Raw genomic sequence first — 111,587 nt, forward strand, 5'->3', positions numbered from 1 at the left:
CAGGCCTCCTGCTTGCCGGGGGCGAGGTGCCCGTCCTTTTCCACGTCCCTGCGCGAGGATACGCGGGCCGCACGGACCGAATCCTCGAGGATGTCGAGCGCCTCCTCGAATACCGGGTCCGGCACCGTCAGCGGCGGCAGGAAGCGGATCACGTTGGCGTGAACCCCGCAGGTCAGCAGGATGAGGCCGCGGGCCAGCGCCTCCTCGCGGACGCGGTTGGTGAACTCGGGGCTGGGCCTGTCGCTGCCCGCCACGTTGAACTCGACCGCATTCATCAGGCCGGGGCCGCGGATGTCCACGATCTCGGGCACGTCATCGCGCAGGGAGGCGAGCCGCTGCTTGAGACGCTGGCCCAGCCGCTCGGCGCGCTCGGCCAGACGCTCTTCCTCGATGACGTCCAGCACGGCGTGCGCGGCAGCCACGCCCAGCGGGTTTCCAGCATAGGTGCCGCCCAGGCCCCCGGGGTTCGGGGCATCCATGATCTCGGCCCGGCCGGTCACGGCCGAGATCGGCAGGCCGCCGCCCAAGCCCTTGGCCATGCAGGTGATGTCGGCGGCAACGCCGTGCAGTTCCATGGCAAACAGCCGCCCCGTGCGGGCGAAGCCGGTCTGCACTTCGTCGGCGATCAGCAGCATCCCGTGGTCGTCGCAAAGCTGGCGCAGCTTCTGCATGAAGCCCGACGGCACGGGGTAGAAGCCGCCCTCGCCCTGCACGGGCTCGACGATGATCGCGGCCACGCGGGCGGGATCGACATCAGCCTTGAAGAGCTTGTCCAAGGCCGCCAGCGCGTCGGCCTGGCTGACGCCGTGCAGTTCATTCGGGAAGGGAAGGTGCCAGACATCGGGCATCATCGCGCCGAAGCCTGCCTTGTAGGGCTGGACCTTGCCGGTCAGCGTCATGCCCATGAAGGTGCGGCCGTGGAAGGCCCCGGTGAAGGCCACGACCGCGCTGCGCCCAGTGGCATAACGGGCGATCTTGATGGCGTTCTCGACCGCCTCGGCGCCTGTGGTGGCGAAGATCGTCTTCTTGGGGAAGTCGCCGGGGACCAGCGCGTTCAGCCGCTCGGCCAGCGCGACGTAATTCTCATAGGGGACGACCTGGTGGCAGGTGTGGGTGAAGCGGTCGAGCTGGTCCTTGACGGCCTGCACCACCTTCGGGTGCCGGTGCCCGGTGTTCACAACGGCGATGCCGGCGGCGAAGTCGATGTAGCGGTTACCGTCCTTGTCCCAGATCTCGGCGTTCTCGGCGCGCTCGGCATAGATCTGCGTCGTCATCCCCACGCCGCGCGAGATGGCGGCGTTCTTGCGGTCGGTCATCGTGGTCATCGGCCTCTCCCTCGGCATCCGGCGCGCCCGGCGCCGACTGGCCTCATCTGTAGCCTGTGAACCGTCCTGCACAATGGGGTGTTTGGCTGTCAGGCCCGCGCAGCCGGCCCCACATCCGACCGCCGAAAGGGCAGGCCATGTTCCCGATCCGAGACCACAACCCTTCCACGGGCACGCCCCATGTCACCCGCGTCCTGATCCTGCTGAACGTGGCGCTGTTCCTGCTGACGGCGCCCTGGGCGGGCGGCATGATGGGGCTGTGGGAAAGGCTGGCGCTGTATCCCGTGGCGGTGGTGCATGGCGAGCTGCTGTGGGGCTGGTTCACCCACATGTTCCTGCACGCGGGGCTGCTGCACCTGGGCGGCAACATGCTGTTCCTGTGGATCTTCGGGGACAACCTGGAGGACCAGATGGGCCATCTCGGCTTTCTGCTGTTCTACCTGGGCAGCGGGCTGGTGGCCGCCGGGGCGCAGGTCCTGGCCGAGCCCTACCTGGGCGTGCCGATGGTCGGCGCCTCGGGGGCGATCGCGGGCGTGATGGGGGGCTATCTGCTGATGTTCCCGCGCGCCAGGGTGGACGTGGTGGCGATCATCATCATCTTCATCAAGATGTTCACCATTCCCGCCTGGGTGATGCTGGCGGTCTGGTTCGCGGTTCAGCTCTTCTCGGGCTATGCGATGATCGGCGGGGACTCGGGGGTGGCCTACTGGGCCCATGCGGGCGGCTTCGTGGCGGGGATGGTGCTGGCCCTGCCGCTGTTCCTGCGGCGCGGAGGGCCGGCCTTCTGGCGCGTCACCCACGGCCAGCCGCCCCACCCGCCCGTGGAATATGTCCCCAGCCGCATCCCGCAGGTGCGCCGCTAGGGCTTGATTCCCCGGCTCATGTGGCGCTTGCCGGCAAAGCCGGGGGTACGCTCGACGGCGAAGCCCGCCGTCGCCAGCGCCCGGCGGACATGGCCCGCGGCGGTATAGGTGGCGAAGCTGCCGCCCGGCGCGGTGTGGCGGCCGACCTCGGCCATCAGCGCGTCGGACCAAAGCTCGGGGTTCTTCGCGGGCGAGAAGCCGTCAAGGAACCAGGCGTCGGCGCGCCCCCCCCATGCTGGCAGCGTCTCGCGGGCGTCGCCTGTAACGATCTCTGCCGTGACCTGACCAACGCGGAAGGTGGCTGCGCCCCAGCCCGCGCGCAACTCGGCCGCCAGCACGGCGAGTTCGGGGAAGGCCGCGTGGGCGCGGGCGAGTTCCTTCACCGTCATCGGGAAGGCCTCGAAGCTGGTGAAGTGCACGGGCACGGTGGCAACCTGAGCCAGCGCGAGCAGGTTCAGCCCGGTGCCGAAGCCCGTCTCGGCCACGTGAAAGCCCGGGCGCAGCCGCGCAGGAAGGTCGTTGCCCGCAAGAAAGACATGGCGCGTTTCGTCCAGCCCCCCGGCGAGGCTGAAATACGGATCGTCGAAGCGCCGCGACACGGGGATCGCGCCGCGCCAGTCCAGCCCGCTCTGGTCGTCGTGGGTCATCGGCGCTAACTCCCTTCGGCGCGGCTCATGCGGAAAGGATAGGGCGATGGCAAGCAGGGTGACGGTGATCGGCGCCGGGATCTTCGGCCTGTCCTGCGCCTGGGAATGCCTGCGGCGGGGTGCCGAGGTGCGGGTGATCGAGGCCGCCCGCGTCGGCGCAGGCTCCAGCGGCGGCACGGTCGGAGCGCTGGCGCCGCACGCGCCCGAAAACTGGAACGCCAAGAAGCAGATGCAGCTTGACGCGCTGGTCGCGGCGGAGGGCTGGTGGGCCGAGGTCGCCGAAGCTGGCGGCACCGATCCCGGCTACGCGCGAACCGGCCGCATCCAGCCGGCCGATCCAGCCACGCTCGACCGCCTTCACGCCCGCATCGCGGCGGCTGCCGAGGTCTGGCCCGCGCCCTTCCGCATGGACCTGACCGGAGCACCCGAGGGCGCGCTGCTGCCTGTCAGCGAGAGCGGGCTTTACCTGACGGACAACCTGACAGCCCGCCTTTCGCCGCGCCGCGCCGGTGCCGCGCTGGCGGCAGCGATCCGCGCGCGTGGCGGCATCATCGAGGAAAACGCCGGACACCAGACGCCGGATACGCTGAAAGGCCCGGTGATCTGGGCCACCGGTGCCGCAGGTCTTGCCGCCCTGTCAGCCGACTTGGGCCGCGGCATCGGCAATGGGGTCAAGGGACAGTCCGCCCTGCTGGCCCACGCTGCGCCTGACGCGCCGCAGGTCTTTGCCGAAGGACTGCACATCGTGCCCCATGCGGATGGCACGGTGGCGATCGGCTCGACCTCGGAACGCGACTTCGACGATCCCACCCGCACCGACGCACAGCTCGACGCCCTGATCGAGCGCGCCCGCGTCCTCTGCCCGGCACTGAAGGACGCCCCCGTGATCGACCGCTGGGCCGGGGTCCGCCCCCGCGCCACCAGCCGCGCGCCCCTTCTTGGCCCTTGGCTTGGGCACCCTGGCCATTTCGTCGCCAACGGAGGCTTCAAGATCGGCTTCGGCATGGCCCCTGCCATCGCCGCCCTCATGGCTGACCTGGTCCTGCTCGGGCAGGACCACATCCCCGACGAGTTCCGCCTGAAATGAGGGATAATGGTGCGTGGAGACCACGCACCCTACGCTGCCCGAACAGTTGTAAAGGCCATGAAGTAGGGTGCGTGCTCTCCACGCACCATCCGCCAAGCCGTGCTCCATGACGGTGCCTAGAGACCACGCACCCTGCGCCACGCTCAGGACTTCTTTCTGGCCCAAATACCCATCTTCGAGCGCAACCGCGCCGCCACGCGCCTCAGCGGGCCGCGAAGCGCCGGCGCTGGTCGGCCGCCATGCCGCGCTTCAGTTCCAGCAGGGCGATCTGCTTCTGCAAGCGGGTGCGCTCGGTCTCGTCCTCGATCTGGTCCAGAACCGCACGCTTGGCCTCGATGTCCTTGGCCATCTGCAATTCCGGCGGCAGGAAGCCCGCGTCGGACATCATGCGGTACATGACGTCCTCCGAGGTTTCCCGCAGCCAGTCGCGGTCGAGCGGCTTGCCCTCGCCCCGCAGCCCGCTCAACTGCCCCCGCGCCGCGGCCTCGTCGATGCGGCGCAGGGCGATGCGTTCAAACCAATGGGTCAAAAAGTCCTCAGCTGCTCCAGCGCGGCGCGGGTGCGGGCGATGTCCTCGTCCAGGTCGGCCAGCTTGCCGCGCGTTTCCTCGATGACCTCGGGGTCGGCGTTCTGGACGAACTTGGGGTTCGACAACCGCCCCCGCAAGCCTGATGCATCCTTCTCGACCTTCGCCAAAGCCTTCTGAAGCCGTGCCGTCTCGGCGCCCGCGTCGATCACGTCCCCGATGGGCAGCGCGAAGGAGGCGCCGGGCGCCGCCACCGCGATCATCCCCCGCCCGGCCGCGCCATCGACGGGCGGGTTCACCCGCGCCAGCCGCTCGATCATGGGCGCGTTGGCAGCCAGCGCCGCGCGGGCGGCCGCGTCGGCCTCGGCCACGACCAGGTCGAGCTTGGCGCCCGCAGGCACGCCCATCTGGGCGCGGGCGGACCGGATGCCCTCGATCAGCCCGATCACCCAGTTCATCTCGCGATCCGCCTGCGCGTCGATCAGCTCGGCCCCGTAGGTGGGCCAGTCGCCATGCACCAGCATGGTCGAGCGGTTGCCGGTCAGCGCCCAGATCTCCTCGGTCACGAAGGGCATGATCGGGTGCAGCATGGTGATCGCCTGCTCGATCACCCAACGCATCGTGGCGCGGGTTTCATCCGCATGTTCGCCGTCGAACAGGGGCTTGGCGAACTCGACATACCAGTCGCAGAGCTTGCCCCAGACAAAGGCGTAAAGCCCCTGCGCCGCGTCGTTGAAGCGGTAGGCCCCCAGCGCCTCGTCCAGCGCCAGCCGCGCCCGCGCCGTCTCGCCCATGATCCAGCGGTTGACCGTGTGCTGCGGCGCGGGCTGGCCCACGGGCGCGTCGAAGACGCCGTTCATCTCGGCGAAGCGGGTGGCGTTCCAGATCTTGGTGACGAAGTTGCGGTTCGCCTCGACATGCTTCGGCCCCAGCTTGGGGTCGCGGCCCATGGCGGCCATGCTGGTCAGGGTAAAGCGCAGCGCATCCGCGCCGAACTGATCGATCAGGTCCAGGGGGTCAATGACATTGCCCTTGGACTTGGACATCTTCGCGCCCTTCTCGTCCCGGACGAGGCCGTGGACATAGACGGTGCGGAAAGGCACCTCGCCCACCACGGCCAGCTGCATCATCATCATCCGGGCGACCCAGAAGAAGATGATGTCGAAGCCGGTGATCAGCGTGTCGGTCGGGAAATAGCGGCGCAGTTCGGCGGTGTCCTCGGGCCAGCCCAGCGTCCCGATGGGCCAGAGGCCGGACGAGAACCAGGTATCCAGCACGTCCGGGTCGCGCCAGACGGGATAGACGATGCGGGTCGGGTCGCCCGTCGTTTCGTATTCCGCAAGGCCCACGGCAAAGGCGTGCAGCGCCGCGTCGCGGTCCTCGACCTCGATCACCGAACCCGCCGCGATGGGCGCGGGCTGGGCGGCAAGCTCGTCGAAGAACTTCGCGCGGACCTCGTCGAAGCTGGCGGCGCAGTGCTGGATCTCGCCTGGACGCACCAGCCGGTCGTCGTTCAGCAGGCGCAGCATCTCGACCGGGTCAAGCTCGCCGTCGCCCTGGTCGTCGCGGAAGTCGGGCGCTTCCAGGTCGAGGCCGTACCACACGGGGATCTGGTGGCCCCACCAGAGCTGGCGCGAGATCGTCCAGGGCTCGATGTTCTCGAGCCAGTGGAAATAGACCTTCTCATGCTGCTCGGGGATGATCTTCGTGCGGCCCGAGCGCACCGCGTCGATGGCGGGCTGCACGATCTTGGCCGTGTCCACGAACCACTGGTCGGTCAGCATCGGCTCGATCACCACGCCCGAGCGGTCGCCGAAGGGCTGCATGATCTTCTTGCGCTCGACGTAAGGGTTGCCCTCGGCGTCGGTGACGGCCAGCCCCTCGGCGTTGATCGCCGCGACCACCCGCTCGCGCGCCGCGTAGCGGTCGAGCCCCCGCAGCTCCTCGGGGACAAGGTTCACCTGCGACACGTCGCCTACGTCCTCGCCCCGCGCCGCGCGGGTCGCGATGGCGGCGGACTCCGCATAGGACAGCCCGTCCTCGCGCATCCGCGCCTGCCCGTCCATCAGCGCGTACAGCGGGATGCCGTTGCGCTGCGCCACGCCATAGTCGTTGAAGTCATGCGCCCCGGTGATCTTGACCGCGCCGCTTCCGAAGTCCGGGTCGGGGTAGTCGTCGGTGATGATCGGGATCAGGCGGCGGTGCTCCTTGGGCCCCACCGGGATCTCGCAGAGCTTTCCGACGATGGGGGCATAGCGCGCGTCGCCCGGATGGACCGCCACCGCGCCGTCGCCCAGCATCGTCTCGGGCCGGGTCGTGGCGATGGAAATGTAATCCCGCGTCTCGCGCAGGGTCACGTTCCCGTCGGCGTCGCGTTCCACGTATTCGTAGGTCTCGCCGCCGGCCAGCGGGTACCTGAAGTGCCACATCTGGCCGTCGACCTCGCGGTTCTCGACCTCGAGGTCCGAGATCGCGGTCTCGAAGCGCGGGTCCCAGTTCACCAGCCGCTTGCCGCGGTAGATCAGGCCCTTGTCATACATGTCCACGAAGACGCGGATCACGGCGTCGTGGAAGTTGCCGCCCTCGCCTTCCGGGGCGCCGGGCGCGCCCGACATGGTGAAGGCGTTGCGCGACCAGTCGAGGCTCGCGCCCAGCCGCCGCAACTGGCTGGTGATGGTGCCGCCGGATTCGCGCTTCCAGGCCCAGACCTTCTGCAGGAAGGCCTCGCGCCCGATCTCGCGGCGGCCGGGTTCCTGCGCGGCGGCCATCTGGCGTTCGACCACCATCTGGGTTGCGATGCCCGCGTGATCCTGCCCCGGCTGCCACAGCGTGTCGTGCCCCTGCATCCGGTGCCAGCGCACCAGGATGTCCTGCAGCGTGTTGTTCAGCGCGTGGCCGATATGCAGGCTGCCGGTGACGTTCGGCGGCGGGATCACGACCGAGAAGCTGGGCGCGCCGGGTTTTGCGTTGGCGCCCGCGGCGAAGGCGCCGGTCCTGTCCCATTCGGCCGCGATGCGGGCCTCGGCTGCGGCGGCGTCGAAGGTCTTGTCCATGCTCATCGGTCGGTCCCCTTGCTTGGGGTCGGACTTACCGAAGCAAGGGCCACGGGCCAAGGGGCAAGCGGACGCGTCAGGCCGTATGCTCGCGCGGGCCGACAAGCGCGAACCACGCGCCCTGCGGATCGGTGCAGACCGCGATGAAGGCCCCGCCTGGCACCTCGACCGGGCCATGGGAGACCGAGCCGCCCGCCGCCTTGACGCGGCTGATCGCGCCCACGATGCCGTTCGCGCCGAAATAGGGCAGCCAGACGGGCATGGGCGCGTTCCCCAGGCCCATCATCCCGCCGATGTCCGTGCCCTTGTGGCGGAACAGCTGGTAGGAGCCCATCGGGCCCATGTCCATCGCCTCTCCCTTGGTCCAGCCGAAGAGGCCGGCGTAGAAGGCAAATCCGGCCTCGGGGTCGGAGGACATGAGTTCATGCCAGTTCCCGTGGCCGTCCTTGCGCTGGTCGAAGGCGCCTTCGCCGCGTTCGGCCCTGGCGATATCCTCGGCGCTCATGCCGCTCATGTCGGGCTCGAGGATGCCGAAGACCGCGCCTTGCGGGTCGGCCGCGATGGCGAAGCGGCCGGTGCCGGGGATGTCGGCGGGGCCGCGCATCACCCGGCCGCTCGCCCGGGCGATCTCCCCGGCGGTCCGGTCGCAGTCGTCGACGGCGAAGTAGATCAGCCAGTTCGGCGGCGGGGCGAATTCCTGCTCTGCCAGCGACATCATGCCCGCGACCATCTCGCCGCCCGAGCGCGCCAGCAGATAGGGAAAGTCCTTCATGCCCGCGTCCGCGATCTCCCATCCCAGAACGGCGCCATAGAAGGCCTGCGCCGCGTCCAGGTCGCCGGTCCCCAGCTCATACCAGCAGGGATTGCCCTGATAGCTCATCCCCACTTCCCTCAGGCCCGGTCGCTGTCGAACAGCACCCCGAAGCCGCCCCAGATCATGCGCTTTCCGTCAAAGGGCATGTTGGGCATCGGCTGGGCGGCCATGGCAGCCTCCATCGCCCTCGCGGCGGCCTCGCAGGTGGCGCGGTCGGGCCAGGCGGTCCAGGAAAGGACAATGGCCTCGCCGTCCTGCGCGTCGGTGGCGCGATACATGTCGGTCTGCTGGCCGCGCGGCACGTCCTCGCCCCAGCATTCGAAGATCCCGGCGCAGCCGTTCGGCGCGAACATCGTCTCGTGCGCCTCGCGCGCAAGATCGGCATAGGCCTGGCGGTTCGCCTCGGGGACGGGGACCAGGAAGCCCTGGTACCAGCCCGCGCCGCGATCGGTGCCGGCCGTGAACAGCGGCGAGAAGCTGCCGAAGATCATGCGCCTGCCGTCGAATGGCACCTCGCCCAGCCGCTCGTGGAAGGACGGATCGCTCATCATCTTCTCGAAGCCGGCGTCGGCGGTGGCGCGATCGGGCCACTCGATCCACGAGAAGACGGGCGTCTCGCCGTCCTGCGCCGCGACGGCGCGGAAGAAGTCGGTCTGCTTGCCGTGCGCCACATCCTCGCCCCAGGTCTCGACCATCCGTGTTGCCCCATGCTCGCGCATGAGAGGCCAGGCGCGGCGGGCGTGATCGACATAGGCCTGACGGTTGGCATCGGGCACGGGGGCAACCGAGCCGCTGTAATAGGTCATGGCATTTCCTCCCCAGATGGGGGAAGGCTGCCACAACGCTTGCAATTTGCAAGCATTAAGTCCTAAATCGAAACCTCGCGAAAGGCACGTGGCGGAAAGTGGCTGAAAAGAAGACCTATGCCGAGGGTTGCCTGGCGGCCCATGCGCTGGACCTGATCGGGGATCGCTGGGCGCTTCTGGTCGTGCGGGAACTGATGCTGGGGCCCAGGCGATTCGGCCTGATCCGCGCGGGCCTGCCCGGTATCGCCACCAACATGCTGGCCCGCCGGCTTGAGGATCTCGAGGCCGCCGGCATCCTGACCCACCGCACCCTGCCCCCGCCCGCCCGCGTGCCGGTCTATGAGTTGACCGACCACGGGCGCGCCCTGCGGCCGCTGCTGCTGGAACTGTGCCGCTGGGGTGTCGGCGTGCCGGGCCACGATCCGCGCCTGCCGATCAGCCCGACATCGCTGATGCTGTCGATGGAGGCGATGATGCGGCCCGGACCCGGCAGCTTCACCGCGGGCTTCGACCTCGGGGCAGAATCCTTTGTCGTGAACGTCGAAGGCCCCAGGTTCGAGGCCCGGCCGGGCGAGGCAGTCCAGGCCGAGATGCGGTTTTCCGCCCCCCCGAACGACATGGCGGTGGCGATCTACGGGCCCGCCTTGCTGGCGCAGGCGATCGCCAGCGGCCGGGTCAGCTTTACCGGAGACCCCGGCCGCGGGCAGGCCTTCGTGGACCTGTTCCGGCTGGCCCGGCCGTAAGCATGGTCACAGGGCCCGGTCGAACTTGGTGGACAGGTGCACCAGGCTTTCGGACGACCGCACGCCCGTCAGATTGCCGATGCGGTCCAGCACCTCGTCCAGTTCGGACGTCGAAGCGCAGCCGAGTTGCAGCAGAAGATCGACCCTCCCGCTGGTCGAATGCACCTTCTCGACCGCCGGAATGGCCTTCAAGCGGCCGAGGATGGCCGCCTGGGCGCGCGGCTCGATGGTCAGCAGACAGGTCGCGCGGATGCGCGTGACGCGCGCGGCTTCGCCCAGCCGCAGCGTGTAGCCCGCGATCGCGCCCGAGGTTTCCAGCCGTTCCAGCCGGGCCTGCACGGTGGATCGGGCCAGCTTCAGCCGCCGCGCGAGGACGGCGACCGACATGCGCGCATCCTGCCCCAGATGCGCGATGATCGCCCGGTCGGTGTCGTCCATTCTGCCCTCTCGTCGATGTGACGGCGTTGCCGGTCAGATTAACCGGCCAAGGGCGACGATCCATCCTTTTCATCGCGCCGGATGCACCCCATAGGGCGCCGTTCGCGTTGAGCGGCCGAACCCCCGGCCATGGAAAGGATTGCGCATGGGACTGACCGAAGGCCACCAGGCCAAGACCGTGTGGGAGAACCCGGCCGAGATCGTCCGCAGCCTCAAGCCCGAAAACCCGGTGATGGTCTTCGCGCCGACCGTGCTGCAGGACCGCGCCCGCGCCTTCCTGGCGGGCTTTCCCGGGCTCGTCACCTATGCCGTCAAGTCGAACCCCGACGAGGCGGTGATCCAGAACCTCGTGCAGGCGGGCATCCGCGGCTTCGACGTGGCTTCGCCCTTCGAGATCGACCTGATCGGCCGCCTCGCCCCCATGGCCGCGCGCCACTATCACAACCCGGTGCGAAGCCGCGCCGAGATCGCCCATGCGGTCGGCGCGGGCATCAAGGCATGGTCGGTGGACAGCCGGACCGAGCTGGACAAGCTCTTCGAGCAGGTGCCGCCCGAAAACTGCGAGATCTCGCCCCGCTTCAAGCTGCCGGTGCTGGGCGCGGCCTATGACTTCGGCTCGAAGTTCGGCGCGACGCCCGAACTGGCGGCGGACCTGCTGCGGGCGGTGCATGATCGGGGCTACATCGCCTCGCTGACCTTCCACCCCGGCACGCAATGCACCGATCCCCATGCGTGGGAGCAGTATATCCGCACCGCCGCCGAGATCGCCGGGATGGCGGGCGTGCAGCCCAGGCGCCTGAACGTCGGCGGCGGCTTCCCCTCCTGGCGCGTCCACGGGGTCGAGCCCGACCTCGCCTCGATCTTCGAGCTGATCGGCCGCACCACGGCGGAAGCCTTCGGCGGGAACGCCCCGGAACTCGTCTGCGAGCCGGGGCGCGGGATCTGCGCCGATGCCTTCGCCATCATCACCCGCGTCAAGGCGGTCCGTGACGGGCAGAGCGTCTTCCTGAACGACGGCGTCTACGGCGGCATGAACGAGCTGCCCGTGATCGGCAACCTCGACCGGATCGAGGTGCTGACGCCCGAAGGCAAGCTGCGGGGCGAGAACGCCCACGGCCGCGTGGTCTTCGGCCCCACCTGCGATTCGGTGGACCGCCTGCCGGGCGAGATCTCGCTGCCCGACAACATCCAGGAAGGCGATTACGTCGTCTTCCACGGCGCGGGCGCCTACTCGGTCGTGACCAACACCCGCTTCAACGGCTTCGGCGAGCTGCGCCAGCTGACGGTGATGGGCTTCGACTGAGAGCTTGCCGGGCCTCACCCTTCCGGGTGGCGCCCCGCCCTCACGCGACCTTGGCCTGCCGGAGCGCGATCCCCAGCCCCTCGCAGACCGCCAGCGTCATCTGCGGCCGGTTGACCGTGTAGAAATGCAGCCGGTCCACGCCGCCCTCGATCAGCCGGCGGCACAGGGTCACCGCCATGTCCACAGCCAGCGCCCGTTCGCCCTCGGGGCCCGCCTTGGCAAAGGCCGCGTCGGCCCAGGCGGGCACGCTTGCCCCGCAGCGGGCGGCAAATTTCCTGGCGCCCGACCAGCTCTGGATCGGCAGGATGCCGGGGATGATCGGGGCGGCCACCCCTGCGCGATCGCAGGCGTCGCGGAAGCGGAAATACACATCCGCGTCGAAGAAGAACTGCGTGATCGCGCTGGAGGCGCCCGCGTCCACCTTGCGCTTGAGCCAGACCACGTCGGCGGCGGTGTCGGGGCTGTCAGGGTGCGGCTCGGGGTAGGCGCCGCAGCGGATGGTGAAGCCGCCACGCGCGGCAATGGCCTCGATCAGCTCGACCGAATCGGCGAAGCCCTCGGGATGGGGCGCGAAGCGCTCGGAACCCTGTGGCGGGTCGCCCCGCAGCGCCACGATCTCGCGCACGCCCGCCTTGGCGTAGTCGTCCACGATCCGCATCGTTTCCTCGCGCGAAGCATCGACGCAGGTCAGGTGCGCGGCGACGTTCAACCCGTAGTTCGAGGCCAGCGCCGTCACCGCCTCGTGCGTCAGCTGCCGCGTCGTGCCGCCCGCGCCATAGGTCACGGAGACGAAATCGGGCCCGAGCGGCGCCAAGGCATTCGCCGTTTCCCACAGCTTGAAGGACTGGTCGAGGTTCTTCGGCGGGAAGAACTCGAAGCTGACAGAGGGAGTGGTCATGGCGGGTATCCTTTCGCCTTCCCTTGTGCCACGCGGCAGGCCGTGAGACAAATTCATCTTCCACAAGTTTCACATGAATCCCATGCATCTTGAATTGCGCCACCTCCGGACGATCCGCGCCATCCACGACCAAGGGGGCCTTGCACGCGCAGCCGAGGTGCTGAACATCACCCAGTCGGCGCTGTCCCATCAGGTCCGCGCGCTGGAGGATCAGGCGGGCACGTCCCTGTTCCTGCGCCAGACCAAGCCCATGCGCCTGTCGCCCGCCGGGCTGCGGCTGCTGGCGCTGGCGCGGCAGGTGCTGCCGCTGGTCGAGGCGGCGGAATCCGAGATACGCGGCGTCACGCAGGGCCGGATCGGGCGGCTGCATATCGCGATGGAATGCCACGCCTGCTTCAACTGGCTGCTGCCCGCGCTCGACGCCTTTCGCCATCTCTGGCCGCAGGTGGACATCGACGTGCGCGCGGGGCTGGCCTTCACCGCCCTGCCGGCGCTCATGCGGGGCGAGGCCGATCTCGTCGTCTCCTCGGACCCCGAGGACCTGCCCGGCATCGTGTTCGAGCCGCTCTTCGACTATCACCCGCTGCTGGCCGTGCCCGCCGCGCATCCGCTGGCCGGGCGCGACTTCGTGGAACCCGCCGATCTTTCCACGGAAACGCTGATCACCTATCCGATGGACCGGGCGCGGCTGGATGTCTTCTCGCATTTCCTCGACCCCGCAGGCGTTCGTCCCGCCGGGGTGCGCGAGATCGAGCTGACCGACGTGATCCTGCTGCTGGTCGCTTCGGGACGCGGGGTGTCGGTGCTGCCCGACTGGGTGCTGCAGCGCGAGGCGGACAACCCCGACCTCGTGACCCTGCCCCTGGGCCGCAGCGGCGTGACGCGCAGGCTTTACGCGGCGTTGCGCGAGGAGGACCGCAACATGGGCTTCATGCAGGACATCCTGTGCCTGGCCCGCGAGGGGCGACGGGAAGCCGGAACCTGACCCCGGCGCGCGGACGTTCCGGTCGTGGACAATCAGGGAAAAGCCCATGCTCGCCTCGTTCCTCATGGGCCTCGTTGGGGGCCAGAGATCCATGACGCCGCTCGCCGCCGTCGCCGTCGCGGCGGCGCGCGACGACCTGCCGCGCGACTGCGCCGCGCCCGGGTTCCTGCGCAATCCCGCGGTTGCGACGGGCGCCGTCTCCCTGGCGCTGGCGGAACTGGCGGGCGACAAGATGAAAAGCGCCCCCGACCGCATCGTGCCTGCGGGCCTTGCCGCGCGGCTGATCGTGGCGGGCTTTGCCGCAGGCGCCCTGGCCCCGCGCGGGCAGTTCTGGAAGGGCGCGGCGCTGGGCGGACTGACGGCGGTCGCGGCCTCCTATCCCGGCTGGCGGACGCGCATGGCGGCGATGGAGGATCACGGCCAGACGCCCACCGGCCTTGCCGAGGACGCGCTGGTGGTGACCGGCGCTGTCGCCATCCTTGCGGCCATGCGTCCCGACCGGGACGGCTGACGCTTCCCCCGCGTCACCCGCCTTCACTTTCGCCCCTGACCGGCCTAAAGGGGCCTGCCCCTCCCCACGCCCGTCCCGAAGGATTCCCCCATGCCCAGCGCCAACCTCAACGTGATGATCAAGGCCGCGCGCAAGGCGGGCCGCAGCCTCGTCAAGGACTTCCGCGAGGTCGAGAACCTGCAGGTTTCCTCGAAAGGCCCCGGCGACTTCGTCAGCCGCGCCGACCGCGAGGCCGAGCGGATCATCAAGGAGGAACTGCGCAGCGCCCGTCCGAACTACGGCTGGCTGGGCGAGGAAACGGGGATGGAGGCCGGCGAGGACCCGACCCGCCGCTGGATCGTCGATCCGCTGGACGGCACCACGAACTTCCTGCACGGGTTGCCCCACTGGGCGGTCAGCATCGCGCTTGAGCATAAGGGCGAGATCGTGGTTTCGGTCGTCTTCGACGCCGCCAAGGACGAGATGTTCACCGCTGAAAAAGGCGACGGCGCCTTTGTCAACGACAAGCGCCTGCGCGTCTCGGGCCGTCGCGACATGAACAGCGCGATTTTCGCGACCGGCGTGCCCTTCGGCGCCAAGACGACGCTGCCCGCGACGCTGAAGGATCTCGCCCGGCTGATGCCGATCTGCGCGGGCGTGCGCCGCTGGGGCTCGGCCGCCCTCGACCTGGCCTATGTCGCGGCGGGCCGCTACGACGGCTACTGGGAACGCGGCATCCAGCCCTGGGACATCGCGGCGGGCATCCTTCTGGTGCGCGAGGCCGGCGGCTTCGTCGAGCCCCTGCGCGAACATGAGGGCGCCATCGCCGATTCCAGCACCATCGTCTGCGCGAACCCGCAGCTCTTCGAAGGCTTCGCCGAGATCGTCCGCAGCCGCGACTGACGCCTTCCTGCACCCTGTGCGGGATTTTCGGTGCAATCCGGCGGGCGGGCGCTTGACACTCGCCCCCCGGGGGTAAAGGCGCAGGGGTGATCCCTGCGCGGTGACCCCATGATTCATTCAAAGCCCGGCCTGGGCGCCTCGGCGCCGTCCCTTTCCTCGAACCCGCCGCCGCGGCAGGTAGGCGACCGGCAGGGGCTGGCGATCCTGCTGATCTGCTTTGTCAGCATGGTCTTCGCGGTTCAGGACGCGGTGTCGCGCCATCTGGGCGCGGCCTACTCGCCCATCTTCGTGACGATGGTGCGCTACTGGTTCTTCGGGATCTTCGTCATCGCGATGGCGGCGCGGGGGCCGGGCGGCCTGCGGGCCGCGAGCCGCAGCCACCACCCGCTGCTGCAGATCATCCGCGGCCTGCTGCTGGTGTTCGAGATCGTCATCATGATCGTCGCCTTCGTGAAGCTGGGGCTGATCGGCACACATGCGGTCTTCGCCGCCTACCCGCTGCTGGTCGTGGCCCTGTCCGGCCCGGTTCTGGGCGAGCGCATCGGCTGGCGGCGCTGGGCCGCGGTCGCGGCGGGCTTCGCGGGCATCCTCATCATCCTGCAGCCGGGGGTGGGGGTCTTTTCCCCCTGGGCGATCCTGCCCCTGATCTCGGCCTTGATGTTCGCGATCTACGGGCTGCTGACGCGCATGGTCTCGGCCAGGGACAGCGCCGAGGTCAGCTTCTTCTGGACCGGCATCGCCGGGGTCGTGGGCATCACCGCCGTCGGCCTGTGGCACATGGAGCCGATCACCCGCGCCGACTGGCCCTGGATGGCCGCGCTCTGCGTGACGGGCACGCTGGGGCATTACCTGCTGATCCGCGCCTATTCGCTGGCCGAGGCCTCGAGCCTGCAGCCCTTCTCCTACCTGCAACTCGTCTGGGTCAGCGTGATCGGCGTCCTGATGCTGGACGAGCGGCTGGCCCCCAACGTGGCCGTCGGCATGGCCATCGTCGTGGGCGCCGGGCTGTTCACCTGGTGGCGGACGGTGCAGAAGGCGCGGACAGCGTCACCGCCCCGCTGACCATTCCCGCAGGCCAGGCAAAGGCCGAAACAGGCTCGGGGGCGGAGGCCGGAAGGGGCTCGGCTGCCGGGCCAGAGGACGCCTCGGCCGCAGGAACAGGCCCGGGCGCAGGATCGGCAGAACCGGCCTCCGTCGCAGGCGCGGCCTCTGCCCCGGCGTTCGGCAGGGCGGTCGCCGGGCGGGGCTGCGGCGCGGGCGCAAGGCCGACCCTGGGCGGGTCGAGGCTCTGCGCCACCGCGGCGATCTGCGCCTCGGGACGGGGCGCCTCGTCCGTGGCCTCGGACAGCGCCTTGGCCATCGCTGCAATCCCCTGCGCGGCCGCCCTTGGGTCTGTGGCCATCGCTAGGCGCAGCGCATGGTTTGCAGCTTGGGCCACCCAGGCGGGCGGCGCGGGCGGGCGGGCCGACAGGGCTAGCATCAGCGGCCCCTCGGCGCGCTGGGGCTTCGAGACGCCGCCGCGCAGGTCCCAGCTTGGCACGAAGGGCACCGTGTGGCCGGCGATGCGGGCGCGGTAGATGGGCAGCGCCTCGGCCACGCGCATGACGTAGTTGCGGGTCTCGTCGAAAGGGATCATCTCGACCCAGTCCACCGGATCCACGCCCTCGTCCCGCAGGTCGCCGAAGTCCCGCAGCCAGCGTGCGGACCGCCCCGGCCCGGCGTTGTAGCCCGCCGCCACCAGCGCGACCGAATTGCCGAAGCGGTTGCGCAACCCCTCCAGATAGGCCGCGCCCAGCCGCGCGTTGTAGCCCCCGTCCCGCGTCAGGCGTGCGAGTTCAAAGGCCTCGCCGACGACGCCCGCCATCTGCCGCGCGGTGTCGGGCATCACCTGCATCAGCCCGCGCGCGCCGACCGGGGACTGGACGGTGTGGTTGAACTCGCTTTCCTGCCGGGCGATGGCCATGACCAGCTCGGGCGGCAGGCCGAAGCTGCCGCCCTCCAGCCCCGTCAGCGGATAATGCAGCGCCGGATAGACGCCGCCCTTCGCGGCCGCAGCCTTGGACAGCCGCAGCGCGTCCCAGGGGCGGCGCAGTTCCAGCATTACGCGGCCCATGCGGGCGATGTCCTCGGGGGCGGCGGTCTGCGCGAGATGCAGGAAGAACCGCTGCGCCTGCGCGGGCTCTCCGGCCACGATCAGCCACAGTCCGGCCTGGAACAGGCGGTTCCCCGACAGGGCCGAGTTGCGCCAGTCGGGCAGGGTCTCGACCGCCGGTCCGGTCACCGCCAGCGCGGGCTGCATCGGCGCGCCGATCCGCTCGGCGGCCAGTTGGCCGTAATAGGCGGTCTGGTGCGCTGCGGCCCGTTCATAAGCGGCCCGGGCCGTGGCCTGGTCGCCCAGCGCCTCGGCCGCGCGGCCCTGCCAGTAATGGGTGCGGGCGACGGTGATCCCGTTGTAATCCGCCACCGGAAGTCGGGCGAAATGCGTGGCCGCCCGGTCCGGGGCGCCTGCGCGCAGCGCGGCGTAACCCGCGATCCAGTCCAGATCGACGGCGGCGCTGTCGCCCTGGGGCAGGAAGTGGCTGGCGGCAAAGCGTTCCGCCAGCGCCCAGTCGCCCTTGCGCAGGGCCTCGCGCGCATAGTCGCGGCGCAGGCTCGCCCAGGCGGCAGGATCGCGCAGGGCCTCGGCCCCGGTCGAGCGTTCCAGCATCAGTTGGCGTGCGAGATCCCCCTGCCTCGCCGCCACCCGCCAGCGGAAGCGGTCAAGCGCGAGGCCTGCGTCGTTCCTCAGGTCTTCGGGCAGCGCCAGGATCAGGGGGTCCACGCCCGGACGGCGCGCCTGCACGGCGATGCGGGCGCGGGCAAGGTCGGCCAAGGGGCCGGTCACGCGCGGCAGCATCCGTTCGGCCGCGGCCCATTCGCCCGCATCCAGCAACGCCTGCAGCCGGGCGGGATGATGGTCCGCGACCGCCGCGCCATGGGCGGCCAGGAAGGCCGTCTCGCCCGCCGCGTCCAGCGCGGCGCTATGGGTCCAGAAGCGGGCAGCGGCCTCGGCCCGCCTGTTCTCGGGCTGAGCCGCGATCCAGGCGGTCGCGCCGTTCAGGGTTTCCGGAAGGCGCTCGCCGAACCAGGCCAGCACTTCGCCGGCGGGCAGGTCGGGGCGCAGAAGCGCTTCTCCGCGCCGGAACAGAAGCTCCATCCCCGGCCAGTCGGGGTTGCGCGCGGCGAAGTCGCGATAGTCGGGCCATGTCCCCTGCCCCGCCCGCAGGCGCTGCCACAGGACCAGGTCCGTGGCGATGGGTCCCGACTGGCGGGCGGCCGTCTCGGCCCCCGTCCAGTCCTTTGCGCCCGCCGCAGCAAGCGCCCGGCGGATCGCGCCCGCATCCTCGGCCAGCGCGGCCGGAACAAGGCAGGCCGTCGCCAGCGCCAGGGCGGCCAGTCGGGGGATCAAGCGGTTCATGCGCGCCAATCTGGGGGCGGCAGGCCGCCGGGGCAACTCACAAGCGCGGCAGGCGCGCTTGGCAACCCGCGCGCCCGGTTGTATGCCGCCCGCGAAACAATCGTCAGGATCGTGTCATGTTCCAAGGGTCCCTGCCCGCGCTCGTCACCCCGCTGACCGGGGAGGGCAAGATCGACTGGCCCGCGCTCGAGCGGCTGGTCGAGTGGCAGATCGAACAGGGCAGCAACGGCCTGGTGCCCGTCGGCACCACCGGCGAAAGCCCGACGCTGAGCCATGACGAGCACCGCCAGGTGGTCGAGGCGGTCGTCCGCCATGCCGCCGGAAGGGTGCCGGTGATCGCGGGGGCGGGGTCGAACAACACGCACGAGGCCATCGACCTGGCGAGCCACGCCTGCCAGGTCGGCGCGGACGGGCTGCTGGTGGTGACGCCCTATTACAACAAGCCCACGCAGGCGGGGCTGATCGCGCATTTCACCGCCGTCCATGACGCGACCGACAAGCCGATCATCATCTACAACATCCCCGGCCGCTCGGTCGTGGACATGACGCCCGAGACGATGGGCGAACTGGCGAAGCTGCCGCGCATCGCCGGCGTCAAGGACGCGACCGGCAAGCTGGAACGGGTGTCCTGCCAGCGCATCACCTGCGGGCCGGACTTCCTGCAGCTGTCGGGCGAGGATGCAACTGCGCATGGCTTCAACGCCCAAGGCGGCCGGGGCTGCATCTCGGTTTCGGCGAATGTCGCGCCCGCGCTCTGCGCGCAGATGCAGGCGGCCTGCCTTGCAGGCGACTATGCCGAGGCGCTGCGGCTGCAGGACCTGCTGATGCCGCTGCACATCGCGATCTTCATCGAGCCGGGCCTCGTCGGTGCCAAATACGCCCTGTCGCGGCTGGGCATGTGCGAGGAGACCGTGCGCCTGCCGCTGACGCCGCTGACCGCCGGAACCCGCGCCCGCATCGACGCCGCGATGGCCCACGCCGGGCTGATCTGAGACCTGCGCCGTGGCCTATGCCGTCCTGACCCTCGCCATCGTCTTCGAGGTGATCGGCACCTCGTTCCTGATGCTGTCGCAGCAGTTCACGCGGGCCTGGCCGACGGCGGCAATGGCGGCGTCCTACCTCGTGTCCTTCTACTTCCTGTCGCAGGCGCTGAAGTTCCTGCCGCTCGGCATCGCCTATGCGCTGTGGAGCGGGCTGGGAATCATCCTGACCCTGGGGATCGGCATCCTCGTCTTCCGGCAGGTGCCGGATCTGCCCGCCGTGATAGGCATCGCGCTGATCCTGGCGGGCGTGGTGGTCATCAACGGCTTCTCGCAGGCGGCGGGGCATTGAAAACGGCCGTGCAGGCGATGCACGGGCGATGCACGATCCATGCACAGGTGATGCAGGCTAGCCCCGGGCCACGGCCAGCGCCCCGGGCAGGACCTCGGCAAAGGCGTCCAGCTCGTCCCGGGGTCCGCAGCTGACGCGGATGCAGCGGTTCTGGGGCGCGACCCAGGGCATCCGCGCGAAGATCCCCTGCTCGCCCAATGCCGCCAGCACCGCGCGCGCGAAATCGCCATCCCGGCCGCAGTCGATGGCGACGAAGTTCGTGGCCGAGGGCAGCGCTTCAAGCCCGTTGTCGCGGGCGATAGCGGCGATGCGCTCGCGCGCCTCGGCAACGCGGGCGACGGTCCCGGCCAGATGCGCCGTATCGCCCAGCGCCGCCAGCGCGCCCGCCTGCGCGACGCTGTTCACGCCGAAATGGTTGCGGACGCGGTCGAAGGCACGGATCACCTGCGGCGCGCCCAAGGCATAGCCGATCCGGGCACCCGCCATCCCGTAGGCCTTGGAAAAGGTCCGCATCCGCAGCACCCTCGGGTCGGCGGGGTCGATGCGCGGCAGGGCGGGGGCGAATTCGGCATAGGCCTCGTCGAGGATCAGCAGGATGTCGGCGGGCAGCGCCGCCACGGCAGCCTCGATCACCTCGGGCGGATGCCAGCCGCCCATGGGGTTGTCGGGATTGCAGAGATAGACCATCCGCGCGCCGGTCTGGGCGGCCTTGGCTACCAGCGCGGCCGGATCCTGCCGGTCGTCGCGGTAGGGCACGCGGACCAGTTCGCCGCCGAAGCCCGTGACGTGGAAGTCGAAGGTCGGGTAGCCGCCCGCCGAGGTCACGACGCGGTCGCCCGGCGCAATCATCAGCCGGACGGCCAAGCCCAGCAGCCCGTCGATCCCCTCGCCCACAACGATGTTGCCCGGCGCGCAACCGCAATGGTCCGCGAGCGCGGCCTTCAGGTCGTGGTTCGTCGGGTCGCCGTATTTCCAGACCTCGGCGGCTGCCCTGCGCATCGCCTCGATGGCCAGCGGCGAGGGGCCGAAGCCGTTCTCGTTCGCGCCCAGCCGCGCGCGGAAGGGCGCGCCGCGCTGGCGTTCCAGTGTTTCCGGCCCGACGAAGGGGACGGCATCGGGCAGGCTGGCGGGAAGGGGCGCGAGGGTCGGTGTCATGCGCGGATCAGAAGCGCAAATCCGCCGCCCTCGCAAGGGCCCGGTTCAGCGACCGAAGAGGCGGCCAAGGAGGCCGCGCGGCGGCTCGGGCGCGGGGGCCGGGACCGTCGCGGGCGCGGGCTTCTCCTCGGGCGCGGCCCTGGCGCGCAGCGCGGCCTCGCCTGCCGCGCGCACCTCGGTCAGCGTCGCCCCTGCGGTCAGCGCCTCGGGGTCCAGCCGCAGCTCGATCACGGCCAGCGTGCCTGCCGCCTGCGCACGGGCGAAGGCGGGGGCGAAGTCCTCGTCGCGCTCGACCAACTCGCCATGCCCGCCGTAGGCGCGGGCCAGCGCGGCGAAGTCGGGGTTGAAGAGATCGGTGCCCGAGACGCGGCCGGGATAGTGCTTTTCCTGATGCATCCGGATCGTGCCGTAGCGGCCGTTGTTGGCCACGATCACGATCACCGCCGCGCCCTCCTGCGCCGCGGTCGAAAGCTCGTTCACCGTCATCTGGATGTCGCCGTCGCCTGCCACGCAGACGACGGTGCGTTCCGGGTGCCGGATCTTGGCCGAAACCGCCGCCGGCAGCCCGTAGCCCATCGACCCCGAAGTCGGCGCAAGCTGCGTGCCCACCCGCTTGAACTGGTGGTAGCGGTGGATGAAGGTCGCGAAGTTGCCCGCGCCATTGGCGATGATGGCGTCCTCGGGCAGGTTGTCCGAAAGCCAGGTCATCACCCGCTCCATCTTCACCGCGCCGGGGGTCTGCTTCGGCTGGCGCCAGGCCTCGTAATTCGCGCGCAGGCGGGCAGTCCAGTCGGACCACTGGCGCGGCGCGGGGGTGTCGGCGAGTGCCTTCAGCGCCGCGCGGGGGCAGGCGGCGATGCCGGGATCGGCGCGCCACAGGTGCCCGATCTCGTCGGGGTCGGGATAAACGTGGATGATGCGCCTGCCCTGCGCGGCCGGGCTCATCAGGTCATAGCCGTTCGTCAGCGTGTCCCCCAGCCGCGAGCCGAGCGACAGGAGGCAATCCGCCTCCCGCAGCGCCTCGCCCAGCTTCGGGTTCATGCCCACGCCAAGGTCGCCCACGTAATTCGGCAGGCGGTTGTCGAACAGGTGCTGGCGGCGGAAGGGCACCGCGACCGGCAGGCCCCAGCTTTCGGCAAAGCGCGCGAGCCGATCCGAATCCTCCTGCGTCCAGACCGAACCGCCCGGAATGACCAGCGGCCGCTCGGCACCGGCCAGCGCCTGGGTAATGGCGGCCAGTTGCGCGTCCGAGATGCCGGGAATCGGGCGCGGCGCGGGCGTCAGGTCGGGGACGCCGGATTCGGCCGACAGCATGTCCTCGGGCAGCGCCAGCACGACGGGACCGGGGCGGCCCGACATGGCGAGGTCGAAGGCGCGGGCGACATATTCGGGGATGCGGTCGGTCGCGTCGATCTCGGCCGCCCATTTGGCGAGGCCCCCGAACATCTGGCGGTAATCGACCTCCTGGAAGGCTTCGCGGTCGCGGTCGGTGCGCGCGATCTGGCCGACGAAGAGGATCATCGGGGTCGAATCCTGTTTCGCCACATGCACGCCCGCGCTGGCGTTGGTGGCGCCGGGTCCGCGCGTGACGAAGCAGATGCCGGGCCGCCCGGTCATCTTGCCCCAGGCCTCGGCCATCATCGCGGCCCCGCCCTCCTGCCGGCAGACGGTGTTGGGAATGCCCGCGTCGTAAAGCCCGTCCAGCGCGGCAAGGAAGCTTTCCCCGGGCACCGAGAAGACCCGCTCGACCCCCTGCGCCTTCAGCGCCTCCGCCAGTATTTGTCCGCCGTGCCGCATCTCGCCTCTCCTGCCGTTCAACCGCGCGGGCGGCACCTTGTGCCAGCGCGCGCAGGGCGGCAAGCCCTTGGCGTCACACCTCTTCGTGCCCGGCGCGATGCCCTGGCCGGGACGACCGGCTGCGCGACTGCCGGATCCGCAGGTCGCGCACGCCCTCCATCAGCACCGCCGTCATCAGGCCGAAGTTCAGCAGCCCATTCGCCGCCGCCATGCCGGCGAGGATGCGCCAGCGGGCCGGCGCCAGAACGTCGCCGAAGCCCAGCGTGGTGAAGGTCTCGAGCGCGAAATAGACCGCCAGTTCCCAAGTCGGGAAGACCGACAGCGCCATGAAGGCCGAGGCCCACAGCCAGACGCAGGCCCCCATCAACCCCAAGGCCCACACGCTTGCCGCCATGACCATGATGAACATCTTGGGCCAGTGCGGCTCGCGCAGCAGCCAGCCATGCACGCGCCACAGCACGATTTCCACCAGATACAGGCTCAGCGACCCCGCGACGATCGTCGTCAGGATGAGGACGGACCCGAGCGCGATCTGGAACAGCATCGACTTCCCCACTGTCCGGCGCCGCCTTTACTTGCCCGCCCGCGCCCCTTATCTCACGCCGATCATGGCCCAGGCAAAGACCGATCCGAACTACAAGGTGATCGCCGAGAACCGGCGCGCACGCTTCGATTACTTCATCGAAAGCGACATCGAGGTCGGCATCGTCCTGACCGGCTCCGAAGTGAAGGCGCTGCGCACCGGCCAGTCCAACATCGCCGAAAGCTACGCCAGCGTCGAAAACGGCGAGCTGTGGCTGATCAACGGCTATATCTCGGCCTATAAGCAGGCGGGCGTCTTCGGGCACGAGGAACGCCGCCACCGCAAGCTGCTGGTCAGCCGCAAGGAACTGTCGCGCCTGTGGCAGGCCGTCGGGCGCGAGGGCATGACGCTGGTCCCGCTGGTGATGTATTTCAACCACCGCGGCGTGGTGAAGCTGAAGCTGGGCGTCGCCAAGGGCAAGAAGAACCACGACAAGCGCGCCACCGAGGCCAAGCGCGACTGGGGCCGCGAAAAGCAGCGCCTTCTCAAGCAGGGCTGAGGGTCCGTTGCAGCGCCCGCGCGGGGGCGCTAAGGCTGGGCCCGCAGAAAGGCGCGAGGGGGTGGCCATGACCGACGATCCGAAGACGCTGGTGTCGACCGAGTGGCTGGCGGCGCATCTGGACGACCCCGACCTGCGCATCATCGATGCAAGCTGGCACATGCCGGCAGCAGGCCGCGACGCCCGCGCCGAATACGAGGCCGCCCATATCCCCGGCGCGCGCTTCTTCGACATCGACGCCATCGCCGACAGCCGCAGCCCCCTGCCCCACATGGCGCCCCCGCCCGAGCTGTTCATCAGCCGCCTGCGCGCCATGGGCATCGGCGACGGGCACCAGGTCGTGGTGTATGACAACTCGGACACCCATTCGGCGGCCCGCGTCTGGTGGACCTTCCGCCTGATGGGCAAGACCGACGTCGCGATGCTGGACGGCGGCTTCGCCAAGTGGCAGGCCGAGGGACGGCCCGTGGAGGACATGCCCCCCATCACCCGCGACCGCCACATGACCGTGCAGCGGCAGGCGGCGCTGGTGCGCGACGTGACGCAGGTGGCGGCGGCGGCCAAGCTGGGCGACCACCAGATCGTGGACGCCCGCAGCGCCGCCCGCTTCCGCGGCGACGAGCCCGAACCCCGTCCCGGCCTTCGGTCCGGCCATATCCCCGGCGCCCGGAACGTCCCCGTGGGCCGGCTCTACAATCCCGACGGCACCATGAAGCCCGTCGAGGAACTGCGCGCCGCCTTCGAATCCGCGGGCGTGAACCTGTCGCGTCCCGTCATCACCACCTGCGGCTCGGGCATCACGGCGGCCAGCCTCGCGCTGGCGCTGGAACGCCTGGGCAAGCGGGACTGGTCCCTTTATGACGGCAGCTGGACCGAATGGGGCAGCTACCCAGACCTCAAGATCGCAACCGGAGACGCCTGAATGTTCGGCAACCTGCAGCCCCAAGCCCCCGACAAGATCCTCGCCCTGATGGGCGAGTTCCGCGCCGACACGCGGCAGGGCAAGATCGACCTGGGGGTCGGGGTCTACAAGGACCCGACCGGGCTGACCCCGGTGATGCGCGCCGTCAAGGAAGCCGAGCGCCGCATCTGGGAAGCCGAGACGACCAAGGCCTATACCGCGCTGACGGGCGAGCCCGCCTATCTGCAGGCGCTGTCCTCGATGGTGCTGGCCGACGCGCGGGACGACGCGCGCACGGCGATGCTGTCCACCGTCGGCGGCACCGGCGCGATCCGGCAGGCCCTCGAGATGGCGCGGATGGGGAACCCCGACCTGACCGTCCATGTGTCGGACCCCACCTGGCCGAACCACCTGTCCATCCTGAAGTTCGTGGGCATTCCCTTTTTCGAATACCGCTATTTCGACGCCGAGACGCGCGGCGTCGATTTCGAGGGGATGAAGGCCGACATCGCGCGGGCGAAGAAGGGCGACCTCGTCCTGCTGCACGGCTGCTGTCACAACCCGACCGGCGCGAACCTGACGCTGGAGCAGTGGGCCGAGATCGTGGCGATCCTCGACAAGACCGGCGCGGTGCCGCTGGTGGACCTGGCCTACCAGGGCTTCGGCGACGGGCTGGAGGAGGACGCGGCGGGCACCCGGCTGGTCCTGCGCTCGCGGCCCGATGCGCTGGTCGCGGCCTCCTGTTCCAAGAACTTCGGCATCTACCGCGAGCGCACGGGCCTGCTGATGGTGCAGGTGGCGGATGCGGCGCAGAAGGACCTGGCGCAGGGGGCGCTGGCCTTCCTCGGCCGCCAGAACTACAGCTTCCCGCCCGACCACGGCGCCCGCATCGTGCAGACGATCCTCGACGACGAGGGTCTGGCGGCCGACTGGAAGGCCGAGCTTGAAGAGGTGCGGCTGGGAATGCTGAGCCTGCGCCAGCAGCTTGCCGAGGAACTGCGCAACCTGACCGGCAGCGACCGCTTCGACTTCATCGAGCGGCACCGCGGCATGTTCTCGCGCCTGGGCGCGACGCCCCAGCAGGTGCAGAAGATCAAGGAAGACAACGCCATCTACATGGTCGGCGATTCGCGGCTGAACATCGCCGGTCTGAACCGCGACAGCGTGCCGATCCTGGCCCGCGCCATTGTCGAGGCAGGGGTCTGAGGGATCATCGCCGTGGGGGCCGCCCGGCCCCCGCAGCTTTCGGACATGAAAAAGCCGGGGTCCGCGTGGCGGCCCCGGCTTTTTGCTGGCATGTGGACGGGCTCAGAAGCCGCGCGCCACGCGCTCGATGTCGCCGCGCACCAGGCCGATGTCGCTCAGTTCGCGGTCGGACAGGGCGTTCAGTTGACGGCGGGTCTCGCGGACGTCCGACCAGTAGCGGAGGGTCGCGGAAACGCGATCAAGAATGCTGGGGTGACGCGCCGCCGAAGGGGCGCGGAGGGTGTCGATGGCAGCCATGTCAGAAACCTGTTTTTCTTGCGGCCCGCCTGTTGCGGGCGATCTTCGTCGGTGACGCTGATATAGGCAGATGCCGCCATTCCGACCACGGACGAAGCCGAAATCCAGCTATGTCGCCGGCGCATAACCTGTTGTAAGTAGTAAATTCTTCACATTACTCTCTTTTGTGTGAGCCTGCGAAGAAAAGATCGCTCAAGCCAATTGCGCCGCATGAAAATTCGGCTGACTGGAACTGTTGACGAACAACCTTTCTTCTAGTGGCAAGTTTGTCGCAGGGCTGCGCCATCTGCCTGCTGAAACGGAACGCAACGTCACCGCCAGTCCCCCAGGGACGCCTGCCACAGGGCCAGCGCCGCGACGGCTGCCGTGTCCGCCCGAAGGATTCGCGGGCCGAGGCTGATGCGGTGCACGCAGGGCATCGCGGACAGCCGCCGCCGCTCGGGCTCGGACCAGCCGCCCTCGGGGCCGATCAGGATCGCCCATGGACCGCCCGGCAGCCCCGCCAGCGTCTCGGCGGGGCCAACCAGCGCCTCATCGGCCCAGAGGATGCGGCGGCCCGGGTCCCAGCCGTCGAGCAGCCGCGACAGGGGCACGAGGTCCTCGACCGCCGGCACAAAGGTGCCGCCGCATTGCTCGGCCGCCTCGACGGCATGGGCCTGCAGGCGGTCGCGGCGGATGCGTTCGGAATTGGTGTGGTCGGTCTGGACGGGCAGGATGCGCGCGGCGCCGAGTTCCGCCCCCTTTTCCACGATGAAGTCGGTCCGCGCCTTCTTGATCGGCGCAAAGACCAGCCACAGGTCCGGCGGGTCCAGTTGCGGCGCGGCGGGTGCCACCGGCTCGACCGTGCCGCCGCGCTTGCCCGCCTGCAGCAGCCGCGCCGTCCATTCGCCCTGCCGCCCGTTGAAGACGGCGATCTCGGCGCCAGGGGCCAGCCGCATCACCGTCGAAAGATAATGTGACTGGTCCGTGTCCAGGGGCACGGGTTGTCCCGGGTCGAAGCGGTGATCTATGTAAAGCCTGATCTTTCCCATGACGGCGGACCCTATGCAGTCTGATGTCTCAACGCCACAGGTCACTGCAACGGTTGCGGACGCACCGCGCGGCAACTGGGTGGACCGGCTCGCCCCGCCCGGCTGGAGGCCCTGGCTGCGCCTCAGCCGTGCCGACCGCCCGATCGGGACCTGGCTTCTGCTGCTGCCCTGCTGGTGGGGCACGGGGCTTGCCATGATGGCCGACCGCCCGGCCTGGGTGGACCTGTGGGTGGTCGTGGCCTGCGCCATCGGCTCGGTCGTGATGCGGGGCGCCGGCTGCACCTGGAACGACATCACTGACCGCGACATCGACGGCGAGGTGGCGCGCACCCGCTCGCGCCCCCTGCCCTCGGGGCAGGTCACGCTGCGGGGGGCCCTGGCCTGGCTGGGGGCGCAGCTGGCCGTGGGCGCGCTGATCCTGTTCACGATGAACTGGGCGGCAGTGCTGCTGGGGGTCGCCTCGCTGGCGCTGGTCGCCATCTATCCCTTCGCCAAGCGCTTCACCTGGTGGCCGCAGGTCTTCCTGGGGCTGGCCTTCAACTGGGGCGTGCTGGTGGCCTTTGCCGCCCATGGCGGCACCCTGCATCCCGCGCCGATGCTGGCCTATGCGGCGGGCATCCTGTGGACGCTGTTCTACGACACGATCTACGCCCACCAGGACGCCGAGGACGACGCGCTGATCGGCGTGAAGTCCACCGCGCGGCTGTTCGGCAAGGACAGCCCGCGCTGGCTTCTGGGCTTTGCCGCGGGCGCGGTCCTGCTGCTTGCGGCGGCGGTGGCGGCGACGCGGCCGGCGCCCTTGCCCGCGCTGATCGCGATGCTGGGGGTCGCGGGCTTTGCCGCGCACCTGTGGTGGCAGCTGCGCCAGTTCGACCCGGACAGCAACCCGCTGCTGCTGCGGCTGTTCCGGTCGAACCGGGATGCCGGGCTGATCGTCGCAGGCGCCCTGGCCCTGGCCGGGCTGATGTGATGGAGGCGGTTCGTCCCCATATCGGGCGCATGACCGCCCCCGAAGGAAAGGCCCGCTGATGGCCGGACCGGCGCCCTCGCGCTTTCTCGGCCTTGTCCTGCTGGGCTGGGGCGCGGTCGGAGCCTACGAGGCCGCGCAATGGGCCTCGCCCCGGGTCGAGGGATGGCTTGAGGACCGGGTCGAGACCGCGCTCGCCGCCGGGGGCTTCGGCTGGGCGCGGGTGGCCGGGGACGGGCTGACCGTCCGGCTTGAAGGTGCCGCGCCGGATGCGGTCGCCCATGTCCGCGCTGTCGCCACCGCGACAGGGGCCGCGACCTTCGGCCGGATCGAGGACGCCATCACCGTTCCCACCCCTGCTGATGCCGCGCCCCCTTCCTTCCGTATCGAGGTCCTGCGGAACGAGCAGGGCACCTCGGTCATCGGATTGGCGCCGCGCGCCACCGACCGCGAGGAGCTGGTCGCGGAACTGGGCCGCGCCGCCGGGCCGGGCCGACTGACCGACCTGGTGGAACTGGTCGAGCAGCCCGCGCCCGAGGGATGGAACGAAACCGTCGCCTTCGCGGTTCAGGCCGCCGCCCGGATGCCGCGCGCCAAGGTCTCGGTCACGCCGGGGCAGGTCCGCATCGACGCCGTGACCGACGGGCAGGCCGAGAAGGCGCAGCTGGAACAGGCTCTGGCTGACACAGTGCCCGAGGGCGTGGCGCTGGTGACGAACATCACCGCGCCGCGGCCGGTCATCGCCCCCTTCGCGCTGGAGCTGGTGCGGACGCCCCAAGGCACGCGGCTGACCCGCTGCGCCGCCGACAGCGAGGCTGCACGGGACCGCATCCTTGCAGCGGCGGCCCAGGCGGGCGCCGACACGGCGGCCTGCGACCTGGGCCTCGGCGCCCCCTCGCCCGAATGGGACCAGGCGGCGCTGGCCGGGATCGGGGCGCTGGATGCCCTGCCCGCCGGACGGCTGGAGATCAGCGGTACGCGGGTTACGCTGACCGCGCCCCATGACGTGCCGCAGGCCGATTTCGATGCCGCCCGCGACCGGCTGACGCGGGAACTGCCGCGCGCCTTCACGCTGGCGGCGATGCTGGACCCCGCGCCCGAGGAAGCAGACGACCAGCCCCTGCGCTTCGAGGCGTCGATGACGAACGGGGGCGTCCGGCTGCAGGGCGCCATTCCGGACGACAGTATGGGCGCGGCGCTGGAAAGCCTGGCCAGTGCCCGCTTCGGCACGGTGGAAAGCGCCCTGGCCCTGCGCGGCGATACGCCTCCGGGCTGGACCGCGCGGGTCATGGCGGCACTCGAGGCGATGGACGGCCTGCAGGAGGGCGCAGTCGCCGTCACGCCCGACCTGATCCGCATCGGCGGCACGACCGGCAGCCCCACGGCCGCGCAGGCCATCGCCGAGCGCTTGGGCACGCGGCTGGGCAACGGTGTGCCCTATGAGCTGGCGCTGATCTACGATCCCCGGCTGGACCCGGCGGTGGACCTGCCCTCGGGCGAGGATTGCGTGGACGCGCTGAACGCCACCATGCAGCAGTCCGCCATCGGCTTCGAACCGAACCGCGACGTGATCGCGGGCGACGCGGCGCCGGTGATCGAGGCGCTGGCGGCCACCATGCAGCGCTGCGCGGGCTTCCGCATCGAGATCGGCGGGCATACCGATTCGCAGGGCGCCGACAGCATCAACCGCGAGCTTTCCGCCGCCCGCGCCCGCGCGGTCCTTGCCGCCATGACCGAGGGCGGGATCGACACGGCGAATCTGGCCGCCGTGGGCTATGGCGAAACCCGCCCCGTGGCGCCCAACGACACGGAAGCGGGGCGCGAAGCGAACCGGCGGATCGAGTTCCGCCTGATCTCGCCCCATCCGGTGAACGAACGGCCCGCCACCCCCACGCTTACCCGCGGCGTGACCGGCGGGCCTGCCCCGGCCGGGATGGCACCGGCCCTGCCAGCGTCGGACGCGGCGCCCGAAGACGCGGCCGAGGCCCGACCCACGCCCGACGAGGTCGCGGCCTCCGAGGGGATCTCGATCCGCCCCGAGACGATCACGCGGGACGGCGCGCGCCTGACGACGCCGGTTCCGCCGCCCCTCGTCCAGGGGCCGATGCTTGCCCCCGAGCCCGAGCCGGAACCCGACGGCATCCGCCGTCCCCGCGCCCGGCCGGAGGACTAGGCGCGGGCGCGCCCCGGCTGCGCGTGTGACGCAGGGCGGGGCCGTCCGGCTCAGCCTTCGGCGGGTTTCCCGACGACCAGCGTGGTCCATTCCCCCAGGTCGTCGCGGCGCAGCACCGGGACCTCGGCCTCGGCGTAGGCCCGGGCCACGGCGTCGGCCTGTTCCACCAGGATGCCTGACAGGATGGCCTTGCCGCCCGGTGCGAGATGACGTGCCATGTCGGGCGCAAGCTCGATCAGCGGCTGCTTGAGGATATTGGCGAAAACGAGGTCATAGGGTCCGGCGTCGTGCAGCAGGGGATGGCCGAAGCCCTCGGCCATCACGCATTCCACCCGCCCCTCGAGGCCGTTGGCGATCACGTTGGCCTGCGCCGTCTCGACCGCGACGGGGTCGATGTCCGAGGCAAGAATGACCCCCGGCAGCACCTTGGCCGCCGCCATCGCCAGGACGGCCGTCCCGCAGCCGATGTCGGCGATGCGGTGCGGCATCTCACCGTCCGAGATCATGCGGTCCAGTGCCAGCAGGCAGCCCCGCGTCGTATTGTGATGCCCGGTGCCGAAGGCCATCGCCGCCTCGATGCAAAGCGCCTCGGCCCCTTCGGGCACCTTGTCGGCATCATGGGCGCCATGGACGAAGAAGCGCCCCGCCTCCACCGGGGACAGCTCGCGCCGGACATGGGCAACCCAGTCCACCTCGGGCAGTTCCGAGATGGCGAAGGGCTGGGCGCCATGGGCGGCTGCCAGCAGCGCCAGCGCGATCTCGTCGGGGGCCTCGGTGAAATAGACGCCGACCTCCCAGCGGTCCGAGCCGTCCTCGATCTCGAAGACTCCGCTGCCGACGGGCTCGGGGGTCAGGTCCTCGCAGTCCTCGGCCAGCGCCTCGGCGGCCTCGCGGCCCTGCAGGTGGGTCAGCGCGGTCCAGGTCGCCATCAGGCCGCCCCGCCGGCCACGACCGAGCTGCCGCCGGTAGAGGAGGGCGAGGGCTCGGGGTTGCCGTCGATCCCGCCGGTGGTCGCGTCGTGCAGGGCGCTGGCCTGCGAGGCCTGGACGCCCGTGCCGCGCAGGGCGCAGTAGCCGTCCGGCACCTTGTGCAGATATTGCTGGTGCAGGTCCTCGGGCGCGCGCCAGAAGTGGTCGAGCGGCGCGAACTGGGTGGTGATGCGGCCATAGCCCTCGACGGCCAGGCGGTTGCCATAGTCGATCCTAGTCGTCTCGGCGGCAGCGGCCTGGCTGTCGTTGGTGGTGAAGATCGCCGAGCGATACTGGTCGCCGACGTCGTTGCCCTGCCGGTTGCCCTGGGTCGGATCGTGGTTTTCCCAGAAGAGCTTGAGGATCTGTTCCGTGCTGATGCGGCTGGGGTCATAGACCACGCGCACGACCTCGGCATGGCCGGTGTTTCCGCCACAGACCTGCTTGTAGGTGGGGTTCGGGACAGTGCCGCCGGCGAATCCGACCTCGGTCAGGAAGACGCCGGGCTGCTGCCAGAACAGCCGCTCGACGCCCCAGTAGCAGCCCATCCCGAGGACGATCTCCTCGAAGCCCGGAGGCGTGGGGGTGTCGAGCGGGCGGTTGTAGATGGCATGGGTGGGGGTGGGCATGGCGTGCTCCTGTCGCTTTGGGGGATGATCTAGGGTGCGGGGCGGTCCTGCACAACGGCTTGCGCGGGCAGGCGGTTCGGCGCGAGGTTGCGCTGCCGGATCGGGGCGCTGCCCCATCGTCGCACAGGACGATCCCGGAATATCTGGAAAAGGAGAATGACCATGCGCCCCGGACCGCTGAACCTGATCACCGACGTCGCGGGTCTGCGGGTCGGCAATGCACAGGATGCGCGGGTGAAATCGGGCGTGACGGTGCTGACGGCGGACGCGCCCTTTGCCTGCGGCGTCCATGTGATGGGCGGCGCGCCGGGCACGCGGGAAACCGACCTGCTGGCGCCCGACCGGCTGGTGCAGGCAGTGGATGCGCTGGTGCTGTCGGGCGGCTCGGCCTTCGGCCTTGGTGCGGCCGAGGGCGTCATGGCGGGCCTGCGCGCGGCAGGGCGCGGCTTTGCCGTGGGCACGGCGCGGGTGCCTATCGTTCCGGCGGCGATCCTGTTCGACCTGCTGAACGGCGGCGACAAGGGGTGGGACGACAGCCCCTATCCGGCGCTGGGGCGGCAGGCCTTCGAGGCGGCGGGAACGCGGTTTGCCCTTGGCACGGCGGGCGCGGGTACGGGGGCGGCGACGGCGCGCTGGAAGGGGGGCCTCGGCTCGGCCTCGGCGATGATGGAGGACGGAACGACCGTCGGCGCGCTTGTCGCGGTCAATGCGCTGGGATCGGTCACTGCGCCCTCGGGGCAGTTCTGGGCCGCACCCTGGGAGATGGAGGCCGAGTTCGGGGGCCTGGGCCTGAGCGGCCCCTTCGATCCGGGGCATGAGCCCGCGCCCGAGAAGCGACAGGGCGAGGCCACGACCATCGCCATCGTTGCGACGGATGCCACGCTGGACAAGGCGGGGCTGACGCGGATGGCGGTCGCGGCGCATGACGGGCTGGCACGCGCCATCCTGCCCTCGCACACGCCCTTTGACGGGGACCTGGTCTTCGGGCTGTCCACGGGCCAGCGGGTGGCCGATCCCTTCCGGCTGGGCCATGTCGCCGCCTGCGTGCTGGCGCGGGCCGTGGCGCGGGCGGTCTTCGAGGCGACCCCGGCGCCCGGCGACCTCCAGCCCTGCTGGCGCGACCGGACATGAAAAGGGGCGAGGCCACTGGCCCCGCCCCGATTGCGCCTGCAAGAGGGAAGCTTCAGGCGATCAGCGGTAGACGTAGACGATGCGGCGATCCTGGTTCACCAGCACCGGCAGGTCGTTCACGACCACATAGCGATAATCCGGCTGGCCGGGGACTTCATACAAGGTGACCGACTCGGGGATACCCGCACCGACCACGACCTCGCCGTCCAGAACCACCGGCTGCTGCGGGTTCGCGGTGATGTAGGTGCGCACCTCGGGCGGCGGCTCGGGCGTCGCGGCATTGCCCGTGGCGCCCCCGATCGCGGCGCCGACCAGCGCCCCCACCGGGCCGCCCACGACCGCGCCCATCGCCGCGCCGCTCGCCGCGCCGACGGCGGTGTTCGGGGCCTCGGCGGGGATCGTCGCCGGCGTCTCGATCACGGTCACGCCGACAGCCTGGCGGTTCGGGTAAAGCGGCTGCGGCTCGTTGCCGACCTGCGCGGTCAGGTAGTCGCCATAGGCCCAGCCCTGCTGGTCCTTGTAGGTGACCTGGCACCAGTTGGCGGATTCAAGGCAGCCCGCGACCGAAACCTCGTCGCCATTGGCGATGACGCCCAGGATCGAGGCCGTCGATTGGGGGGCCGAGCGCAGGTTCAGGTCGGTCGCGGCCGTCGCCGTGGTCGGCGCACCCGTCGCGGTGACGGCCGGGGCGGCCGGATCGGCGGCGGGGGCCGCAGGGGCGGCGGCGGTCTGGGCCGAGGCGGCACCCGCCAGCGTCAGGGCGGCAAGGGTGGTGGTCGCAAGCAGCTTGCGCATGGGCAGTCTCCGTCATTGCTCGGGCCCGGGGCCCGTCATGGGGCACAATGTCTGCCGAGGCGCCGGGGTTCATCCGCGCCCGATGACGGACGCTCACGATCCCGTAGACTGGCGCTGGACATCCGCCCCCGCTGGTGCTGACCTCTCGGCCAACCGCAACACACGCGCGACCGACCGGAGGACGCCATGACCGCCCATTCGACCGACCTGAAGATGCTGCTCAAGGACCCCTCGCTGCTGGAAACCCGCGCCTTCGTGGCGGGCGAGTGGGTCGATGCCGACGACGGCAGGACCTTCGAGGTCAGGAACCCCGCCCGCGGCGACGTGATCGCCCGCGTGGCCGACCTGTCGCGCGCCGAGGTGAAGCGCGCCATCGAGGCCGCGCAGGCCGCCATGAAGGACTGGGCCGCCCGCACCGCCAAGGACCGCGCCAAGGTCATGCGCCGCTGGTTCGAGCTGATGATGGAGAACCAGGACGACCTGGGCACCATCCTGACCGCCGAGCAGGGCAAGCCCCTGCCCGAGGCCAAGGGCGAGATCGCCTATGGCGCCAGCTTCATCGAGTGGTTCGGCGAGGAGGCCAAGCGCGTCTATGGCGAGACGATCCCCGGCCACATGGCCGACAAGCGCATCACCGTGCTGCGCCAGCCGATCGGGGTCGTGGCCTCGATCACGCCCTGGAACTTCCCCAATGCCATGATCACCCGCAAATGCGGCCCGGCGCTGGCGGTGGGCTGCGGCTTTGTCGCCCGTCCGGCGGCGGAAACGCCCCTGTCGGCGCTGGCGCTGGCCGTGCTGGGCGAACGCGCGGGGCTGCCCAAGGGGATCCTGTCGGTCGTGACCTCGTCGCGGTCCTCGGACATCGGCAAGGAGTTCTGTGAGAACCCCCTGATCCGCAAGCTGACCTTCACCGGCTCGACCGAGGTCGGCCGCATTCTTCTGCGCCAGGCGGCCGACCAGGTGCTGAAATGCTCGATGGAGCTGGGGGGCAACGCGCCCTTCATCGTCTTCGACGACGCGGATCTGGATGCGGCGGTCGAAGGCGCGATGGCGTCCAAGTTCCGCAACAACGGCCAGACCTGCGTCTGCGCCAACCGCATCTACGTGCAGGCGGGCGTTTATGATGAGTTCGCCAAGCGTCTCGCGAAGGCCGTGGACAAGCTGACCGTGGGCGACGGGCTGAAGGACGGGACCACCACCGGCCCGCTGATCAACGCCGACGCGGTCGAGAAGGTCGAGGAGCATATCGCCGACGCGCTGGGGCGCGGCGCTCAGGTCGTCACCGGCGGCAAGCGCCACGACCTCGGCGGCTCGTTCTTCCAGCCGACGGTGGTCACGAACGTGCCCGCCGACGCCAAGGTCTCGACCGAGGAAACCTTCGGGCCGCTCGCGCCCTTGTTCCGCTTCGAGACCGAGGAGGAGGTGGTCGCCAAGGCCAACGACACGATCTTCGGCCTTGCCGCATATTTCTATGCCCGCGACATCGGCCGCATCACCCGCGTGCAGGAATCGCTGGAATACGGGATCGTCGGCGTGAACACCGGCATCATCTCGACCGAGGTCGCCCCCTTCGGCGGCGTCAAGCAGTCTGGCTTGGGCCGCGAGGGCAGCCGCCACGGGATCGAGGACTACCTGGAAATGAAATACGTCTGCCTGTCGGTCTGACAGCGGCGGCAGCGGCGGCGGGAGGGGGCCTGCCCCTTCCGCCCGTGGCCTTGAAGCCCCCGAGAATACAGAAACCGCCCGAGGGAGACCCGGGCGGTTTCGCATTTTCAGAAATGAACTTGGGACCAGGGCTGGGAACCCGCCCCGGCTACCTCAGGCGACCAGCAGGTCGTCCTGCAGCGCGTCGAGGGTGATGCCGTCGATCCGCAGCAGCCCGCCCGCGAGGCGCAGGTCCACGCCGCCATCACGCTCGGCCGCGTCCGCGATCAGCGCGGCGGCCGTCAGCCCGCCGGCCGTGCGCGCATCGATGCGGATCAGGTCGATGTCGTCCTGGAAGTCCGTGACCCGGCCGCCCTGCCCGGCCGCGAAGACAAAGACGTCGTCGCCGTCCCCGCCGGTCAGCTCGTCATTGCCGCCGCTGCCGACCAGGACATTGCGGGCGCCGTTGCCGACCAGGATGTTGTCCTGCGCATTGCCGATCACCTGCACGGCCGCGGTGCCTTCGACCAGGACCCGCTCGACATGGGCGCCCAGCACGATGTCGCGCGAGGTGACGATGGTGTCGAAGCCGCCGTTCGCGGCCTCGACGATGGTGTCGAAGGCGTCGCGCAGATAGGTGTCGTTGCCGTCGCCGCCGACCAGCCGGTCCGCGCCCGCGTTGCCCGCCAGCGTGTCGTCGCCCGCCATCCCGAACAGCGTGTCGTTGCCCGCCCCGCCGGACAGGTAGTTCACCTGGCTGTTGCCGACGACCGTATTGGCGACCGCATTGCCCGTGCCGTACTTGGCAAAGGACTGGATCAGCAGCAGCGCCTCGAAATGCTCGGCCAGGGTGAAGTTGAACGTCGCCCGCACCCGGTCGATGCCCTGCCCGGCCAGTTCGACCAGCGTGTCCAGCGCGTCGATGACGTAAAGGTCGTCGCCCAGCCCGCCCAGCAGCCGGTCTGCGCCCGCGCCGCCTTCCAGCGTGTCGTTGCCGCCATGGCCCTGGATCGTGTCCGCCCCGGCCCGGCCCGCGATCAGGTTCGCGGCCGCGTTCCCCCGGATCATGTCGTTGCCGCGCCCGGCGATGACGTTCTCGATCACCGTGCCTTCCGCGATCGACAGGTTGCCGACCAGCCCGTAGACGCTGGACACCGCCCCGCCCGCAAGATCGATGCGCTGCGCGGCCGTGTCCGAGGTCAGCTTCAGCCAGTCGGTGCCGCCCTGGTCGAAGATCGTCATGGTGACGGCCGCGCGCGACACCATCAATCCGTTGGCCATGCCGAAGGCGCCGGTGACGTTGCTGCCTTCGCCCCAGACGGAATTGCCGCCGTTCACGTTGCGCGGTGCGCCATAAAGGTCCTGGATCGCGATGATGTCCGCGATCATCGGCGTCACCGCATAGGCGTAGCTGGCATCAACGACCGTGTTGTCGATCTGGCTGAAATAGGACATCAGCGTCGCCTGCCAGCTGTCGTTGGCATAGCCGTTGTGGATGCCATATGTGGCGCTGCCGTTGTAGGGCCCCGCATGGCCGAGGCCCAGCGCATGGCCGATCTCGTGCAGATAGGTCTGGTAGAAATAGGTGTCGAAGCCGGCCGAGGGGCCCTCGGACCAGTTGGCGTCGATGTTGATGCGGACCGACTGCAGGGTCGATCCCGTCCAGGACGTGGGCACGGCATAGGCGCTGCCGAACTCGTCGTTGACGAACTGGATGTTGGCCGAGGCGCCCGCGCGCGAACTCGTGTCGAAGCGGATGCCGGTCAGTTCGCTCCAGGCGTTCAGCGCCATGCGCGCGACGCGCTGCTCGGCCGCGCCCAGGTCCGAGATGTCGCAGGTCAGCGTGGACCCCTGGGTCGCGGCGAAGCTGCGCCGGGTCTGGCCGTTGTCCTCCCAGAAACCGTCGGTCAGGTATTCGGCGATCTCGGTCATCGTCAGGATGTCCGAGCCGGGTCCGGGGTTCGGCTGGTTCTCGGAGTAGGTGACCTGGTAGGTGCCCCTCGAGGAGCCGTAGCCGGTCGCGATCAGGTAATAGGTCCCGGTCGCGCTGGCGGCAAAGGAAAACTCCGAATGGTCCAAGGTCCCGCTGTCGTCGTTGTAGCCCAGCGTATTGCCCGAGGCATCCACCAGGGTGAGGACGGTGTCTGACAGCGAGAAACCGTCCATCTCGAAGGTATAGGACTCACCAGCCGTCAGGTTGACCGCGATCCAGTCCGCATCACCCGGAACGCCGATGCTGCCCGGAACACGTCGTCCGGCGCGATGCGATAGCGGGTGCCGCTGTTCGCGGCCGCATCGGCGCCCTCGGAAATGGTGGCGTAAAGGGGATCCTGGTCTAGGAGGGCGGGCGCTCGGCCCCGGGGGAATGCTGCAGTCATGACGGAACTCCGGGTAAAATGATACTGGCAAACCGCGTCAATATCCTGCGGCCGACACTTCTCGTTTAACCCTTGCCGCAAAACCGGGCAATCAGAGCCACCAGGGGCCTGCCTGTCTTTCGGGACAGGTCACATCAGCTCGACCGCCAGCGCCGTACCCTCGCCTCCGCCGATGCAGATGGCGGCGACGCCGCGCGTCTTGCCCGCCTGGCGCAGCGCGTTGATCAGCGTGACGACGATCCGCGCCCCCGAGGCGCCAATGGGATGGCCCAGCGCGCAGGCGCCGCCATTGACGTTCACCACATCGGGGGACAGCCCCATCTTCTGCATGAAGGCCATGGGGACGACGGCAAAGGCCTCGTTCACCTCCCACAGGTCCACGTCGTCCCTGGACCAACCGAGCTTTGCCAGCAGCTTTTCCGCCGCCGGCACCGGCGCGGTCGGGAAGTCCGAGGGCGCCTGGGCGTGGCCCGCATGGCCGACGATCCGGGCAATGGCGCCCTCGGGGTTGTCCGACAGCACCAGCGCCGCCGCCCCGTCCGAGATCGACGACGAATTCGCCGCCGTCACCGTCCCGTCCTTGCGGAAGGCTGGCTTCAGCGTCGGGATCTTGTCGGGCCGCGCGTTGCCGGGCTGCTCGTCGGTGTCCACCAGCGTCTCGCCGCCGCGGGTCGCGATCTTCACGCCCACGACCTCGTCGGCAAAGCGCCCCTCGGCGATGGCCGCCTGGGCGCGGGTCAGCGAGCGCAAGGCATAATCGTCCTGCGCCTGCCGGGTGAACTGGAACTCCTCGGCGCAATCCTCGGCGAAGGTGCCCATCAGGCGGCCCTTGTCATAGGCGTCCTCGAGCCCGTCGAGGAACATGGAATCGATCACCTGCCCGTGCCCCAGCCGCGCGCCGCCGCGCATCTTGGGCAGAAGGTAGGGCGCGTTGGTCATGCTCTCCATGCCCCCCGCGACGACCGTGCGGGCGGACCCCGCGCGGATGGAATCCGACGCCTGCATCAGCGCCTGCATCCCCGAGCCGCACATCTTGTTCAGCGTGACGGCGGGCACCGACTGCGGCAGCCCTGCCCCCAGGGCAGCTTGACGCGCGGGCGCCTGGCCTTGGCCCGCGGGCAGCACGCAGCCCATCAGCACCTCGTCCACCTGCGCGCCGTCCAGGCCCGCGCGCGACAGCGCCTCGGCAATGGCGGCGGCGCCGAGTTCCGGGGCGGTCAGGGGCGACAGCGCACCCTGCAGGCCCCCCATGGGGGTGCGGACGGCGGCATGGACATAGACGGCGGTCATGGGGATCTCGCGTGCTTACGGTTTGGCAAGGAATCTTCGGTAACCATGCCGGGAAGGACGGATTCGCTGCAAGGGGCAGGCATGAACATCACGATCGAGGAGATTGAGGGCGGCATCCGCGTCCGCGTGGCCGAGCCGCGGCTGGACGCGGCGCTGGCGATCCGCTTCAAGGACCGGCTGCGCGAGGTCGTGGGCGGGCACGGGCCGCTGATCCTGCTGGACCTGTCCGAAGTGGGCTTCATGGACAGCTCGGGCCTGGGCGCGATCCTGGCCATCCGTCGCGCCCTACCCCAAGGCCAGCGGATCGAGCTGACGGGGCTCACGCCCAACGTGGACCGGGTCTTCCGGCTGACGCGCATGGACATGATCTTCACCATCCACGGCAACGGCGCCGCGCCCGCCGAAACGGAGGCCGGGGCATGAGCCGCGCCGCCCTTCCGCCGAACCGCCCCCTTTCCTCGCGCGGAGAGCCGATGTTCCACCGCATCCTGGACGCCGACACCACCGCGGTCCAGCAGGCGCTCATGGACGTCCGCGCGCGTTTCGAGGGCACGGTCCCGGACGACGCCCTGGCGCGGACGGAACTGGTCATGGCCGAGGTCCTGAACAACATCGCCCAGCACGGCACCGGCGCGGGGAAGGAGCCCCTGCCCGGCGCGGCGCCCCGCCGGGCCGTCACGATCCACCTGACCGTGACGCGCCACGCGGGGGGTCTTGCCTGCGCCGTCACCGACAACGGGCCGCCCCTGCCGCCCGGCTGTCTGGAGGAACCCGAGCACCTCCCCTCGCCCGAGCTGTCGGCGCTGCGGGCGGGGGGATTCGGCTGGGTCATCATCCGCGACCTCACCCGCTCGCTGTTCCATTACCGGGAGTTGAACCGCAACGTCCTGTGCTTCAACATTCCCCGCAGCGACGACGGCGACATGCCGGTGCCGGGCGGGGACGCCGACAGCGCAGCCGCCGACGTTGCCTGAGGCCTACCCCTCGGGGTGGAAATGGTCGTGGATCGTCTTCGCCATCGTGGCCGAGATACCCGGCGCGGCCTGAAGATCCTCGAGCCCCGCGCGCGCCACCGCCTTGGCGCTGCCGAAATGCGCCAGAAGCGCCCGCTTGCGCGCCGCCCCCACGCCCGCGATCTCGTCCAGCGGGTTCGCCATCGCCTGCTTCGTGCGCCGCGCGCGGTGGGTGCCGATGGCCCAGCGGTGCGCCTCGTCCCGCAGGCGCTGGATGAAATACAGGACGGGATCGTTCATCGGCAGGGCCTTGGGACGCTGGCCGGGGCGGTGGAACTCTTCCTTGCCGTGGTCGCGGTCCTCGCCCTTCGCCACGCCGATCATGGGGATGTCCTCGACCCCCATCTCGGCCATGATCCCGGCCACGGCAGAAACCTGCCCGGCGCCGCCGTCGATCAGCAGCAGGTCCGGCCAGGCGTCCGACTGGCGGTCGGGGTCCTCCTTCAGCAGGCGCGAGAAACGCCGCGTCAGCACCTCGCGCATCATGCCGAAGTCGTCGCCCGGCGTGATCTCGGTGCCCTTGATGTTGAACTTGCGGTACTGGCTCTTCATCCAGCCCTCGGGACCCGCGACGATCATGCCCCCCACCGGGGCCGCGCCCTGGATGTGGCTGTTGTCGTAGACCTCGATGCGGCGCGGCACCACGGGCAGATCGAAGGCCTCGGCCAGCCCCTCCAGCAGCCGCCGCTGGGTCGCGCTTTCCGCCAGCCGCCGGGCGAGGCTTTCCCGCGCGTTCCGCAGAGCGTTCGCCACCAGCGCCGCCTTTTCCCCCCGCTGCGGCACGCCGACGGCCACGCGGCGGCCCGCGCGGTCCGACAGCAGCCGCGCGACAAGGTCCTGGTCCTCGGTCCCGTGGCTCAGCAGGATCAGCCGCGGCGGCACCTTGTCGTCGTAGAACTGTGCGAGGAAGGCCTGCATGATCTCCTCGGCCGATTCCGAGCCCCCCGTGCGGGGATAGAAGTCGCGGTTCCCCCAGCTCTGGTTGCCGCGGATGAAGAAGACCTGCACGCAGGCCTGTCCCGCCTCCATGTGCAGCGCCACCACATCGGCCTCGGCCACGCCCTTGGGGTTGATCGCCTGCACTGACTGAACGGCGGTCAGCGCCTTGATCCGGTCCCGCAGGGCGGCGGCGCGTTCGTACTCCATCGCCTCGGCCGCCTCGGCCATCTCGGCCGCCAGCCGCACTTGGACCGCCGTGGACCGCCCCTGCAGAAAGCGCTCGGCATCCGCGACCAGATCCGCATAGGCGCCCTCGTCGATGCGGCCGACGCAGGGGGCGCTGCAGCGCTTGATCTGGTGCAGCAGGCAGGGCCGCGTGCGCGACGAAAAGGTCGCATCCGTGCAGGACCGCAGCAGGAACACCCGCTGCAACTGGTTCAGCGTCCGGTTCACCGCGCCCGCGCTGGCGAAGGGACCGTAATAGTCGCCCTTTTCCGACTTGGCCCCGCGGTGCTTCTTGATCTGCGGGAAGGCGTGCGACTTGGACACGAGGATGTTGGGGAAGGACTTGTCGTCCCGCAGCAGCACGTTGTAGCGCGGCTTGAGCTGCTTGATGAGGTTCTGTTCCAGAAGCAGCGCCTCGGTTTCCGTGCGCGTGGTCAGGAACATCATAGAGGCCGTTTCGCGGATCATCCGCGCGATGCGCCCCGAATGGCCCGAAGGGCGCGCATAGTTCGACACCCGCGCCTTCAGGTTCCGCGCCTTGCCGACGTAAAGCACCGCCCCCTGGGCATCGAGCATCCGGTAGACGCCGGGACTGGAATCGAGCCGGCGGCAGTAATCCGCGATCAGCCGGTGGCCGGTCAGCGGGGCGTCAATAGGGGGTGCGGTGTCGTCCATGAGGCCTAGAAAGTGATTCCTGTCTCAGCCCGCAAGTGCGGGTGGGGTGCAACCCGATTTGTGTCCACGGAATCTGTGGACAAGTTTGTGGATCGGCTGCGGACGAGGATGCGCCCAGGCAGGAATCCCAAGGAATTTCCACTTTTGCACAAAAATTAGGCAGATATTCAGGTCACTGTTTTCGTTGATTTTTTTCTTCAGCACGGCCAAGCCCATGATTCAGCGAAAGGATTCATGAAGGTAGCGTGACGCCCCTTCGGCGCGTGGACAACCTGCCGCAGCGTCACCGCCGCGGGGCTCAGGCGCCCAGGATGTCGGGGGTCTTCCAGGCCAGGTGCTGGCCGCCGTCCACGCAGATCAGTTGCCCCGTCACCGCCTTGGCGTCGAGCAGGTAAAGCAGCGCCCTGACGATATCCCCCGCATCCGCACCCCGCTGCAGGATGGTGGCGGCGCGCTGGCGGGCGAAATGCTCGTCGCTCTGCCGGATGCCCTGCATCGTCGGCCCCGGTCCGATGGCATTGACACGGATGTGCGGAGCCAGGCTTTGGGCCGAGGTGCGCGTCAGCGCCCAGAGACCCGCCTTGGCCAGCGAATAGGTCATGAAGGCAGGCGTCGGCTTCAGCACCCGCTGGTCCACCATGTTGACGACCAGCCCATGCGCCACCGGCTCGCCGTCCCGCGCGGGCGGTGGCGGCAGTTGCGCGGCGAAGGCCTGGGTCAGCACGAAGGGCGCGCGCAGGTTCGAGCCGATGTGCCGGTCCCAGTTGTCGCGCGTGGCCGTCGCCAGCGTGTCATGCTCGAAGATCGAGGCGTTGTTGACCAGCACGGTCAGCGGCCCCATCGCCTGCACCACCGCGGGGATCAGGGCTTGCGTCCGGTCCTCGTCCAGCAGGTCGGCGTGGAAGGCCTGCGCCCGGACGCCGAAGGCGCGGGCCTCGGCCGCGGTGGCCTCGGCCTCCTCGGCGGATCCGTTGTAGTGGATGGCGATGTCATGGCCCCGCTCGGCCAGCGCCAACGCCATGGCCCGGCCCAACCGCTTCGCGGCGCCCGTGACCAGCGCAACGCCCTCAGCGGCCAAGGCGCAGCCCCAGAAGCCGCGCGATCAGGCGGCGGAAGCCGGGGCCGAAGGCCAGCGCCATGGCCACCATGATCAGCAGGAACAGGATCACCGTCTTCAGCATGTCAGCCCCCCGGCGTCAGCCGCGCGAATGCGGCACGCTCGGCGGCCGCGTCGATGATGTCGTCGGCCGAGATGCCGAAGCGGCGCAGGAAGGGCACCCGCTGCCCGTAGGTCTGGAAGCGAACCTTGTCGCCGAAGAGGTCGCGCATCACCGGCTCGAGATGGCCGATGCCGTCGGCGAGGCCAAGGTCCACCGCCTCGCGGCCGACCCAGACATCGCCGGTGAAATAGTCGCGCGCGGGGTCCATCTTGTCGCCGCGGCGCATGCGGACCTGCGCCTTGAAGGCCTCGTGGATGGGTTCCAGCAGGCGGTGCAGGCGGGCCACGTCCTCGGGCTTTTCCGGGCGGAAGGGGTCCAGCCAGGACTTGGCGGTGCCGGCGGTATGGACGCGCCGCTCGATCCCGTAGCGGGCGATCAGGTCGGAAAAGCCGAAGCCCGCCGAGATCACGCCGATCGAGCCCAGGACCGAGGAGTCGTCCGCCCAGATCGTGTCGGCGGCGGTGGCGAGCCAGTAGCCGCCCGAGGCCGCGACATCCTCGACGAAGGCATGGACGGGGACGTTGTGACGGTCGGCCAGACGCCGGATGCGGGCGGCGATCAGCGAGGACTGGACGGGCGAGCCGCCGGGCGAGTTCAGGGCGATGGCGACGGCCACCGGCTTGCCCCGGGTGAAGGCGCGCGACAGCAGCGGCGCGAGGCCTGCGTCCGACAGCCCGGTCCCGCCGCCCGTCCGTGCCGCCACGCCGATGGCGCCCTGCAGTCGGATGACGGAAACGGTCGGGCGCCGGGGCGACAGGAAGGGGATGCGCATGGGTCCGAGATAAGCCCTGCCTCCCCGCCCGGCAAGCCGCGCGGCATATGCACGCGCGCTGCACAGGGGATGCACAAGTGATGCAGACGCGAAGGCGAAGGCCCGCGCTCTCCTGCGACGGACGATTTGTCACCCGGCCAGCGACACGGCGGCAAAGAAAAGGAAAACGGTCCGCCTTGGTGCCCCGAGGAAACAATTCGTTCCACGTCGCGTTGAAAGCCGGATCGACGGGCGCAAGGGGCCCGGCGCCGGGCGGAAAACGGTTCCCGTGCCCCGATTTTGTCTTTCGGGCCAATCCCTTGTTGCACGGGGCCCCGGGGGTTAGATGCCCCATGACCGGAAGGGAAAGCCGCCCATGACCATCGAGATCACGCAGATGACCAGGAGCTTCGGCAAGACCGCCGTGCTGCGCGGCATCGACCTGACGGTGGCCGACGGCGAGTTGGTGGCGCTGCTGGGTCCCTCGGGGTCGGGCAAGACGACGCTGCTGAAGATCATCGCGGGGCTCGACTGGCCCGACGCGGGTCGGCTGACGGTGGACGGGACGGACTGGCTGAAGCTCGACGCGCAGGACCGCCGCATCGGCTTCGTCTTCCAGAACTACGCGCTGTTCCCGCACATGACGGTGCGCGACAACATCGCCTTCGGCCTGACCGTGCGCCCGAAGGCCGAGCGGCCCTCTCGCGCCGAGATCCGGCGCCGCGTGGACGAGCTGCTGGGCTTCCTGCAGATCGGCGCGCTGGGCGACCGCCATCCGGCGCAGCTGTCGGGCGGCCAGCGCCAGCGGGTGGCCCTGGGCCGGGCCCTGGCGATCGAGCCCACGGTGCTGCTGCTGGACGAGCCCTTCGGGGCACTCGATGCCGCCGTCCGGCGCGACCTGCGCCAGTGGCTGCGCGGCGTCCATGACGCGACCGGCACCACCACGATCTTCGTCACCCACGACCAGGAGGAGGCCTTTGAGCTGGCCGACCGCGTGGTCGTCATGGACCACGGCCGAATCGTGCAGACGGGCGATGCCGCCACGATCCACGATTCCCCCGCCACGCCCTTTGTCGCGGATTTCATGGGTGCCTCGATCCAGTTGCCGGTGACGGTGCAGGGCGGGCGGCTGGCCGCGCCGGGGCTGGACGCGGACCACCTGCCCGCCCGCCTGCCCGACGGCCCCGCGCGCCTCTTCGTGCGCCCCGAGGACCTGACCCCGGTTCCCGACCCCGGCGGCCCCTGGACGGTGGCCTCGGTGTCGAACACCGGCGCGCATCTGCGGTTGGTCCTGTCGGATGCGGCGGGCACCGAGATCCCCGCCGACCTGCGCCGGCGCAGCCCGCGCGCGGCCCAGATCGCCCCCGGCATGCGGGTCAACCTGCGCCCGGAACATGCCTCTGTCTTTCCTGCTGAAACCGCCTGAAAGGGTTCTTCCGATGAAACTGAGCGCAATCAAGGCGGCGGTGGCCGCGCTGGTGCTGGCGGCAACGCCCGCCCTGGCGCAGGACAAGCTGCTGAACGTCAGCTACGACATCAGCCGCGAGCTGTTCGAGGCGCTGAACCCCGTCTTTGCCGAAGCCTGGAAGGCCAAGTCCGGCAATGACGTGACCATCGAGCAGTCGCACGCGGGCTCGTCCAAGCAGGCCCGCTCGATCCTGGAAGGGCTGCCCGCCGACGTGGTGACCTTCAACCAGGAGACCGACGTGAACATGCTGGCCAAGGGCGGCATGGTCGCCGAGAACTGGCGCGAGGCCTTCCCGAACGGCGCTTCGCCCTGGTATTCCGCGCCGGCCTTCCTGGTGCGCGAGGGCAACCCGAAGAACATCCAGAACTGGTCGGACCTCGCGCGCGAGGACGTGCAGGTGGTCTTTCCGAACCCCAAAACGTCCGGAAACGGCCGCTATACCTATCTGGCCGCCTATGCCTTCGGGTTGCGCGAGAACAACGGCGACCACGAGGCGACGCAGGAATTCGTCCGCAAGATCATGGCCAACGTGCCGGTCTTCGACACCGGAGGGCGCGCCGCGACCCAGACCTTCGTGGAACGCAACATCGGTGACGTGCTGGTGACCTTCGAGGCCGAGACGCGCCAGATCGCCGCGCAATATGCCGACCGCGGGCTGGTGCCGATCACGCCGCCGGTCAGCCTGTTCTCGGCCTTCCCCGTCGCGGTGGTCGAGGAGAACACCGAGAAGAACGGCACCACGGAACTGGCGACCGAATACCTGAACTGGCTTTATTCCCCTGAGGCGCAGCGCATCGTGGCCGAGGGCGGCAACCGCACCGCCAACGAGGAAGTCACGGCCGAGTTCGCGGACAAGTTCCCGCAGGTCGAGCTGCTGACCGTCGAGGATGTCTTCGGCGGCTGGGACAAGATCGAATCCGAGCATCTCGCCTCGGGCGGCATCCTCGACCAGGTGTTCACCAACCAATGAGCCCGGCATCCGCCCCGGCCGTCCGGGCGAGGGCCGTCCTTCCCGGCTTTCGCCTGACGCTTGGCACGACGGTCCTGTACCTGTCGATCATCGTGCTGATCCCGATCATCGCCCTTGTCCTGACCGGGGCGGGGATCGGGCCGGGGCGGCTGTGGGCGATCATCACCGCGCCGCGGACGCTTGCCTCGCTGCGCATCACCATCACGGCGGCGGCCATCGCCACCGTGATCAACGCCGTCTACGGGCTGCTGATGGCCTGGGTGCTGGTGCGCTATCGCTTTCCGGGGCGGCGGCTGCTGGATGCACTGATGGACATCCCCTTTGCCCTTCCGACCGCTGTCGCGGGCCTGTCGCTGACGGCGCTGTATTCCGCGAACGGCTGGTTCGGGGCGGTGCTGGAGCCTTTGGGGCTGCAGATCGTCTATACGCTGGGCGGCATCGTGCTGGCGATGTCCTTCACCTCGATCCCCTTCGTCGTCCGCGCCGTCCAACCCGTTCTGGAGGAACTGGACCCCGCGCTGGAGCAGGCGGCGGCGAGCCTTGGCTCGCGCGGCTTCACCACCTTCCGCCGGGTGGTTTTCCCGGCGATCATGCCGGCCTGGCTGGGGGGCGTCACGACCTCCTTCGCGCGCTCGCTGGGCGAGTTCGGCGCGGTCGTCTTCATCGCCGGCAACCTGCCCTTCAAGACCGAGATCGCCTCGCTCCTCGCCTATATCCGGCTTGAGGAATACGATTACGAGGGCGCGGCCGCGATCGCGCTGGTGCTGATGGTGCTGGCGCTGGTGCTGCTGTTCGTCTCGAACATGGTGCAGCTGCGCGCGGCCCGCTACGGGGCGGTGACGGCATGACCCGGGTGCTGCTGATCGGCGCGGCCTTCGTCCTGACGGCGGTCTTGGTCGTCGTGCCGCTGGTCTATATCTTCGTGCAGGCGCTGTCGGCGGGATGGGGGGCTTACGTTGCCAACATCCTCGACCCCGGCACGCTGCACGCGATCTGGCTGACCACGCTGGTTGCGGTGATCGTGGTGCCGGTGACGGTCGCCTTCGGGATCGCGGCGGCATGGCTGCTGTCGAAGTTCACCTTTCCGGGGCGCGGGCTGCTGATCACGCTGATCGAGCTGCCCTTCTCGATCTCGCCCATCATCGCGGGGATCTGCTATCTGCTTCTGTACGGGCGGCAGGGCTACCTGGGCGGCTGGCTGGCGCAGAACGACATCACCATCCTCTTCGCCCTGCCCGGCATCGTCATGGTGACGATGTTCGTGACGACCCCCTTCGTCGTGCGCGAGGTGCTGCCGCTGATGCAGGCGCAGGGGTCCGACCAGGAGCAGGCCGCCGTCACGCTGGGCGCGGGCGGCTGGCAGGTCTTCCGCCGCGTGACCTTGCCCAACATCCGCTGGGCGCTGCTGTACGGCGCGGTGCTGACCACCGCCCGTGCCGTGGGCGAGTTCGGCGGCGTCGCGGTCGTCTCGGGCAGCATCCGGGGCAAGACCAACACCCTGCCCCTGCAGGTCGAACTGCTGTTCAACGACCTGAACGTCGTTGGCGCCTTCGCAGCCGCGACGGTGCTGACCCTGATTGCGCTGGTGGTGCTGGTCGCCAAGACCGTGCTGGAACGGCGGGCCGGGCGGCACTGAGGCGGCGGCAGCCCGTTGCATGGAGGGCCGCACCGCCGCCTTGGTAGTCCCGTCCGCGACAGTTCCCCCGGACATTGGCTCTGAAAGCCACAAGGGCGCGGCCCTGATCTGTCGCTGAACGGCGCCCGGTTTCCACCTTCTGGCACTCGGACCTTGCGCTGCCCCCTGCCACGTCTTCGGCCCATGCGCGGCGAAGGCCTGCCTCCCCTTGCCGTCGCTCCCTGTCCAAAGCCCCGACCCGAGGCGCAGGATCAGCCCCGCACTCATCTTCTTCGTCCAAATATCCCGGGGGTGCGGGGGCTGGCCCCCGCCCTTCGGGCGCTCTGACGATCACGCACCCCTAGAGGGACCAAACGAAAACGCGCCCCCGAAGGGGCGCGCTCTCATTTCGCCGAATGCGGAGGCCTCAGAGGCCGTCGCCGGGCACGTCCTTGCGGTGCTTGAGCGGCCACCACAGGCGCTTGTTGGTCAGGTACAGCAGCACCGTCAGCACGAGCAGGAACAGCACCGAGACAAGGCCCGCCTGCTTGCGCTGCATCATCTTGGGCTCGGCCGTCCACATCAGGAAGGCCGAGATGTCCTTGGCCAGGTTGTCCAGATCCGTGGGCGAGCCGTCCTCGAAGGTCACGGCGTCGTCCGACAGCGGCGGGGCCATCGAGATCCAGCCGCCGGGGAAGGCGGTGTTCTCGTAGAAGACGGTGCCCGCCTGCTCCTTTTCCTCGCCGGTGTAGCCGGTCAGGATCGAGTAGATGTACTCGGGCCCGCCGATGCCGTTGACCAGCTGGCTGATGCCGGTGCCGTAGGGACCGTGGAAGCCCGCGCGGGCCTTGGCCATCAGCGACAGGTCCGGACCCATGCCCTCGCCCACGATCGTGGGGAAGTGGTCGGTGGGCACGCGCGGACGCTCCTCGCCGGTCTCGGCGTCGACGACGCTGAGCTGGCCGGCATAGGCGCGGACCTGGTCCTCGGGCAGGCCGGGGCCGCTGGTGTCCGACAGGGTGCGCAGCGGCACCTGCTTCATCCCGTGGCAGCCCGCGCAGACCTCGGTGTAGATCTGCAACCCGCGCTGCAGCTGGAACTGGTCGTATTTGCCGAAGGGTCCCTCGAAGCTGTAGGCGACGTCGTGGATCTCCTGGTGATGCACCACCTCGCCGCCATCGGCCGCGACGCTGTGATCGGCAGGAACCTCGCCCTCGGCCCCTTCTGCACCCTCGGTCTCGGTCGCGGCGGCGGCATCCACCGGCGCGCTTTCGGCCTGGGCCTCGTCGGGGTTCTGGATCGCGGCCGGAGCCTCGTCGCCGGGGGCGACGTCCAGAGCGACATCGGCATCGGCTTCCGCACCGGCTTCGGGCTCGGCCGCGGCCTCCGTGTCGGCCGCGGGAGCGGCTTCACCGGTCGGTTCGGCCTGCGGATCGGCGGTGCTGCCCTCGGCCGGCGAGCCCGGGACATCCGTGTCCGGCGCGTCGATCTGGGCCGCGCCCTCGGCGGCAGGAACGGGGGCGGTGGTCTGCGCCTCGGTCGCCTCGTCGGGCAGGCCGAAGCTCGGCGCGGCCGGAGGCTCGCCCGGCTCGGCCGTGGGGGTGGGCGTGATGACGTCGGTGGTGCGGTCCTCGACCACCTCCGGCTCGGCGCCGGTCGTCTCGGGGATGTCGGCGGCGGGCGCGGGCTGGTCGGGCGTCGCACGCTCGTCGGCCGTGGCGTCCGCCTCGGGGTTGGCGGGGGTCGAGGTCGCGCCGTCGGTCGCGCCGCCGGCATCCTCGTCGCCCACGTCAGCGCCCGAGGGCGCGCCGCCGCCCGGCGTGACGCCGGTCGTGTCGGCGACCTCGCCGGTCAGCTCGCCCTGGCCGATCTGGCCGGTGCTGCCCGCGCGGGGCTGGCCCACGCGCTGCTGCACGGGGCCGGTGCCGCTGGTGTCTATCGGCGCCGAGGTGCTGGGCAGGTCCGGGGTGCCGCCGGTGAAGCCGATCTCGGGCGGCTGCGGGGCGACGCCTTCGGGCCGCGGCACGGTGCCGGTCGATTCGACCGTGCTGGTGCCGTCGGGCTGCCGGGTGACGGTGGTGCCCGGCCCCGAGGGGGCCGGAGCTTCGGTGCCGGGCTCGTTCAGCGGCACCGTCATGGTCGTCTGGGCATTCGCCGCCATCCCGAGGGACAGGGCCGCGACCGCCGTGAGCGTGACGTTTCTCAGGGACATTCGCGCCTCTCCTTACTCGGCGGGGGTGGTGAGACGCTCGTAATGAGCGTTCCAGTCTTCTTCGATGGTGTTCGGGATCGGCGCGGGCCGTTCCATCACGCCGAGCAGCGGCAGGATCACCAGGAAGTAGGCGAACCAGTAGGCCGAGCCCGCCAGCGCGATATAGGGATAGATCCCCTCGGCCGGCATTGCCCCCGCCCAGGTCAGGACGACGAAGTCCACGGCCAGGATCCAGAACCACCACTTGAACGACGGCCGATAGCGGCCCGAACGGACGCGGCTGGTGTCAAGCCAGGGCACCAGCGCCATCACGATGATGGCGCCGAACATCGCCAGCACGCCGAAGAACTTGGCGTCGATGATGCCGAAGGACAGCCAGTTGGCGGCCATCACGACCCAGACGTCGGCGGTGAAGGCGCGCAGGATCGCGTAGAAGGGCAGGAAGTACCATTCCGGCACGATATGCGCGGGCGTCGCCAGCGGGTTCGCCTCGATGTAGTTGTCGGGGTGGCCGAGGTAGTTCGGCATGAAGCCGACGACCGCGAAGAACAGAATCATGAGGAAGGCCAGCGCCAGCAGGTCCTTGATCACGAAGTAGGGCCAGAACGGGACGGTGTCGCGGTCGGCTTCCTCGCGCGAGGTGCGGCGCACCTCGATCCCCGTGGGGTTGTTGTTGCCGGTCGTGTGGAAGGCCCAGAAGTGGACGACCACCAGCGCGGCGATCAGGAAGGGCAGCAGGTAGTGCAGCGAGAAGAAGCGGTTCAGCGTGGCGTTGTCCACGGCCGGGCCGCCCAGCAGCCAGGTCTGGATCGTCGCGCCGATGCCGGGGATCGCCCCGAAGAGGCCCGTGATCACGGTCGCGCCCCAGAAGGACATCTGGCCCCAGGGAAGCACGTAGCCCATGAAGGCGGTCGCCATCATCAGGATGAAGATCAGGATGCCGACGATGTAGGTGATCTCGCGCGGCGGCTTGTAGCTGCCGTAGTAAAGGTTGCGGAAGATGTGCAGGTAGACCGCGAAGAAGAACAGCGAGGCGCCGTTCGCGTGCAGGTAGCGCAGGAAATGGCCGCCGTTCACGTCGCGCATGATGTGCTCGACCGAGCGGAAGGCCATGTCCACGTGGGGCGTGTAGTGCATCGCCAGGACGATGCCGGTGACGATCTGCAGCACCAGGCAGAAGGTCAGCACGATGCCCCAGATCCACATCCAGTTGAGGTTCTTGGGCGTCGGCAGGGTGGTGAAATCGACGATCAGGCGGACGATCGGCAGGCGCCGGTCGATCCAGCGCTCGGCCGAGGTCTTGGGTTCGTAGTCATCGGTCGGAATACCGGCGGACATCGTCGCGCTCCTCAGCCCAGCTTGATGGTGGTGTCGTCCACGAAGGACGCAACGGGAATATGCATGTTCTGCGGTGCGGGGCCGCGGCGGATGCGGCCCGAGGCGTCGTAATGCGACCCGTGGCAGGGGCAGAACCAGCCGCCGAAATCGCCCGCGCCGTCACCGATCGGAACGCAGCCGAGGTGGGTGCAGACGCCGATCTGGACCAGCCAGCGGCCTTCCTCGTCCAGCGAGCGGTTCTCGTCGGCGGCGCTGGCGTCGGGCTTGTTGGCGTTCTGCGACAGCGGGTCGATCAGGGTCGCGCCGTCGTCGGCGCGCGCACGCTCGATCTCCTCGGCCGTCCGGTGGCGGATGAAGACCGGCTTGCCCAGCCATTTCACGGTCAGCTGCGTCCCTTCCGCGACGCCGCTGATGTCCACCTGGATCGAGGACAGCGCCTGCACGTCGGCCGAGGGGTTCATCTGGTTGATGAGGGTCCAGGCGGCTGCCCCGGCCGCGACGGCACCGGCACCGGCGGTCGCGTAATAGAGGAAGTCCCTCCGGGTGGCGCCGTGGTCTCCTGCGTGGTCTTCAGCGTGGGACACGGTCAATCTCCAATTCGGGGCCGACCTGCGGGCCGGGCCGATACGACGGGTCGGGCCGTCCTTGGGACAGCCCTCGCAGCGGCGGTTCTAGCGGGACGGATTGCGCCCGTCCAGCGGCCAGCCGGGTCCGGCCTGATGCATTTGGCCGCATGTGTGTGATTTGTGACGTGCCGCGGGCGGTCAGTCGCGCGTCGGTGCGGCGCGCGGGCCTTGCGCGCGAGCGGCGGGCAGCAGGGCGATGGACAGGCCGAGCAGCCACCAGGCCGCGAGTTCCAGCCACTCCTCGGCCTGCCCTGCCCGCGCGTCCAGGTGGGGCGCGAGCGTGATCCCGAAATCCAGAAGCTTGCGCCCCAGCCCGTCCAGCGTCTTGCCCGCCACCGTCAGCGCGGCCGCCAGCAGGATCGCCAGCGCATAGGGCTGCCCCTGGCGCAGGGCGCGCCACCATCCGGGCGCGTTCCGCCGGAGGATGCGCCAGATGACGAGCAGCGAGAAGAGGATCGCCCCCGCGCCCAGCAGCTTGTCGTCCAGAGGCGCGTCCCCGGTGTAGGTGCGCAGCTTCAGCAGGCCCGAGTCGGTGAGTCGCTTGTCGAAATCCATCTCGCGCGCGGCGAACAGCACCAGCAGGGCGGGGATCTGCCACTCGCGCCAGCCCTCGCGGCCGTGCACGGCGAACCAGCAGAGGACGCCCTGGAGCAGCAGCAGGACCGAGACGGTCTCGACCGTGTGGCCTTCCTTGAGAAACAGCGCGGGATCGTCCAGCCAGAACCATCCCACACCCAGAAGGATCATGGCCGGAAGGGTGACAAAGGCGGCCAGACGCTGCGCCAAGGTCCAGGGCGACATGGCGGACTCCCTGCTGCGGAGATGCGGGTGTGTAGCAGGATTCCGGCCGGGGGCGCCACCCTCGGGGGCGCCCGTCCTGCCGCAGGGTCACGGGATCGTCGCCCGGATGCCCGGAAAGGGGCGGGCGCAGGCGGGAGCCATGGCCCTCGTCCCACTGCGCACGGCGTGCCGCGAATCATCCGGCCGGTTGTGGTCGCGCCGGGGTCATGCGCCAGCGACAGGCTTCCGGCCTGTCCCTTGGCGCTGCGGACCGCTCAGCCGCGCGTGTCCTCGCTCTCCGGCTCGCCCCCGTCCGAGGGTGGTGCCGGGACCGCCCCTTCGGCCGCGGGTCCGCCCGTCGCAGGGGGGGACTGCGCCGCGCCCTCGCTGGAGGGATCGGCGGGCAGCGCGGCCGAGGGCGCCGCCGCCTCGCCTTCCGAGGCCAGCCGGTCGTCCTGCCATTCCCCTTCGGCCACGCGACCGCTGGCATAGCGCATGACGCCCATGCCCTGCCGCTTGCCGCCGACGAAGCTGCCCTCGTAGACATCGCCGTTGGCATAGGTTGCGACGCCCTGGCCGTCGATCTCGCCCGCCTTCCAGCCGCCCTCGTAGCGGAAGCCGTCCGGGGTCATCAGCACGCCCTGGCCTTCGCGCAGGCCGTTCACGAAGCCGCCGCGATAGGTGGTGCCGTCGGGATAGGTGGCCGCGCCCTCGCCGTGGCGCTGGCCGTCCTTCCAGGCACCCGTGTAGACATAGCCGTCGGGGTGCGACATCGTCCCCAGCCCGTCGTTCCTGGCGTTCCTGAAGCCGCCCTCGTAACCGAGGCCGTTGGCGTAGGCCGCCTTGCCCTGCCCCTCGATGACCCCCGCGACCCAGTCGCCTTCATAGGAGGCGCCGTCGGGATAGGTGATCTTGCCCTTGCCGTCCGGCTGGTCGGCCTTGAGGCTGCCCTCGTAGACCGAGCCGTCGGGATACTGGATGCGGCCCTGGCCTTCCATCCGGCCGTCCACCCAGTCGCCGTCGTAAAGGTAGCCGTCCGTGCCGGTGAAGACGCCCTTGCCGTGGCGCTTGTCGGCACGGAAGCCGCCCTCGTAGACGTCGCCGTTGACATAGGTCGCGCGGCCGTGGCCCTCGCGTCGGTTGGCGACCATCGTGCCCTCGTAGATGTCGCCCGAAGGCTGGACGAGCCGCCCCTGCCCCGACATCTGCCCGGCGGCCCAGACGCCCTCGTAGGACAGCCCGTCCGGCATGGTCAGCTTGCCCTGGCCCGCGCGCATCCCCGCAAGCATCCCGCCTTCGTAGACGGACCCGTCGGGATAGGTGATCTTCCCCTTCCCTTCGCGCGCGCCATGCACCCAGTCGCCGTCATAGCGGTAGCCGTCCGGCTGGCTCAGCAGGCCCCTTCCGTGGTGCAGCGCCTTCTCGAACCCGCCCTCGTAGGTCGAGCCGTTGGCATAGGTGGCGCGGCCCTGGCCGGTGATCTCGCCCTCGACCCAGTCGCCCTCATAGGTGCCGCCGTCGGCATAGGTGATCTTGCCCTTGCCATGCGGCTTGCCGTTCTCGAACTGGCCTTCATAGACCGAGCCGTTGGGATAGGTCGCGCGGCCCTGGCCCCGTACCTCGCCGTCCACCCAGTCGCCCTCGTAGCGATAGCCCGAGGGCAGCGTGTAGGTGCCGCGCCCGTGCTGCAGGCCGTTGCGGAAGGTGCCCTCGTAGACGCCGCCGTCGTCATACTGCTTGGTCACCACGGCGGCCGCCTGCGCATGGACGGAAGGAACGCCCAGGGGAATCGCCAGACCGGCAAGCGCCGCGAGGAGGACTGCGGGTTTCATCGCCTCAAGCCTTTCGTGGTCGCGGGTCTGCCGCCCGCTGTTCGGCGCCGGTCTAGCGCAGCCGGCCGCCCCGCGCAAAGCCCGAGACCGTGAGCGGGCGTCTTCCCCTTGCCCCGCCCCCGCCCTATCGTCGCGGAAAACCGCCCGGAGACACCGCGATGACCGACCGCTTCCGCCTGACCATCGCGCAGCTGAACGCCACCGTGGGCGACCTGGCGGGCAATGCCGCCAAGGCCCGCGCCGCCTGGGATCAGGCAAAGGCCGCGGGCGCGCAGATGCTGGCCCTGCCCGAGATGTTCCTGACCGGCTACCAGACGCAGGACCTGGTGCTGAAGCCCGCCTTCCTGGACGACTGCCTGCGCGTGGTCGAGCAACTGGCCGCCGATTGCGCGGACGGCCCCGCCATCGGCATCGGCGCGCCCTGGCGGCTGGAGGGCAGGCTGCACAATGCCTGGCTGGTGCTGCAGGGCGGGCGGATCACGGCGCGGGTGCTCAAGCACGAACTGCCGCACAAGGAGCTGTTCGACGAATACCGCCTGTTCGATCCCGGCCCGATCAGCGGGCCCTTCTCGGTCGAGGGCGTCCGCATCGGCTCGCCCATCTGCGAGGACGCCTGGTGGCCGGGCGTGGCCGAGACGCTGGCCGAGACGGGGGCCGAGATCCTCGTGGTGCCGAACGGCAGCCCCTATCACCGCAACAAGCTGGATCTGCGCATGGGCCACATGGTCGCCCGCGTGGTCGAGACGGGCCTGCCGCTGGTCTACCTGAACCTCGTGGGCGGGCAGGACGACCAGGTCTATGACGGGGGAAGCTTCGTGCTGAACCCGGGCGGCCACAAGGTCGTCCAGCTTGCCCCCTTTGAGGAGGCGGTGGCGCATGTCGACTTCACCCGCACCGACGAAGGCTGGCGGGCCGAGGGCGGCGAGATGGTGCCCCAGCCCGACGAATGGGAACAGGATTACCGCGCGATCTGCCTCGGACTGGCGGACTACGCGCGCAAGTCGGGCTTCCGCAAGGTGCTGCTAGGCCTGTCGGGCGGCATCGATTCGGCGCTGGTCGCGGCCATCGCCGCCGATGCGCTGGGTCCGGAAAACGTGCGCGGCGTGCGGCTGCCGTCCGAATATTCGTCGCAGGGCTCGCTGGACGATGCCGAGGACCTGGCGCAGCGGCTCGGCATCCGCATGGACACGCTGCCGATCAACGGGCCGGTCGGTGCGGTGACGCAGGCGCTGTCCGAGGTGATGGCCGGCACCGCCCCCGACCTGACCGAGGAGAACATCCAGTCCCGCCTGCGGGGCGTGCTGCTGATGGCCGTGTCGAACAAGTTCGGCGAGATGCTGCTGACCACCGGCAACAAGTCCGAGGTGGGCGTGGGCTATGCCACGATCTACGGCGACATGGCGGGCGGCTATAATCCCATCAAGGACCTCTACAAGACGCGGGTCTTCACGACCTGCCGCTGGCGGAATGCGAACCATCGCCCCTGGATGAAGGGTCCGGCGGGCGAGGTGATCCCCCCGGTCATCATCGACAAGCCGCCCTCGGCCGAGCTGCGCCCCGACCAGACGGACCAGGACAGCCTGCCGCCCTATGAGGTGCTGGACGCGATCCTCGAAGGGCTGGTCGAACGCGACGGCTCGGTCGCCGACCTAGTCGCGCAGGGCTTCGACCGCGAGACCGTGCGGCAGGTCGAACGGCTGCTCTACGGCAGCGAGTGGAAGCGGTATCAGGCGGCGCCGGGGCCGCGGGTCTCGCCCCGGTCCTTCTGGCTCGACCGGCGCTATCCGCTGGTCAACAGGTGGCGCGACCCGGCGGGCGGTTGAACGGAAGGCACGGGTGGACTAGATTTGCTTAGTCCACCACAGGGTGCCGCCATGAAGACCGTCAACATGCACGAGGCCAAGACCCATCTTTCCCGCCTCGTCGAGGGCGTGGAAAAGGGAGAACCCTTCATCATCGCCCGCGCCGGCAAGCCGGTGGTCAAGGTGACGCTGGTCGAGCAGCCCGCGCCAAGGCGGCTCGGCTTCATGCAGGGCCAGTTCGAGGTGCCCGACGACTTTGACGACATGATGGCTGACGAGATCCAGGCGATGTTTGAGGGCAAGTATGACGGCAGCGGGCTTTACGTCCCGCCCGACCGGCGGAAGCCCAAGGCGTGAACCTGCTGATCGACACGCATCTGCTGATCTGGGGTGCGGTAGCGGTGCAGAAGCTTCCCCGGAGCGCTGTGACGCTGATGAGCGACCCGGAGAACCGCCTGTATTTCAGCACCGCGAGCCTTTGGGAGATCGCCATCAAGTTCGCGCAGGGCCGCGCCGATTTTACGGTCGATCCAGCACCCTTCCGCGCGGGCCTTCTGGCCAATGGCTATCTTGAGCTGCCGGTCGAAGGGCGGCATTGTCTCGCCATTCCAACGCTGCCGCCGGTGCATGGCGATCCTTTCGACCGGATGCTGGTCGCTCAGGCCATGACCGAGGGGATGCAGCTGTTGACCGCCGACCGCCGCGTTGCGGAATATGGCGGGCCGGTGCGGATGGTGTGAAGCGAATGGTGCGGGGGAACCACGCACCCTACGGCTGCATGCATCGGGCCCATGAGATGTGTGCTCTGCACGTACCATGCCGCGCTTACACCACCAGGTCGAACCGCCGCCCCTCGGTGGTGCCGAAGACCTCCCGGTAGTGGCGGATCAGATCGGCGGGGCCGGTCGATTTCTCGGGGTTGTCCGATAGCTTGACGGTGGGACGGCCGTTCGCGGCCGCCGCCTTGCAGACCAGGCTGAAGGGCGCGAGCCCGTCGCCCGGCACCAGCCCGCGGAAGTCGTTGGTCAGAAGCGTGCCCCAGCCGAAGCTGACCTTGACCCGCCCGTGGAAGCGGCGGAACAGCGTCGTGATCTCGTCCACGTCCAGCCCGTCCGAGAAGATCACCAGCTTCTGCGTGGGGTCCTCGCCCCGCGACCTCCACCAGTCGATGGCATATTCGGTCAGCGCCACCGGATCGCCCGAATCGATGCGGATTCCGGTCCAGCCCGCCAGCCAGTCGGGTGCGTTCTGCAGGAACCCCGGCGTGCCGTAGGTGTCGGGCAGGATCACGCGCAGGTTGCCGTCGTGTTCCTCATGCCAGTCGGCCAGCACGCGATAGGGGGCCTGCCGCAGTTCCTCGTCCGTTTGGGCCAAGGCGGCGTAGACCATGGGCAGTTCGTGGGCGTTGGTTCCGATCGCCTCGATGTCGCGGCGCATGGCGATCAGGCAGTTCGAGGTCCCGGTGAAACGCTCGCCCAGGCCCTCGATCATGGCCTGCACGCACCAGTCCTGCCACAGGAAGGAATGCCGCCGCCGCGTGCCGAAATCGGCGATCCGCAGGTCGGGGCCAAGCTCGCGCAGTGCCTCGATCTTTTCCCAGATCCGGGTCATGGCGCGGGCATAAAGCACCTGCAGCTCGAACCGGCCGAGGTCCTTCAGCACGGCGCGCGAGCGCAGCTCCATGATGATGGCGAGCGCCGGGATCTCCCACAGCATGACCTCGGGCCAGCGGCCCTCGAAGGTCAGCTCGTACTGGCCTTCGCGCTTTTCCAGGTGATAGGCGGGCAGGCGAAGGTTCTCGAGGAACTCCATGAAGTCAGGGCGGAACATCTGGCGCTTGCCGTAGAAGGTGTTGCCCCGCAGCCAGGTCGACTCGCCCCGCGCCAGGGACAGGCTGCGGACATGGTCCAGCTGCTCGCGCAGCTCGCCCTCGTCGATCAGGTCCGCAAGCCGGATGTCCTTCGAGCGGTTGATGAGCTTGAAGGTCACCGTCACGTCGGGCTGGTAGCGAAAGACCGACTGGCACATCAGCAGCTTGTAGAAGTCGGTGTCGATCAGCGAGCGGACGATCGGGTCGATCTTCCACTTGTGGTTATAAACGCGCGTGGCGATGTCGACGGTCGGGGTCATCATGCGAGTGTCACTCCTGCCTCGCGCATGGCGGCCTGCGCGGCCTCGCGCGAGCCGTTGAGGTCGATGGCGCGGGTCGCCTCCTCGATCACCGTGGCGGAAAAGCCCAGGTGCGCCGCGTCGATCGCCGACCAGGCCACGCAGAAATCATGGGCGAGGCCCACGAAGCACAGGTCCGTCAGCCCGCGGTCGCGCAGATAGCCCGCCAGCCCCGTGGACGTGCGGCGGTCGTTCTCGAAGAAGGCGGAATAGCTGTCGATTTCCCGCCGGAAGCCCTTGCGCAGGATCAGGTCCGCGCGGTCGAGATCCAGGCCGGGATGGAAGGCCGCCCCCTTTGAGCCGATGACGCAATGGTCGGGCCACAGGACCTGCTCGCCATAGGGCATGGCCACGGTCCCGAAGGGCTGCGCGCCGGGATGGTTGCCGGCAAAGCTGGAATGATCCGCCGGGTGCCAGTCCTGGGTCAGCACCACGGCATCATGATCGGCCATCAGGGCGTTGACGGGGCCCACGATCTCATCGCCTCCCGCCACCGCCAGCGCGCCGCCGGGACAGAAATCGACTTGAAGATCAACGACGATCAGGGCGCGCATGAGATTTCCCACGATGGACGCCGAACCTTAGGAAGCCTGCCGGGTTGCGTCAACGTGAAGCCCAAGTCGGCCACAGCACTCCAAGTATTGCACTGTATGCATGGCCGGCCTGCGCTAGAAACTGAACGCAAAGCTGCTTAACGGATCGGCGAATCAATGGAACGCAGGGGAGGAAAGGGATGGCCGACCACAGCCGGATGGAAACAGCCCGCGATTTCGAGGAAGACGGACCCGGAGGACGCTCGGCACGGACGCTCTGGACGCTGCGGGCGCTGGGCCTGATCGTCGCCGGGGTTGTCTATGTCGCGCTCGGTCCGCAGGCCGACCTGCCCCATGATGCCCGCATCGTCGCCACCGTCATGGCGCTGATGGCCATCTGGTGGATGACCGAGGCGATCCCGCTGGCCATCACATCGCTGCTGCCCATCGTGCTGATCCCGGCGCTGACCGAGCGCACGATCTCGCAGGCGACCGCGCCCTATGCCAGTTCGACCGTGTTCCTGTTCCTCGGCGGATTCCTGATCGCCATCGCCATGGAAAAATGGAACCTGCACCTGCGGATCGCGCTGCTGACGCTGCGCCGGGTGGGGGTGTCGCCGCGCCGGATCGTGCTGGGGCTGATGCTGGCCACGGCCTTCCTGTCGATGTGGGTGTCCAATACGGCGACCGCGCTGATGATGCTGCCCATCGCCACCTCGGTCCTGGCGCTGGTCCTGGCCCGCAGCGGCACCAGCACCGCCGCCCAGCAGCAGGCCCTGCAAGGGGGCGCAACCATCACGGAGGCCGTGGACGACCCCAATGTCGCGCGCTTCGGCACCTGCCTTGTGCTGGCCGTCGGCTGGGCGGCCTCGATCGGGGGCCTGGGCACGCTGATCGGCAGCCCGCCCAACGCCATCGTCGCGGGCTATGCCTCGTCCGAACTGGGCCGGGAAATCGGCTTTCTGAACTGGATGATGATCGGGTTTCCGCTGGCCTTCGCCTTCATCTTCATCGCCTGGTTCCTGATGACGCGGCTTCTGTACCGCTTCGACCTGCCCGCGATCCCGGGCGGGCGCGAGATGATCGACCAGCAGATCCGCGAACTCGGCCCGCTGAGCCAGGGCGAGAAGATGGTGCTGTATGTCTTTCTGGGCGCGGCCTTCTTCTGGATCGTGCCGGGCATCCTGGGCTCGATCCCGGCGGTCAGCGCGGCGATGCCCTGGGTGGGCAGCTTCGACGACACGGGCGTTGCCGTCGCGGCGGGGATCCTTCTGTTCATCCTGCCGGGACGCGGCCGGACGCAGATGGTGCTGGACTGGAAGGACGCCGAGGAGGGCCTGCCCTGGGGCGTGCTGCTGCTGTTCGGCGGCGGCCTGAGCCTTGCCTCGGCGGTGGGCTCGACCGGGCTCGACGCCTGGTTCGGCCAGCAGGTCACGGGGCTTGGCGCCCTGCCGACGCTGGGGCTGGTCGCCGCCATCACCGCGATCGTCCTGATGCTGACCGAGATCACCTCGAACACCGCCACGGCCGCGACCTTCATCCCGATCCTGGGCGGGGTGGCGCTGGGGATCGGCGTCGATCCCTTCCTTCTGCTGATCCCGGCGACGCTGGCCGCGACCTGTGCCTTCATGCTGCCGGTCGGCACGCCGCCCAACGCCATCGTCTTCGGCACCGGCAAGGTGACCATCGCGCAGATGGCCCGGGGCGGGGCCGTGATGAACATCATCGGCGTCATCCTGATCGTCGGCATCATGTATCTGCTGGGCGGGATCGCGATGGGCGTCGCGTTCTGACCCCTGCCCGCTTGCCTTCATGGGCGCGGCTGGACTAGGCCGCGCCCATGTTCACAGTCGCCGCCCTTTACCACTTCGCCCCCCTGCCCGACCCCGATGCCCGGCGCGAGGGCCTGCTGGCGCTCTGCCAGGCGCAGGGTGTCCGGGGCACGCTGATCCTCGCGCAGGAGGGGATCAACGGCACGGTCGCCGGCTCGCGCGACGGGATCGCGGCCGTGCTGGCCCATGTCCGCGCCTGGCCCGGCTTCGAGGCGCTGGAGTGGAAGGAAAGCGCCGCCGAGGCGATGCCCTTCGGCCGGATGAAGGTGCGCCTGAAGCCCGAGATCGTGACCATGGGCCAGCCGCAGGTGGACCCTGTCGCCCGCGTCGGCCGCCATGTCGCCCCCGCCGACTGGAACGCGGTCATCAGCGACCCCGACACTGTGGTGATCGACACCCGCAACGATTACGAGATCGCCATCGGCAGCTTCCGCGGCGCCATCGACCCCGGCACCCGCAGCTTCCGCGAGTTTCCCGACTGGTGGGCCGATAACGCCGGCCGATTCGCCGGCAAGCGCGTGGCGATGTTCTGCACCGGCGGCATCCGCTGCGAGAAATCCACGAGCTTCCTTGTCGGTCAGGGCGTGACCGAGGTCGTCCACCTGCAGGGCGGCATCCTGAAATATCTCGAAGAGGTGCCCGAGGGCGAAAGCCTCTGGGACGGCGCCTGCTTCGTCTTCGACCGGCGCGTCAGCCTGACCCACGGTCTTCGGCCCGGCGGCCACATCCTGTGCCACGCCTGCCGCAGGCCGCTGGCGCCCGAGGACACGGCCCGTCCCGAATACGAGGAAGGCGTTCGCTGCCACCTTTGCGCGGACGAATATACCGAGGCCGACCGCGACCGCTTCCGCGACCGCCAGCGGCAGGCCGAGCGGGGCGAGCTGATTTAACGGGATCTTAGACTCTGCCCTGTAAAGCGAGGGGATATCCTTCAAGGGGCAACCATGACGACCTTTCCTCGCGGCACGGGCCTTGGCCCGAACGGTGCCGAGATCCTGTTTCCTTTCCTTGCGGCCTCGTCCCTTCTCGCCCTCGGGGACGATGACGATCCCTTCGGTGCGGGTCGGACCTGGGACGTCGGGACGCCCGTCCGGGTCAGGGCAGGCCTCGGGACGCATCCGCAAACGGCCTGGACGTTGCGCGACGCCGGGGAAATGCCGGTGGTCGCAATGCCCGCCCGCGCCCTGTCCTGGGCCGAGGCGCCCGGCATGGGCCGGCTCAAGTCCGGCTTCGCCACCGAGCCGCTGCACGGCCTTCCAGCCTGCGAGTCGCCCTGCGCACAGGCACGCCGGGACCTGCGGGAGGTGTCGGACCGTGACTGGCTCGACCGGGCCACGCAGGCGGACGCCTTCATCTTCCTGCCGGCACCGGGCAGCCGTGATCCCGCCGACGGCGCGGGCTCTCCGGCCATGCCGCTGGGGTCAGAGGCCTGGTTCGACCTGCTGATCCTTCAGCCGCTGTCCGAGTCCGGCCCCGACTTCGGCCCGGAGCCGGTGTTCCTTCCCGATCATGGGCCGTTCGCGCCGGATCACGTCCTTCTCTGACGTGGGCCGCGCCTCAGGCCACCTGCCCCACCCGGCCTGCCGCCATCGCCGCCATGTTGAGGATGTCGTTCACGGTGGAGCCGATGCCGCAGATCTGGATCGGCCGGGGGATGCCGGTCAGGATCGGGCCGATCACCGTCGCGCCTGCCATCTCCTGCAGCAGCCTGACGCTGATCGAGGCCGAATGCCGCGCGGGCATCACGAGGACGTTGGCAGGCCCCGTCAGGCGGCTGAAGGGATAGCGCGCGGCGGCTTCCGGGTTCAGCGCCACGTCCACGGTCATCTCGCCCTCGTATTCGAAATCGGCGCCCTGCCGGTCCAGCACCTTCGGCGCCTCGGCCATCTTGATCGCACGTTCGCTGATCGGGTGGCCGAAGGTGGAAAAGGACAGAAAGGCCACGCGGGGCTCGAGCCCCAGGGCGCGGGCGACATGGGCGCCGCGCGTGGCGATCAGGGCAAGGTCCTCGGCCTCGGGCCATTCATGGACCAGCGTATCGGCGACCAGCACGATGCGGCCCTTGTGCAGCACGCCCGTGATGCCCACCGCCCCGTCCTGCGGCCGCAGGTCGAAGACATGCCCCACCTGCGACAGGACATGCGAGGCCTTGCGCGTGGCCCCCGTCACCAGCGCGTCCCCATGCCCATGCGCCAGCATCAAGGCGGCGAAGACATGGCGGTCGCGGCGGGCGAGCTTCAGCGCGTCCTCGCGGTCCACGCCCTGCCGCTGCAGCCGCTTGTAGAGCGTCTCGTGATAGGCATTCAGATGCGGCGAGGTGAGCGCGCTGACGATTTCAAGCTCGCGCAGGGCATCGGCCATGCCCTCGGCCGCCAGCTTCTCGGCCACGTCCTCCTCTCGCCCCACGACCAGCGCCCGGCCCAGTCCCCCGCGCTGCCAGGCGACGGCGGCGCGCAGGACGCGCGGGTCGTCGCCTTCCGCGAAGATCATCCGCGCCTGCGCCTGCCGGGCCCGCGCATGGATGCCCTGCAGGATCGAGGCGGTCGGGTCCATGCGCTGGCGCAGGGTCTGGACATAACCCTCCATGTCGATGATCGGGCGCCGCGCCGCGCCCGTGTCCATCCCGGCCTTGGCCACGGCGGGCGGCACCACATGGATCAGGCGCGGATCGAAGGGCGTCGGGATGATGTAGTCGCGCCCGAAGCTGAGCTTGCGCCCGTAGGCCACCGCCACCTCGTCCGGCACGTCCTCGCGCGCGAGTTCCGCCAACGCCCGGGCGCAGGCGATCTTCATCTCGTCGTTGATCGCGCGGGCGTGGATGTCCAGCGCCCCCCGGAACAGGTAGGGAAATCCCAGGACGTTGTTGACCTGGTTCGGATAATCCGAGCGGCCCGTCGCCACGATGGCATCCGGGCGGACGGCATGGGCTTCCTCTGGCGTGATCTCGGGGTCGGGGTTGGCCATGGCGAAGATCACCGGGTTCGGCGCCATGGACTTCACCATGTCCTGCGTGACCGCGCCCTTGGCGGACACGCCCAGGAAGACGTCGCAACCGACCATCGCGTCGGCCAGCGTCCGTGCCTCGGTCGCGACCGCATGGGCCGACTTCCACTGGTTCATGCCCTCGGTGCGGCCCTGGTAGATGACGCCCTTGGTGTCGGCCATGATGCAGTTCTCGTGCCGCGCGCCCATCGCTTTCAGCAGTTCGAGGCAGGCAATCCCGGCCGCGCCCGCGCCGTTCAGCACGATCTTCACGTCCTCGATGCGCTTGCCCGACAGTTCCAGCGCGTTCAGCAGCCCGGCCGCGCAGATCACCGCCGTCCCGTGCTGGTCGTCGTGGAAGACGGGGATGTCCATCATCTCCTTCAGACGGCTTTCGATGATGAAGCACTCGGGCGCCTTGATGTCCTCGAGGTTGATGCCGCCGAAGGACGGCCCCATCAGGCGGACGGCCCGGATGATCTCCTCGGGGTCCTCGGTGTCCAGCTCGATGTCGATGGCGTTCACGTCGGCGAAGCGCTTGAACAGGACCGCCTTGCCTTCCATCACCGGCTTCGAGGCCAGCGCGCCCAGGTTCCCCAGCCCGAGGATCGCAGTCCCGTTCGACACGACTGCCACCAGGTTGCCCTTGGTGGTGTAGTCATAGGCCGTCTCGGGGCGCGCGGCGATGGCCTCGACCGGGACGGCCACGCCGGGGGAATAGGCGAGGCTCAGGTCGCGCTGGGTCGCCATGGGCGTCGAGGGCACGATCTCGAGCTTTCCGGGGCAGGGCTCGAGATGATAGGCCAGCGCCTCCTCGGGCGTTATGCGGGATCGCTGCGGCTGGTTGCTGTCGGTCATAATTGTCCTTCCCCGTTCCTGTCTCGCCAGAATGGCCGGGCGCGCAATGCGCCCCCGCGCCCTTTGCCGGCGCCTAGTCCACCAGCCGCGCCGTCACGGTCATCGGCTTGCCGCCGACCTGGTAATCTGCCGTCACCGTCACGCCGGGCGTGGCCTCGACCAGCGGGCTGAGCGAGCCAAGCGAGATCACCTGCCCCGGCTCCAGCCGCGCGCCGCCATGGCCGATCAGCCACAGCACCACGTCCAGCGGATGGCCCAGCAGCATCTCGCCCGTGCCTTGGACCGGTTCGGCACCATCGGCCTTCAGCTCGACCGTCAGCGCGGCAAGATCCGCCACGGGGTCCGCCAGATCGGTCATCGCCACGCCCTGCCCGATCACCCCGCGCCAGGGGATCACGCCGTAGGAGGCCATGATCGGCCCCGTGGGCTTCACCCCCTCGGCCAGCGCCATGTCGGGCAGCTCGATAAAGGGACGCACATCCGAGAGCGCCGCCGCGACCTGTTCGCGCGAGGTCGCCTCGTTGATGGCGGCGTCGGCGACCGTCACCACCAGGTCCGCCTCGTAGAAGGGCGAGCGGCTGCCCTTCAGCGAGACCTCGGCTCCGTCCTGAAGGATCATCGGCGCGAACAGCGCGCCCGCGACCGGGGCGGTCACGCCGAAGCGTTCCTGCGCGGGTTTCGAGGTGAAGCCGACCTTCCAGCCGACGGGGGCGCCCATCTCGGCCTCAAGCGCCGCGCGGAAGGGGGCATAGGCGCAGGCGGCGTCCTCGACCGTGGCGACGCCGGGGTCCGGCAGACGCTCGCCCGCAAGCCAGGCACGCGCGGCGTCCTGCATCTGCGCGGGCGGCGGACATTCGGCCAGCGCCGGCCCCGCGGCCAGCACCAGGGCGGCAGCGATCAGTTTCATGGGAACCTCCCCTTTCCCGTTTCCCTCGACGCTGCCAGCGCGCCGGGCCCCTGTCCAATGGAATCCGGCGGGCCGGTTCCAAAGCCGCGCGGGCCCCTCTAGAACGGCGGGGTTCCGAGCGAAGGCCCCTGCCCATGACCGACCAGCCGACCCCGATGATGGCCCAATATCTCGCGATCCGCGAGGCCAACCCGGGCGCGCTGCTCTTCTACCGGATGGGCGATTTCTACGAGATGTTCTTCGACGACGCGGTCGCCGCCGCCGCCGCCCTCGACATCGCCTTGACGAAGCGCGGCACGCATGGGGGCGAGCCGATCCCCATGTGCGGCGTCCCCGTCCATGCCGCCGAAAGCTACCTGCTGACCCTGATCCGCAAGGGTTTTCGCGTGGCCATCGCCGAGCAGATGGAGGACCCGGCCGAGGCGAAGAAGCGCGGCTCGAAATCCGTCGTCGCCCGCGACGTGGTGCGGCTGGTCACGCCCGGCACGCTGACCGAGGAATCGCTGCTGGAAGCGCGGCGGCACAACTTCCTCGCCGCCTTCGCCACGGTACGGGACGACTGCGCGCTGGCCTGGGTGGACATTTCCACGGGCGCGCTGCGGGTCGCCCCCTGCCCGCAGGTGCGGCTCGGGCCGGAACTCGCCCGCCACGCCCCCCGCGAATTGCTGGCGCTGGACGGATCGCGCCTGAACGACATCGCGGCCGAAGCTGGCGCCGCCCTGACCGAGCTTTCGGCGGCGAGCTTCGATTCCACCGCCGCCGTCCGCCGCCTGTGCGAGCTTTACGGGGTCGAGACGCTGGACGGCTTCGGCCAGTTCACCCGCGCCGAGCTGTCGGCCATGGGCGCCATCGCGGATTACCTGATGCTGACCCAGCGGGGCCGGATGCCGCGCCTGTCTCCGCCCGTGCGCGAAAGCGGCGCGGGCGTGATGCAGATCGACGCCGCCACCCGGCGCAACCTGGAACTGACGCAGGCGCTCTCGGGCGGGCGCGAGGGGTCGCTGCTCGCCGCCATCGACCGCACCGTGACGGCGCCGGGCGCGCGGCTGCTGGAGCGCCGCATCTCGGCCCCCTCCCGCGACCTGTCGCTGATCCACCGGCGGCAGGCGGCCGTGGCGGCGCTGGTCGAGGACGCCCGCCTGACCGCCGACCTGCGCGACGCGCTGGCGCAGGTGCCCGACATGGACCGGGCGCTGTCGCGGCTGGCGCTGGAACGCGGCGGGCCCCGTGACCTCGCCGCTGTGCGGAACGGCCTGACGGCGGCAGTGCGGATCGCCGCGATGATCGGCGGCGACGACCCGCTGCTGGCCGAGGCGGCGGGCGATCTGGTCGGCCATGACGCGCTGATCGACCTCTTGGACGAGGCGCTGGTGGCCGAACCCCCGCTGCTCGCCCGCGACGGCGGCTTCGTCGCGCCCGGCTATGAGGCCGAACTGGACGACACGCGGGCGCTGCGGGACGAAGGCCGGGGCGTGATTGCCCGGATGCAGGGCGACTACATCGCCGAGACCGGCGTCCAGAGCCTGAAGATCAAGCACAACAATGTCCTGGGCTATTTCATCGAGACGACGACGACCCACGCCGAGCGGATGCTCGCCCCGCCCCTGAACGAGCGGTTCATCCACCGCCAGACGACGGCGAACCAGATCCGCTTCACCACTGTCGATCTGTCGGAACTGGAAACCCGCATCCTGAACGCCCGCGACCGGGCGCTGGAACTGGAGCGCGCCATCTTCGTCCGGCTGGTGCGGGCCGTGCTGGCCGAGTCCCCGCGCATCGGGCAGGCCGCCCGCGCCTTGGCCGAGATCGACGTGGCCGCAGCCTTCGCGGACCTCGCCACCGGCGAGGGCTGGACCCGCCCCCTCGTGGACGACAGCCGCGCCTTCGTCATCGAGGGCGGTCGCCACCCGGTCGTGGAACGCGCGCTCAAGCGAAAGGGAGAGCCCTTCGTCGCCAACGACTGCGCCCTGACGGAAGGGCAGACCCCGGCAATCTGGCTGCTGACCGGGCCGAACATGGCCGGTAAATCGACCTTCCTGCGGCAGAACGCCTTGATGGCAGTGCTGGCGCAGGCGGGGGCCTTCGTGCCGGCGCGGCGGGCGCATATCGGGCTGGTCTCGCAGCTTTTCAGCCGCGTCGGCGCGGCGGACGACCTCGCCCGCGGACGATCCACCTTCATGGTCGAGATGGTGGAAACCGCCGCGATCCTGAACCAGGCGGATGCGGGCGCGCTGGTGATTCTGGACGAGATCGGCCGCGGCACCGCGACCTGGGACGGGCTTTCGATCGCCTGGGCGGTGCTGGAACATCTGCACGGCGCGAACCGCTGCCGGGCGCTGTTCGCGACCCATTACCACGAGATGACCCAGCTTGCCGCCAAGCTGGAGGGGGTGGAAAACGCCACCGTCGCCGTCCGCGAATGGAACGGCGAGGTGATCTTCCTGCACGAGGTGCTCAAGGGCGCCGCCGACCGCAGCTATGGCGTGCAGGTGGCGCGGCTCGCGGGCCTTCCCTCGGAGGTGGTGGAACGCGCGCGGGAAATCCTCGACGCGCTGGAAGCCGGCGCCCGCGACGGCGCCGCGCGACCGGCGGCGCTGATCGACGATCTGCCGCTGTTCCGCTCGGCCCCGCCCGCACCTCCCCCGGCGCACAAGCCGGAGTCTGCCGCCGAAAAGCGGCTCCAGGCCGTCCAGCCCGACAGCCTCAGTCCGCGCGAGGCGCTGGACCTGATCTACGAGCTGGTCGCGCTGGCACGGGGCTAAAGGACCGCGCTCAGCGGTCCTCGGCTTCGTCCTCCTCGTCGCTGTCGGGCAGGTTGAAGAAGCTGTCGGCGTCGAGATCGGCCTGCGGCTTCTCCTCCTCGCGGGTCAGCGAGAAGTTTTCCAGGCCCGCGATCGAGGACGGCAGGCGCGGCTCGTCGGGCATCGCAAGGCTCGACTCGGTGGACACGAGCTTGCGGCGCTCGTCGTCCGACATGACCTCGGTCTTCGACTTCGCGGCCTTCTGGACGGCGGCGTCCAGTTCCGACTGGCGGCAAAGGCCCAGCGCCACCGGGTCGATGGGCGTGATGTTCTGGATGTTCCAGTGGGTCCGGTCGCGGATCGAGGCAATGGTGGGCTTGGTCGTCCCGACCAGCTTGGCGATCTGCGAATCGGCCAGTTCCGGGTGGAACTTGACCAGCCACAGGATCGCGGCGGGACGGTCCTGCCGCTTCGACAGGGGCGTGTAGCGCGGGCCGCGGCGCAGCTCCTCGCCTTCGGCGGCCGGGTTGTGCTTGAGCTTCAGCTTGTAGGCCGGGTCCTTCTGGCCCTTCTCGATCTCGACGGGGTCGAGCTGGTTCGAGGCCACGGGATCGAAGCCCTTGACCCCCGCCGCCACGTCCCCGTCGGCGATGCCCTGCACCTCGAGCTCGTGCATCCCGCAGAAATCCGCGATCTGCTTGAAGCTGAGCGTGGTGTTGTCGACCAGCCAGACGGCGGTGGCCTTGGCCATCAGCGGCTTGTTCATCGGTTGCTCCTTCGCAATATCTTTCTCGGCCGGGAAACCGGGGTCGGCCGCGGGGCCAGTCCACAATTTCGGGGGAATTGCCGTCCCATATACGCCCCGGACCCCGCCGTTTGAACCCCCTTTTTCGGGGAACGCGCGGGCCCTAGGTTCGGACGCATGAAGCGACTGGCCGTTTTCCTCCTGCTCGTGCCGCTGCCGCTTGCCGCACAGGACGCGCCGGGCGCGTTCGACTATTACGTCCTGTCGCTCAGCTGGTCGCCAAGCTGGTGCGCGACGGAAGGCCAGGGGCGGGACGCCGCGCAATGCGAGCCCGGCCGGCGCGTCGGCTTCGTCGTCCACGGCCTCTGGCCGCAGCACGAACGCAGCTGGCCGGACTGGTGCGAGACGCGCCAGCGCGACCCCTCTCACGCCGAAAGCCGGGGGATGGAGGACATCATGGGCTCGGCGGGGCTCGCCTGGTACCAGTGGAAGAAGCACGGCCGCTGCTCGGGCCTTTCGGGGACCGACTACTACCAGGCGACCCGGAAGGCGGCGGAAACGGTCGAGATCCCGCCCGTGCTGCGCCTGCTTCCGCGCGACGTCCGGGTTGAGGCCGCAATGGTCGAAGAGGCCTTCATCGACGTGAACCCCGGCCTGACCCGCGACGGCATCACCGTGACCTGCGACGAGGGACGGCTGGACGAGGTCCGCATCTGCCTGAGCCGGGACTTGCAGCCACGCGCCTGCGCCGCCGACATCCGGCGCGACTGCCGCACGCGGATGCTGATCGAGACGCCGGGCTGAGGCGCCGAAGCGGGGGTTTTCCACCCCCGCGAATGGGGCCCCTGCCCCATTCACCCCCGGAGGATATTTGCAGACAGAAGATGCTTGCTTAACCGCCTGTTAGGATTTCCGCTGCAAGACTGTGCCTGCGGTACAGGCGGGGACGCCGATGACCGCGACAGGAGATGCCACACCCCGGCCGGACGGGTGCCGGGCCGGGGTGTGTGCATGGCAACCCATGGGGAATCTTCTGTCCTGAAATATCCCCGCCGGAGGCTCTGGCAGGGACGCAGGAAAGACGGTGCAAGGAAGGGAGCCGGCCTTACTCCCCCACCCGCAGCACGATCTTGCCGATGTGATCGCCCGCTTCCATGTGGGCATGGGCGGCTGCGGCCTCCTCCAGCGCGAACTCGGTGTCCATGACCGGGCGCAGCTTGCCGGCCGCGATCATCGGCCAGACATGGGCGCGCAACTCCTCGGCGATCCGGGCTTTCGCCAGATCGGACTGCGGCCTGAGAGTCGAGCCGGTGATCGTCAGCCGCCGCATCATCACGGGGGCAAGGTTCAGCGTGACCTTCGGCCCGCCCAGGAAGGCGATGAAGACCAGCCGCCCATCGTCGGCCATCGCCCGGATGTTGCGCGAGACATAGTCGCCCCCCACCATGTCCAGGATCAGGTCCGCGCCGCCCTCGGTCCGCAGCGCCTCGACGAAGTCCTGCTCGCGGTAGTTGATCGCCGCGGCACCCAGTTGCGCGCAGGCCGCGCATTTCTCGTCCGAGCCCGCCGTCGCCCAGACCCGCGCGCCCAAGGCGCGGGCAATCTGGATGGCCGTGGTGCCGATGCCCGACGATCCGCCATGGACCAGGAACCGCTCGCCCGCCTGCAGCCCGCCGTGCATGACGATGTTGGACCAGACCGTGAAGCAGGTCTCGGGCAGGCAGGCGGCCTCGGCGAGGCTGAGGCCCTCGGGCACGGGCAGCGCGTGCTCGGCGGAGGTGAGCGCGTATTCGGCATAGCCTCCGCCCGGCAGCAGCGCGCAGACGGCGTCGCCCACCTGCCAGCGGGTGACGCCGGCGCCCACGGCGGCCACATGACCCGCGCATTCCAGACCCGGCAGGTCCGAGGCGCCGGGCGGAGGGGCATAGTTCCCCTGCCGCTGCAGCACGTCCGGGCGGTTCACCCCGGCATGGGCCACGCGGATCAGGATCTGACCGGCGCCGGGCGCGGGCAGCGGGCGGCGGGCGGGCTGCAGGACATCGGCCTCGCCGGGACGGGTGATCTCGACGACCTTCATCTCGTGGGGCAGCGACATCAGGCGCGCCCCCGGTGTCCGGGGGCCGAGGTTGGCCGGGGCTTGCGGATCCAGCCGGTGGCCAGCTTCGTCAGGGGTGCCGCGCCCGGCAGGTCGCGCAGGCTGGCCTTGAGCCTTTCGATGCGCATCACGTCCCCGATCCGGCGGTCGATGAAGGCGCGGGTATCGGCATGGCCCGGCGAGCTGTCGCCCAGCCAGTAGAGCACCGCCGCGCTGAAGACCGGCGCCAGCGTCCCGCGCTTGGTCCACCAGTTCACGTCCTCCGAGCTGTCGCCGAGACCGGTCCAGATCGTATCCGCCGTTTCCCAGATCAGACGGGCGCCCAGCGCCGCGTTCTGGGGCAGCGCCATGACGGTCGCGCCCGCGCGCACGAGCTCGGGGTCCGCCAGGGCCAGCCGCTGCCAGATCGCGTCGGCGATGCGGTCGCGGATGCGCCCCGTCCGCGAGCCTGCCGCAAGCGCGCGGGCCAGCGCCGCATCGCCCTGCCGGTGGTAGGCCGCGGCAAGGCTCGCGCCGCCTTGCGGGAAATGGACGCGCGCCAGGTCGGGGGACATCCCCAGGTCGCGGGCGCCCGCCATCAGGGCGCGGTCGTTCATCCCCTCGAAGGGCACATGCGTCAGCGCGGCCTCCAGCAGCCGGTCGCGGTCGTCTTGCATCCGAAAAACCTCCGTCAGGGTGGACAAACGGGACGCGCCGCGCTAAGGGGCTGCGTCCTGCAATCAAATCAACTCTAACCTAGGAAGGTGGTGACAACCACATGCAGGTAAGCGTTCGCGACAACAACGTCGAACAGGCGCTTCGTGCCCTGAAGAAGAAACTTCAGCGCGAAGGGGTCTTCCGCGAAATGAAGCTGAAGCAGCATTTCGAGAAGCCGTCGGTGAAAAAGGCCCGTGAAAAGGCCGAGGCCGTCCGCCGCGCCCGCAAGCTGGCCCGTAAAAAGGCCCAGCGCGAAGGCGCGCTGTAAGGCGCAAGCGAACCGGATGGTTCAAGGAACCCCCGTGGCCATGGCCGCGGGGGTTTTTCTTTGGGCACCCGGCCGGACGTGCCAGGGTCCCGGCGCAGCAGGTGGTGCGCCGATGCCGAGCGTCAGCGTCAGTTTCGCGATTGTCCCGGGGACCGAGGCCGCTCTGGGCCGGGCCGGCGGCCACACGGTCATGGCTGATCGCCCCGAACGCAAGGCCGGCGGCATGGGACTGGGGTTCAACGGCGCGCAGCTGCTCGCCCCCGCCATCGGCTGCTTCTGCAACGACCTGCGCTACATCTCGCACCGGCTGGGACGCCCGATCGCCGTCCTCTCGGGCGAGGTGGCGCTTGAGATGGAGGGCGATCCCCTGGTCGCAACCTCGGCCAAGATGCGCGTGCGCTGCGGGATGGAGGGCGGCTCGGACGCCTCGGAACTGGTCTAGGAGGCCAGGCGAGGCTCGATCGTCGGGATTTCGCTGCCGCGCGGGATTGCGCTGACGGTGACAGGCGGGTGATCCGTGCCTCTACCCTGCCTGCAGGCTTTGCCGCGCCAGCGCGGCGATCAGGTCGGTCTGCGTGACGATGCCCACGATCCCGTCGCCTTCAAGGATCGGCACCGCGTCGGTGCGGTGGGTCGCCAGAGGGGGTAGCAGCGCGGCGATGGGGGTCTCCGGGGCGGCCGTGGGCAGGTCGGCCTGCATCACGTCGGCGGCGCAGGACGCCGCCCCCCGGCGCGGCAGCAGCTTCCCCAGCCCCTTGCCTGGCAGCGCCCAGTCGCTGGCGATCAGGTGCAGCTGGAAGATGATGCCGAGAAAGCGCCCCCCTTCGCCCACAACCGGCAGCGAGGTGAAGCCGTGGTGCGCAAACAGCCCCGCCACGTCGCGCAGGGGCGTGCGCGGACCGACCGTGACCAGGTCGCGCGACATGATGTCGGCGGCGGTCTGGACGTCGGTGCGGTGGCTCGCGGCCTGGATCTCGGCGGCGGCGATCAGGCGCGCCAGGTCCTCGACGCCCAGGTTCAGCGACTGGCGATAGCGCACAAGGATGTCCGACAGTTCTTCTTCGGTCAGGCCCAGGCGCTCGACGGCCGGGGGGTCGGTGGTGCCGTTGGGGTTCGGCTCGTGGAACTGGCGGAAGGGATAGCGACGGCCCGTGGCACGGGCGTAAACTGCGGCGATCAGCACCAGCAGCGCCGTGCCCGCCGCCACGGGCACCAGCGCGAAGCTCAGGCCCAGGGGCGCGATCCGCTCGGCCCCCAGCGCCACGGTCATGGCCACCGCCCCGCCCGGAGGATGCGTCGCCCGGCACAGCGCCATGACCACGATGGCAAGCCCCACCGACAGCGGAACGCACAGCAGCGGGTCCGCCACGAAGCGGCAGACGAGGATCGCCGTCAGCGCCGCCACGGTATTGCCGACGATGGCGGGCCAAGGCTGTGCCAGCGGGCTGTTCGGCGCCGCGAACAGAAGAACCGAGGAGGCCCCGAAGGGCGCGATCAGGTAGATGCCCAGCCACAGGTCGGGCGAAAAGGCCAGCGCGCATCCCGCCGCCACGGCAAGCCCCAGCGCGGCGCCAAGCCCCGCCCGCAGCGCCTCGCGCAGGGGAACGGCGGCGACCGAGGGACCGAGGGCGCGAAGTCGGGAATGGCTGGCGGCAGGGGGCATGATGCGCCTTATCCGAAGGTGACGCAGCCGGGTAATGCGCCCCGCGGGAAGGTTGCAAGCCTGTCCGGCGTCCAAGGCGACGTCAGGAAGCGCCTCTGACCGGCTGGTCCGGGCAGCCTCCGGGGCCACGGATGCAGGGATTTTCCCGAGGGTTTCGGCTCAGACCGGCAAGGCCGTCGATTGCAGCACCACCCTCAGCGCAAAGGAGGATTGCATCTGCGCCACGCCGGGCAGGCGGGCCAGGTGCTGGCGATGGATGCGGGCGAAGTCGTCGGTGTCGGCGGCCAGGACCTTCAGCAGGTAGTCGGCCGAGCCCGCCATCAGGTGGCATTCCAGCACCTCGGGAATGGCGCGGACGGCCTTCTCGAAGGCATCCAGCGTGGCGTCGCCCTGGCCGGACAGGGTGATCTCGACGAAGACCGTGGTGGTGCGGCCCAGACGGCGGGGATCCAGAAGGGCTACATAGGCCGCGATGAAGCCCGCCTCCTCCAGCCGCTGGACACGGCGGTGGCAGGCGCTGGCCGACAGGTTGATCCGCGCCGCGAGGTCGGCGTTCGAGATGCGCCCTTCCTTCTGCAGGACCGACAGGATGCGGCGGTCGGTCGGGTCGAGATCAGGGCTCATCGGCGGCTCGCTGCGGCGTCGTCGCCTGCAGCCTAGCCGCGCCGTCGGCACTCGCCAGAGGCAAAACGCGTCAGTGCTGAGGCCGGGCGGCCAGCAGGTCCCGGATCTCGGCCAGCAGCGCCTCGGTCGAGGGGCCGGCGGCGGAAGCTTCCGCCACCTGCTTGCGCATGGCCGCGTCCTTGATCCGGTTCACGCCCTTGACCAGCAGGAAGACCACGAAGGCGATGATGAGGAAGTTGATCACCGCCGTGATGAAGCTGCCGTAGGCGAAGACCGGGGCGCCTGCGTCGCGCGCGGCGCGCAGCGTGGGATAGTCACCGCCGTCCATCGCAAGAAAGTAGTTGGTGAAGTCCGTGCCCCCGGTCAGCAGGCCCAGCACCGGCTGCAGAAGATCGTCCACCATCGAGGCCACGATGGCCGTGAAGGCCGCCCCGATGATGATGCCGACGGCCATGTCCATGACATTGCCCTTGGCGATGAAATCGCGAAACTCCTTGATCATGACCTGTCCTTCCCCGGTCGGATATCGCTGGATCCAGACTGCCACGCGGGCCGTTTACAAACAAATGTCTAACGGAGGATCAGCCGAATGTTCGACCTGAGTGGCTTTCCCGTCACGAGCCGCTGGGCACCCCGGCGTCCGGACGCGATCCAGCTTTACACGCTGAACACGCCCAACGGGTTCAAGGCCTCGATCATGCTGGAAGAATGCGGGCTCGACTATGACGCCCACCGCATCAGCATCGGCGACCCCGAGGACCAGATGACGCCCGAGTTCCTGTCCCTGAACCCCAACAACAAGATCCCCGCGATGATCGACCCGCAGGGGCCGGACGGCGGGCCGATGGGCCTGTGGGAATCCGGCGCGATCCTGATCTATCTGGGCGACAAGACCGGCCGCTTCCTGCCGGGCGAGGGCGCCGCGCGCTACCGGACGATCCAGTGGCTGATGTTCCAGATGGGCGGCGTCGGTCCGATGTTCGGGCAGTTGGGCTTCTTCCATCGCTATCGCGGCTCGGAAATCGAGGACAAGCGCCCGCGCGACCGCTACGTGAACGAGGCGCGGCGGCTGCTGGGCGTTCTGGACCGCCAGCTTCAGGGGCGCGAGTGGATCACCGGGGATTACTCGGTCGCCGACATCGCGACCGCGCCCTGGGTGCGGACGCTGACCGTCAACTACGAGGCGCAGGACCTTGTGCGGCTTTCGGGCTTCACCAATGTCGCCGCCTGGATGGACCGCTTCCTGGCCCGGCCCGCCGTCCAGCGCGGCCTGACCGTGGGCGTGGCCTGACGCGGCGGACAAGGCGCGCCCCGCAGTTGCCGCGCCGGATGCGCGCCGGTATTGTCGTCCCCTGCCGCCCCGTCCCTTCCCTGCCGGAGAGATCATGACGCCTGCCGACCTCGACACCGCACGGCAGTCCGCCCTACTGGCCGCCCTGCCGGAACCCCAGCGCGTCCGCGTGATGGAGGGGGCGCAGGTGCAGTCCGTGGAAACAGGCCAGACGATCTTCCTGCAGGACGAACCCGCCGACGCCCTGTTCATCGTGCTGGACGGCTGGGTCAAGCTGTACCGCGTGGCTTCCAGCGGGACCGAGGCGGTGGTCAGCGTCATGACGCGCGGCCGCAGCTTCGGCGAGGCGGTGGCGCTGCGGGGCCTGCCCTATCCGGTCTCGGCCGAGGCGATCACGCCCGCGCGGCTTCTGCGGCTGGACGCGGCGCGGCTGCGCCACCTGCTGCAATCGGACCCGGCCATGGCGACCTCGATGCTGGCGGCGGTCTTCGTCCATCTCCAGCATCTCGTGGGCCAGATCGAGGGGCTCAAGGCGCGCTCGGGCGTGCAGCGGGTGGCCGAGTTCCTCTTGGACCTGTCGGCGGGGCGCGAGGGCGAGGTGTCGGTCGCCCTGCCCTACAACAAGGCGCTGATCGCGGGGCGCCTGGGCATCAAGCCGGAAACGCTGTCGCGCGCCTTTGCCCGTCTGCGCGACCACGGCGTGCGGATCGAGGCCGCGATGGCCCACATCGAGGACGTCGACCGCCTGCGCGAGCTGGTGGCGGAGGACCCCGCCAAGGCCTGGCTGCGCTGAGGCCTCAGCCCAGCGCATAAAGCACCAGCGCCGCCAGCGCGAAGGCCCCGAGCCCCGCTCCGAAGCCACGCCGCGCGCCCGGCACCCCGGCCAGCCCCAGGTAGCGGTCCAGGATCACCCGCGCCTTGAGCCAGGCGAGCACCAGGATCACCGCTCCTGCCGCCGTTGCGGCCCAGGGGGGCGAGGCGGGGCGCAGCAGCGACACGGCGGTTGCAACAGCCGACAGCGCGACAAGGGCAAGCCAAGCCCGGATCAGGGGATCGCGCGTCGTCACAGCAGATAGATCACGGGGAACAGCAGGACCCAGACAAGGTCCACCATATGCCAGAACTGGCCCGCCGCCTCGACGGCCTCGGCCCCGGCGCGGATGGCGACGATGCCCAGCAGGATCATGCCTGCCAGCACATGGGCCGCATGGAACAGGGTCAAAAGCCAGTAGAAGGTGAAGAAGACATGGGTTTCCAGCCCGATCCCGCGCCGGGCGGCATCGGCATATTCGACGCCCTTGAGCGCGAGGAATACGCCCCCCAGCAGGATGGCCGCCGCCAGCCAGCGCCGCGCGGCTGCCCGCTGGCCCGCTTCGGCTGCGCGCACCGCCAGCGCCGCGGCCAGGCCCGAGGTCACGAGGACCATCGTGTTCACCCCCGCCGACAGCCGGTGCAGCTGGTCCTGTGCGGCGGCGAAACCCTGCGGATCCCCCAGCCGCAGCACCAGGAAGATCAGCAGCGCCGCGCCGAAGACGGCAAGCTCGCTGACGATCAGCACCCACATGATCAGCTCGCCCGGCAGGCCGGTGCGGGGGTGGACAGCCTCAGTCATGCGCCGACAAGCTGGCGATAGATCTGCGGCAGCGCCTCGGTCAGCCTGTCGGGGTGCGGGATCAGCGCGTGCCCGCCCTGCCCGAAGATGCGCGGGAACCAGGACTTGCCGTCGCGGTCCACGGTGATGCCGAAGACCGAATGGCCCGCGCGGCGCGCCTCGCGCACGGCCATGGCGCTGTCCTCGATGCCGTGGCGGCCCTCGTAATGGTCGAGGTCGTTGGGCTTGCCGTCGGTGATGACCAGCAGCAGCCGCCGCCGACGCCCCTGTTCGGCCAGCGTGGCGCTGGCATGGCGGATGCCTGCGCCGAGCCGCGTGTAGAAGGCGGGCCGCAGCGCCGCGATGCGGGATTCCACCGCAGCCGACATGGGCTCGTCGAAGCGCTTGCAGGTCGTTACGAACACCCGGTCGCGCTTGAGTGAGCAGAAGGCCTGCACCCCCACCTGGTCGCCGGTTGCATCCAGCCCCCAGGTTAGCGCGGCCAGCGCCTCGCGCTCGATGTCGATCACGGCACGCCCTGTCACGGCGCTTTCGGTGGACCGCGAGATGTCCAGCAGGATCGACACGGCGAGATCGCGGTTCTGCGGGCGCGACTGCTTCCAGACGCGGTCCGACCCTTCGCCCGCGACCTTCAGCCCCACGCGCGACCGGACGGTCGCGTCCAGATCCAGTTCGTCCCCGTCGCGGTGGCCGGTGGTGATGACGCGGCCGGGGCGCATCGCCTCGAACTGGCGGCGCACGGCGCGGATGCGGCGGCGGGCGGCGTCGTCGAAGGAATGCGAGGCCGCAGGATCCGCCTCGGGATAGCTGTCCAGCACGCGGGCATGGGCGGGCAGGTAGCGGCCGGTCCTCGCGTCCCATTCGGGATAGGTGAAGGCGCCCGACAGCGCCTCGCGGTCCACGTCCTCGGGCGACAGGTCCAGGTGGACCTTCAGCCGCGTGGCCGGGGCCTTGCTGACCTGGCCGAGGCTCAGCTCCTCCTGGTCGTCCAGCGCCTTGCGGGCGCTGTCTTCGTCATCGTCGTCCACGCGGCGGTTGAGGTTCAGGAACTCGGCCCAACTCAGGATCGCCTCGAACTTGTTGATGATCAGGCTGTCCTTGCGCTCGGCCGCGTCGGCCTGCTTGCGTCGGGCGCGGAGGGTGCGCTCCTGATGCTCGCCGGTTTCCACGACCTCGCCCTCGGCCTCGCGCGTCTCGACCCGGTCGGGCGAGGAAGCGGCGCCCGCCTCGGACACCACCCACAGGGGTACGGGCCGCAGCGGCTGATAACGCCGGGGCGCGGTGAAACCCGTCAGGTCTCCCTCCAGCGCTTCCAGCATCTCGGCCGCGCGGGGCGACAAGGGGGCATCATCGCCCAGCAGATGCCGCGCGACCGCCTCGACTGCCGCCTCCTCGGGCGGCAGGGTCGAAAGTGGTCGTCCGGCGAGGATCAGCCCGCGCAACTCGTCGTAAAGCCCCATCAGCCCCGGCGCGGCCTTGGCCACCCGATCGATGGTCGCCCGCGCCGCGGTCAGCCGCGCCAGATCGCGGCGCATCGGGTCGTCCCCGGTCTCCTCCGGCGCCACCAGATGCGCGGCATAGGCGGCCAGCCACAGGTACAGCGCGCCGTTCGCCTCGGGTGTCGGCAGAAGGGCCAGTGTCGCGGGCAGGCGCAGGATGCCGCCGTCGAACTCGGGCGTGGGCAGCGCCTCGGCCTCGGTCCCCAGGCGCCGCCGCCAGCTCAGCCGGTGGCGGCTCACGCGATCCGCCGCGGGCCGCATCTCGATCGAATGATCGCCGCCAAGGCCCCGGAACAGCACCGCAAGGCGGCCCGAGACCTCGGACAGGTTCACCCGGGCGTCCTCGTGCACAGGCAGCGAGTCAAAGCCGCTGGCAAGCCCGTGCCAGAGCTTGCCGATGCTTTCCTCGGGCTCCCACGGCTCGATCTCGCGCCAGTCCACACGCGCGGCCATGATCATGCCTTTCTTCTTCGGTCAAATATCCCGGGGTCCGGGGCAGAGCCCCGGTCCTCAGGTGTCAGCCCAGCACCGCCACCACGAGGTCGGCGAGCCCGCGCTTGATGTCGGCGTCGTCGGTCAGCGGCTCGATCATCGCAACCGAGATCGCCCGGTTCAGGTCCATGCCGCCTGCCACCAGCGTCGCCGCATAGACGACGAGCCGGGTCGAGACGCCTTCTTCCAGGTCCTGCCCCTTCAGCGCCCGCAGCTTGCCCGCCAGCCGCACCAGCATCGCGGCGCGGCGTTCGTCCAGGCCGCTTTCCTGCACCACGATGGCGGTTTCCTGCGCCGCGGGCGGGAAGTCGAACTCCATCGCGACGAAGCGCTGGCGGGTGGAGGGCTTCAGCGTCTTGAGGATGTTCTGGTAGCCGGGGTTGTAGGAGGCGACCAGCATGAAGCCCGGCGCGGCCTCCAGTTCCTCGCCCGTGCGGTCGATGGGCAGGATGCGGCGGTCGTCGGTCAGCGGGTGCAGCACCACCGTCACGTCCTTGCGCGCCTCGACCACCTCGTCGAGGTAGCAGATCGCCCCCTCGCGGACCGCGCGGGTCAGGGGGCCGTCCACCCAGACCGTCTCGCCGCCCTTCAGCAGGTAGCGCCCGATCAGGTCGGATGCCGACAGGTCGTCATGGCAGGCGACCGTGTAAAGCGGCCGGCCCAGCCGCGCGGCCATGTGGGTGACGAAGCGGGTCTTGCCGCAGCCGGTCGGGCCTTTCAGCAGCACCGGCAGGTCGTTCCTGGCCGCCGCCTCGAAGACCGCGACCTCGTCGCGCTGGGGCAGGTAGAAGGGGGCGTCCGCCCCCTCCCTCGTTTCCGCATGAGCGTTCATGTCCTCACTCCGCCGGGGTGCGATGGGCCAGGTGGTCGCGATGGACCTGCGCGGGCCCGGGCTCGACGATCTCGCGCCGCACGACGACGATCGAGTAGATGAAGAGCAGCGCCCCCAGCACCACGGCGATGCCCGACCCGAAGCGCATCCAGTAGAAGATGCCCAGCTGGTCCTGCACGTCCATGTAGGCCTCGCCGTTCACCCGCTGCAGGTGCGTCTGCACGGTGCCCGCGAAGGTCAGCGTGAAGGTCATGAACAGCATCCCGCCCGACATCAGCCAGAAGGAGGCCATGTTCAGCACCTGGTTATAGGGATCGCGGTTGCGCAGGATGGGCGCGGCATAGGTGATGATCGCCAGCACCAAGCAGACATAGGCGCCGTAGAAGGCCAGGTGCCCGTGCGCCGCGGTGATCTGCGTGCCGTGGGTGTAGTAGTTCACCCCGTGCAGCGTGTGCAGGAAGCCCCAGACGCCCGCGCCGAAGAAGGCCAGGACCGAGCACCCGAGCGACCACAGCAGCGCGGCCTTGTTCGGGTGGTCGCGGCGGCCCTTCCAGACCATGATGAAGGCAAAGGACATCATGGCGAAGAAGGGCACGATCTCGAAGGACGAGAAGATCGACCCCACCCACTGCCAGTAGGCCGGCAGGCCGATCCAGTAGTAATGGTGCCCGGTCCCCAGGATGCCCGAGAAGAGCGCGGTGGCGACGATGACGTAAAGCCACTTCTCGACCACTTCCCGGTCAACGCCCGTCAGCTTCAGCATCAGGAAGGCCAGGATCGAGGCCATGATCAGTTCCCAGACGCCTTCCACCCACAGGTGGATGACGTACCACCAGTACTGCTTGTCCAGCACGATGTTGTGGGGGTTGTAGAAGGCGAAGAGCCACAGCAGTGCCAGACCCCAGAGGCCCAGCAGCAGCACGTTCGAGATCGCGGTCTTGCGCCCCTTCAGCACCGTCATGGTGACGTTGTACAGGAACAGCAGCGCGGCCACGGTGATGCCCACCTTGACCCAGGTGGGCTGTTCCAGGAACTCGCGCCCCTGGGTGCCCAGGAAGTAGCTTCCATTGAACCAGTTGAAGATGTAGGTCAGCACCGCGCCAAGCGTGCCGACCACCATGATGATCAGCTGCAGCCATGCGATGGCCGGCGAATGGATCTCGCGCTCGGCTTCCTCGGGAAGCAGGAAATAGGCCGAGCCGAAGAAGCCCAGCAGCAGCCACACGACAAGGGCGTTGGTGTGCAGCATCCGGATGATGTTGAAGGGCAGGATCTCGGCCAGGAAGTTCGGCTGGACATAGACATAGCCCATGAGCAGGCCGAAGGTGACCTGCAGCGCGAACAGCGCCATGGCCACGCCGAAATAGGCGAAGGCGATCTTCTGTGTTGCGTATCTCATGATTGTCCCTCTCGCCTCAGCCCGCGTCGTTCGGCGGCCATTGCTGGGTGTTCACCGACCCCACGAACAGCAGGAAGTCGGAAAGCGCGCGGTATTCCTCGTCCGTCAGGTTGAACTGCGGCATCTGCCGCCGTCCCTCGATCCCCGTCGGCATGGCATCCATCCAGGCCTTCAGCGTTTCCACCGCCGCATCGGGATCGTCCTGGACCCCCCAGCGCTTCATCACGTTGCCCAGTTCGGGCGCGAAATAGGCGCCCTCGCCCAGCAGCGTGTGGCAGTTGATGCAGGCCTTGTTTTCCCACACCAGCTTGCCGGCGACGACGCTCTCGGTCAGGGCGGCTTGGTCCGTCGAGACGTTGACGGCGTAAAGGTGGCTGTGGACGGACATCGCGCCGAATATCGCGATGAAGAACAATGACCCGCCATAGAAGACGTTGCGGGCCATGCTCTTGGTCATGACGTCGCTCATGGCGGCGGTCCCTTCGAGCAGTTTACACAATCATACGGATAACGGCAGCGTGGGCCCAAGCCTTGCCCAAAGTCAACGAGGCGTGACCAGGCCGTGTTTTTCCGGATTTTCCTGCGCTGTCAGAGCGACACCAGCGCCTCGAGCCGGGCCTCGGGGAATGACTGCAGCGCGGCATCGATCGCGGGACGTTCCATCAGCACGGCGGCGGTGGACAGCGCATCGGCCAGGGCGGCATTCTCGGCGCTGACCGAAACCAGCGCCCAGCGCGGCGGCTGGCCCTGCGGCCCCAGGATATGCGCCCGGTCCCCGGCGAGACCGATCCGCGTTCCGAAGGGCGCCGAGGTCGCCAGCGCCCTGCCCTGCAGCGTCAGCTCGCGCACCAGACCCCCGTCGGGCGTCTCGATTCGGGCCTGCCAGCCCGAGGCGCCCAGCGCCCGGACCTCGCCCGCGTCGATCAGCAGGTCTCCCAGGCGATGACGGGTTGCCACCTCGGCCAGCCGGTCGGCGGCGAAGCCCTGGGCGATCCCGTTCAGCGTCAGCGCCATTCCGGGACGCGCCAGCCGGATCTCGGCCACATCGGCGCGGACTTCGTCCCATCCGACCAGCGAGCGCGCAGGCGATTCGTCATGCCCCAGGCGGCGCGCCTGCCACAGCGGCTGCACGGTCGGATCGAAGGCGCCCCCGGTTGCGGCATGCACACGCCCGGCCAGGTCCAGCAGCGCCAGCATGTCGGCGGACGGATGAGGCAGCCGGCCCAGCGCGTTCAGCCGCATCAGCTCAGACCCGCCGAACAGCGAGAACTGCCGCTCGACCGACTGCAGCGCGCGCTCGGCCTCGGAAAAGAAGGCGCGGGCGGCGGCGGGGGTGCCGCCCTCGACCGTCAGCGCGACATCGGCACCCATCGCCACGCCCTGCCAGTGGTGGCGGGTGGGCGCAGCAGCAGCGGACAAGGCCAGCGCGCAGGCCGACAGGGCAAGGAAACGGCGGCGCGGCAGGATCATGAGGCGTTCCCCTTGACCGGGCGCGGCGTGGTCCAGATGGGCCACAGCGCCAGAAGATACAGCACGAAGGCCAGAATCCACAGCGCCCCCGCGCCCAGCGTGCCCGCCGCGTGGAACGAGCCCGGCCAGGCCGAAGCCGCCCAGCGCAGCAGGGCCGCCAGCGGGATCAGCCCGTAGGCCAGCGCCACAGTCGCAGGCGCGCGCAGGGGGCGGCCCGAATGGCCGATGCTGGCGCGGCTCATCACCGCCAGCGTCATGCCGCCGATCGCGCCGACGCCCAGAATGTGCAGCGCGCCGATCTCGGAGCTTAGGCCCAGCAGCGCCAGCCCCCAGGCCAGCAGCCCCAGCACCAGCATCGCATAGCCCGCGTGCAGCGCCCAGACGATGGGATCGCCCAGGGTGGACAGCCCGCGCCAGCCCGCCAGCCTCAGCCCGGCCGCGATTCCCGCCGCCGCGGCGACAGCGCCGGTCAGCGGATCGGGCGCGCCCGCCAGCGCCAGAAGCGCAGTCAGGATCGGCAGGGCCACACCCGCGATCTCGAGCGGCTTGCGCGACACCGGGACCGGGGCGGCGGGGTTCCCGCGCAGCAGCGCGTTGCGGGTGAAGGCGGGGGTGACGCGCCCGCCCAGCACCGCGATCATGGCCGAAACCGTCAGCAGCCCGCCGCGCATCCCCTGCGCCTCGGTCGCGCTCCAACCGATCCAGTCGAGGTGGACCAGGAGGTTCGAGGTCCAGAACAGCGTCAGCAGGGCGATGAACATCAGGTTCTGGGGCTTGGGCTTGATCATTAGCATTGCCACCATCCGCGCGCCCAGCACCGGCACGAAGGCGAGGTCCAGCAGTGCCACCACCCCGGCGGGCAGCGCGCCCGCGAACCAGACCGCGACACGCCCCGCGAGCCACAGCCCCGCGACCAGCGCCACGAAACGGTCCGAAGGCGCGGGCGCGCCGGTCCAGTTCGGCACGGCGGTCAGGAAGAAGCCGCCCAGCGCCGCGCTGGCGAATCCGAAGACCATCTCATGCGCGTGCCAGGCGATCGGGCCGGGGGCAAAGGGCAACTCGGCCGCGCCGGTGGTCCACAGCAGCCAGACGGCGATGGCGGCGACCGCGTAAAGCCCGGCGGCCATGAAGAAGACGCGCCAGCCGTCGCGGAAGAGGATGGGCAAGGACGGGGTGGGGGCGGAGGAAGCGGTCATGGTCATGACGTCACCTGCTGGGACCGGAAGGCCGGCGGTTGGTCGGAGCCCGGCGCCGCGGCGCCGGCATGGGCGCCTGCGGGCACCTGGGTGGGTTCGAGCGGCGGCGGCACGGGGCCGGTCGCGGGGGCGGTCGGAATGGGCGGCGCCCTGAAGCCGCCGCCGCCCGCGCCGCGCGCGCGGCGCTTGAGGACGGGACAGGTGTTCTCGTCGTCCATGATCGTCTGGCAGCGCAGGCACAGGACGCATTCATTGGGGTTGATGCGCCCCAGCGGGTCAATTGCGCCCATAGGGCATTTCGTTTCGCACAGGCGGCACTCGCGCCCGCATTGGGGACGGCGCTTGAGCCAGTCGAAGACCTTCAGCTTGGCCGGGATCGCCAGCCCCGCGCCCAGGGGGCAGACGTAGCGACAGAAGAAGCGCTCGATGAAGAGCCCCGCGCCCAGCAGGGCCAGCGCGTAGAGCACGAAGGGCCAGGGCCGCAGGAAATACATCGAGATCGCGGTCTTGAAGGGCTCGGCCTCGGCCAGGACCAGCGACCGCTCCATGGAATAGAAGGACAGCGCCACGATCGCCACGAACAGCGTGTACTTGATGACCCACAGCCGTTCGTGCAGGGCCTGCGGCACGGCGATCTGGCGGACGCCCAGGCGCTGGGCGGCGGCGTTGGTCAGTTCCTGCAGCGCGCCGAAGGGGCAGAGCCAGCCGCAGAAAACCCCCCGGCCCCAGAACAGCATCCCCAGCGCCACGGCCGACCACAGCACGAAGATCAGCGGCGCCACCAGGAAGGTTTCCCAGCGGAAGCCCGACAGAAGCGCGTGCAGAAAGGCCACCACCTGCACGATGGACAGCTGCGCGTTCAACCCCCAGCCCAGCACGACCAGCGTGACGAACAGGTAGACAAGCCGCACCTGCCGCCACAGGCCCGCGCGGCGCACCAGCCATTCCTGCCCGAAAAGGATCAGCCCCAGCACCCCCAGCATCGCGCCGACCACGGCGATCTGCGGCTTCTTGGCCTGCCAGAACTGCTGCCACAGCGGGATCTCGGGCACGGGCGGGGCCAGGCGGAAGGCCTCAGGCACGGAAACCTGCGCGGACAGCGGCAGGGACAGGGTGCCGCCGTCCGCAGCAGGGCGGGTGGTGGTGACGGTCACGGTGAAGGGCTGCGTCAGGTCGATGCCGCCGCGTTCGGGGTCGGCGTCGATGCGGAACACGCTGCGTTCCGTGAAGGACGGCGCGCCCTCGGCGGCGATGCGGTTGACCTGGGTGTAGCCCTCGGCGGTGGGGGTCAGGGTGACCTCGCCCTGGGTCACGGCGATCCGCTCGAAGGTCCCGGCGCGCTTCCAGCCGGTGCCACGATGGCCCGTGGCCCCGCGCGAGAAGATCGCCAGCAGCGCCTCGCCCGAGGCGCGCGCGCCCGCGACGGCGTTGAAGGGCTGCTGGCCCAGCAGGTTGCGGCCCGCCGTGGGGGTGTCGATGATGCCGGTCCAGAATTCCAGGAACGGCTTGTCCGAATGGGTCGGCACCTGCCGCGCCCCGGCAAAGGCCTGCGCGGCATCCGCCATGCTGGCGCGGGCATGGGACAGGGCACCCATGGATTCCAGCGCCGCCCAGTCGGCGGGCGCATAGGCCACGCGGTCGATCACCCCGCCCTCGCCCTGCGCCGTGCCCAAGATGCGCGCGGTCCGCAGGATGCCGTCGCGGATCACCCCGGTCGAGACGGTGGCGCGGGAAATCACGTCCGGCAGGCCCTCGGCGCCTTCGCCGGACTGGTTCGTGTCATAGCCGCGGAACCCGTCCACATAGGCCGCGATGTCGGCGTCCGAGATGCCCAGCGTCAGCACCGGCTCGGCATGGCGCATCAGCCGCGCCCCTGCCACGCGCCCGTCCGGCGCGACCGCCACCAGCACGTCCAGCGGCCGTCCCGAATAGCCGGTCGAGTTCGCCAGTTCCCAGGTCGAGCCGATCAGGCCCAGGGGCTCGCCGTCGGCCTCGACCCGCCAGCCGGGAACGGGCGCCTCCTGTCGCGCGACGGTGGACTGGCGCTCCGGGGGCAACTGGAACAGCGCCGCCGCAAGACCCGCGTCGGGGGCTGCGGGCGCGATCGCCTCGGCGGGCGCCGAAGAACCGGCGGCCGGCGCTTGAGCCGCCGCCGGGACCGGCACCAGGGACAGGGCCGCCAGCGACAGGATCGCGGCGACATGGGCAAGGCGGCAAAGGGGCGCGGGCAGGTTCATGAACATTCCCGGATGGACCCAGCAATTCTGCGGGCGCGACCAGACGCCGCAACTGCAGGCAGAGCACAACACTCGCCCGGAACTTCAGCGCGTGCCTTAACCGAAGTCAAAGACTTGTGATCCGAGGGCGCTAACCTCATCCTCGCCTCACCAGCAGAATGGAGAATCTTCATGAAGTTCCCAGCGCATACGGCCAGGACATCGCTTCTGGCGTCTGCGGCTCTGGCCATGGTGCTCGGCGCGGGCATCGCGGCGGCCCAGACCGCCGCGCCTGCCCCCGCCGCACCCGCCGAAGCGACCACCCCGGCGAATGACAGCGCGGCCCCCACCACGGCCACGACCGAGACCGCCCCGGCCGACGCGCAGGCGCCGACCGACGCCGCCGCCGGAACCCAATCCGCCCGCGATGCGGCCGGGACGGAAGCCGCGGCCGAGCTGAACACCGTCGAAGGACCGGTCGCCGGCCCCGAGACCACGGTCGAGGAACTGCCGCGCTCGGAAGGCGCGCAGCTGCCCAGCGAAGAACACAAGGCGGTGGAATCCGAGGTGCAGGACCACACCTCGAAGCCGCAGGACCAGTACGAGCCGGCCCTGACCACGCTGTCGCAGGAATCGATCCCGGCCCCCGGCGCCCCCGAAGGCATCCCGGCGCTGACCCAGGCGCAGTTCGACGAGGCCAACACCATCTACTTCGAGCGTTGCGCGGGCTGCCACGGCGTGCTGCGCAACGGCGCCACCGGCAAGCCGCTGACGCCCGACCTGACGCGCGAACTGGGCTTCGACTACCTCCACAGCTTCATCGAATACGGCTCGCCGGCCGGGATGCCCAACTGGGGTACCTCGGGCGAACTGACGCCCGAGCAGGTGACGCTGATGGCGAACTACCTGCTGCTCGACCCGGCCGCGCCGCCGGAATGGGGCATGCCCGAGATGCGCAACAGCTGGCAGGTCATCGTGCCGCCGGAACAGCGCCCGACCGAGAAGCAGAACGACTGGGACATCGAGAACCTGTTCTCGGTCACCCTGCGCGACGCGGGCCAGATCGCGCTGATCGACGGCTCGTCCTACGAGATCCGCAAGGTCATCGACACCGGCTACGCCGTCCACATCAGCCGCCTGTCGGCCTCGGGCCGCTACCTGCTGGTGATCGGCCGCGACGCCAAGGTGGACATGATCGACCTGTGGATGGAGGACCCCTCGGTCGTCGCCACCATCAAGATCGGCATGGAAGCCCGTTCCGTCGAGACCTCGAAGATGGAGGGCTGGGAGGACAAGTACGCCATCGCCGGCGGTTACTGGCCGCCCCAGTACGTCATCATGGACGGCGCCACGCTGGAACCGCTGAAGATCGTGTCCACGCGCGGCAACATCTATGACGAGCAGACCTACCACCCCGAGCCCCGGGTGGCGGCGATCCTGTCCTCGCACTACCGGCCCGAGTTCCTGGTCAACATCAAGGAAACCGGCAAGATCCAGCTGGTGGACTACACCGACCTGAAGAACCTCAAGGTCACCGAGATCGAGGCCGAGCGCTTCCTGCATGACGGCGGCCTGGATTCGACCAAGCGCTACTTCATCACGGCGGCGAACGCGCGCGGCAAGCTGGTGGTCATCGACACCAAGGAAGGCAAGCTGGCCGCGATCACGGAAACCGGGGGCGAGACCCCGCACCCGGGCCGGGGCGCGAACTTCACCCACCCGACCTACGGGCCGGTCTGGGCGACCTCGCACCTGGGCGACGAATCGGTGGCGCTGATCGGCACCGACCCCGAAGGCCACGCGGACAACGCCTGGAAGATCGTGGACAGCTTCCCGGCACTGGGGGGCGGCTCGCTCTTCGTGAAGACGCATCCGAACTCGAAGTACCTGTATGTCGACGCCACGCTGAACCCCGACGCGGCGGTGTCCGGCTCGGTCGCGGTCTTCGACACCACGCAGATGAAGGGCGACGGCTCGGACCCCGAGCCGATCACGCTGAACATCGCGGAAATGGCCGAGATCACCGAAGGCCAGCCGCGCGTGGTGCAGGGCGAGTTCAACAAGGACGGGACCGAGATCTGGTTCTCGGTCTGGAACGGCAAGGACCAGCAGTCGGCCATCGTCGTGATCGACGACAAGACGCTGGAACTGAAGCACGTCATCAAGGACGAGCGCCTTGTCACGCCGACCGGCAAGTTCAACGTCTACAACACCCAGAACGACGTCTACTGATCGTCGGAACGCAAAAGGGGCGCGCGGGCAGACTGCGCGCCTCTCCATCCCCAGCAGAAAGCCGCAAGGGAACAGGCACATGGCGGGCAAGGTCTATCTTATCGGCGCAGGACCGGGAGATCCCGAACTGCTGACGGTCCGCGCGCTGCGCCTGCTGCAATCGGCCGAGATCGTGGTCCACGACCGGCTGGTCAGCCCCGAGATCATGGCGCTGATCCCCGCCGCCGCCCGCCGCATTTCCGTCGGCAAGTCCGCGGGCTTCCATTCCGTCCCCCAGGACCAGATCAACGAGCTTCTGGTGCGCCTCGCCCGCGAGGGCCACACCGTCCTGCGCCTGAAGGGGGGCGATCCCCTGATCTTCGGCCGCGGCTCGGAAGAGGCCGAGGAACTCGCCGCCGCCGGCATTTCCTATTCCTATGTCCCCGGCATCACCGCCGCGCAGGGGGCCGCCGCCTCGACCGGCGTGCCGCTGACCCACCGGGGGCTTGCCACGGGCGTCCGCTACGTCACCGGCCACCGGGCCCGCGACGAGGTGCTGGACCTCGACTGGCAGAGCCTCGCCGACCCCGACACCACGCTGGTCGTCTACATGGGCGCCGCGAACATGGCCGAGATCGCCGCCCGGCTGATCGCCGCGGGGATGCCCGTGGACCTTCCGGTGCTGGCCGTGGCCCATGCCACCACTCCGCGCGAGGCGCGGATGCTGTCGAACCTCACCCAGATCGGCGCCGACCTCGCCCGTGCGCCCATGGAGGCGCCGGTCCTCTTCATGATCGGCCGCACGGCGGGCCTCTACGACACCGCCGCCCTGCCCCTGCCGCGCGAATTGCGTGCCGCGCATCTTCGCGTGGTCGGGCATGGCTGACGCCGGCCTGATAGCGGCTGCCCTTATGGCCGTCGCCTCGGTCTCGCTTGCCGCCGAGATATCCCCCCAGCGACAGGCCGAACTGGAGCACATGGTGATCCAGGACTGCGGCTCTTGCCACGGCCTGACGATGAAGGGAGGCTTGGGCAAGCCCATCACCCCCGCCGACTTGGCGGGCTTTGACCCCGAGGGGCTCGCCGCGATCATTCTCGATGGCGTGCCCGGAACGGCGATGCCGCCGTGGCGGCCCCTGATCTCGGAAGCCGAGGCGCTGTGGATTGCCGACTACCTGAAGACGGAGAAGACCGAATGATCCGCGCCTGCCTTGCCGCGCTTGCCCTGATCGCCCCTGCCGCCGCGCTGGCGCAGACGGCTGCACCAGTGCCGGCGGCCCTGCCCGGCCCTGCCGAAGGGCCGCGCGGCACCGGCGACCTGGGCGTGGTGATCGAGCGGGCGACGGGCTCGGTCCTGGTCGTGGACCAGTCCGACCGCGCGGCGCTCTGCCGGGTCGAGGGGCTGGGCGACCTGTCCCATGCCTCGCTGACCTTCTCGCCCGACGAGCGCTTCGCTTATGTCTTCGGCCGCGATGGCGGGCTGTCCAAGGTGGACATCCTGACCTGCACCCTGGAAAACCGCATCGTGCAGGGCGGCAACGCCATCGGCGGGGCGATCTCGGACGACGGGAAACTGGTCGCCGTGTCGAACTATGAGCCCGGCGGGGTCAAGGTCTTCGACGCCGGCACGCTGGAACAGGTCGCGGACATCCCGATGGGGTCGAAGACCGTCGGTCTGGCGGACGCGCCGGGCTCCCGCTTTGTCGTCGCCACATGGGACACGGGCGAGGTCTGGGTGCTGGACCACTCGGTCGATCCGGCCAATCCGCAGGTCACGAAGATCGAGGGCGTGGGGGCGAACCCGTATGACGCGCTGATGACGGCGGACGGGCGGACCTATATCGTGGGGCTCTTCGGGGAAAAGGGCCTGACCACCATCGACCTGTGGGCCGACCCGCCCCAGCCGCGCCGCATCCTGCCCGACTATGGCAAGAACCAGCCCGACCTGCCCGTCTACAAGATGCCGCATCTGCAGGGCTGGACGCTGGCGGGCTCGACCTATGCCCTGCCCGCTGTGGGCCTGCACCAAGTGCTTTGGGTGGACGCGGCCAGCGGCGAGGAAAGCGGCCGCACGGATGTCGCGGGCCAGCCCGTCTTCGTCACCGCCCGCCCCGACGCGCGCGAGTTGTGGGTGAACTTCGCCACCCCCGACAACGGCACCGTGCAGGTGATCGACGGCTTGACCCACGAGGTCAAGCAGACGCTGCAACCCGGCAAGGGCATCCTGCACATGGAATTCACGCCACGCGGGCGCGAGGTCTGGCTGTCGGCCCGAGATGACAACAAGGTCGTGATCCTCGACGCCCGCAGCTACGAGAAGATTGGCGAGATCGAGGCTCAGGCGCCGTCCGGCATCTTCTTCACCGCCCGCGCCCACAGGACCGGCCTATGACAGAGCTTTCGCCCGACTGCCTCGACACGCGCCTGCTGGACGAGTTCCAGCGCGACCTGCCGCTGGTGCCCCGCCCCTTCGCCGCCATGGCCGAGGCGCTGGGGACGACCGAGGCGGATGTGCTGGATCGGCTGGAAAGGTTGCAGGACTGCGGCCGGATCAGCCGCGTCGGCGCGACCTGTCGGCCGAACACGGCAGGGGCCTCGACGCTGGCAGCTCTTGCAATCCCCGAGGACCGCATCGAGGAGGTCGCGGCCATCGTCGGCGCCGAGCCGGGCGTGAACCATTCCTACCTGCGCGAGGACCGCTGGAACCTGTGGTTCGTCGCCACCGCGCCATCCGAGGACGAGCTTGCCGCCTCGCTGGCCCGCATCGAGGAAGCTTCGGGCCTGCCCGTGCTGTCGCTGCCCTTGGTGCGACCCTTCAACATCGACCTCGGCTTCCGCCTGCGCGGCCCCCGCCAGCCGCTGGGACTGGACCGCGCGCCCGACATGAAGGTGCTGCGCGAGGATGACCGCCCGCTGATGCAGGCCCTGTCCGAAGGTCTGGACCTCGTGCCCGCCCCCTTCGCCGCCCTCGCGGCGCGGCTGGGCCGCGAGGAAGCCGAGGTCATCGCCCGTGTGCACGCGCTGGCCGAGGCCCGCATCCTGACCCGCGTGGGCGTCATCGTGCGCCATCGGGCGCTGGGCTGGGCGGCGAATGCGATGGTGGTCTGGCAGTTGCCCGAACAGGCCATCGAAGCCGCCGGCCGGGCGCTGGCGCAGGTGCCGGGCGTGACGCTGTGCTACCAGCGGCGGCTCGTGCCGGGCGTCTGGGACTGGCCGCTCTTCTGCATGATCCACGCGCGCTCGCGTCCCGAGGCGATGGAGGTGCTGGACCGCGCCCGTGCCCTGCCGGAACTGGCGGAAATCCCGCACAAGATCCTGTTCTCGACCCGCTGCTTCAAGCAGCGCGGCGCATTGATCGAGGCCGCATGACCCGACCCACCCGCACCGTCCTGCCGCCCGAGGCGCTGGACCCGACCGACCGCGCCATCCTGAACGCCCTGCAGGACGGCTTTCCGCTGACCCTTCGCCCCTACGACGACGCGGGCGCCGCGCTGGGGATCACCGGCGAAAACCTGATCGCCCGCCTGGCCCGCCTGCGGGACCTCGGCGCGATCACCCGCTTCGGCCCCTTCTTCGACGCGGCCGCCATGGGCGGGGCCTTCTGCCTTTGCGCGATGGCCGTGCCTGCGGATCGCTTCGACGAGGTCCTGACCAAGGTCAATGCGCATCCGGAAGTCGCGCATAACTATGAACGCACACATGCACTGAACATGTGGTTCGTTCTGGCGACTGACTCGCCCGAGGGAATCGAGCGGACGGCAGAGGCGATCGAGGGTGAGACGGGGCTGAAAGTGATGCTGTTTCCCAAGCTGGAGGAATATTTCATCGGCTTCCGGGTGCAGGCATGACCGTTCTCGACGCCAGCGACCGCAGCATCATCCGGGCCACGCAAGCGGGGCTGCCGCTGGTGGCCGCGCCCTATGCCGCCGTGGCAGCGGCCGTCGGGCTGACAGAGGCCGAAGTGATCGCCCGCATGACGGCGATGCAGGATCGCGGCGTCATCCGGCGCATCGCGGTTGCCCCGAACCATTATGCCTTGGGCATGACCGCCAACGGGATGAGCGTCTGGGACGTGGCCGACGACCGCATCTCGGAACTGGGCGCCCGGATCGGGGCTTTGCCCTACGTGACCCATTGCTACCAGCGCCCCCGCGCCCTGCCCGACTGGCCCTACAACCTGTTCGCCATGCTGCATGGCGAAAGCCGCGAGGAAGTCGAAGGGAAGCGCGCCGAGGTCGCCTCGATCCTGGGGCCGGCCTGCCGGGGCCACGACATCCTCTATTCGACCCGCATCCTGAAGAAGACCGGGCTGCGCCTGCGCGATGAATGAAAGGGGCCGCCGATGTTCCGCCTGACCCAATACATGCACCAGCTCGTCGAGCCGACTCCGGTCCGGCGCCGCGGCAATCCGGGTTCCGTCAAGCCGGTGGTGATCTGGAACCTGACCCGCACCTGCAACCTCAAGTGCCGGCATTGCTACACAGTCAGCTCGGACCACGTCTTCCCGGGCGAGCTGACGCATGAGCAGGCCTTGGGCGTGCTGGATGACCTGTCTGCCTTCCGCATCCCTGCGCTGATCCTGTCGGGGGGCGAGCCGCTGAGCCGCTTTGACTTCTGGGAACTGGCGGAACGGGCGCGCCAGTTGGACTTCCGCCACCTGTCGCTGTCCACCAACGGCACCAAGCTTGGCGAGCCGGGCGTGGCCGACCGCGTGGCGGCGCTGGGCTTCGACTATGTCGGCATCTCGCTCGACGGGATCGGGGCGACGAACGACTGGTTCCGGGGCGTCCAGGGCGCCTTCGCCAATGCCTTGGCGGGCGTGAGGGCCTGCAAGGCGCGGGGCGTCAAGGTGGGCCTGCGCTTCACCATCACCAAGGACAACGGCGACCAGCTACCGCTGATGCTGGACCTCTGCGAATCCGAAGGGGTGGACAAGTTCTATTTGTCCCACCTCGTTTATGCCGGCCGGGGCGACAAGCACCGGGGCGAGGATCAGGAGCACGCCCATACCCGCCGCGCCATGGACCTGCTAATCGAGCGGGGCTGGGACGCCGTGTCCAACGGCCGCCCGCTGGAGATTGTGACCGGCAACAACGATGCCGATGCCGTGTGGTTCATGCGCTGGGCGGAACGGAATTTCGACGCGGCCACCGTGGCCCATGTGCGCGAGCATCTGGTGGCCTGGGGCGGGAACTCCTCGGGCCTCGGCGTCGCCAACATCGACCCGCAGGGGAAGGTGCATCCCGACACCTACTGGTCGGACTACACCGTGGGCTCGGTCAAGGAGAAGCCGTTCACCGAATGGTGGACGGGCGACGATCCCATGCTGGCCACGCTGCGGACCCGGCCGCGTCCGCTTAAGGGGCGCTGCGGCGCCTGCGCCTTCAAGGACGTCTGCGGCGGCAACACCCGCATCCGCGCCCTGCAGCTGACCGGCGACCCCTGGGCCGAGGACCCGGCCTGCTACCTGTCCAATGCCGAGATCGGCGTCGAGGATGACCTCGAACGGCTGACCGTGAGACCCTTCCGTGGAAAGAGCCATGACCCCGCGCACCGTTTCTTCTGAAAGACGCCTCCGGCGGGGATATTTGAGGCCGAAAGACATCGCGATCGCTGCCGCTCTGGCGCTGCTGCCCACCGGAGGCTGGGCCGACGCGGCCACGGATTATGCCGAGCATTGCGCATCCTGCCACGCCGAGAACCGGTTGGGCGGCACCGGTCCGGCGCTGATCCCCGAAACGCTGGGCCGGGTGCGCGGTATCGACGAGGTGATCGCGCATGGGCGGCCCTCGACGCAGATGATGGGCTTCGCCGACCAGCTTTCGCCCGAGCGCATCGCCGCGCTGGTTGAGTTCATCAAGGCGCCCCTGGCCGAGACGCCGAGCTGGACCGTGGACGACATCGCGGCCAGCCGCGAGATGGTCGCGGACTACACCCCGGCGGAAAAGCCGGTCTTCACCGCCGATCCCATGAACATCACGCTGGTCGTCGAGACGGGTGACCACCATGTCAGCGTGCTGGACGGCGACACCTTCGACGTGCTCGACCGCTTCGGCACGCCCTATGCGGTGCATGGGGGGCCGAAGTTCTCGCCCGACGGCCGCTATGTCTTCGTCATGTCCCGTGACGGCTGGGTCGAGAAATACGACATCTGGTCCCTGAAGGAGGTCGGCCGTGTCCGCGCGGGCCTCAACAGCCGCAACATCGCCATGAGCCATGACGGCCAGTGGCTCGCCGTCGCCAACTACCTGCCGCAGACACTGACGATCCTGTCCACCGAGACCTTGGAACCTGTGCGCGTCCTCGACGTGGCGGCAAAGGACGGCACCCCCAGCCGGGTCAGCGCGGTCTACCAAGCGCCCGAGCGGAAAAGCTTCATCCTCGCGCTGAAGGACGCGCCCGAGATCTGGGAGGTCGCGACCGATCCCGAGGCGGGCCCCTATTACGACGGCTATGTCCACACCTACGAAAAGGACGCGACCGAGGCCTTCGGCGCGCAGGAGGGGCTGTTCGCCCGCCGCCGCATCCGCACCGAGGAGCCGCTGGACGATTTCTTCTTCGATCCCGGCTACAGGAACCTGATCGGCACCAACCGCGAGGGCACCAAGGGCGTGGTCATCAACCTGACCAGCGGCGGCAAGGTGGCCGAGCTGCCGCTGCCCGGGATGCCGCATCTCGGCTCCGGCATCACCTGGGACCGGAACGGCCACAAGGTCATGGCGACCCCGCATCTGGACGAGGGCGTCCTGTCGGTGATCGACATGACCGACTGGACGCTGGTGAAGCAGATCGAGACCAGCGGCCCCGGCTTCTTCCTGCGCAGCCACGAGACCTCGCCCTATGTCTGGGCGGATGTGTTCTTCGGCCCGCACAAGGACGAGGTCCATATCATCGACAAGCAGACGCTGGAGATCGTCAAGACCGTGAACCCCGCCCCCGGCAAGACCGTGGCCCATACCGAGTTCACGAAGGACGGCAAGTATGCCCTGGTCTCGATCTGGGAGGACGACGGCGCGGTCATCGTCTATGATGCCAAGACGCTGGAGGAGGTCCGGCGGCTGCCGATGAGGAAGCCCTCGGGGAAGTACAATGTCTGGAACAAGATCACCTTCTCGGACGGCACCAGCCACTAGAAGGAACCTGTGGCGGCTGGGGCTGATCCTGTCGCCCTTTGTCTGGGGGGCGGTGGCGATTAACCTGTTCATGCTGGGGCTGATCTCGGCCTCGGTCGGCTGGCCGAGCCTGTCGCCGGTGGCCACGCTGATCGTCGCGGTGCCGCTGACGATCCCCGCGACATGGCTCGCCGCACGCTGGGTCGGCGGGCTGATGGACGAGGCGGAGCGCTAGCGCCCGGCGCTGCGCCGGGCATAGGCCAGCATCGCGCCGATCAGCCGCTTGCGCGCGCCCCAGGGCGGCCGGACAAGGCCGGTGATGGCAAGCCGCGGCTGCACCATCACCGGGCGCTTCTTGGAAAAGCGCGCGAAGTCGTCAAAGCCGTGGTATTCACCGGTCCCGCTGGCCCCGACCCCGCCGAAGGGCAGGTTCAGCTGGCCCACGTGGAACATGCAGTCGTTGAAGGTGACGCCGCCCGACATGGTCCGCGCCAGTACCTCGTCCTGCCGCGCCTTGTCCTCGTCGAAGTAGTAGAGCGCGAGCGGCCTTGGCCTTGCGTTCACGAAAGCCAGCGCATCGTCCAGAGTCGGCGCGGGGATGACCGGCAGGACGGGGCCGAAGATCTCCTCGCGCATGAGGGCACTGTCCTCGGGCGCGTCGAAGACCAGTGTCGGCGGCATGAGGCGGCCGTTCGTCCCGGCAGGCACGGGAGCCAGTTCAACGACGCGGGCGCCGCCTTCGCGTGCCTCGGCCACGAGGCCCTGCAGCCGTGCGAGGTGGCGGTCCGAGATGATCCGCGCGTAGTCGCCGTTCAGACCGTTCGGGAACATGGCCGCGACGGCGCGGCGGGCCTGCGCCTCGAACTCGGCCATGCGCGCGGGCGGGACCAGCGCATAATCGGGCGCGACGCAGGTCTGGCCCGCGTTCAGCAGCTTGCCGGTCATTAGGCGCGGCAGGGCACGGCTCAGGTCGGCGCTGTCGTGCAGGATGGCGGGCGACTTGCCACCCAGTTCCAGCGTGACCGGGGTCAGGTTGTCGGCGGCGGCCCGCATCACCTCGCGCCCGACACGGGTCGAGCCGGTGAAGACCAGGTGATCCAGCGGCAGGCGCGTCAGGGCGCGGGCGACCTCCGCATCGCCGGTTACGACCGCGACCTGCTCGGGCGGGAAGGCTTCGGCCAGCAGCGCGGCCAGCGCCTCGGCCGTATGCGGCGCAAGCTCGGACGGCTTGAGCAGCACGCGGTTGCCGGCGGCAAGCGCATCGACCATGGGACCGAGCGTCAGCAGGACCGGATAGTTCCAGGCGCCGATCACCCCAACCACGCCCAAAGGCTGGAATTCGTAGAACGCCCGTGCCGGCCACAGGAAGAGAGAGGCCGCCACCCGGCGGCGGCGCATCCAGCCGCGCAGGTGGCGACGGGCATGGGCGATCTGGTCGTAAAGCGGAAGCAGTTCCAACAGGCGCGTTTCGGAAGCCGGGCGACCGCCGAAATCGGCATCCACGGCGGCGATCAGTCGGCTCTCATGCGCACGGACTGCGCCTGCGAGTTGCGCCAGAGCATGCCGCCGCCTTTTCAGGTCGGGACGCGGGTCTGCTGCGAAGTGTGCACGCTGGCGCCTGATCATCTCGGCCAAGGTCATTCGCACCTCCGAAGCAGATACATTAAGCGGAAGATCGGAAAAATCGATCTGTTGGGCGATCAATATTACGCGCGGTCAATTTCACTTTAGAACGGAATATTATGAATCAAACAGACCCGAGATTGCAAATAAAAAAGGGTGCCGCATTTGCGGCACCCAGGAGAGGCAGGAGAGAAGCCGATCAGAAGCGGAACGAGGCGTTGAGGCTGAGCGTGTCGAGATCCACGTCGGTGTCCGAGCCCGCACCGTTGTCCACTTCGAAGCTGTTGCGCATCCATTCGGCGCCCAGCATGAAGCGCGGCGTCGCCATGTACTTGACGCCCAGGCCGAAGCCGAGGCCGGTCTCGCTGCCATCTTCTCCGTCGAACTCCAGCTCTCCGCGAGCCAGGCTGATCGCAGCGTAAGGCAGCAGTTGCCCAGCATCGTAACCGGCAAGAAGCTTCGCGCGCAGCAGGTTGCCATCCACGTCGCCAACCAGGTCATCGACGTCGATGCCGCCGATGTCGAAGTCGTCCAGCTTGTCATAGGACAGCTCGGCGCCGCCGACGAAGCGGCCGAAGTCGCGCAGGTAGCCGACATGGACGCCGTAGTTGTCGCCATCGACGTCAATGCCGTCGATATCGGCTTCGGTCTTGCCGTACTGCAGACCGGCATAGAAACCGGTCCAATCGCCGGTGGGCTGTTCGGCCGCGACAACGACCGGGGCGGCAGGTGCCACTTCGACGACCGGGGCGGCATAGCCACCAGCCATTGCAGCGGCAGCGCTGCCGGAAATGAGAGCCGCGAGGAAAGTGGTCTTCATCATCGATAAACTCCGAGGTCCGTTGAATGCAGCTTAATTAGCCCTCCTGTTTCCAATTGTCATTAACCACTTATTAACGGTTTTAAGTTTGTTGCATTTATATCACGAAGGCTGTGGCCCGTCTGCCTCTGCGACCTTGGTCAGAGGCGTGAAGACTGGTGCCGACAGGTCCTTGGCAGCCGTCCGCGTCTTCCCGGACACGCAGCCACAGGCGAGAGCCAGAAGAAGGCCGCGCAAGATCGGAAAGCCCCAGATGCCCTCAAGGGACGTTTCATAGCGTGGAATAGCCCTCCTCAAGCAATTTTATGGCTTGCCCCATCCTTTGCGGATGGTGTTCATTGCCAGGCAAAAGAAAGCCACCTGCCGCTCCACCATACGGAACGCATGTGGAGCAGAGGGGGACAGGGCATGGAACTGGCCGAAGAGCCCGGTGCCGAAGTGGCGCTGGGCGGCATCGAGACGCTGACCGAGCCGAAGAAGGCCGAAGCTTGGATGCGGCCGGTCGAGCTTGTCGCCGCCGCCCTACTGGCGGTGATGATGGCCACGGTCCTGGCCAATGTCGTCTGTCGCTACGTCCTGCACCAGCCGCTGATCTGGGGCGACGAACTCGCCTCGCTGGCCTTCATCTGGATGGCGATGCTGGGTGCGGCCATTGCCGTGGACCGGCACGAGCACCTGCGCCTGACCATCTTCCTGCCGCTGATCCCCGAACGCATCCGTCCCTGGATCGAGGTCGCAGGGCTGGTCGTCACCTGCATCCTTCTGCTGCGCCTGCTGCCCGAGGCCGTCAGTTACGCCTATGAGGAGTCCTTCGTCACCTCGCCGGCGCTGGGACTGCCGATGTCCTGGCGCGCCTCGGCCCTGCCCGCGGGGATCGGGCTGATGGCGCTGCTGATGGTCCTTGCCACCGTCCGCACCCGCAACTGGGGCGCGATCCTGTCCTCGCTGGTGCTGGTCGGGGCTATCGTGGAGCTGTTGTGGGCGGGGAAACCCACTCTTGCCAGCTTCGGCAACTGGAACCTGCCGATCTTCCTCGGGCTGGCCGTGGCACTTCTGCTGGCCATCGGCGTGCCCATCGCCTTCTGCTTTGCCACGGGGACACTCGCGTACCTGACTTTCGCCAGCCATGCGCCCGTCTTCGTGATGATGGGCCGGATCGACGAGGGGATGTCCTCGCTGATCCTGCTGTCGGTCCCGGTCTTCGTGCTGCTGGGCTGCATCCTCGATGAAACCGGGATGGGCCGGGCCATCGTGAACTTCCTCGCCTCGCTGCTCGGACACGTTAAGGCGGGGATGAGCTATGTGCTGCTCGGCTCGATGTTCCTCGTCTCGGGGATTTCCGGGTCCAAGGTGTCGGACATGGCAACGGTGGCCCCGGCGCTGTTTCCCGAAATGCGCAGGCGGGGGCATTCGCCGGCCGAGATAACCGCGCTGCTGGCGACGGGCGCGGCCATGGCCGACACGGTGCCGCCCTCGATCGTGCTGATCGTGCTGGGCTCGGCCGCGGGCGTCTCCATCGCGGGGCTCTTCAAGGCGGGCTTCGTCATCGCCATGGTGCTGCTGCTGGTTCTGGCGGTCCTCGCGCGCTGGAAGGCGCGGGGCGAGGACATGACCGGCGTCCGCCGCGCCCGCCCCGGCATCATCGGCCGCACCCTGCTGGTCGCGGCGCCCGCGCTGGTCCTGCCTTTCCTGATCCGCAGCCTCGTCGGCGGCGGCATCGCCACAGCCACCGAGGTCTCGGCCATCGCCGTGGTCTATGCCTTCCTGATCGGCGTCGTCCTGTACGGCGGCATCCCGCGCAAGCGCATCGTGCCGATGCTGGTGGAAACCGTCGCCATGTCGGGCGCGATCCTTCTGATCCTCGGCACCGCTTCGGCCATGTCCTGGGCGCTGACGCAATCGGGCTTCGCCCGCGACCTGACCGCCATCATGACCGCCCTGCCGGGGGGCGCGGTGATCTTCATGCTGGCCTCGGTCGTGATCTTCCTGATCCTCGGCTGTGTGCTGGAAGGACTGCCCGCCATCGTCCTGCTGGCGCCGATCATGTTCCCGCTGGCCCGCGCGCTGGGGCTGAACGACATCCATTATTCGATGGTGATCGTGACTGCGATGAACATCGGCCTGATGGCGCCGCCCATCGGCATCGGCTTCTACATCGCCTGCAAGATCGCCAACATCTCGCCCGACGCCGTGATGGGGCGCATCTGGCCCTACCTTGTCGCGCTGCTGGTGGGCCTGGGCGTGATCGCCGCCGTGCCCGCCATTTCCACCGCCTTCATCTGAAGCTGATCTCTGGGAGGAGAGAACCCGTGAAAACCAACCGCCGCACCCTGCTGATGGGGGCTGCTGCCCTCGGCCTTGCCGCGCCCTTCATCCGCCCCGGCGCCGCCCGCGCGGCCGAGTTCACCATGAAGCTGGCCAACAACCAGCCGATGACCCACCCCACCAACGTCCGCGCGGCCGAGGCCGTGGCGAAGATCCTCGAGGAATCGGACGGCCGCGTGGACATCCAGGTCTTCCCCTCGAACCAGCTGGGCGCGGACACCGACGTGCTGGGCCAGTTGCGCTCGGGCGGGGTCGAGTTCTTCCTGCTCTCGCCGCTGATCCTGTCCACGCTGATCCCGAACGCCGCCGTCAACGGCGTGGGCTTCGCCTTCCCGAACTACGACGCCGTCTGGTCGGCCATGGATGGCGAGCTTGGCGCCTATGCCCGGTCGCAGATCGAGGCGGGCGGGCTGATCGTGCAGGAGAATATCTGGGACAACGGCTTCCGCCAGACCACCTCGTCGCGCGGCCCGATCACCACGCCCGCAGATTTCGAGGGGATGAAGATCCGCGTCCCCGTCTCGCCGCTCTGGACCTCGATGTTCACGGCCTTCGGCGCGGCGCCGACCTCGATCAACTTCGCCGAAACCTATTCGGCGCTGCAGACGGGCATCGTGGACGGGCAGGAAAACCCGCTGGCGATCGTCTCGACCTCGAAGATGGCCGAGGTGCAGAAATACTGCTCGCTGACCAACCACATGTGGGACGGCTTCTGGATGCTGGGCAACCGCCGCGCCTGGTCCGCGCTGCCCGAAGACCTTCAGGCGATCGTCTCGAAGAACTTCAACGAGGCGGGCATGGCTCAGCGCCAGGACGTGATGGCGCTGAACGAGTCCCTGCGCGGAGAGCTTGAGGCCGCCGGCATGGCCTTCAACGAGGTCGATCCCGCGCCCTTTGAGCAGAAGCTGCGCGAGGCGGGCTTCTATGCCGAGTGGAAGGGCAAGTTCGGCGACGAGGCCTGGGCGATTCTGGAACGCTCGGTCGACCGGGCGCTGGCCTGACATGGTGGTGCAGGCGCCCTTTCCCGCGACCGGTCCCGCCCTTCCGGGCGGGGCGCAGGCCGTGGACCGGGCGCTTGCGCTGCTGGCCGCCGTGGGCCGCGCCCCGCCCGAGGGGGCGTCCCTCTCCAGCCTGGCGCAGGTGGCGGGGGTGGCCAAGCCCACCGCCCGGCGCCTGCTGATCTCGCTGATGGGGGCGGCCCTGGTCGAACAGGACGCGGGCACGCGGCTTTACCACCTAGGCGCGGGCGCCTTCCTGCTGGGCCTGCGCGCCGGGCGTCGCCACGACATGGCCGAACTGGCGGCCGACTGTGTAGCGCGGCTGGCGCGGGACAGCGGCGACAGCGCCTTCCTGCTGGTGCCACAGGGGGACGAGGTCGTCTGCCTGATGCGCGAGGAAGGCGCCTTCCCCATACGCACCCATGCCCTGCTGGCGGGCGACCGCAACCCGGCGGGCGTGGGCGCGGGCGGGCTCGCCCTGCTGGCTGCCCTGTCGCCCGAGGAAGCCGCGGCCACCCTGGACCGCGTCGCGCCGGCCACTGCCGCCCGGATGGGCGAGGCCGCGGCACATCTGCCCGCCGACGTGGCGCTGGCGCGGGAGCAGGGCTTCGCGCTGAACCCGGGCCGGGTCGTGCCGGGAAGCTGGGGCGTGGCGGTCCCGGTGCTCTGGCCCGATGGCCGGCCCGCCGCCGCGCTGACCATCGCCGCCATCGACAGCCGCATGGGCCCGGCGCGCCAAGCGGAACTCGTGCGCCTGCTGCGGGCCGAGACCGCGCTGATCGAGGCGCGGCTCGCCCGGCCCCTCACCCCCGGCGCAAGCCCCGCGCCGCAACCGACGCTTCGCACCCCGAGAGGATAACTGATGACCGAGCCGCTGATCGTGGGCTGGGCCCACACCCGCTTCGGCAAGTCCGAGGCCCCCGACACCACCGCCCTGATGGCCGAGGTTGCAGGCCCCGCGCTGGCCCATGCCGGCGTGTCAGCGGACCAGGTCGACGGCATCTTCGTCGGCGTCTGGAACAACGGCTTCTCGCGGCAGGATTTCCAGGGCGCTCTGGTGGCGATGGGGACGCCGGAACTGGCGGGCGTGCCCTTCATGCGGACGGAAAACGCCTGCGCCACCGGCTCGGCCGCGCTTTACGCGGCGGCCGACTTCATCGCCTCGGGGCGCGGCCGGGTCGCGCTGGTGATCGGGGCCGAGAAGATGACCGCGACCCCGGTCTCCGAAGTCGGCGACATCCTTCTGGCCGCCAGCTACGTCCCCGAGGAGGCCGACGTGGAAGGCGGCTTCGCGGGCGTCTTCGGCCAGATCGCCAACACCTATTTCCAGCGCCACGGCGACCGGTCCGAGGAACTGGCGATGATCGCCGCCAAGAACCACGAGAACGGCACCCGCAACCCTTACGCCCATATGCAGAAGGACTTCGGGGTCGAGTTCTGCAACACGCCCTCGGACAAGAACCCGCGCGTGGCAGGGCCGCTCAGGCGCACCGACTGCTCGCTGATCTCGGACGGGGCGGCGGCCATCGTGCTGGCGGATGCCGAGACGGCGGAAAGCCTGTCCCGCGCCATCCGCTTCCGCGCCCGGGCCCAGGCGGGCGACGTGCTGGCGCTGTCCCGCCGCGATCCCATCGCCTTCGAGGGCGCACACCGCGCCTGGGCACAGGCGCTGGATCAGGCGGGGGTCCAGATCATGGACCTCGACCTCGTGGAAACCCATGACTGCTTCACCATCGCCGAGATGATCGAATACGAGGCGATGGGCCTCGCCGCCCCCGGCGAGGGCTGGAAGGTCGTGCGGGACGGCACCACGCGGATGGGCGGCGCGCTGCCGGTGAACCCCTCGGGCGGGCTCAAGTCGCGCGGTCATCCCATCGGGGCCACGGGCGTTTCCCAGCACGTCATGGCCTGCCTGCAACTGGCGGAGGAAGCGGGCGAGATGCAGGTGCCGGGCGCGAAACTGGCCGGTGTCTTCAACATGGGCGGCGCGGCCGTCGCCAACTACTGCTCGATCCTCGAGAGGGTGAAATGAACGACGCGACCCTGCCCCTAGCGGGCACCGCCGCGACGGCCCTGCCGGTGTCCACGCGGGTGATGAACCTCGCCACCTTCCTGACGCAATCCGCCCGCCGCCTGCCCGAGGAAATCGCGCTGGTCATGGGTGATCGCCGCTGGACCTGGGCCGAGTTCGAGGCCCGCACCGATGCCTTGGCTGCCGCGCTTCAGGACCGGCTGGGCCTGAAGAAGGGCGACCGGGTCCTCTGCCAGTCGCAGAACTGCCCCGAGATGATGCAGGCCATGTTCGCGGTCTGGCGCGCGGGCGGCGTCTGGGTGCCCGCGAACTTCCGCCAGACCCCCGAGGAGGTCGCCTATCAGGTGCAGGCCTCGGGCGCCGTGGGGCTGGTCTGCAACGCGGCCTTCCCCGATCACGCAGCAGCCTGCGGCGATCTGGGCTTCACGCTGACGATCGGCGGCAATGCCTTCGGCACCTCGCTGGAGGCACTGACCGAGGACTACATGGGCCAGCGCCCACGCGTGGCGGTGGTGGATCGTGACGATCCCTGCTGGTTCTTCTTCACCTCGGGGACCACGGGGCGGCCCAAGGCATCCGTCCTGACCCACGGGCAGATGGCCTTCGTGGTCACAAATCACCTCGCGGACCTGATGCCGGGACTGACGCCCGAGGATGCCTCGCTGGTCGTCGCGCCCTTGTCGCATGGGGCGGGCGTCCACCAGCTGACGCAGGTCGCGCGCGGGGTAAAGACCGTGCTGATGCCGTCCGAGAAGTTCGACGTCGAGACCGTCTGCGCCCTGATCGCGGAATGGCGCGTCTCGACCATCTTCACGGTTCCCACGATCCTCAAGCTGATCGTGGAACATCCGGCGGCGGCCACGGCCGACCTCTCCTCGCTGCGCTATGTCATCTACGCGGGCGCGCCGATGTACCGCGAGGACCAGAAGCGCGCGCTGGAGGTGCTGGGCCCGGTGCTGGTCCAGTATTTCGGCCTGGGCGAGGTCACGGGCGCGATCACCGTCCTGCCGACCTGGCTGCACAGCGCCACCGACGACGGCCTGACCGGCACCTGCGGCTTTGCCCGCACGGGGCTTGAGGTGCAGGTGCAGGACGACAGCGGAAACGAAGTCGTCCCCGGCGAGACGGGCGAGATCTGCGTGACCGGCCTCGCCGTCTTCGCGGGCTACTGGAACAACCCCAAGGCAAACGCGGAATCCTTCCGCAATGGCTGGTTCCGCACGGGCGACCTCGGCCACATGGACGCGCGCGGGTTCTTCTACATCACCGGTCGGAAGTCGGACATGTTCATCTCGGGCGGCTCGAACGTTTATCCGCGCGAGGTCGAGGAGAAGATCCTGACCCACCCCGCCATCAGCGAGGTCGCCGTGCTGGGGATGCCCGATCCCCTGTGGGGCGAGGTCGGCTGGGCGGTCTGCGTGCCCCGACAAGGCGCCCAGGTCACGCCCGAGGACCTGGCCGCGCATCTCGACGGCAAGCTTTCGCGCTACAAGCTGCCGCGCCGCTTCGTGATGTGGGACGCGCTGCCGAAGTCGGCCTATGGCAAGATCACCAAGAAGATGATCCGCGAGGAGTTGGAACGGCGCGAGTTGTCCGGGGACGCGCAGGCATGACCCTGGACGCAGCCTGGGCCATGCCCCGGACCTCCCAGCCCTCGGGGGCAAAGACCGCGCGCATGGTCCACCCCGGACCGCCCGCGGCAGAGCGGGTGCAGGCGGCGCGGACACGGCTGGTACCGGTCGCGGGCACCCTGCGGGCAGGCGAGACGGTGATGGCCGGGGTCGCCCGGCTGTTCGCCGAGGCGGGCTGTCCGGGAGGCGTGGTCTTCCTGGACGGCGTGACCTGCGACCCAATGCGCTATGTCCTGCCGGCCCTGTCCCGAGATGCGTCGCACGCGGCATGGTATTCGGACACCTACGCCCCCGAAGGGCCGGTGCGGATTGAGTGTGCCACGGCCAGCGTCGGCCAGCGCGACGGCGCGGCATTTCTGCATTGCCACGGCATCTGGGGCGCGGGCGAAAGCAGGGCCATGGGGCACCTGCTGCCCTTTGACAGCGTGGTCGCACAGGATGCACCCGTGACCGGAATCGGCGCGCGGGATGCCTGGTTCGACTCGCGCCCCGATGCCGAAACGAACTTCACCCTGTTCCAGATTTCAGGCGGCCAGCCCGGCACCCATGGCCTTCTCGCCCGCATCGCGCCGGGCGAGGATGTCGTGACCGCCGTCGAGGCCCTCTGTGCCGATGCAGGCTGGACCGAGGCGCGCATCCACGGCCTCGGCAGCATCGACCATATTTTGTTCACCGACGGCACCCGCGTCGATTGTCTTGCGACTGAACTGCGCTTTGCGGGTGCTCGGGTCGAGGGCGGCCGCGCGCATCTGCCCATCGATGTCGTGGACATCGACGGCGCCATTTCTCACGGCGTGCTGGCGCGCGGGGCGAACCCCGTGGGTGTGACGCTGGAACTTCTGATCGAACCGACCAAGGACAGAACATGACCACCAAAGTCGCCCTCGTCACCGGCGCCGCGCGCGGCATCGGCCTTGCCGCCACCGAGATCTTCCTGGAACGCGGCTGGCAGGTCGCCATGGTGGACCGGGACGGGGACGAACTGGCCGCCGCCTCGGGCACGCTGCAGGGCGTCCATCCCATCGTCGCCGACGTCTCGATCCCCGAGCAGGTTGAGCAGATGCGCGAGCAGGCACTGACCCGCTTCGGCCGCATCGACGCCCTGGTCAACAACGCGGGCGTGGCGCTGTTCGCCCGCGCCGAGACGGTCTCCTTCGAGCAGTGGCGCGAGGTGATGGCCACGAACCTCGACGGCGTGTTCCTGTGCACCCAGGCGCTGACCCCGGCGCTGGCCGAGACAAAGGGCGCGATCGTCAACATCGCCTCGATCTCGGGGCTGCGGGCGTCCACGCTGCGGGTGGCCTACGGCACGTCGAAGGCCGCTGTCATCCACCTGACCAAGCAATATGCCGCCGAGCTGGGCGAGATGGGCATCCGCGTGAACTGCATCGCCCCCGGCCCGGTCCGCACCAAGCTCGCGATGGCGGTCCATGCGCCGGAAATCATCGCGGCCTATTACGACGCGATCCCGCTGAACCGTTATGGCGAGGCGCGCGAAATCGCAGAAGGCATCGTCTTCCTGTGCTCGGACAACGCGAGCTTCGTCACGGGCCAGACCCTCGCCGTGGACGGCGGCTTCGACGCGACGGGCGTGGGCCTGCCCGCGCTGCGCCGGGACGACTGAGGGCTCAGGCCCGCTGGTATTGCGAGGCCGCGATCAGGTGGCGGGTATAGGCGTTCTGTGCCCGACCCGCCCGCAGGTCCGCGACCTCCAGCCGGTCCACGATCTCGCCTGCCTGCATCACTGCCAGCCGCTGGCAGAGGTGCCCGATCACGGCGAGGTCGTGGCTGACCATCAGGTAGGTCAGCCCGCGATCCGCGCGCAGGTCGGTCAGCAGGTTCAGGATCTCGGCCTGCACCGACACGTCCAGCGCCGAGGTCGGCTCGTCCAGCAGCAGAAGCTCGGGTTCCCCGGCGAGCGCCCGGGCAATGGCGACGCGCTGGCGCTGGCCACCCGACAGCTGGTGGGGATAGCGGAAGCGGAAGCCGCGCCCCAGCCCCACGTCGTCCAGCAGGCGCACGATCCGGCGGTCGATGTCGTCCATGCCCTGCAGGGTCAGCGTCTCGGCCAGCACCCGGTCCACCGTGTGGCGGGGGTGCAGGCTGGCATAGGGATCCTGGAAGACCATCTGCACGCGGCGGTGGAAGGCGGGGCTGCGGCGGGCGCCCGACAGGGTCTCGCCCGCGACGGCGACCCGGCCCGACCAGTCGGGGGCAAGGCCCGCGATGGCGCGCAGGACCGTGGACTTGCCGGACCCGGATTCGCCCACCAGCCCGAAGCTTTCGCCCCGTTGCACCCCAAGGTCCACGCCGCGCACGGCGTCCACCCGGTCGGGCGGATGGCCGAACCAGACGCGCAGGTCCGCAACTGACAGGATAGGCGCGCTCATCGCAGGCCCCCGGGCAGGGCCTCGGTCATCGAGGCATCGACCAGCGGCCCCTCGCGCCATTCCTCGGCCCGTTCCAGCACGGGCAGGCGCTCCACCGGCGCGTCCAGCCGCGGCAGGCTGTTCAGCAGCCCCTGCGTGTAGGGATGGCGCGCCGCGTGCAGGTCGCGGGCGGCCAGCGTTTCCACGATGCGCCCCGCATACATGATCAGCACCCGGTCGCAGAACTGCGCAACAAGGTTCAGGTCGTGGCTGATGAAGATCAGCCCCATGCCCCGGTCGCGGACAAGGTCGTCCATGATCCGCAGCACCTCGGCCCGCACGGACACGTCCAGCGCCGAGGTCGGCTCGTCCGCGATCAGGATCTCGGGGCCGGCGGCCAGCATCATGGCGATCATGATGCGCTGGCCCATCCCGCCCGACACCTCGTGCGGATAGGACTGGTAGACCCGCTCGGGGTCGCGGATGCGGACGGCTTCCAGCATCTCCAGCGCCTTCAGGCGCGCAGCCGCGCGGCCCGCGCCGCTGTGCAGGCGGTAGGCCTCGACGATCTGATCGCCAACGCGCATCACGGGATTCAGGCTGAACTTGGGGTCCTGCATGACCATGGCGATGCGGCGGCCCCGGATCTTGCGGCGCTCGCGTTCGGGCAGGTTCAGGATGTCCTGCCCGCCCAAGGTCAGCGCCTGCGCCGTCACTCGCCCCGGTGGGCGGACAAGGCCCAGGATCGCGCGGCCGGTCATCGACTTGCCCGAGCCGCTTTCGCCCACCACGCCCAGCCTTTCGCGGCCAAGGTCGAAGGAGACGCCGCGCACGGCCTCGAACACCCCCTGCCGGCTCGGGAAGGTGACCCGCAGGTCGCGAACGGACAGAAGCGCGCTCATTCCCCGGCCCCTTTGGGGTCCAGCACGTCGCGCAAGCCGTCGCCCAGGAAATTGAAGGCGAGGCTGACGAGGAAGATGGCGATCCCCGGCATGGCCGCGACCCACCAGTGGTCGAGGATATAGGTCCGCCCGTCCGAGATCATGGCCCCCCATTCCGGCGCGGGCGGCTGCGCACCAAGGCCGAGGAAGCCCAGACCCGCCGCCGACAGGATGATCCCCGCCATGTCCAGCGCGACGCGAACGATCAGCGAGGACAGGCACAAGGGCCAGATGTGCAGGATCAGCAGCCGCGGCGCCGAAGCGCCCTGCATCCGGGCCGCGGCGATGAAGTCGGCGTTGCGGATGGTCAGCGTCTCGGCCCGCGCAAGCCGCGCGTAGGGTGGCCAGCCGGTCAGGGCCAGCGCAAGGACGGCGTTGGTGACGCTGGGGCCAAGCGCGGCCACGAAGGCCAGCGCGAGGATCAGCTTGGGAAAGGCCAGGAAGATGTCGGTGATCCGCATAAGGACCTGATCCACCCAGCCGCCCGCGAAACCCGCGACCGTTCCGATCAGCAGCCCGATCAGGGGCGAGATCAGCGCGACCGTGCCGACGATGAACAGCGTGATCCGCGAGCCCCAGATCAGCCGCGACAGGATGTCCCGGCCCAGCGCGTCGGTCCCCAGCCAATGTTCCGCCGAGGGCGGCTGTAGCCGGTCGGCCAGGTCCTGCGCAAAGGGGCTTTGCGGCGCGATCCAAGGGGCGAAGATCGCGGTTCCCACCAGCAGGACCAAGATCACCAAGCCCAGCAGGGCCAGGTGGTTGGACCGGAATACCAGCCACCCCTGATAGAAGGCCCCCAGCCGCGCCTGCCGCCGGGTCTGGGGCGCATCCGTCAGAAGCCAGTCGCGCAGGGAAACGTCGCTCATTTCGACCTCGGGTCGAGGACGCGGTACAGGATGTCGGACAGAAGGTTCAGCACCACGAAGCAGGTGCCGACCACGACCGTGCCGCCCAGCACCGCGTTCATGTCGCCCGCCAGCAGCGCCTTGGTGATGTAGCTGCCGATGCCGGGCCAGCTGAAGATGATCTCGGTCAGGACGGAGCCTTCCAGAAGCGAGCCGAAGCTCAGCGCGATAACGGTGGTCAGCGGGATGGCGATGTTGCGGAAGGCATGGCCCCAGACGACGCGCCATTCCGGCAGGCCCTTGACCCGTGCCGTGGTGATGTATTCCGCCGACAGCTGCTCCAGCATGAAGCTGCGCGTCATGCGGCTGATATAGGCGAGGCTGAAGTAGCCCAAGAGGCTCGCGGGCAGGATGATGTGGCTGAAGGCGTCGCGGAAGGCGGGCCAGTCGCCCGCAAGCGCCGTGTCCAGCAGCATCAGGCCGGTGCGGGTGTCCACCATGCCGTCGAACAGGATGCCCTGCCGCCCCGGCCCGCCGACCCATCCGAGGATGCCGTAGAAGACCAGAAGGCCCATCAGCCCCAGCCAGAAGATCGGCACCGAATAGCCGACCAGCGCCACGACGCGCGCGACCTGATCGATCCAGCGCCCCCGGTTGGCGGCCGCGACCACCCCCAGCGGCACGCCGATCACGACGCCGATCAGCGTGCCGAGGCTTGCCAGTTCCAGCGTGGCGGGAAAGACGCGGCGCAGGTCCTCGGCCACGGGATGCCCGGTCGAGATCGAGCGGCCGAAGTCGCCCCGCAGCACGTCCCCGATATAGGTCAGGAACTGGACGATCAGCGGCTGGTCGAGGCCCATGGCCTGGCGCGCCGCCTCGTACTGGGCCTGGGTCGCGCGTTCGCCCACGACCTTCAGCACCGGGTCGATCGGCATGACCCGCCCGATGATGAAGGTCACCAGCAGCAGCCCCAGCATCGTCAGGACCAGCGACAGAAGCACGCCGCCCGCCCCGCGCAGCCGCCGCCAGGCGGGGCTGCGGGGACGGGGCTGCGGCCCCGGCACTTGGGCGGTGTTCAGGCTCACCGGATCACTCGCCCTTGGTGACCTGCTTGTAGGGCGCGCTGATGACCGAGCCGCCGGTGGACCAGTTCTGCACGTTGGCCTGCATCCCGTCCCGCGCGACGCGCTGGAACAGCGGGATGATCGGCGCTTCGGCCTGATAGCGTTTCTGCAGGTCCACATACATCTGGCGGCGCTTCTCGGTGTCCTGTTCCACGACCGCGGCCTCGACGGTGGCGTTCATATCGGCGGGCACCGCGTAAGCGTTGCGCCAGGCCAGGATGCCGGTCAGCCCCGCGTCATCCGCGTTGTTCGGGTTATAGGCAAAGGTCCCCGCGTTGGTCTGCGGGTCGGCATAATCGGGGCCCCATTCGCCCAGGAAGATCGGAACCTGCCGCGCACGGTAGGCGTCCAGCACCTGCGCGCCCGTCATCTGCTCGATCTCCAGCGTCAGGCCGACCTGGGCCATCGCGTTCTGCAGCGACTGCGCCACGTCCAGGTATTCGCGGATGTCGCGCACCTTGGTCGTGACGGTGCCGCCGTTGATGCCGGCGTCGGTCAGGATCTGGCGGGCCTTCTCGATGTCATAGGTCCAGGGGTTCTCTTCCAGCGCGCCAAGGTAGCCCTCGGGCAGGAAGGCCTGGTGCGTCTTCCACTGGCCCTTCAGGAAAGAGGCTTCCATCCCGGCGTAATCGACCAGGTATTTCATGGCCTCGATCACGGGAGGCTGGGACAGCAGCGGGTCCTTCTGGTTCAGGCCCATGTAGAGGATGCGGCCCTTCAGTTCCTCGCTGAACTTGATCTCCGGGTTGCCCGCCAGGGCGTCCACGTCGGTGGGCGTCAGGTTGCGCGCCACGTCGATGTCGCCAGCCTCGAGCTGAAGGCGCTGGGCGCTGGACTCCTGCACGTTGCGCACGAT

Annotated in this window: 105 protein-coding genes (2 of these 105 cut by a window edge); 52 read left to right on the forward strand and 53 right to left on the reverse strand. The window is 69.4% G+C overall.

All coding sequences use genetic code 11. From position 1 onward, the window contains the following. Positions 1 to 1,325 carry the 5' portion of a 4-aminobutyrate--2-oxoglutarate transaminase gene (locus tag BLQ03_RS05685; RefSeq protein ID WP_090753791.1) on the reverse strand. The gene continues 1 nt to the left of window position 1, outside the view, so the window shows 1,325 of its 1,326 coding nt (coding positions 1-1,325); its start codon is at positions 1,323 to 1,325; only part of the stop codon is in view: it crosses the left edge, with 2 bases visible at positions 1 to 2. A 137-nt stretch (positions 1,326 to 1,462) separates the two neighbouring features. On the opposite strand from BLQ03_RS05685, the gene BLQ03_RS05690 reads away from it, so the two are divergent. Beyond that, on the forward strand, positions 1,463 to 2,188 hold the full coding sequence (locus BLQ03_RS05690; RefSeq protein ID WP_090753793.1) for a rhomboid family intramembrane serine protease: 726 nt from the start codon (positions 1,463 to 1,465) through the stop codon (positions 2,186 to 2,188). Here the strand turns inward: BLQ03_RS05690 and mnmC2 are convergent. After that, positions 2,185 to 2,835, reverse strand: a complete 651-nt coding sequence (mnmC2, locus tag BLQ03_RS05695; RefSeq protein WP_090753795.1) for a tRNA (5-methylaminomethyl-2-thiouridine)(34)-methyltransferase MnmC2 — start codon at positions 2,833 to 2,835, stop codon at positions 2,185 to 2,187. The genes BLQ03_RS05690 and mnmC2 overlap by 4 nt on opposite strands. A 46-nt stretch (positions 2,836 to 2,881) precedes the next feature. Between mnmC2 and BLQ03_RS05700 the strand changes: the two genes are divergently transcribed. Beyond that, entirely contained in the window at positions 2,882 to 3,922 is a 1,041-nt protein-coding gene (locus tag BLQ03_RS05700; RefSeq protein WP_090753796.1) for an NAD(P)/FAD-dependent oxidoreductase, read from the forward strand. Between the two features lie 202 nt (positions 3,923 to 4,124). Here the strand turns inward: BLQ03_RS05700 and BLQ03_RS05705 are convergent, their stop codons facing one another. The 4 genes from BLQ03_RS05705 to BLQ03_RS05720 form a co-directional block, all read right to left on the reverse strand. Next, complete coding sequence (locus tag BLQ03_RS05705) at positions 4,125 to 4,451, reverse strand: DnaJ family domain-containing protein (protein ID WP_090753798.1); 327 nt, start codon at positions 4,449 to 4,451, stop codon at positions 4,125 to 4,127. Next, positions 4,448 to 7,507, reverse strand: coding sequence for a valine--tRNA ligase (locus BLQ03_RS05710; protein ID WP_090753799.1), 3,060 nt, complete (start codon positions 7,505 to 7,507; stop codon positions 4,448 to 4,450). The genes BLQ03_RS05705 and BLQ03_RS05710 overlap by 4 nt, the downstream gene beginning before the upstream one ends. Before the next feature lie 70 nt (positions 7,508 to 7,577). After that, positions 7,578 to 8,381: a VOC family protein gene (locus BLQ03_RS05715; RefSeq protein WP_090753801.1), complete on the reverse strand. Its 804-nt coding sequence runs from the start codon at positions 8,379 to 8,381 to the stop codon at positions 7,578 to 7,580. Between the two features lie 11 nt (positions 8,382 to 8,392). Beyond that, positions 8,393 to 9,121 carry a DUF1428 domain-containing protein gene (locus BLQ03_RS05720; RefSeq protein WP_090753802.1) on the reverse strand — a complete coding sequence of 243 codons (729 nt, stop codon included), beginning with the start codon at positions 9,119 to 9,121 and terminating at the stop codon, positions 8,393 to 8,395. Between the two features lie 98 nt (positions 9,122 to 9,219). Here BLQ03_RS05720 and BLQ03_RS05725 point away from each other — a divergent pair, with 98 nt between their 5' ends. After that, positions 9,220 to 9,864 carry a winged helix-turn-helix transcriptional regulator gene (locus BLQ03_RS05725; RefSeq protein ID WP_245688692.1) on the forward strand — a complete coding sequence of 215 codons (645 nt, stop codon included), beginning with the start codon at positions 9,220 to 9,222 and terminating at the stop codon, positions 9,862 to 9,864. 6 nt (positions 9,865 to 9,870) lie between these two features. Here BLQ03_RS05725 and BLQ03_RS05730 read toward each other — a convergent pair whose 3' ends face one another. Beyond that, positions 9,871 to 10,302: an Lrp/AsnC family transcriptional regulator gene (locus BLQ03_RS05730; RefSeq protein ID WP_090753804.1), complete on the reverse strand. Its 432-nt coding sequence runs from the start codon at positions 10,300 to 10,302 to the stop codon at positions 9,871 to 9,873. Between the two features lie 145 nt (positions 10,303 to 10,447). On the opposite strand from BLQ03_RS05730, the gene BLQ03_RS05735 reads away from it, so the two are divergent. Next, positions 10,448 to 11,605 (forward strand): type III PLP-dependent enzyme, encoded by a 1,158-nt coding sequence (locus tag BLQ03_RS05735; protein ID WP_090753805.1) that lies wholly within the window; start codon positions 10,448 to 10,450, stop codon positions 11,603 to 11,605. 40 nt (positions 11,606 to 11,645) lie between these two features. Here the strand turns inward: BLQ03_RS05735 and metF are convergent, their stop codons facing one another. Beyond that, positions 11,646 to 12,503 carry a methylenetetrahydrofolate reductase [NAD(P)H] gene (gene metF, locus BLQ03_RS05740; protein ID WP_090753807.1) on the reverse strand — a complete coding sequence of 286 codons (858 nt, stop codon included), beginning with the start codon at positions 12,501 to 12,503 and terminating at the stop codon, positions 11,646 to 11,648. Positions 12,504 to 12,585: 82 nt separating this feature from the next. Here metF and BLQ03_RS05745 point away from each other — a divergent pair, with 82 nt between their 5' ends. From BLQ03_RS05745 to BLQ03_RS05760, 4 genes are all read left to right on the forward strand, one after another. After that, positions 12,586 to 13,488: a LysR family transcriptional regulator gene (locus tag BLQ03_RS05745; protein ID WP_090753808.1), complete on the forward strand. Its 903-nt coding sequence runs from the start codon at positions 12,586 to 12,588 to the stop codon at positions 13,486 to 13,488. A gap of 46 nt (positions 13,489 to 13,534) precedes the next feature. After that, complete coding sequence (locus BLQ03_RS05750; RefSeq protein ID WP_090753810.1) at positions 13,535 to 13,999, forward strand: DUF4126 domain-containing protein; 465 nt, start codon at positions 13,535 to 13,537, stop codon at positions 13,997 to 13,999. A 90-nt stretch (positions 14,000 to 14,089) separates the two neighbouring features. Next, a complete protein-coding gene (locus BLQ03_RS05755; protein WP_090753811.1) occupies positions 14,090 to 14,881 on the forward strand; it encodes an inositol monophosphatase family protein in 792 nt (263 codons plus the stop codon). A gap of 108 nt (positions 14,882 to 14,989) precedes the next feature. After that, the gene (locus BLQ03_RS05760) at positions 14,990 to 15,943 is read left to right on the forward strand and encodes a DMT family transporter (RefSeq protein WP_090753813.1); all 954 of its coding nucleotides are present in this window, start codon (positions 14,990 to 14,992) and stop codon (positions 15,941 to 15,943) included. Here the strand turns inward: BLQ03_RS05760 and BLQ03_RS05765 are convergent. Further along, positions 15,891 to 18,338 (reverse strand): lytic transglycosylase domain-containing protein, encoded by a 2,448-nt coding sequence (locus tag BLQ03_RS05765; protein ID WP_217629662.1) that lies wholly within the window; start codon positions 18,336 to 18,338, stop codon positions 15,891 to 15,893. The two genes, BLQ03_RS05760 and BLQ03_RS05765, sit on opposite strands and share 53 nt — an antisense overlap. A gap of 116 nt (positions 18,339 to 18,454) precedes the next feature. Between BLQ03_RS05765 and dapA the strand changes: the two genes are divergently transcribed. Both dapA and BLQ03_RS05775 read left to right on the forward strand, forming a co-directional pair. Then, a complete protein-coding gene (dapA, locus tag BLQ03_RS05770; RefSeq protein ID WP_090753815.1) occupies positions 18,455 to 19,330 on the forward strand; it encodes a 4-hydroxy-tetrahydrodipicolinate synthase in 876 nt (291 codons plus the stop codon). A gap of 10 nt (positions 19,331 to 19,340) precedes the next feature. Further along, entirely contained in the window at positions 19,341 to 19,670 is a 330-nt protein-coding gene (locus tag BLQ03_RS05775; RefSeq protein ID WP_090753816.1) for a DMT family transporter, read from the forward strand. A gap of 57 nt (positions 19,671 to 19,727) precedes the next feature. On the opposite strand, the gene BLQ03_RS05780 is transcribed toward BLQ03_RS05775, so the two are convergent. The 3 genes from BLQ03_RS05780 to BLQ03_RS05790 form a co-directional block, all read right to left on the reverse strand. Further along, entirely contained in the window at positions 19,728 to 20,825 is a 1,098-nt protein-coding gene (locus tag BLQ03_RS05780; protein WP_090753818.1) for a pyridoxal phosphate-dependent aminotransferase, read from the reverse strand. 45 nt (positions 20,826 to 20,870) lie between these two features. After that, entirely contained in the window at positions 20,871 to 22,622 is a 1,752-nt protein-coding gene (locus tag BLQ03_RS05785; RefSeq protein WP_090753819.1) for a thiamine pyrophosphate-binding protein, read from the reverse strand. A 73-nt stretch (positions 22,623 to 22,695) separates the two neighbouring features. Further along, complete coding sequence (locus BLQ03_RS05790) at positions 22,696 to 23,166, reverse strand: ion channel (RefSeq protein ID WP_090753821.1); 471 nt, start codon at positions 23,164 to 23,166, stop codon at positions 22,696 to 22,698. A 64-nt stretch (positions 23,167 to 23,230) separates the two neighbouring features. On the opposite strand from BLQ03_RS05790, the gene smpB reads away from it, so the two are divergent. The 3 genes from smpB (at position 23,231) to BLQ03_RS05805 (ending at position 25,811) form a co-directional block, all read left to right on the forward strand. After that, positions 23,231 to 23,704, forward strand: a complete 474-nt coding sequence (gene smpB / locus BLQ03_RS05795) for an SsrA-binding protein SmpB (protein WP_090754035.1) — start codon at positions 23,231 to 23,233, stop codon at positions 23,702 to 23,704. Positions 23,705 to 23,771: 67 nt separating this feature from the next. Then, on the forward strand, positions 23,772 to 24,626 hold the full coding sequence (sseA, locus tag BLQ03_RS05800) for a 3-mercaptopyruvate sulfurtransferase (RefSeq protein ID WP_090753822.1): 855 nt from the start codon (positions 23,772 to 23,774) through the stop codon (positions 24,624 to 24,626). Then, positions 24,627 to 25,811, forward strand: a complete 1,185-nt coding sequence (locus BLQ03_RS05805; RefSeq protein WP_090753824.1) for an amino acid aminotransferase — start codon at positions 24,627 to 24,629, stop codon at positions 25,809 to 25,811. Positions 25,812 to 25,913: 102 nt separating this feature from the next. Here the strand turns inward: BLQ03_RS05805 and BLQ03_RS05810 are convergent, their stop codons facing one another. Both BLQ03_RS05810 and BLQ03_RS05815 read right to left on the reverse strand, forming a co-directional pair. Continuing rightward, the gene (locus BLQ03_RS05810; protein WP_090753826.1) at positions 25,914 to 26,108 is read right to left on the reverse strand and encodes a DUF1127 domain-containing protein; all 195 of its coding nucleotides are present in this window, start codon (positions 26,106 to 26,108) and stop codon (positions 25,914 to 25,916) included. A gap of 311 nt (positions 26,109 to 26,419) precedes the next feature. Then, a complete protein-coding gene (locus BLQ03_RS05815) occupies positions 26,420 to 27,139 on the reverse strand; it encodes a 16S rRNA (uracil(1498)-N(3))-methyltransferase (RefSeq protein ID WP_090753827.1) in 720 nt (239 codons plus the stop codon). Between the two features lie 13 nt (positions 27,140 to 27,152). On the opposite strand from BLQ03_RS05815, the gene ubiA reads away from it, so the two are divergent. Continuing rightward, a complete protein-coding gene (ubiA, locus tag BLQ03_RS05820; protein WP_090753828.1) occupies positions 27,153 to 28,109 on the forward strand; it encodes a 4-hydroxybenzoate octaprenyltransferase in 957 nt (318 codons plus the stop codon). Between the two features lie 58 nt (positions 28,110 to 28,167). Then, the gene (locus tag BLQ03_RS05825; protein ID WP_090753830.1) at positions 28,168 to 30,279 is read left to right on the forward strand and encodes an OmpA family protein; all 2,112 of its coding nucleotides are present in this window, start codon (positions 28,168 to 28,170) and stop codon (positions 30,277 to 30,279) included. Positions 30,280 to 30,329: 50 nt separating this feature from the next. Here the strand turns inward: BLQ03_RS05825 and BLQ03_RS05830 are convergent, their stop codons facing one another. Together BLQ03_RS05830 and msrA are read right to left on the reverse strand one after the other, a co-directional pair. Next, complete coding sequence (locus BLQ03_RS05830; RefSeq protein WP_090753832.1) at positions 30,330 to 31,208, reverse strand: 50S ribosomal protein L11 methyltransferase; 879 nt, start codon at positions 31,206 to 31,208, stop codon at positions 30,330 to 30,332. After that, on the reverse strand, positions 31,208 to 31,876 hold the full coding sequence (gene msrA / locus BLQ03_RS05835; protein WP_090753833.1) for a peptide-methionine (S)-S-oxide reductase MsrA: 669 nt from the start codon (positions 31,874 to 31,876) through the stop codon (positions 31,208 to 31,210). The genes BLQ03_RS05830 and msrA overlap by 1 nt, the downstream gene beginning before the upstream one ends. 162 nt (positions 31,877 to 32,038) lie before the next feature. Here msrA and BLQ03_RS05840 point away from each other — a divergent pair, with 162 nt between their 5' ends. Beyond that, complete coding sequence (locus BLQ03_RS05840) at positions 32,039 to 33,007, forward strand: P1 family peptidase (RefSeq protein ID WP_090753835.1); 969 nt, start codon at positions 32,039 to 32,041, stop codon at positions 33,005 to 33,007. A 60-nt stretch (positions 33,008 to 33,067) separates the two neighbouring features. Here BLQ03_RS05840 and BLQ03_RS05845 read toward each other — a convergent pair whose 3' ends face one another. Beyond that, complete coding sequence (locus BLQ03_RS05845) at positions 33,068 to 33,802, reverse strand: DUF1236 domain-containing protein (protein ID WP_090753836.1); 735 nt, start codon at positions 33,800 to 33,802, stop codon at positions 33,068 to 33,070. A 186-nt stretch (positions 33,803 to 33,988) separates the two neighbouring features. Here BLQ03_RS05845 and BLQ03_RS05850 point away from each other — a divergent pair, with 186 nt between their 5' ends. Continuing rightward, on the forward strand, positions 33,989 to 35,467 hold the full coding sequence (locus tag BLQ03_RS05850) for an NAD-dependent succinate-semialdehyde dehydrogenase (protein WP_090753837.1): 1,479 nt from the start codon (positions 33,989 to 33,991) through the stop codon (positions 35,465 to 35,467). Between the two features lie 153 nt (positions 35,468 to 35,620). On the opposite strand, the gene BLQ03_RS05855 is transcribed toward BLQ03_RS05850, so the two are convergent. Together BLQ03_RS05855 and BLQ03_RS05860 are read right to left on the reverse strand one after the other, a co-directional pair. Then, positions 35,621 to 37,855, reverse strand: a complete 2,235-nt coding sequence (locus BLQ03_RS05855) for a M10 family metallopeptidase C-terminal domain-containing protein (RefSeq protein ID WP_139166641.1) — start codon at positions 37,853 to 37,855, stop codon at positions 35,621 to 35,623. A 98-nt stretch (positions 37,856 to 37,953) separates the two neighbouring features. Then, on the reverse strand, positions 37,954 to 39,114 hold the full coding sequence (locus tag BLQ03_RS05860) for a thiolase family protein (RefSeq protein ID WP_090753841.1): 1,161 nt from the start codon (positions 39,112 to 39,114) through the stop codon (positions 37,954 to 37,956). A gap of 81 nt (positions 39,115 to 39,195) precedes the next feature. Between BLQ03_RS05860 and BLQ03_RS05865 the strand changes: the two genes are divergently transcribed. Continuing rightward, entirely contained in the window at positions 39,196 to 39,537 is a 342-nt protein-coding gene (locus BLQ03_RS05865; protein WP_090753842.1) for an STAS domain-containing protein, read from the forward strand. Further along, a complete protein-coding gene (locus BLQ03_RS05870) occupies positions 39,534 to 40,088 on the forward strand; it encodes an ATP-binding protein (RefSeq protein ID WP_090753844.1) in 555 nt (184 codons plus the stop codon). Before BLQ03_RS05865 ends, BLQ03_RS05870 begins: the two co-directional genes overlap by 4 nt. Positions 40,089 to 40,091: 3 nt before the next feature. On the opposite strand, the gene uvrC is transcribed toward BLQ03_RS05870, so the two are convergent. The 3 genes from uvrC to BLQ03_RS05885 form a co-directional block, all read right to left on the reverse strand. Beyond that, complete coding sequence (gene uvrC, locus BLQ03_RS05875) at positions 40,092 to 41,966, reverse strand: excinuclease ABC subunit UvrC (protein WP_090753845.1); 1,875 nt, start codon at positions 41,964 to 41,966, stop codon at positions 40,092 to 40,094. A 298-nt stretch (positions 41,967 to 42,264) separates the two neighbouring features. Then, positions 42,265 to 43,044, reverse strand: coding sequence for an SDR family oxidoreductase (locus BLQ03_RS05880; RefSeq protein WP_090753847.1), 780 nt, complete (start codon positions 43,042 to 43,044; stop codon positions 42,265 to 42,267). A gap of 104 nt (positions 43,045 to 43,148) precedes the next feature. Next, complete coding sequence (locus BLQ03_RS05885; protein WP_090753849.1) at positions 43,149 to 43,958, reverse strand: S49 family peptidase; 810 nt, start codon at positions 43,956 to 43,958, stop codon at positions 43,149 to 43,151. Between the two features lie 355 nt (positions 43,959 to 44,313). Between BLQ03_RS05885 and BLQ03_RS05890 the strand changes: the two genes are divergently transcribed. Genes BLQ03_RS05890 through cysW form a run of 4 tightly spaced genes read left to right on the forward strand, consistent with a single transcriptional unit; the run spans position 44,314 to position 48,011 of the window. Next, positions 44,314 to 45,363 (forward strand): sulfate/molybdate ABC transporter ATP-binding protein, encoded by a 1,050-nt coding sequence (locus BLQ03_RS05890; protein ID WP_090753850.1) that lies wholly within the window; start codon positions 44,314 to 44,316, stop codon positions 45,361 to 45,363. Between the two features lie 13 nt (positions 45,364 to 45,376). Then, positions 45,377 to 46,375 (forward strand): thiosulfate ABC transporter substrate-binding protein CysP, encoded by a 999-nt coding sequence (cysP, locus tag BLQ03_RS05895; protein WP_090753852.1) that lies wholly within the window; start codon positions 45,377 to 45,379, stop codon positions 46,373 to 46,375. After that, positions 46,372 to 47,223 carry a sulfate ABC transporter permease subunit CysT gene (cysT, locus tag BLQ03_RS05900; protein WP_090753854.1) on the forward strand — a complete coding sequence of 284 codons (852 nt, stop codon included), beginning with the start codon at positions 46,372 to 46,374 and terminating at the stop codon, positions 47,221 to 47,223. Before cysP ends, cysT begins: the two co-directional genes overlap by 4 nt. Next, on the forward strand, positions 47,220 to 48,011 hold the full coding sequence (cysW, locus tag BLQ03_RS05905) for a sulfate ABC transporter permease subunit CysW (RefSeq protein ID WP_090753855.1): 792 nt from the start codon (positions 47,220 to 47,222) through the stop codon (positions 48,009 to 48,011). Before cysT ends, cysW begins: the two co-directional genes overlap by 4 nt. Positions 48,012 to 48,417: 406 nt before the next feature. On the opposite strand, the gene BLQ03_RS18815 is transcribed toward cysW, so the two are convergent. The 5 genes from BLQ03_RS18815 to BLQ03_RS05930 form a co-directional block, all read right to left on the reverse strand. Further along, complete coding sequence (locus BLQ03_RS18815; protein WP_245688700.1) at positions 48,418 to 49,251, reverse strand: cytochrome c1; 834 nt, start codon at positions 49,249 to 49,251, stop codon at positions 48,418 to 48,420. Positions 49,252 to 50,214: 963 nt separating this feature from the next. Beyond that, a complete protein-coding gene (locus tag BLQ03_RS05915; protein ID WP_090753857.1) occupies positions 50,215 to 51,540 on the reverse strand; it encodes a cytochrome b in 1,326 nt (441 codons plus the stop codon). 11 nt (positions 51,541 to 51,551) lie between these two features. After that, positions 51,552 to 52,124, reverse strand: a complete 573-nt coding sequence (gene petA / locus BLQ03_RS05920; protein WP_090754039.1) for a ubiquinol-cytochrome c reductase iron-sulfur subunit — start codon at positions 52,122 to 52,124, stop codon at positions 51,552 to 51,554. Positions 52,125 to 52,304: 180 nt separating this feature from the next. Further along, on the reverse strand, positions 52,305 to 52,967 hold the full coding sequence (locus BLQ03_RS05925) for a hypothetical protein (RefSeq protein ID WP_090753859.1): 663 nt from the start codon (positions 52,965 to 52,967) through the stop codon (positions 52,305 to 52,307). Positions 52,968 to 53,221: 254 nt separating this feature from the next. After that, positions 53,222 to 54,778, reverse strand: coding sequence for an MORN repeat-containing protein (locus BLQ03_RS05930; RefSeq protein WP_090753861.1), 1,557 nt, complete (start codon positions 54,776 to 54,778; stop codon positions 53,222 to 53,224). Between the two features lie 158 nt (positions 54,779 to 54,936). Here BLQ03_RS05930 and BLQ03_RS05935 point away from each other — a divergent pair, with 158 nt between their 5' ends. From BLQ03_RS05935 to BLQ03_RS05945, 3 genes are read left to right on the forward strand one after another with little or no spacing between them, the layout of a single operon-like run. Continuing rightward, complete coding sequence (locus BLQ03_RS05935) at positions 54,937 to 56,601, forward strand: NAD+ synthase (RefSeq protein ID WP_090753862.1); 1,665 nt, start codon at positions 54,937 to 54,939, stop codon at positions 56,599 to 56,601. A gap of 51 nt (positions 56,602 to 56,652) precedes the next feature. Next, positions 56,653 to 56,937, forward strand: coding sequence for a type II toxin-antitoxin system Phd/YefM family antitoxin (locus BLQ03_RS05940; protein ID WP_090753864.1), 285 nt, complete (start codon positions 56,653 to 56,655; stop codon positions 56,935 to 56,937). Further along, positions 56,934 to 57,320 (forward strand): type II toxin-antitoxin system VapC family toxin, encoded by a 387-nt coding sequence (locus tag BLQ03_RS05945; protein WP_090753865.1) that lies wholly within the window; start codon positions 56,934 to 56,936, stop codon positions 57,318 to 57,320. The genes BLQ03_RS05940 and BLQ03_RS05945 overlap by 4 nt, the downstream gene beginning before the upstream one ends. A gap of 85 nt (positions 57,321 to 57,405) precedes the next feature. On the opposite strand, the gene pncB is transcribed toward BLQ03_RS05945, so the two are convergent. Together pncB and pncA are read right to left on the reverse strand one after the other, a co-directional pair. Then, complete coding sequence (pncB, locus tag BLQ03_RS05950; protein WP_090753867.1) at positions 57,406 to 58,713, reverse strand: nicotinate phosphoribosyltransferase; 1,308 nt, start codon at positions 58,711 to 58,713, stop codon at positions 57,406 to 57,408. Then, positions 58,710 to 59,303 (reverse strand): bifunctional nicotinamidase/pyrazinamidase, encoded by a 594-nt coding sequence (pncA, locus tag BLQ03_RS05955; RefSeq protein WP_090753868.1) that lies wholly within the window; start codon positions 59,301 to 59,303, stop codon positions 58,710 to 58,712. The genes pncB and pncA overlap by 4 nt, the downstream gene beginning before the upstream one ends. A gap of 179 nt (positions 59,304 to 59,482) precedes the next feature. On the opposite strand from pncA, the gene BLQ03_RS05960 reads away from it, so the two are divergent. The 3 genes from BLQ03_RS05960 to BLQ03_RS05970 are packed head-to-tail and all read left to right on the forward strand — an operon-like array spanning position 59,483 to position 62,658. After that, complete coding sequence (locus tag BLQ03_RS05960; protein WP_090753870.1) at positions 59,483 to 61,075, forward strand: SLC13 family permease; 1,593 nt, start codon at positions 59,483 to 59,485, stop codon at positions 61,073 to 61,075. Between the two features lie 47 nt (positions 61,076 to 61,122). Further along, complete coding sequence (gene trhO, locus BLQ03_RS05965) at positions 61,123 to 62,004, forward strand: oxygen-dependent tRNA uridine(34) hydroxylase TrhO (RefSeq protein WP_090753872.1); 882 nt, start codon at positions 61,123 to 61,125, stop codon at positions 62,002 to 62,004. A gap of 54 nt (positions 62,005 to 62,058) precedes the next feature. Further along, positions 62,059 to 62,658 carry a hypothetical protein gene (locus tag BLQ03_RS05970; RefSeq protein WP_090753873.1) on the forward strand — a complete coding sequence of 200 codons (600 nt, stop codon included), beginning with the start codon at positions 62,059 to 62,061 and terminating at the stop codon, positions 62,656 to 62,658. A 13-nt stretch (positions 62,659 to 62,671) separates the two neighbouring features. Here the strand turns inward: BLQ03_RS05970 and BLQ03_RS05975 are convergent, their stop codons facing one another. After that, complete coding sequence (locus BLQ03_RS05975; protein ID WP_090753875.1) at positions 62,672 to 64,954, reverse strand: NADP-dependent malic enzyme; 2,283 nt, start codon at positions 64,952 to 64,954, stop codon at positions 62,672 to 62,674. A 73-nt stretch (positions 64,955 to 65,027) separates the two neighbouring features. Next, on the reverse strand, positions 65,028 to 65,861 hold the full coding sequence (locus BLQ03_RS05980) for a 2-keto-4-pentenoate hydratase (protein WP_090753876.1): 834 nt from the start codon (positions 65,859 to 65,861) through the stop codon (positions 65,028 to 65,030). Between the two features lie 134 nt (positions 65,862 to 65,995). Here BLQ03_RS05980 and mutS point away from each other — a divergent pair, with 134 nt between their 5' ends. Then, the gene (gene mutS / locus BLQ03_RS05985) at positions 65,996 to 68,623 is read left to right on the forward strand and encodes a DNA mismatch repair protein MutS (RefSeq protein ID WP_090753878.1); all 2,628 of its coding nucleotides are present in this window, start codon (positions 65,996 to 65,998) and stop codon (positions 68,621 to 68,623) included. A gap of 10 nt (positions 68,624 to 68,633) precedes the next feature. Here the strand turns inward: mutS and BLQ03_RS05990 are convergent, their stop codons facing one another. After that, positions 68,634 to 69,368, reverse strand: coding sequence for a DUF1013 domain-containing protein (locus BLQ03_RS05990; protein ID WP_090753879.1), 735 nt, complete (start codon positions 69,366 to 69,368; stop codon positions 68,634 to 68,636). Between the two features lie 156 nt (positions 69,369 to 69,524). On the opposite strand from BLQ03_RS05990, the gene BLQ03_RS05995 reads away from it, so the two are divergent. Then, positions 69,525 to 70,151, forward strand: coding sequence for a ribonuclease T2 family protein (locus BLQ03_RS05995; protein WP_090753881.1), 627 nt, complete (start codon positions 69,525 to 69,527; stop codon positions 70,149 to 70,151). A gap of 301 nt (positions 70,152 to 70,452) precedes the next feature. Here BLQ03_RS05995 and BLQ03_RS06000 read toward each other — a convergent pair whose 3' ends face one another. Beyond that, the gene (locus BLQ03_RS06000) at positions 70,453 to 71,442 is read right to left on the reverse strand and encodes an NAD(P)H-quinone oxidoreductase (protein WP_090753882.1); all 990 of its coding nucleotides are present in this window, start codon (positions 71,440 to 71,442) and stop codon (positions 70,453 to 70,455) included. Then, the gene (locus tag BLQ03_RS06005) at positions 71,442 to 72,098 is read right to left on the reverse strand and encodes a COQ9 family protein (protein ID WP_090753884.1); all 657 of its coding nucleotides are present in this window, start codon (positions 72,096 to 72,098) and stop codon (positions 71,442 to 71,444) included. The genes BLQ03_RS06000 and BLQ03_RS06005 overlap by 1 nt, the downstream gene beginning before the upstream one ends. Before the next feature lie 101 nt (positions 72,099 to 72,199). Here BLQ03_RS06005 and rpsU point away from each other — a divergent pair, with 101 nt between their 5' ends. Together rpsU and BLQ03_RS06015 are read left to right on the forward strand one after the other, a co-directional pair. After that, complete coding sequence (gene rpsU, locus BLQ03_RS06010) at positions 72,200 to 72,406, forward strand: 30S ribosomal protein S21 (RefSeq protein ID WP_011748553.1); 207 nt, start codon at positions 72,200 to 72,202, stop codon at positions 72,404 to 72,406. Between the two features lie 112 nt (positions 72,407 to 72,518). Further along, positions 72,519 to 72,848, forward strand: a complete 330-nt coding sequence (locus tag BLQ03_RS06015; protein ID WP_217629663.1) for an OsmC family protein — start codon at positions 72,519 to 72,521, stop codon at positions 72,846 to 72,848. Positions 72,849 to 72,929: 81 nt separating this feature from the next. On the opposite strand, the gene BLQ03_RS06020 is transcribed toward BLQ03_RS06015, so the two are convergent. The 3 genes from BLQ03_RS06020 to mscL form a co-directional block, all read right to left on the reverse strand. Then, positions 72,930 to 74,069, reverse strand: coding sequence for an HPP family protein (locus BLQ03_RS06020; protein WP_090753885.1), 1,140 nt, complete (start codon positions 74,067 to 74,069; stop codon positions 72,930 to 72,932). A gap of 159 nt (positions 74,070 to 74,228) precedes the next feature. Continuing rightward, positions 74,229 to 74,693, reverse strand: a complete 465-nt coding sequence (locus BLQ03_RS06025) for an Lrp/AsnC family transcriptional regulator (protein WP_090753887.1) — start codon at positions 74,691 to 74,693, stop codon at positions 74,229 to 74,231. 70 nt (positions 74,694 to 74,763) lie between these two features. Further along, positions 74,764 to 75,195: a large conductance mechanosensitive channel protein MscL gene (gene mscL / locus BLQ03_RS06030; protein ID WP_090753889.1), complete on the reverse strand. Its 432-nt coding sequence runs from the start codon at positions 75,193 to 75,195 to the stop codon at positions 74,764 to 74,766. Positions 75,196 to 75,282: 87 nt separating this feature from the next. On the opposite strand from mscL, the gene BLQ03_RS06035 reads away from it, so the two are divergent. Continuing rightward, entirely contained in the window at positions 75,283 to 75,984 is a 702-nt protein-coding gene (locus BLQ03_RS06035) for a glutathione S-transferase C-terminal domain-containing protein (RefSeq protein WP_090753891.1), read from the forward strand. A 94-nt stretch (positions 75,985 to 76,078) separates the two neighbouring features. Beyond that, positions 76,079 to 76,777, forward strand: coding sequence for a Crp/Fnr family transcriptional regulator (locus BLQ03_RS06040; RefSeq protein WP_090753892.1), 699 nt, complete (start codon positions 76,079 to 76,081; stop codon positions 76,775 to 76,777). A gap of 4 nt (positions 76,778 to 76,781) precedes the next feature. Here the strand turns inward: BLQ03_RS06040 and BLQ03_RS06045 are convergent, their stop codons facing one another. The 9 genes from BLQ03_RS06045 to BLQ03_RS06085 form a co-directional block, all read right to left on the reverse strand. Next, positions 76,782 to 77,051 carry a cytochrome C oxidase subunit IV family protein gene (locus BLQ03_RS06045; RefSeq protein ID WP_090753894.1) on the reverse strand — a complete coding sequence of 90 codons (270 nt, stop codon included), beginning with the start codon at positions 77,049 to 77,051 and terminating at the stop codon, positions 76,782 to 76,784. Continuing rightward, complete coding sequence (locus BLQ03_RS06050; RefSeq protein ID WP_090753896.1) at positions 77,048 to 77,596, reverse strand: cytochrome c oxidase subunit 3; 549 nt, start codon at positions 77,594 to 77,596, stop codon at positions 77,048 to 77,050. The genes BLQ03_RS06045 and BLQ03_RS06050 overlap by 4 nt, the downstream gene beginning before the upstream one ends. Further along, positions 77,593 to 79,548 carry a VWA domain-containing protein gene (locus tag BLQ03_RS06055; RefSeq protein WP_090754041.1) on the reverse strand — a complete coding sequence of 652 codons (1,956 nt, stop codon included), beginning with the start codon at positions 79,546 to 79,548 and terminating at the stop codon, positions 77,593 to 77,595. Before BLQ03_RS06055 ends, BLQ03_RS06050 begins: the two co-directional genes overlap by 4 nt. A gap of 64 nt (positions 79,549 to 79,612) precedes the next feature. Beyond that, positions 79,613 to 80,419, reverse strand: a complete 807-nt coding sequence (locus BLQ03_RS06060; protein ID WP_090753897.1) for a CbbQ/NirQ/NorQ/GpvN family protein — start codon at positions 80,417 to 80,419, stop codon at positions 79,613 to 79,615. Between the two features lie 4 nt (positions 80,420 to 80,423). Further along, on the reverse strand, positions 80,424 to 81,818 hold the full coding sequence (locus tag BLQ03_RS06065; protein ID WP_090753899.1) for a cbb3-type cytochrome c oxidase subunit I: 1,395 nt from the start codon (positions 81,816 to 81,818) through the stop codon (positions 80,424 to 80,426). A gap of 16 nt (positions 81,819 to 81,834) precedes the next feature. Beyond that, positions 81,835 to 82,287, reverse strand: a complete 453-nt coding sequence (locus BLQ03_RS06070; protein WP_090753900.1) for a c-type cytochrome — start codon at positions 82,285 to 82,287, stop codon at positions 81,835 to 81,837. A 119-nt stretch (positions 82,288 to 82,406) separates the two neighbouring features. Continuing rightward, on the reverse strand, positions 82,407 to 83,288 hold the full coding sequence (locus BLQ03_RS06075; protein WP_245688694.1) for an FAD:protein FMN transferase: 882 nt from the start codon (positions 83,286 to 83,288) through the stop codon (positions 82,407 to 82,409). Then, positions 83,285 to 84,490: an NnrS family protein gene (locus BLQ03_RS06080; RefSeq protein ID WP_245688695.1), complete on the reverse strand. Its 1,206-nt coding sequence runs from the start codon at positions 84,488 to 84,490 to the stop codon at positions 83,285 to 83,287. The genes BLQ03_RS06075 and BLQ03_RS06080 overlap by 4 nt, the downstream gene beginning before the upstream one ends. Next, complete coding sequence (locus tag BLQ03_RS06085) at positions 84,487 to 86,721, reverse strand: NosR/NirI family protein (RefSeq protein ID WP_090754045.1); 2,235 nt, start codon at positions 86,719 to 86,721, stop codon at positions 84,487 to 84,489. Before BLQ03_RS06085 ends, BLQ03_RS06080 begins: the two co-directional genes overlap by 4 nt. Before the next feature lie 171 nt (positions 86,722 to 86,892). On the opposite strand from BLQ03_RS06085, the gene BLQ03_RS06090 reads away from it, so the two are divergent. From BLQ03_RS06090 to BLQ03_RS19115, 10 genes are all read left to right on the forward strand, one after another. Beyond that, on the forward strand, positions 86,893 to 88,932 hold the full coding sequence (locus BLQ03_RS06090; RefSeq protein ID WP_281200993.1) for a nitrite reductase: 2,040 nt from the start codon (positions 86,893 to 86,895) through the stop codon (positions 88,930 to 88,932). 79 nt (positions 88,933 to 89,011) lie between these two features. Then, the gene (gene cobA / locus BLQ03_RS06095) at positions 89,012 to 89,797 is read left to right on the forward strand and encodes a uroporphyrinogen-III C-methyltransferase (RefSeq protein WP_090753904.1); all 786 of its coding nucleotides are present in this window, start codon (positions 89,012 to 89,014) and stop codon (positions 89,795 to 89,797) included. Beyond that, positions 89,790 to 90,110 (forward strand): c-type cytochrome, encoded by a 321-nt coding sequence (locus BLQ03_RS06100; RefSeq protein ID WP_090753906.1) that lies wholly within the window; start codon positions 89,790 to 89,792, stop codon positions 90,108 to 90,110. The genes cobA and BLQ03_RS06100 overlap by 8 nt, the downstream gene beginning before the upstream one ends. Then, positions 90,107 to 91,303 carry a cytochrome D1 domain-containing protein gene (locus BLQ03_RS06105; RefSeq protein ID WP_090753908.1) on the forward strand — a complete coding sequence of 399 codons (1,197 nt, stop codon included), beginning with the start codon at positions 90,107 to 90,109 and terminating at the stop codon, positions 91,301 to 91,303. The genes BLQ03_RS06100 and BLQ03_RS06105 overlap by 4 nt, the downstream gene beginning before the upstream one ends. Beyond that, positions 91,300 to 92,280, forward strand: a complete 981-nt coding sequence (gene ahbB, locus BLQ03_RS06110; RefSeq protein WP_090753910.1) for a siroheme decarboxylase subunit beta — start codon at positions 91,300 to 91,302, stop codon at positions 92,278 to 92,280. Before BLQ03_RS06105 ends, ahbB (BLQ03_RS06110) begins: the two co-directional genes overlap by 4 nt. Beyond that, positions 92,277 to 92,759, forward strand: a complete 483-nt coding sequence (locus BLQ03_RS06115; protein ID WP_090753911.1) for an Lrp/AsnC family transcriptional regulator — start codon at positions 92,277 to 92,279, stop codon at positions 92,757 to 92,759. The genes ahbB (BLQ03_RS06110) and BLQ03_RS06115 overlap by 4 nt, the downstream gene beginning before the upstream one ends. Then, positions 92,756 to 93,241 (forward strand): siroheme decarboxylase subunit beta, encoded by a 486-nt coding sequence (gene ahbB / locus BLQ03_RS06120; protein ID WP_090753913.1) that lies wholly within the window; start codon positions 92,756 to 92,758, stop codon positions 93,239 to 93,241. Before BLQ03_RS06115 ends, ahbB (BLQ03_RS06120) begins: the two co-directional genes overlap by 4 nt. Before the next feature lie 12 nt (positions 93,242 to 93,253). Next, on the forward strand, positions 93,254 to 94,477 hold the full coding sequence (gene nirJ / locus BLQ03_RS06125; protein WP_090753914.1) for a heme d1 biosynthesis radical SAM protein NirJ: 1,224 nt from the start codon (positions 93,254 to 93,256) through the stop codon (positions 94,475 to 94,477). Positions 94,478 to 94,499: 22 nt separating this feature from the next. Continuing rightward, the gene (locus tag BLQ03_RS06130) at positions 94,500 to 96,044 is read left to right on the forward strand and encodes a cytochrome D1 domain-containing protein (protein WP_425415720.1); all 1,545 of its coding nucleotides are present in this window, start codon (positions 94,500 to 94,502) and stop codon (positions 96,042 to 96,044) included. A 52-nt stretch (positions 96,045 to 96,096) separates the two neighbouring features. Beyond that, a complete protein-coding gene (locus BLQ03_RS19115; RefSeq protein ID WP_342672007.1) occupies positions 96,097 to 96,258 on the forward strand; it encodes a hypothetical protein in 162 nt (53 codons plus the stop codon). On the opposite strand, the gene BLQ03_RS06140 is transcribed toward BLQ03_RS19115, so the two are convergent. Both BLQ03_RS06140 and BLQ03_RS06145 read right to left on the reverse strand, forming a co-directional pair. Next, positions 96,255 to 97,664: a coniferyl aldehyde dehydrogenase gene (locus BLQ03_RS06140; protein WP_090753919.1), complete on the reverse strand. Its 1,410-nt coding sequence runs from the start codon at positions 97,662 to 97,664 to the stop codon at positions 96,255 to 96,257. The two genes, BLQ03_RS19115 and BLQ03_RS06140, sit on opposite strands and share 4 nt — an antisense overlap. Positions 97,665 to 97,845: 181 nt before the next feature. Beyond that, positions 97,846 to 98,469, reverse strand: coding sequence for an outer membrane protein (locus BLQ03_RS06145; RefSeq protein ID WP_245688696.1), 624 nt, complete (start codon positions 98,467 to 98,469; stop codon positions 97,846 to 97,848). A 405-nt stretch (positions 98,470 to 98,874) separates the two neighbouring features. On the opposite strand from BLQ03_RS06145, the gene BLQ03_RS06150 reads away from it, so the two are divergent. The 7 genes from BLQ03_RS06150 to BLQ03_RS06180 are packed head-to-tail and all read left to right on the forward strand — an operon-like array spanning position 98,875 to position 107,076. Further along, a complete protein-coding gene (locus BLQ03_RS06150; RefSeq protein WP_090753921.1) occupies positions 98,875 to 100,749 on the forward strand; it encodes a TRAP transporter large permease in 1,875 nt (624 codons plus the stop codon). A 26-nt stretch (positions 100,750 to 100,775) separates the two neighbouring features. Beyond that, positions 100,776 to 101,792, forward strand: coding sequence for a TRAP transporter substrate-binding protein (locus tag BLQ03_RS06155; RefSeq protein ID WP_090753923.1), 1,017 nt, complete (start codon positions 100,776 to 100,778; stop codon positions 101,790 to 101,792). A gap of 1 nt (position 101,793) precedes the next feature. Beyond that, on the forward strand, positions 101,794 to 102,648 hold the full coding sequence (locus tag BLQ03_RS06160; protein ID WP_090753925.1) for an IclR family transcriptional regulator: 855 nt from the start codon (positions 101,794 to 101,796) through the stop codon (positions 102,646 to 102,648). Between the two features lie 3 nt (positions 102,649 to 102,651). Then, a complete protein-coding gene (locus BLQ03_RS06165; protein WP_090753927.1) occupies positions 102,652 to 103,821 on the forward strand; it encodes an acetyl-CoA acetyltransferase in 1,170 nt (389 codons plus the stop codon). Further along, positions 103,818 to 105,434 carry an acyl-CoA synthetase gene (locus BLQ03_RS06170; protein WP_090753929.1) on the forward strand — a complete coding sequence of 539 codons (1,617 nt, stop codon included), beginning with the start codon at positions 103,818 to 103,820 and terminating at the stop codon, positions 105,432 to 105,434. The genes BLQ03_RS06165 and BLQ03_RS06170 overlap by 4 nt, the downstream gene beginning before the upstream one ends. After that, positions 105,431 to 106,321: a DUF296 domain-containing protein gene (locus BLQ03_RS06175; protein WP_245688697.1), complete on the forward strand. Its 891-nt coding sequence runs from the start codon at positions 105,431 to 105,433 to the stop codon at positions 106,319 to 106,321. Before BLQ03_RS06170 ends, BLQ03_RS06175 begins: the two co-directional genes overlap by 4 nt. Beyond that, complete coding sequence (locus tag BLQ03_RS06180; RefSeq protein WP_090753932.1) at positions 106,318 to 107,076, forward strand: SDR family NAD(P)-dependent oxidoreductase; 759 nt, start codon at positions 106,318 to 106,320, stop codon at positions 107,074 to 107,076. The genes BLQ03_RS06175 and BLQ03_RS06180 overlap by 4 nt, the downstream gene beginning before the upstream one ends. 4 nt (positions 107,077 to 107,080) lie before the next feature. Here the strand turns inward: BLQ03_RS06180 and BLQ03_RS06185 are convergent, their stop codons facing one another. The 5 genes in view from BLQ03_RS06185 to BLQ03_RS06205 are tightly spaced (at most 4 nt apart) and all read right to left on the reverse strand, a layout consistent with a single transcriptional unit that may run on beyond the window. Continuing rightward, entirely contained in the window at positions 107,081 to 107,842 is a 762-nt protein-coding gene (locus BLQ03_RS06185) for an ABC transporter ATP-binding protein (protein WP_090753933.1), read from the reverse strand. Then, entirely contained in the window at positions 107,839 to 108,723 is an 885-nt protein-coding gene (locus BLQ03_RS06190) for an ABC transporter ATP-binding protein (RefSeq protein ID WP_090753935.1), read from the reverse strand. The genes BLQ03_RS06185 and BLQ03_RS06190 overlap by 4 nt, the downstream gene beginning before the upstream one ends. Next, positions 108,720 to 109,628: a nickel transporter permease gene (nikC, locus tag BLQ03_RS06195; RefSeq protein WP_090753937.1), complete on the reverse strand. Its 909-nt coding sequence runs from the start codon at positions 109,626 to 109,628 to the stop codon at positions 108,720 to 108,722. The genes BLQ03_RS06190 and nikC overlap by 4 nt, the downstream gene beginning before the upstream one ends. Next, entirely contained in the window at positions 109,625 to 110,692 is a 1,068-nt protein-coding gene (locus tag BLQ03_RS06200) for an ABC transporter permease (RefSeq protein WP_425415721.1), read from the reverse strand. The genes nikC and BLQ03_RS06200 overlap by 4 nt, the downstream gene beginning before the upstream one ends. A gap of 4 nt (positions 110,693 to 110,696) precedes the next feature. After that, a protein-coding gene (locus BLQ03_RS06205; protein ID WP_090753939.1) for an ABC transporter substrate-binding protein crosses the window boundary here: on the reverse strand, positions 110,697 to 111,587 show its 3' portion. 708 nt of this gene lie beyond the right edge of the window; only the last 891 of its 1,599 coding nucleotides appear in the window; its start codon lies off the right edge, out of view; it ends in the stop codon at positions 110,697 to 110,699.

It is taken from the genome of Paracoccus chinensis (assembly GCF_900102885.1).
Lineage (GTDB): Bacteria > Pseudomonadota > Alphaproteobacteria > Rhodobacterales > Rhodobacteraceae > Paracoccus > Paracoccus chinensis.

Coding starts and splice junctions, on each gene's coding strand:
- BLQ03_RS05690 (WP_090753793.1), top strand. CDS start 1,463: ATGTTCCCGATCCGAGACCACAACCCTTCCACGGGCACGCCCCATGTC.
- mnmC2 (WP_090753795.1), bottom strand. CDS start 2,835: ATGACCCACGACGACCAGAGCGGGCTGGACTGGCGCGGCGCGATCCCC.
- BLQ03_RS05700 (WP_090753796.1), top strand. CDS start 2,882: ATGGCAAGCAGGGTGACGGTGATCGGCGCCGGGATCTTCGGCCTGTCC.
- BLQ03_RS05710 (WP_090753799.1), bottom strand. CDS start 7,507: ATGAGCATGGACAAGACCTTCGACGCCGCCGCAGCCGAGGCCCGCATC.
- BLQ03_RS05715 (WP_090753801.1), bottom strand. CDS start 8,381: ATGAGCTATCAGGGCAATCCCTGCTGGTATGAGCTGGGGACCGGCGAC.
- BLQ03_RS05720 (WP_090753802.1), bottom strand. CDS start 9,121: ATGACCTATTACAGCGGCTCGGTTGCCCCCGTGCCCGATGCCAACCGT.
- BLQ03_RS05730 (WP_090753804.1), bottom strand. CDS start 10,302: ATGGACGACACCGACCGGGCGATCATCGCGCATCTGGGGCAGGATGCG.
- BLQ03_RS05735 (WP_090753805.1), top strand. CDS start 10,448: ATGGGACTGACCGAAGGCCACCAGGCCAAGACCGTGTGGGAGAACCCG.
- metF (WP_090753807.1), bottom strand. CDS start 12,503: ATGACCACTCCCTCTGTCAGCTTCGAGTTCTTCCCGCCGAAGAACCTC.
- BLQ03_RS05745 (WP_090753808.1), top strand. CDS start 12,586: ATGCATCTTGAATTGCGCCACCTCCGGACGATCCGCGCCATCCACGAC.
- BLQ03_RS05750 (WP_090753810.1), top strand. CDS start 13,535: ATGCTCGCCTCGTTCCTCATGGGCCTCGTTGGGGGCCAGAGATCCATG.
- BLQ03_RS05755 (WP_090753811.1), top strand. CDS start 14,090: ATGCCCAGCGCCAACCTCAACGTGATGATCAAGGCCGCGCGCAAGGCG.
- BLQ03_RS05760 (WP_090753813.1), top strand. CDS start 14,990: ATGATTCATTCAAAGCCCGGCCTGGGCGCCTCGGCGCCGTCCCTTTCC.
- BLQ03_RS05765 (WP_217629662.1), bottom strand. CDS start 18,338: ATGAACCGCTTGATCCCCCGACTGGCCGCCCTGGCGCTGGCGACGGCC.
- dapA (WP_090753815.1), top strand. CDS start 18,455: ATGTTCCAAGGGTCCCTGCCCGCGCTCGTCACCCCGCTGACCGGGGAG.
- BLQ03_RS05780 (WP_090753818.1), bottom strand. CDS start 20,825: ATGACACCGACCCTCGCGCCCCTTCCCGCCAGCCTGCCCGATGCCGTC.
- BLQ03_RS05785 (WP_090753819.1), bottom strand. CDS start 22,622: ATGCGGCACGGCGGACAAATACTGGCGGAGGCGCTGAAGGCGCAGGGG.
- BLQ03_RS05790 (WP_090753821.1), bottom strand. CDS start 23,166: ATGCTGTTCCAGATCGCGCTCGGGTCCGTCCTCATCCTGACGACGATC.
- smpB (WP_090754035.1), top strand. CDS start 23,231: ATGGCCCAGGCAAAGACCGATCCGAACTACAAGGTGATCGCCGAGAAC.
- sseA (WP_090753822.1), top strand. CDS start 23,772: ATGACCGACGATCCGAAGACGCTGGTGTCGACCGAGTGGCTGGCGGCG.
- BLQ03_RS05805 (WP_090753824.1), top strand. CDS start 24,627: ATGTTCGGCAACCTGCAGCCCCAAGCCCCCGACAAGATCCTCGCCCTG.
- BLQ03_RS05810 (WP_090753826.1), bottom strand. CDS start 26,108: ATGGCTGCCATCGACACCCTCCGCGCCCCTTCGGCGGCGCGTCACCCC.
- BLQ03_RS05815 (WP_090753827.1), bottom strand. CDS start 27,139: ATGGGAAAGATCAGGCTTTACATAGATCACCGCTTCGACCCGGGACAA.
- ubiA (WP_090753828.1), top strand. CDS start 27,153: ATGCAGTCTGATGTCTCAACGCCACAGGTCACTGCAACGGTTGCGGAC.
- BLQ03_RS05825 (WP_090753830.1), top strand. CDS start 28,168: ATGGCCGGACCGGCGCCCTCGCGCTTTCTCGGCCTTGTCCTGCTGGGC.
- BLQ03_RS05830 (WP_090753832.1), bottom strand. CDS start 31,208: ATGGCGACCTGGACCGCGCTGACCCACCTGCAGGGCCGCGAGGCCGCC.
- msrA (WP_090753833.1), bottom strand. CDS start 31,876: ATGCCCACCCCCACCCATGCCATCTACAACCGCCCGCTCGACACCCCC.
- BLQ03_RS05840 (WP_090753835.1), top strand. CDS start 32,039: ATGCGCCCCGGACCGCTGAACCTGATCACCGACGTCGCGGGTCTGCGG.
- BLQ03_RS05845 (WP_090753836.1), bottom strand. CDS start 33,802: ATGCGCAAGCTGCTTGCGACCACCACCCTTGCCGCCCTGACGCTGGCG.
- BLQ03_RS05850 (WP_090753837.1), top strand. CDS start 33,989: ATGACCGCCCATTCGACCGACCTGAAGATGCTGCTCAAGGACCCCTCG.
- BLQ03_RS05860 (WP_090753841.1), bottom strand. CDS start 39,114: ATGACCGCCGTCTATGTCCATGCCGCCGTCCGCACCCCCATGGGGGGC.
- BLQ03_RS05865 (WP_090753842.1), top strand. CDS start 39,196: ATGAACATCACGATCGAGGAGATTGAGGGCGGCATCCGCGTCCGCGTG.
- BLQ03_RS05870 (WP_090753844.1), top strand. CDS start 39,534: ATGAGCCGCGCCGCCCTTCCGCCGAACCGCCCCCTTTCCTCGCGCGGA.
- uvrC (WP_090753845.1), bottom strand. CDS start 41,966: ATGGACGACACCGCACCCCCTATTGACGCCCCGCTGACCGGCCACCGG.
- BLQ03_RS05885 (WP_090753849.1), bottom strand. CDS start 43,958: ATGCGCATCCCCTTCCTGTCGCCCCGGCGCCCGACCGTTTCCGTCATC.
- BLQ03_RS05890 (WP_090753850.1), top strand. CDS start 44,314: ATGACCATCGAGATCACGCAGATGACCAGGAGCTTCGGCAAGACCGCC.
- cysP (WP_090753852.1), top strand. CDS start 45,377: ATGAAACTGAGCGCAATCAAGGCGGCGGTGGCCGCGCTGGTGCTGGCG.
- cysT (WP_090753854.1), top strand. CDS start 46,372: ATGAGCCCGGCATCCGCCCCGGCCGTCCGGGCGAGGGCCGTCCTTCCC.
- cysW (WP_090753855.1), top strand. CDS start 47,220: ATGACCCGGGTGCTGCTGATCGGCGCGGCCTTCGTCCTGACGGCGGTC.
- BLQ03_RS05915 (WP_090753857.1), bottom strand. CDS start 51,540: ATGTCCGCCGGTATTCCGACCGATGACTACGAACCCAAGACCTCGGCC.
- BLQ03_RS05925 (WP_090753859.1), bottom strand. CDS start 52,967: ATGTCGCCCTGGACCTTGGCGCAGCGTCTGGCCGCCTTTGTCACCCTT.
- BLQ03_RS05930 (WP_090753861.1), bottom strand. CDS start 54,778: ATGAAACCCGCAGTCCTCCTCGCGGCGCTTGCCGGTCTGGCGATTCCC.
- BLQ03_RS05935 (WP_090753862.1), top strand. CDS start 54,937: ATGACCGACCGCTTCCGCCTGACCATCGCGCAGCTGAACGCCACCGTG.
- BLQ03_RS05940 (WP_090753864.1), top strand. CDS start 56,653: ATGAAGACCGTCAACATGCACGAGGCCAAGACCCATCTTTCCCGCCTC.
- pncB (WP_090753867.1), bottom strand. CDS start 58,713: ATGATGACCCCGACCGTCGACATCGCCACGCGCGTTTATAACCACAAG.
- pncA (WP_090753868.1), bottom strand. CDS start 59,303: ATGCGCGCCCTGATCGTCGTTGATCTTCAAGTCGATTTCTGTCCCGGC.
- BLQ03_RS05960 (WP_090753870.1), top strand. CDS start 59,483: ATGGCCGACCACAGCCGGATGGAAACAGCCCGCGATTTCGAGGAAGAC.
- trhO (WP_090753872.1), top strand. CDS start 61,123: ATGTTCACAGTCGCCGCCCTTTACCACTTCGCCCCCCTGCCCGACCCC.
- BLQ03_RS05970 (WP_090753873.1), top strand. CDS start 62,059: ATGACGACCTTTCCTCGCGGCACGGGCCTTGGCCCGAACGGTGCCGAG.
- BLQ03_RS05975 (WP_090753875.1), bottom strand. CDS start 64,954: ATGACCGACAGCAACCAGCCGCAGCGATCCCGCATAACGCCCGAGGAG.
- BLQ03_RS05980 (WP_090753876.1), bottom strand. CDS start 65,861: ATGAAACTGATCGCTGCCGCCCTGGTGCTGGCCGCGGGGCCGGCGCTG.
- mutS (WP_090753878.1), top strand. CDS start 65,996: ATGACCGACCAGCCGACCCCGATGATGGCCCAATATCTCGCGATCCGC.
- BLQ03_RS05990 (WP_090753879.1), bottom strand. CDS start 69,368: ATGAACAAGCCGCTGATGGCCAAGGCCACCGCCGTCTGGCTGGTCGAC.
- BLQ03_RS05995 (WP_090753881.1), top strand. CDS start 69,525: ATGAAGCGACTGGCCGTTTTCCTCCTGCTCGTGCCGCTGCCGCTTGCC.
- BLQ03_RS06000 (WP_090753882.1), bottom strand. CDS start 71,442: ATGTCGCTGCCCCACGAGATGAAGGTCGTCGAGATCACCCGTCCCGGC.
- BLQ03_RS06005 (WP_090753884.1), bottom strand. CDS start 72,098: ATGCAAGACGACCGCGACCGGCTGCTGGAGGCCGCGCTGACGCATGTG.
- rpsU (WP_011748553.1), top strand. CDS start 72,200: ATGCAGGTAAGCGTTCGCGACAACAACGTCGAACAGGCGCTTCGTGCC.
- BLQ03_RS06015 (WP_217629663.1), top strand. CDS start 72,519: ATGCCGAGCGTCAGCGTCAGTTTCGCGATTGTCCCGGGGACCGAGGCC.
- BLQ03_RS06020 (WP_090753885.1), bottom strand. CDS start 74,069: ATGCCCCCTGCCGCCAGCCATTCCCGACTTCGCGCCCTCGGTCCCTCG.
- BLQ03_RS06025 (WP_090753887.1), bottom strand. CDS start 74,693: ATGAGCCCTGATCTCGACCCGACCGACCGCCGCATCCTGTCGGTCCTG.
- mscL (WP_090753889.1), bottom strand. CDS start 75,195: ATGATCAAGGAGTTTCGCGATTTCATCGCCAAGGGCAATGTCATGGAC.
- BLQ03_RS06035 (WP_090753891.1), top strand. CDS start 75,283: ATGTTCGACCTGAGTGGCTTTCCCGTCACGAGCCGCTGGGCACCCCGG.
- BLQ03_RS06040 (WP_090753892.1), top strand. CDS start 76,079: ATGACGCCTGCCGACCTCGACACCGCACGGCAGTCCGCCCTACTGGCC.
- BLQ03_RS06050 (WP_090753896.1), bottom strand. CDS start 77,596: ATGACTGAGGCTGTCCACCCCCGCACCGGCCTGCCGGGCGAGCTGATC.
- BLQ03_RS06055 (WP_090754041.1), bottom strand. CDS start 79,548: ATGGCCGCGCGTGTGGACTGGCGCGAGATCGAGCCGTGGGAGCCCGAG.
- BLQ03_RS06060 (WP_090753897.1), bottom strand. CDS start 80,419: ATGAACGCTCATGCGGAAACGAGGGAGGGGGCGGACGCCCCCTTCTAC.
- BLQ03_RS06065 (WP_090753899.1), bottom strand. CDS start 81,818: ATGAGATACGCAACACAGAAGATCGCCTTCGCCTATTTCGGCGTGGCC.
- BLQ03_RS06070 (WP_090753900.1), bottom strand. CDS start 82,287: ATGAGCGACGTCATGACCAAGAGCATGGCCCGCAACGTCTTCTATGGC.
- BLQ03_RS06075 (WP_245688694.1), bottom strand. CDS start 83,288: ATGATCCTGCCGCGCCGCCGTTTCCTTGCCCTGTCGGCCTGCGCGCTG.
- BLQ03_RS06080 (WP_245688695.1), bottom strand. CDS start 84,490: ATGACCATGACCGCTTCCTCCGCCCCCACCCCGTCCTTGCCCATCCTC.
- BLQ03_RS06085 (WP_090754045.1), bottom strand. CDS start 86,721: ATGAACCTGCCCGCGCCCCTTTGCCGCCTTGCCCATGTCGCCGCGATC.
- BLQ03_RS06090 (WP_281200993.1), top strand. CDS start 86,893: ATGAAGTTCCCAGCGCATACGGCCAGGACATCGCTTCTGGCGTCTGCG.
- cobA (WP_090753904.1), top strand. CDS start 89,012: ATGGCGGGCAAGGTCTATCTTATCGGCGCAGGACCGGGAGATCCCGAA.
- BLQ03_RS06100 (WP_090753906.1), top strand. CDS start 89,790: ATGGCTGACGCCGGCCTGATAGCGGCTGCCCTTATGGCCGTCGCCTCG.
- BLQ03_RS06105 (WP_090753908.1), top strand. CDS start 90,107: ATGATCCGCGCCTGCCTTGCCGCGCTTGCCCTGATCGCCCCTGCCGCC.
- ahbB (WP_090753910.1), top strand. CDS start 91,300: ATGACAGAGCTTTCGCCCGACTGCCTCGACACGCGCCTGCTGGACGAG.
- BLQ03_RS06115 (WP_090753911.1), top strand. CDS start 92,277: ATGACCCGACCCACCCGCACCGTCCTGCCGCCCGAGGCGCTGGACCCG.
- ahbB (WP_090753913.1), top strand. CDS start 92,756: ATGACCGTTCTCGACGCCAGCGACCGCAGCATCATCCGGGCCACGCAA.
- nirJ (WP_090753914.1), top strand. CDS start 93,254: ATGTTCCGCCTGACCCAATACATGCACCAGCTCGTCGAGCCGACTCCG.
- BLQ03_RS06140 (WP_090753919.1), bottom strand. CDS start 97,664: ATGACCTTGGCCGAGATGATCAGGCGCCAGCGTGCACACTTCGCAGCA.
- BLQ03_RS06145 (WP_245688696.1), bottom strand. CDS start 98,469: ATGATGAAGACCACTTTCCTCGCGGCTCTCATTTCCGGCAGCGCTGCC.
- BLQ03_RS06150 (WP_090753921.1), top strand. CDS start 98,875: ATGGAACTGGCCGAAGAGCCCGGTGCCGAAGTGGCGCTGGGCGGCATC.
- BLQ03_RS06160 (WP_090753925.1), top strand. CDS start 101,794: ATGGTGGTGCAGGCGCCCTTTCCCGCGACCGGTCCCGCCCTTCCGGGC.
- BLQ03_RS06165 (WP_090753927.1), top strand. CDS start 102,652: ATGACCGAGCCGCTGATCGTGGGCTGGGCCCACACCCGCTTCGGCAAG.
- BLQ03_RS06170 (WP_090753929.1), top strand. CDS start 103,818: ATGAACGACGCGACCCTGCCCCTAGCGGGCACCGCCGCGACGGCCCTG.
- BLQ03_RS06175 (WP_245688697.1), top strand. CDS start 105,431: ATGACCCTGGACGCAGCCTGGGCCATGCCCCGGACCTCCCAGCCCTCG.
- BLQ03_RS06180 (WP_090753932.1), top strand. CDS start 106,318: ATGACCACCAAAGTCGCCCTCGTCACCGGCGCCGCGCGCGGCATCGGC.
- BLQ03_RS06185 (WP_090753933.1), bottom strand. CDS start 107,842: ATGAGCGCGCCTATCCTGTCAGTTGCGGACCTGCGCGTCTGGTTCGGC.
- BLQ03_RS06190 (WP_090753935.1), bottom strand. CDS start 108,723: ATGAGCGCGCTTCTGTCCGTTCGCGACCTGCGGGTCACCTTCCCGAGC.
- nikC (WP_090753937.1), bottom strand. CDS start 109,628: ATGAGCGACGTTTCCCTGCGCGACTGGCTTCTGACGGATGCGCCCCAG.